The following is a 109,911-nucleotide window of genomic DNA, read 5'->3' on the forward strand; positions in this document are numbered from 1 at the left end:
CACGTGTCCCGCGCGATCCGCGACGGCGTCACAGGCACGGCGATGCCGGCGTGGGCCGCCCTGGGCGACGACGCCATCGCCAATCTGACAGCGTACGTCTGCTCGTTCGGCCGCTCCCGGTGAGCAGCACAGGCAAACGCCTGGAGTGGTGCATTACACAACACTCCACATGCGACCATTCGCAGACCACTGCCGAATTTTCGGCACTCGCGCGACCAGCCATCAGCCATCCTCCTGGGAACCGCGCAGAAACGTGCGGTTTCTGCTAGACTGCGCCGTTGGCAACCGCCTTGCTGGTTAGCTGAGGTTGGGTCGTCGTTTTCCCCTTCTCCGGTGGCAGTCAGCAGCATGCCTTGTTCAGCGCTTTTCCCACTCGTCGTTGCCTTGATCGTCCAGACGCCGGCGGCGGTCCAGCCGAAGAACGAAGACATCGAAACGTGTCTGGCATGTCACGCCGACAAGTCGATGTCGGTCATGCTGCCGAGTGGTGAGTCCCGAGGCCTGTTTGTCGACAAAGGCGGTTTCACCCGCTCGGTGCACGGTGGAAAGCTCGGCTGCACGGACTGCCACACCGACGTGACCGAGATCCCGCACGCGTCGAAGCCGTTCAAGTCAAAGCGCGAGTTCACCATCGCGTACTACGAGGCGTGCAAGCGGTGCCATTTCGCCAACTACAGCAAGACACTCGACAGTGTCCACTACGCGGCCATCGCGCGCGGTGACCGCACGGCACCGACGTGCGTGGATTGCCACGGCGCCCACGACATCACGCCGCCCAATCAGCCGCGCTCGCGGATCTCCCAGACGTGCGCCACGTGTCATCGGGGCGTCTCGACCGTCTACGCGCGCAGCGTGCATGGCCGGGCGCTGATCGAGGAGAAGAACATCGACGTCCCTGCCTGCACGGACTGCCACCACTCGCACGACATCGCGGGCCCGCACGCGCCCGGTTGGCGGCTCAAGAGCCCGGAACTCTGCGCCAGCTGCCACGCCAGCCAGAGCATGATGAAGAAGTACGGCCTGTCCACGGCGGTGATGCAGACCTATCTGGCCGACTTCCACGGCATGACGGCGTCGCTCCAAAAGCAGGATGGGACGACGGGACCACGCGTCACGGCGCTGTGCATCGACTGCCACGGCGTGCACGACATCGCGAAGACCAAAGGACCGGGCTCGGCGCAGATGCAGAAGAACCTGGTGGCCACCTGTCAGAAGTGCCACCCGGGCGCGACCAAGAGTTTCTCGGCCGCGTGGATGTCACACTACGAGCCGACGCTGCAGAAGGCTCCGCTCGTCTACGGCGTCAAGCTCATGTACTACGTCTTGATCCCATTCATGATCGGAGGATTGGTGCTCCAGATCCTCCTCCACCTCTGGCGCGTCGTGGTCAACCGATGAAGGGCTACATCGTCCGTTTCTCGCGGCGGCAGCGCATCGAGCACTTCTCGGTGATGACGGTGTTCATCATCCTGTCGCTGACGGGTCTGCCGCAGAAGTTCTTCGAGGCCTCGTGGGCCCAGGCGCTCATCGTCGGCCTCGGCGGCATTGACCGCGTGCGGTGGATCCACCGAGCAGCAGGCGTCGCGTTCGCGCTGCTGACCGGCATCCATTTGACAACGGCGGTGGGGCTCGTGCTCCTGGGGCGCTCGTCGTTGTCGATCGTGCCGACACGCCAGGACTTCACCGACGCCATCGACCAGATCCGCTACTACCTGGGAGGCTCCGAGGAGCCGGCCAGGTTCGACAAGTTCGACTACAAGCAGAAGTTCGAGTACTGGGGCCTCGTCCTGGGTGCCGTCATCGTCATCAGCACCGGGCTCGTACTGCTCTTCCCGATCCTGACCGCGCAGTTCCTTCCCGGCGAGGTCATTCCAGCGGCGAAACTGGCGCACGGGAACGAGGGGTTGATGGCCTTTCTCGTGGTCATCGTCTGGCACATCTACAACGCGCACCTCAATCCCGACGTTTTCCCGTTCGACACGACCATCTTCACCGGGAAGATCAGCCTGGACCGGCTGCACCACGAGCATGGTCGGGAATATGAGAGACTGAAGGACGAACAGTCGCCTTCCGATCCTGCGTCGATCTGACGGAGGGGCGCGCTGCTGGTCACATGACGATGGGCCGCCTCCTCCCAGCCTTTCTGGCCCAGTCGATTCTTCACGGGCTGATTGCCGCGGTCTTCGTCGAGACCGTGCTGCGAGCGTGGCGTGTCGAAGATGCCTCGTGGCGCGTGCGCCTGCGGTTTCTGCCGCTGCTGTTTCCGATCGTGGCCCTGCCCGTCCTCTTCCTCCTCGCGCCGTGGCGGAACGATCCGTCGTTCATTGGCCGTCGGGCGTTGTTTGCGAGTGAACGGTGGAACCTGCTGCACGTGTCGGGCGTCGGGCTGGGCGACCTCGTGCTGCTGCTCGCCGCCGGTCTTGGCGCGGCGCTCTTCCTCCGGGACGCCGTGCCGCCGATCCTCGATCTGCTGCGGGCCGGCCACCGTGCGGCCGACGTGGGCCCGTGGCTCGCGGGGAGCACCTCCGTCACCACGGCAGTCGAGACACACGCGAGGGTTCTGGGGATAGCGCCTCCACCGGTTCGAGTGATTCGGCTCACGGCCCCGGTCCTGCTCTGTGAGGGCGCCCGCCGGCCGACGCTCGTCATCTCGCCTTCGACGATGGCACGGCTGCCGGCCGCGGAATTGAACGCGGCCCTGGCGCACGAACTCGCTCACGCGGCCTACCGCGATCCCGCATGGGGCTACGTCCTGATTGCGCTGCGAGTGGTGTTGTTCCTGAATCCGGCGGCTCAGTGGACGGCCCGTGCCGTCGTGGACGACATGGAGCGTCGGGCGGACCAACTGGCCGTCCGGCTTGTGGGCGACCCGAATGCCCTCGCCCGCGCGATCGAAATCCTGTTCGACGCCGGTCAGGCACAGCCCGTCGAAACCGACTCGTCGCTCGAACGACTCTTCTGGAAGGCGCGACGCGCCGGCGTCGCGCGCCGGTGTCGGAGGCTGCGCGCGACGGCGCCGGGTGTGCCGACAGGCGGCGGGCCGCTCACGTTGGCGCTGGCCGCGCTCGGCATCGCGCTGCTGGTGTTCTTCTCCGTGTAGGGGATCCGGATCGATCGAACGTCGCGGAGGCATCTCGGTCCGCGGCGCCGCGGCACACCGATGAGAGAGACCGTCAGGCTGATCGCCTCCTGGCTCGTGGTTCTCGCGGCGGCGGCCGTCGCGCTCAAGGCGCTCGACCGTCTGCCGTCGCTGCTCACCGGGACGCCACCAGGCGCCCGGGCGTACGAGTCGATCGATCGGGCCGAACGTGCCCTGGGCGCGAGGATCTGGCTGCCCGCCTTCTACCCCGACACGCTCGCGTGGCCACCATCGCGGATCGAGTCGTTCGTGGGGCCGCATGTCTGGGCAGTGGTACACGTGGTCGGCCGCGAGGATCGTGGGGAACGTCTCGTCCTCGTCGAGTCCATGGACGAGCCGGCGCCACCGCCGGCGACCCTGCTGCCGCCGGTTCTCGTGCTCCAGTCGAGCGCGGTCGCGATCGGCACGCGTCAGGGCGTACTCTCGCGAGTCGTGACAGACGAGGGGCGGACACTCCATGAAGTGTGGTGGGTGCACGGCGCGCGGAGGGTCATGTTGCGGTACGATGGCGCAGCGGAGGAACTGCTCGTGATCGCCCAAAGCCTCGAACGGACGCAGTCATGGCCCCGGCAATGACGATCCCCGGCCGGAAACGGCGCGGCATCCAGACGCGTGTCGTGCTGCTGGTCGGCATCGGCATCCTGGCAGCGCTCGCCATCTTCGGCGGCACGAGCTTCGTTGGCTTCAACTCGCTGACCGAGCGTCTGGCGGCAGAACGCGAGATGCTCGCGCGGAGCATCGCCGCACATCTCGACTATGTCGTCCGGAGCGAACTCGAGATCCTGCAGGGCGTGTCGGGAACCCCCGGGGTGGACCTGTCCGATCGGGACCCGTCGCCGGAGCAGTCGGCCCTCCGGACGGCGTACCTCCGCTCGCGGCTGTTCGAACGGGTCTTTCTCATCGGCCGTGACGGCGCGGTGCTGCTCGACGAGCCCAGCAGGCCGGCGGGGGGCGGCGCGCCCACACCACCGCAGGGCGACGTCGGCGTCGCCCTGCAGACCGGGCGGCCCGTCATCTCCGATCTGACCGAGGCCGGGGGACGGCGACGGCTCTACCTGCTCGTTCCCATGCGGAACTGGCGCGGACAGGTAGTCGCACTGGCCGGCGGCGAGGTCGATCCCGAAGCGTCGCGCTTCGTCACGATCCTCGAGCCGTACCGCCTGGGCCGAACCGGGATCACCTCGCTCGTGGACAGCACCGGCACCGTCATCGCCGCCACCGATGCGTCGCGTCGCTTCAGGCCAAGCGCACACCCCGAGCGGCTCGGCGCGAAGATCCGGAGCCGCGAACCGGTCGTCGAAGTCGACGCCGAGGGCGACGCGAGAACCGTCGTCGCGATTGCCCCTCTACTGTCGGCGCCGTGGGCGGTCGTGATGCTCCAGGACGAAGCCGAGACGTTCGCCCAGGGGCGGTCGATGGCTCGGCGGGTGCTCTGGCTCGGCCCCGCGCTGCTCGGCCTCGCCCTCCTGTTCGCGCTCGGTGCGGCACGCAGCGTGAAGCGCCCACTCGCCTTGCTCACGGCGTCCGCCGAGCGGATTGCGAGCGGCGACCTCGATCAGCCCATCCCCCGCCTGGCCGAGGACGAGGTGGGCCGGCTCGGCGGGTCGCTCGAACGCATGCGTGTCGCGCTCCGTACGTCGATGGATACGATTGCGCGAGCCAACCAGGAACTCGAACAGCGAGTCGAGTCGCGCACCCACGAGCTGCAGGGCCTCTACCGCCAGCTCCAGGAGCGCGAGCAGTGGCGCGAGGAGCTGTTGCGCAAGGTGATTTCTGCGCAGGAGGACGAGCGCAAACGCCTGGCGCGCGAGCTGCACGACGAAACGAGCCAGACGCTGAGCGCCCTGGCGATGAAGATCGAAACGGCACTGGCCGCGTGGCCGCAGGAAGCCTCGCGCGACCGGCTCGTCGAAGCCAAGGCCCTCACCGTCCGCACGCTCGACGAGCTGCACCGCCTGATCTTCGATCTGCGTCCGTCCGTGCTCGACGACCTCGGGCTGCTGTCCGCCATCCGCTGGTACGCCGAGCGTCATCTCGAATCGCGCGGCATCACGGTGCGCTGCGAGTTCAGCGGCATCGAAACCCGCCTGCTGCCCGAACTGGAGACGGCGCTCTTCCGCGTGGCGCAGGAAGCCATCACCAACATCGCGAAGCACTCGGGCGCCGAGACCGTCCTCATCCAGTGCTTCGAGCACGACGACCGGATCTCGATCGAGATCGAAGACGATGGGAAGGGATTCGCACCCGAGGATCTGCCTCCACCGGCCGCCAGGGAGCGCGGCCTGGGTCTGCTCGGCATGCGCGAGCGGATCGAGCTGTTTGGCGGGACAATCGAAATCGACTCGGCACCGGGACGCGGCACGCGGATAGCGGTCGCCGTTCCGACGATCCAGGAGGTCGGACATGCCCAGGATTCGCGTCCTAATCGCGGATGATCATGCCATCGTCCGCGAGGGGGTGCGGGCGCTCCTCCAGTTGTCGGATGATATCGAGGTGGTCGGCGAGGCCGCCAACGGCCTCGAGGCGATCGACCTGGCGCGGCGCCTGGCTCCAGACGTGGTCCTGATGGACATCGCGATGCCTGGCCTCGGCGGCCTCGAGGCGACCCTGGCGATTCGCAAGGACATCCCAGAAACGAAGATCCTGGTCCTCACGCAGTACGAGGATCGCGAGTACATCAGGCGCTTCCTGAAGGCCGGTGTCTCGGGCTACGTCCTGAAGAAAGCCGCTGGTGCCGAGCTGACCGCAGCCATTCGAGCGGTCAACCGCGGCGGCCTGGTGCTGGACCCGGAAGTCGCGCGGGAGGCGATGCGGGAGCCGGTCTCGTCGGCGGCTCCCGGCGAAGCCACCGACCTCTATGACGCGTTGACAGACCGTGAGAAGCAGGTCCTGAAGCTCGTGGCAGAAGGCCGGAGCAACAAGGAAGTGGCGGAATTGCTCGACATCACCGTCAAGACCGCCATGTCGCACCGCGAACACATCATGCAGAAACTCGACCTGCACAGCCGGACCGACCTGATCAAGTTCGCGCTGCACAAGGGCGTGATCCGGGTCGACGGCTAGTCGTGCAGGTCGGGCCGGCGCGATTCGTGGCGCTGCTTGCCCTGCACGCTCGAATCGATGGAGTCCTGATCCACGACCTCGCCGTTCTCGGCATCCGGCGCCTTCTTCTTGCTCGCCAGGTACGCCTCGCCGGGCCGCCACTCGGGGGTCATGGTCGCCGCCACGCCCACCGCGCCGGAACGCGTCATCGCGAACGCCTTCTTTCCAAGGAACATGAAGAGCATCGCGAACCCGATGAAGGGAAGGAACATCGCATAGACAGCGCCCATCAGCGGGGCCAGCACGAGCAACGCCACGATCGGAACCTTGATGTACTGCTGCTCCATGCCGCCGGGAAGGATGCCTCCCGGCTTGGGAACCATCGTGAGTTCCCACTTGCCAAGATTCCAGTAGAAGCCCGTCTTCACCGCCGTGCCACCAGTTCGCTTCGCCATGACTCACCTCTCTATGAATGCCGGGGTCACTGTCAACGTCTGCATATAATCTACGTCCGGCCGACCGATTCGACAATCGGGCGGTTGACCGTGCGGACCGGGTAAAAGTCCCGATGCGGCATCGGGAAAACACCCGAGATGGTCGGGGAAGACGCCCGACGCGCTAGCCCTTCCGTTCGGCCTGAGCGCGCGCACGCCGATCACGCAACTGAAGGACTTCGAATGCTTCCTGAACCTGGTCGCAGCCAGACCGCAAGGTCGAAGTGATCGTGTCGAAGATAGGCTGCCGCAGGCCCTTCGACTCGGGATCGAGCCGCAGAACGCGCCAGCACACGAGATTCAGCGCCTCCAGTGCGCCGCACACCTCGTTCGCCGCGAAGCCCTCCTTGCACCGTTGATTGGCCAGGTCCTGGCAATAGGCCATGAACACGCCGCGGTCCTCCGTCCGGACGGCATTCATCAGCTGGCGTAGCACCACGCGGTGGTTCCACTCGTGCTGCGCCGAGGTCAGCGCCCGATACCGGCTGAACCGTGCCTGCCGAAGCGGCCCCGTCAGGAGATCGTTGAAGTCCCGGATGATCCGCTCCTGATGCTGCTCCAGGAGCCAGTAGATCTTGAGACTGGCGGGAATGGGCAATTCCGCGACAGCGGTTCGGTTCATCTCGGCCCACTTCGCTGGATCGATCTTGCGGTTCTCGATGAGAAACGGCATCCGACGGAGGATCTCCAGGCGCGGCCGTGGCGCCCATTCGAGTCGTCGCCTCGTCTGCCTGGCGTCGACGGCGAGCACGCCATCGACCGGATCGGTCATCCAGGTCCGCCCGAACGGCGGGCGGACGCTCAGCCGGGCGATGAGAGCCTCTGCCCAGGCGAGTGCCCCGCGCACGGCTCCAGGCATGGCCAGAGACCTGCCCCTCGCACCGAAGTGGGCAAGCGTGGCCGCCTCGTAGAGTTCGCGCTCCGACACGGCTCCATCCGGGCTCGCCAGCAGGACTTCACATGGCTTCAGACCTTCAATGGATCTGAGCACCTCCTGCAGGAAGAGGACGAGGTCGCCGATGTGGAGGTATGGAACCGCCGAGCGACCGTGCCCGTGGAGCGAGGTCCGGAGCCACGCATTCGAGAGCCATCGATCGAGCGCGGCCGACAGTGGTGGATGCTCACACCAGTCCGAGAACGGCGCGGCAAATCGAGCGATGACCGAGTGGATGCGATCGCTGAACTCGAATACCATCGCCTCCCCCTCCCGCTTGGTCACGGCTCCGATGTCGCGAGCGTGAGGAGGGCTCCCCTCGGTGACGGCCATCCCGGGCCGCGGGATGCGACATGCTGCCACCGAGCTGGCGAAGACGAAATGCCGGGCGGGCAGCCACGCCGAGAGCTCGAGCACGTGCCGCAGTCCGATGACATTCGTCCGCCACTGAGCCGAGCTGGCACCGCCGAAGGCATCGCGGTCGGCGGCGAGATGCACGACGGTGTCGGCACCTCCCTCCTCCCGAATTCTCCGGAACACCGGCTCGATCTGCGCGCGTTCGGCGATGTCGGCCTGGAACCAGATCAGGTTCGGATGCAGGGCGACTCCGCTCCGGCCCTGGGACCGTCGCGCGATCCCGAAGATGCGATGGTCGTCTTGGATCGCACCAATCAGGTGGCGCCCCACGAAGCCGGAGGCGCCTGTGATGACCAGGTTTGGCCACGTCATGATCTCGGCCCTCCCGTCCAGAGGTGGCAATTCTAGACGGTTCCAGACTGTTTTGTCTGCAACAGACAGGCGTCGCCGCTGAATTCTTCCTCGTTGATTATTTCCCCATCTGGCGATGCAATGGCAGAACTCCGCGCTAGAATAGAGGGCCGTCGCCCTCCGGGCGCACGGTTGCCCCCCCGCAGGTCTGCGACTTCTCGGTCTGACCCGCCGCCGAGCCAAACCTGCCCGCACCGGAGGGCAGATCCGAGCGTTGTTATGTCTCCGAATGGCACTCCGTCGGCGTCCGCCGGGGCACGTCCCGGCGCCCTGCGCGTTCCCTGGCGCAATCGTCTGGGCGTCAGGGCGGCGGTCGTCATCACGCTGGTCACGGTGCTCTGCGGCGCGGCCCTCGTGGTCACCAATCTCCGAACCCAGCAGCAATACCTCACGGCAGAGGTGCTCCGCGGCGCGGTGCAGTTCAGCGACACCATCAAGGCGAGCACGTACCACTTCATGCTGAGCGATGAGCGCACCGGCGCCTATCGCACCATGGACATGATCGGCCAGCTGAAGGGCATCGAGCAGGTCCGGATGCTGAACAAGGACGGCCGCGTCACCTTCTCCACCGACCGCGGCGAGATCGGCCGGTGGGTGGACAAGCGGGCCGAGGCCTGCTACGCGTGCCACGTCGCAGGCCAGCCCCTCGTGCGGCTGAACGTTCCCTCCCGCAGCCGAATCTTCTTGCGGAACGGCCACCGCGTCCTCGGGATGATTACGCCGATCTACAACGATGCCAGCTGCTCGACGGCGGTGTGCCACGAGCACCCTGTGACGAAGCAGGTGCTGGGCGTCGTGGACATCGCGATGTCCCTGGAGGACGAGGACCACGCGGTCGAGGCCCTCGGCCGGCGCACGGTCCTCTTCTCTGGCGTGGGCATCCTGCTGCTCGCACTCACGGTCGGCCTCGTGGTCCGTGGCTACGTGATCAAGCCGCTCGGCGAGGTGGTCGCGGCGACCGCACGCATTGCCGAAGGCGATCTCGATCAACGCCTCCCGGTGTATCGCTCCGACGAACTGGGGCGGCTGGCGCTGTCGTTCAACGACATGACGAACTCGCTGCAGCAGGCCCGCGGCGACCTCCAGCATCTGAACGAGAACCTCGAGCGGCAGGTCGAGGACCGCACGGCGGCGTTGAAGGCGGCGCAGGTCCAGCTCTTCCAGTCCGAGAAGATGTCGTCACTCGGCAAGCTGGCGGCCTCGGTCGCGCACGAGATCAACAATCCGCTGGCAGGCATCCTCACGTACGCGAAGCTCCTGATCCGGATGCACGAGGAAGGCGAGCTGACCGAGAAGGTGCGAGAGTCGTGCGTGCGCAACCTCCGCCTGGTCCAGCGCGAGACGGAGCGCTGCACGGTCATCGTGCGGAACCTCCTCGACTTCGCCCGTCAGCGGCTGCCGAGCCTCAAGGACATCGACGTCAGCGCCGTCGCCGAAGAGGCGCTCTCCCTGCTGACGCATCGCCTGCTCATGCAGAACGTCACGCTCGAGAAACACCTGCCGCCGATGCCGCTCGTGAAGGGGGATTTCGGGCAGTTGCGACAGTCGATTGTGAACATCGCGCTGAACGCCTGCGAGGCGATGAGCCAGGGGGGCACGCTTCGAGTCGAGGCGCGCGCTGGCGAGAAGATGGTGGAGCTGGCGATCAGCGACACGGGGCCCGGCATCGCGCCCGAGCACCTCTCGCACATTCTCGACCCGTTCTTCACGACCAAGGAGAAAGGGACGGGCCTCGGGCTGTCGGTCGTCTACGGCATCATCGAGAAACACGGCGGCAAGCTGGACGTCAAGAGCCAAGTGGGTCAGGGCACGACGGTACTCATTCAGTTACCGATCGCCGGGGCGGCGGCGGCGGCGTTGACGCCCTCGCGGGGCGCGTAGAAGAACGGACGGAGTGGACGTATACCTGTGGTGGATCGGCGCAGCGGCGGCGGATCACGAGCTGCTGGGCATGGTGCGACGGCGGACCGAGCAGGCGTTCGGCCTGCCGGTCCGGGCGTGGCTCAGCCACGAGCGCCCGGCCGATTCGTACGATGCCAGGCGGCAGCAGCACTCCTCGACGCGGATTCTCAAGTGGCTGCTGGATGCGCGCCCCAAGGAGGCGGCGAAGATCGTTGGCCTCACCGACGTCGATCTGTTCATCCCGATCCTGACGTTCGTGTACGGCGAAGCCCAACTGGGCGGCACCGCGGCCGTCGTGTCCACGGCACGGCTCGCGTCCGACACGGGCTTCCGCCCCGATCACGCGCTGCTCACCGCACGTGTCGTGAAGGAGTCCGTGCACGAACTCGGACACACGTTCGGGTTGATACACTGCCCTCGTCCCACGTGCGTGATGGCACGTTCGGTCAATCTGGTGCAGGTGGACGCCAAGGAGCCGGTGCTCTGTCACGACTGCCACATCCGGTTTGGCGAGCTGCGAAAGCAAGGACAGGAACATCATGAGTAGAGAACGCACCCGGATCCTCATCGTCGATGACGAGGAGATCGTCCGAGAGTCGTTGTCGGCCTGGCTCGAGAAGGACGGCTATACCCTGGCCACGGCGCAGGACGGCGAAACGGCGCTCGAGCGCATCCGGAAGGAGCGCTGGTCGATCCTCCTCGTGGACCTGAAGATGCCGGGCATCGACGGCCTGCAGGTGCTCGAGGAGGCGCGGAAGATCCAGCCCGAAGCCGTCGCCGTCATCATGACCGCGTACGCGACGGTGGACTCGGCCGTCGCCGCGATGAAAATCGGCGCGTACGACTACCTGGTGAAGCCCTTCGACCCCGAAGAGCTGAGCCTGATGATCCAGAAGATCGTCACGCAGCAGGCGCTGGTGCGCGAGAACGTGTTGCTGCGAAAGGTCCTCAAGCGCGAGTATCACTTCCGCGACCTGATCAGCAAGAGCCCGACGATGCAGGCGGTGTTCGACCTCGCACGCACGGCCGCCCGCAGCCACTCGACCATCCTGATCCTCGGCGAGAGCGGCACGGGCAAGGAGCTCCTGGCGCGCGCGGTCCACGCCGAGAGCCCGCGTAGCCAGGGACCGTTCGTGGCCGTCTCGTGCGCCGCGCTCACCGAGACGCTGCTCGAATCCGAGCTGTTCGGCCACGAGAAGGGCGCCTTCACGGGCGCCGCGGCGCGCCGCAAGGGCAAGTTCGAGATGGCGCACGGCGGCACGCTGTTCCTCGACGAGATTGGCGACGTCACGTCGAAGCTGCAGCTCGATCTGCTGCGCGTGCTCGAGGACCGCAAGTTCTTCCGCGTCGGTGGCTCGGAAGCCGTCACGGTGGACGTGCGCATCATCGCGGCCACCAACCGCGACCTTCAGAAGGCGGTCGCTGACGGATCCTTCCGCGAGGATCTCTTCTACCGCCTCAACGTCATCCCGATTCACCTGCCGCCGCTGCGCGACCGCCTGGAGGACATGCCGCTGCTCGTCGAGCACTTCCTCGAACAGCTCGGCGCCGAGATGAACCGCCAGATTGACGGCGTCTCCACCGACGCCATGGGGATCCTCATGGCGCACACCTGGCCCGGCAACGTGCGCGAGCTGCGCAACGTGCTCGAGCGGGCGATCGTCGTTGCGCCGGGCCGGGTCATCGAAACGTCCGACCTCGGCCTGCGCCGCCCGCCATGCGCGGACATCGGTGACAACGGCAGCCTCGCCTCGCTCGACGATGTGGAGAAGCATCACATCTGCCGGGTGCTCCAGGATGCCGGCGGCAATATCAGCCAGGCCGCCCGGACGCTCGGAATCGATCGGGCGACGCTCTACAACAAGATGAAGAAGTACCAGCTCCGCAAGGACGGCGAGCCCGAGCCGGAGCAAGAGCCGAGCTAGAAACTGACAGGCCGGGCCAAAGTCCTGCCCCGAGAGACTTTCCCCGGCTTCGGTGTCAGGCCCATACTCCGGCTGAGGGTCCCTGGCCTGGATATCCCTGCACCTGGCTGCTCAGCCCAATTCTCACTACCTGCCGAACTCCTCTACAGCCTGCCGCGTTTTTAAACACAATGGACGTCTGGGCATATTGCCTAGTGTTTCCACTCATATTCGCCTTCAGTTTCGCAATTTGCAGAAATGACGTGGTGAATAGTTCAACAGTCGTCCAGCCGGCCCAAAAGACTCCACAAGACAACACTGCCGCTAACTCATTTCCTTATCAGCTACTTACAGCCGTGTCGCGAGGAGCATCAGAGCTGGTACCTGGCTTGCTGTATGGTCAGCGAGAGAAACCAGACGATGTCTTGCCCACACCTGAAGGAAGTCGTGATGTTGTTCTGCCGGGCGTATCCGGTCAAGAAGATGATTCCTCTTGATCGACTCGCGTCCGCTGACCCGTGCCTCGGCGGCGATTTCTCGAGCTGTCCGCTGTTTCGGGACCTGTCGGAACGCTTGAAGGCGTGCCCTGCTCATGACGCCCTCCTCCCGACGGCCGGACCGCAGAAAGGGGTGCAGCGATGATCCTCGCGCTGGCACTGTCGCTCGCTGGGTTGAGCATGCTGGCGATCTCGTCACTGGCTGCGCACGCCAGGTGATCGTCTAATCCTGGAGAGTCACATGGATCTGAGTCGGAGAACGTTCATCAAGTTCGCGGGCGCCGCCGGCGCAGCGGGCCTGGCTGCGAAGCCCGCACGGGCCGAAGCCTCTGCCCTCCGCACGGTCAACACGCCCGCCGTGCTGGTGGACACGACCCGTTGCGTGGGCTGCCGCGGCTGTGAAGCCGCGTGCGGCGAGTCGAACCTGCTGCCACCCCCCGCACAGCCTGGCAGCGATGCCGTGTTCAGCACTCCTCGTCGGACGGACCCGAGTACCTATACGGTGGTCAACCGCGCGGCCGCAAGTTCGAAAGAGGGCGACGTGCGGTACGTGAAGAGACAGTGCATGCACTGCCTGGACCCGGCGTGTGCGTCGGCCTGCCTGGCCAAGGCCCTCGAGAAGACCGCGGCCGGCCCGGTGGTGTACCACAAGGAACGCTGTCTCGGCTGCCGCTACTGCATGGTGGCTTGCCAGTTCGACGTGCCGAAGTTCGACTTCGACTCGCCCGCCCCTTACATTCACAAGTGCACGTTCTGCGCCGAGCGCCAGGCCCAGGGCCTCCAGCCGGCGTGCGCGTCTGTCTGCCCGACCGGCGCCCTGCAGTTCGGTCACCGCGAGGAACTGCTCGAAGAAGCGCGCACTCGCATCTATCAGAACGCCGGCAAGTACGTGCACCAGGTTTACGGGGAATTCGAGGCCGGCGGCACGAGTTGGCTCTACATCACCGACGTGCCGTTCGACAAGCTCGGCTTCCGTACCGACCTTGGCCCGACCTCGCCGCCCGAACTGACCCGCACCGCCCTGGCGGCCGTGCCCTTCGTGCTGACCCTCTGGCCTCCGCTCCTCATGGGGCTCTACACGTTCAGCAAGCGGCGTGCAGAGGCATCGAAGAGCGGCGAGAAGGAGGCCCACCATGACTGACACGACCCTCGACCGCGGCGGTTTCGACGTCCGGTCGTTCATCAGGGACAAGATCTTCCTGGGGATGTCGCTCGGCGAGTATTTCCGTTCGCTCCTGACTCCCGGGAACGCGGTGTTCGCCCTGATCCTGATCGTCGGCGTCCCGATCATCGTCTACCGCTTCGCGTTCGGCATCGGCGCCTCCAGCCACCTCACCCAGATGAACCCGTGGGGGATCTGGATTGGCCTCGACGTGATGAGCGGCGTCGCCCTCGCCGCTGGCGGCTTCACGGTCGCCACGGCGGTCTACGTCCTCGGCCTCAAGGAATACCATCCGATCGTCCGGCCCGCGGTGCTGACCGGATTCCTGGGTTACCTGTTCGTGGTCATCGGCCTGTGTGCCGACCTCGGACGCCCCTGGAAGCTCCCGGTGCCGATGGCCTACTCCTTCGGCACCGGATCGGTGATGTTCGAGGTCGGCTGGTGCGTCTGCCTCTACCTGATTGTCCTGGCGCTCGAGTTCAGTCCCGCCGCGTTCGAGTGGCTCGGCCTGCGGAAGGCGCGCGAGTGGGCGATTCGGATGACCCTGGCGCTCACGATCCTCGGCCTCTGTCTGTCGACGCTGCACCAGTCGTCGCTCGGTGCCCTGTTCCTGATGATGCCCCACCGGCTGCACCCGTTGTGGTACTCGGGCTTCGTGCCGATCTTCTTCTTCGTGTCCGCCATCATCGCGGGCCTGAGCATGGTCATCGTCGAGAGCGGCCTGTCGCACCGGGTGTTCAAGGACCAGGTCGACCCGAAGGATCACGGCAAGCTCGACAAGTTGACGCTCGGGCTCGCGCGTGGGGCGGCGGTGGTGCTGTTCGCCTATTTCTTCCTGAAGCTCCAGGGCCTCGTGGACAGCGGCCGCTTCGATCTGCTGCTGACGCCCTACGGCTACTGGTTCCTGTTCGAGATGCTCGGGTTCATTCTGATACCCAGCTTCCTCTATGCAATCGCCGTGCGCCGCCAGAACGCGACGCTGGCGCGCTGGGTGGCCGGCTGGACGGTGCTCGGCATCGTGGTCAACCGGCTGAACCTGTCGGTGATCGCGTTCAATTGGAACGCCCCGGAACGGTATGTGCCGGGCTTCATGGAAATCATGATCTCGGTGACGATCATCACGATCGGCATCATGACCTTCCGGTGGATCGTGAATCGGATGCCGGTGTTGCGCGAGGACCCGTCCTACCCGCAGCACTGACAGCAACAAGGGGCAGGGGTCAAGGATGAAGGATGAAGGATGAAGGATGAAGGATGAAAGCGAAAGGATGAAGCGCCATCCTCACTTCCCACTTCTCACTTCTCATTTCTCGGTTCTGGTTTGAGTTGCTCCTCGGAGGAGGCATACGTCGATGGGTCACGATCTGATTACGATTTACTGGCTCAAGGCCGTCGAATACGTCCTGGCCTTGTCCTATCTCCCGCTGTTCATGCTGTTCTGGAAGTTTGCCTCACCGCGGCAGCCGGCCACCGCGCGCGTGCCGGTCGCGGCCCTGGGGTGGGCCGATCAACTCGCTGCGTTCTTCCAGGTCCCGGCCGACTTGTTCTTCCACAAGGGCCATGCGTGGCTCCGGCTGGAAGACGCGGATACGGTGACCGTCGGTCTCGACGACTTCGCACAGAAGCTCGTGGGGCCGCTCGGCGCGCTGCGTCTGCCCGTCGTGGGCACCACGCTCGTGCAGGGTCAGCCGGCGCTGATGCTCGACGCCGGCGCGAAAGTCATTCCGATGCTGGCCCCGGTCGACGGGACGGTGCTGGCGGTGAACCCCGCCGCTCTCGCCTCCTCGGACATCGTCAACCGTTCGCCCTACGGTGACGGATGGCTGATGAAGGTCAAGACCACGAAACTCGCGGGAAACCTCAGAAGGCTGATGTCGGGCGAGGCGGCGCACGAGTGGATGGACTCGGTCTGTGAGAGCCTCGGCGCCGAGATGGCCGGGCTGGAACTCGGCAAGGTGTACCTCGATGGTGGCCAGATGGTGGACGGCGTCGCCCGCCATCTCTCCCCGGACAACTGGGATCAGATCGCGAAGCGCTTCTTCCTCACCGACCAGGGAGGGCGCCGTGCGTAGACAGACGCTCTGGCGAACGCTCGTGATGGTCGTCGGCCTGATCGCGCTGGCCGGCAGTGTGGCGGCGCAGAACCTCCCGAAGCTGCCCGCCGATATCACGCTGCCGCAGTCGGCCGACAGCCCGGGCAAGGTGACGTTCAGTCACCAGAATCATATCGGGTTCCAGGGCAGGCCGGACTGCACGACCTGCCACCCGAAGCTCGCGCCGATCCTCGGGCAGAAGGCGCAGGGTAAGCGCGGTGCGATCACGCACGACAAGATGATTAAGGGACAGGCGTGCGGCGCGTGCCACAACGGGAAGGACGCGCACAACTTCGACGATTGCTCGACGTGCCACAAGTAGAGGTCCCCGGGAGGGGGTGAAGCCATGCAAGCGCTCCTCGATACGTTGCAGAACATCGGCATCTTCCTGGCCTTCCTGGCCGCCCGCTTCGCGCTCCTGCTCGTCGTGCTGGCTGTGCTGACGGTGGTGTTCCTCGCCGGCCTGCTCGTGGTTCGGGCGGTCCAGGGCGCCCGCCGGCGGGCACTCGGGCTGACGCGCGTGGACGGTCTGCTCTGGCGGGCCGGCGTGTACTACGCACCAGGCCACGCCTGGTTGCAGTGGAGGGAGGGTTCGACGCTGCGAATCGGCCTCGACGACCTGGCGCAGCACCTGCTGTCGCAGATCACCGAGGTGATGCTGCCCCAGCAGGGCCAGATGGTCCGGGTGGGCGAGCCGGTGGCGGTCATCCGCTGCGGGCGCAGGCGCGCGACGCTTCCCGCGCCCGTCGACGGGAAAGTGGTCGCGATCAACCGTCGGCTGGTCGGCAACCCGTCGCGCCTGCACAACGATCCGTACGCCGGCGGATGGCTGTATGCCGTCGAGCCATCGGACACCGGCTACACGCGCCTGCCTTACGGCCAGGATTCGAAGAAGTGGTTCTCGACCGAGGCGATCCGCCTGTCGCAGTTCCTGGAGCACCAACTCGGCATGGCGGCGGCGGACGGTGGTGAACTCGTTGCGCCGGGACCGTCACTCCTCACCGAACAGCAGTGGGAAGAGTTGACGCAGACGTTCCTGCAGTCGCCGAAGTAAGCCGCCTGCTCGACGCCGTCGCGCGTCTTCTCCCTTCCGGGGCGCACACACCGTGCGCCCCTCCCTTTCTCGCACCTGCAGATCCTCGTGCCAGCCCAGCCCGCTCGTTGCAGTCAATCGGCATTGGCTGGCTTTGCACGCAACGCACGACGCCGCCTTGATCGGCCGCCAACGTTTGCCGATCATCTGAACGCGCGATGATCCGCGAACAAGGAGGCGACATGGCGAGAAGAGCGCTGCTCGTTGGACTCAATCGGTATCCGAACCCGGAGAACACGCTCAGGGGCTGCCTGAACGACGTGCTGCAAATGCGCGAACTGCTCCGCACGCACGGTGGTTTCGAGGACGAGCGCACCGTCCGGCTGCTGACGGACCAGCGCGCCACGACACGCGCGATCGTCGAGCGCCTCGAATGGCTGGTCGGCGGGGCACGCCCGGGCGACGTGCTCGTCTTCCACTACTCGGGCCACGGAGCGCAGGTGCGGGACCGGCACGGCGACGAACTCGACGACGGCCTGGACGAGATCATCTGCCCGTATGACCTCGACTGGGACAGTCCGTTCACCGACGACGACCTCTATGGAATCGTGAAGGACGTGCCGGCGGGCGCCCAACTGACGGTCGTACTGGACTGCTGCCACTCCGGCACCGGCCTCCGTGACGTGGCGCCCAACCCTCGGCCATTGCGCAGCCGGTGCCTGTGCCCGCCGATCGACATCGAACACCGCTCGAGGCCTGGACTTCAGGTTCGACGTTTCGGCCAGCGCGCCAGCCAGGCCAATGCGATCCTGATCGCCGGCTGCCGATCGGACCAGGTCTCGGCGGACGCCTATATCGACGGCGACTATCACGGCGCGCTGACGTACTACCTGTGCCAGGCGGCGTCCAGCGCAGCGGCCACACTCACCTATCGTGACCTTGTCGATGGCGTGCGACACAGCCTGCGCGAGAACCGGTTCGAGCAGGTGCCGCAGCTCGAAGGCCCGGGCGCTCTTCTTCGCGAACCGCTCTTCTCGGCGCCGACGCTGGCCACCGTCGGTTGAGCGGTCCTGGTCCGGGGGGGCTGGCGCGGATCAGTCGATCGCGGTCCATCGCCGCTCACGCCGTGCTCAAAGCACGTGCTGATCATCGTGATCGAGGAGGACCCGCGAAGCGCGCGATCACGCAGACGCCCACGGCTCGCGGCCGCGGCTACTTCCCGGCCAATCCCACGTCGTCCAGGACGATGACGCCCTTTGTCGTCCGGTCGAACACGAACGCGATCTTCTGGAGCGCGGCCGGATCGAAGCCGGCCGCGAACCCCGCCTCCGCGAATGTCGAAAGCGGCAGGACGAAGGTCTGGAGGATCGCTTCCGACTTGCCGTAGTTGTCGCTTTCCGTCCAGAACTTCGTGAACCGCTCGGTCAGCAGCGGCGGCATTCTCCTGAACGCGCTGAGCGGCAGCCGCGCCGTGTGCTCCGACCGGTCGGTCAACTCGACCGTCAGGTCCGCGCGCTCGGGCTTCTCATCCTTCTTCGCCTTTGGTTTCGGCGCCGGCGCCGCCGACGGGCTCTTGCCTCCCGCTTTCTTCGGAGTCGCTTGCTGCTCGGTCGCCTCGTCGGTCGGCGATTCGTCGATCTGGGCCATCGAGAAGACCAGTGCCCCGGTCGCGCCCTCCACGCCTGCCACCGGGCTGGCGTCAGCCGGCAGCGTGATGGTGTAGCGGCCCGCCTCCTTGGGGACCGGCCTGACCGCGCTCGCGTTGCGATCCCAGCCGAGATAGACCACGCTGTTCTCGAACGATCCCTTGCCGCCGCGGTACGGCAGCTTTCCTTCCTTCCACAGGGTGAGGCCGCGCTTCTCGATCGTCGCGCCGGAGAGAGAGGCCGTCGTCAGGTCAACATCCTCCTCGAAGGTGGCCACCGGCCGAAAGCTGCTGTCCTCAAACCGCGAGATGTAGATGTCCGACGGCAGCCAGGCCTTTCCCGCCCGATTGTCGCGGAAGAGCGACACGTAGTCTCCACTTCCGAGCATCGTCGCCTCGAGGAACGCCGTGATGTAGGTGCGCGCCATCCGCCGCTGCGCCGCGCCGGAGAGCAGCGGCTTCTTGTTCAGTACCCAGCCCTTCGGCCAGCCATAGTCGGAGTCGCCCCACACCGTATTGAACTGTCCATGATTCGCACGGTACGCGTAGACTGCGGCCTTGAAGTGCGGTTGTCCGTCCGTGAAGCGCACACGCGCATATTGGCGAAGGCCGGCGAAGCTGGATACGTCCGCGTCGTGGCCACCCTGCAGCGTGAGAAAGTTCACGTTCTCGAGGGGCGTCGGCTGACCGGCCGGTTTGTACTGACCGTCGCTCGGCGCAATCGCGATGATGCTCTTGATCGCGAACCCTGACGGCAATTCCACGCGCCCGTCGTCGGGGTAGTAGCGCAGCCGGTTGAACGCCCCGGCGATGGCCGCCGCTTCACCACCGCGCGAGTGGCCGATGAGCGCGATGTTCGCCATGTCCACCTTGCCGGCGAACGGGTTTTTCGGCGTCTCGTTCCATTGCTTCCACGCCTTCAGGTGCTGGAGCAGCATCCAGCCGCGGCCGTCGTTCTCGGCCTTCAATCCCCCGGCCCAGCTTCCGTTGAAGAAGTTCTCGTCCACCGAGACCACGATGAAGCCGTGCGTCGCGAGGTGCCGTCCAAGGTAGCCATAGCCAGGATCCGAGAACTCCTCCATCCCGTGATTCCCGTGCACGACGAGCACGAGCGGGAATGGGCCGGGCCCGTCGGGATACCACACGCGGCCGTTCAGTGGAAAGTGATCGAGATCGAAGCCCCAGTACCAGCGGCGGAGCCACGCTCGCCAGCCGGGCGTCTCCTTCACGAACGGCGTTGCGTCCACGCTCGCGGTCTTGAACGCGACGCGGTACCCGTAGTCCGCGCGGCGCCGATCGGCGCCACTGCCGTACGTCAACGTCAGGGTTTTGAACGAACCGGCCTTCGAGGGATCCGGGGCCTGGAGTTGGCTGACGACCGTGGGGTCGTCCGGCACCTTGGTCAGGTGGTCTGCCGTTCCGCGACTGGCGAACCAGTAGATGACGAACACGTTCGCCGCCAGGCCAAGCGCCAGCGACACGCCCACCAGGATCTTCTTCCCGAGTGGGGCGCCATCGAAACCTCTCACGACGAGCACGGCAATCGCGCCGCCGAAGAACGCTTCGATCACGCCAAGCACGCTCACGATGATGGCCGCCGGCATCGTCGACGCGATCGTGCCGACGACCAGGAACAATGCCGCGATCGCGCCGACGCCAACCCATCGAACAAAGCGAGGCAACAGGCCCGCGACCTTCACGGCGACGACGACGCCGAGGCCAACGAATCCCGCTATCGTCAGGGCGATGAGTGGCCCCGCCAGCAGATCCAGGAAGCGACCGACACCGGGCTTCCAGCCGAGACCGAGAATGAGAACGGGAAGGAGGGCGGTGACGACGAGTGCGAGTGCGGCACCAGTCCGAACGGGTCCGTCTGGCTGCATCGCCGCCCATGCGTGGGGGAACCACGCACGGATGCGGTTCCATCGGGTTTCGGTTGGGGGTGCGGCCTGGAGAGGTTCCTCTTCGAAGTCCGGCTCCATGGTCTTCACTTTCCGGTTCGGGCTTTGGTGTGCGTGTACCCCCGGCGCGTGCGGGCGACGAGGTCACGGTTCTTCACGCGGACGCGCAGGCTGTGGAACTGTCCGTCCGCCGCGTGCGTCGGCATGTAGCCGAGAGTGTACTGATGATTCAACTCGAACGCGATTCTTTCTGTCGCGGCACTGAGTTCGGCGCCCGAGTGGATGATCTCGGTGTAGCCGCCGGTCTGGCCGGTGATGTCGCTGAGCGCCTGGGGCGAGAAGCGGCTGGCGATCGCTGGTCCCGAGGGCGCGTCGAGCGCGATGCCGTACACGAACGCATCCGATCCGTTGAGCCGGCGAAGCGCGTCCTGCAGCTTCGCGTCGCTGGCGGTATCCTCCCCATCGGAGATGACCACCAGGCCGCATCGCTGGTTGTGTCGCTTGTCGAACATCGGTACCGCGCGAATCAGCGCGTCATAGATGGCCGTGCCGCCAAATGGCGTCACCGCATCGAGGCGGCCGGCCAGGCCGCGAGGCGGGCTCGTCCACGGCGCCGTCATCCGCGGCGCGTGGTTGAAGACCTCGAGGAACGCTTCGTCGCCGCCCTCGAGCAGGTCCAGCACGAAGCGGTCGATGGCCCGTCGCGCCTCGACGATTCGCTCGCCGAACATGCTGTCGCTGATGTCCACCGCGATGCCGAGACTGACCGGCACGCGGTCGGCGGTGAACTGGGTGACCCGCTGTTCGACGCCGTCCTCGAGGACCTGGAAATCGTCGCGGGCAAGTCCCGGCACGAGGCGGCCGTCGCGGTCCTTGACCGTCACGGTGACGACGACGAGTTCGACGCCGCCAATGTACGTCTGTGCGGGCCCACGCTCGGTGAGGGCCAGCACGAGCGCGAGCGTCGCCACGACGCGCCACCTGAGGGAACGGAACACGTCACCAGTGTAATCCCACCGGGCCCTCTGCCATGCCCGTGTCGGTCTCCTGGACCGCGGACTTGCCGTTGCCGTCGGGCTTCAGGCTCACCCGTTCACGTCGTGAGGCCAGCCCCGGCTGCTCCGGGCGCCACAGCCGCCTGGACGGCGTCGGCCCGCTGCTTCACGCCTGCCGCCTGGCTCGATCGGCGCAAGTAAGCACAACCGGTCGCGAGGGGTCTTGGCTGAAACTTCCTGGGGGCGGCTGTCGTAATCCATTGACAGCGGCGGGACCCTTCCTGCGGCGCAACCGAGCCGAGCCAACCTCGCGACCGCCCAGCGTGTTCCCGCCGCGCTCCTCAACGAGCCTGGCGCCCTGGCGCCTTCCACCGCTCCGCGCGACCGCGTATCCTGCGGCCGCCCTCCGGAATTCCGATATGAGCAGGTGCGCGGCAATCTGGCTGAGCTTTGCAGTCGTACTCCTCCACAACCTCGACGAGCATCTCACGATGGGCGGCTCCCTCGCCGCGCACCGGAGCGATTTGCCCTCGGTCCTGGCGTGGATGACCGGAGAACGGGCGGAAGATGACTTCCTCCAACACGGAGGGCGTCGAGCGGAGCACACGTGGGCGGAGGTTGCCGAGTTCAGCGGCGTCTCGGTGCGGCGAGCAGGACCATTGTCTGGCGGGTATGCCCTATCGACACTCGGCTTCAGGCGCGAGCGCTCGTGCCGCTCTCCGTCAATCTGTATGGGTTCGTGTGAGTCGGCGACGTCCTCCAAGAGGTAGCACAGTCGCCGTCTCGCCTCGGTCACCGTGACCGTCGTCATAGGGATTCCCCAGGCAGGTGCGTCACAACGGCTCTCCATGTATGTGAACAGATAGTGCCTGGAGCGCTCTTCGAAAAACACTGACCCCAGACGCCGGCTCCCTATGTGCTACCTAAATGCGAATGGCCGGTAACCGCGCTCGGCTACCGGCCATTTCGCTGAGTATTCTGGTCGGGGCGACTGGATTCGAACCAGCGACCCCCTGAACCCCATTCAGGTGCGCTACCAAGCTGCGCTACGCCCCGACCTCGCCGACTATTCTACCCTACACTTGGTTCGCTGTCGTGCCCCGGTTTGGCCCGGGCGCGTCGGCGTCCTCGCGCCGGGGGCGTGTCCGACACGCCGTCGATCAGTGGCAGCGTCGCATCCGGTGCGGCGGTCGGCCGTGCGGCCGACGCGGGCGGCCACGTCGGCGGCGGAGTGCTCAAATCGGCACGCCGCACGGGCGGGACGCCCGTGCCACTCAGTTCAGCCGGGCCACCCGCGGACTCCGCACCGTCGGTGGCACCCGCTGCCTCTGCGGGACGCGAGAGGACGTCGAGCAACGACCGCAACTCGCCCTTGACCTTGCTGATCCGTCCGCGGACCTCGTCGCTCGTCGTCAACTCGAACACTGGATCGGGTTCCGGCGCGGGTTCACCTTCCAGCCTGCGTCGCGCACCGGCGAGCGTCAGCCCTTCGGTGAACACCAACTGCTTGATGCGCAGGATCTGCTCGATGTCGGAACGCCGGTAGACGCGGAACCCACCCGGCTTCGCCGAGACGCCGAGCCCCGGAAACTCTTTCTCCCAGGACTTCAGGACGTACGGCGGAATCTGGGCGATCTCGCACACCTCCGACGCCTTGAACGCGGCCCGATCGGGGATCTCAACTGTTGGTTCCACCACAATTCGACGGCCGAGTATAGCACTGAGACCTTGCACTCAGCGGGGGCCGCGCTCGCCCCTGGTCAAGCCTCGCGCTCACCCCTGCGCTCCCGCCGGCAGCGCACCTGGATGCGGACCGGCGTGCCGATGAATCCAAATGTGTCGCGCAGGCGGTTCACGAGGAATCGTGAGTACGAAAAATGAAACGTCGCCGCCACGTTGGTGAAGAACACGAACGTCGGCGGCGCGACGCTCACCTGGGCCGCGTAGAGAATGCGGACCGACCTCGCTCCCGAGCACACCGGAGGATTCGACGCCGTCACCTTCTCGACAAACCGATTCAGCTCGCCGGTGCTCACCCGCTTCTTGCGCGCGTCAGCCACGCGGTCGATCGTCTCGAGCAGGCGCGACGTCCGATCGCCGGTCAACGCCGAGATGTGCAGCACCGGCGCGAACTCGAGAAACTTGAGACGCCGCTTCAACTCGCTGTCGAACGTCCTGACGACGTCGGGGCCGTCCCCCGTCATCAGGTCCCACTTGTTGGCGGCGACGATGATGCCGCAGCCCGCGCGCTCCGCCTCGCCGGCAATGGCGCCGTCCTGCTCGGTCGGACCTTCGGTGGCATCGAGGACGACAACGGCAACGTCGGCCGCCTCGACGGCTCGACGCGCGATGATCACGCTCAGCGACTCCAGCGGGCCGGATCGCGACACGCGACCCGGCCGCCGAATTCCCGCCGTATCCACGATGCGGAACTCGCGGCGATGCCAGCGAAGAAGCGTGTCGACCGCGTCCCGCGTCGTGCCCGGAATGGCGCTGACGAGCACGCGCTCCTCGCGCAACAACCGATTGACCAGCGACGACTTCCCCACGTTCGGCCGACCGATGATGGCCACACCGATCTCGGGGCGGGCCGGCTCCTCGGCGCCGTTTTCGCCATTCGGCTCCGACTGATCCGTGATTCCAGCCTGCGCTGGTTTGCCCAACGCTGCGCCCGGCAGGCGCTGGACCACCTCATCCAACAAATCACCGACGCCCAGCCCGTGCTCGGCCGCGACTTCCACGACCGGCTCGAAACCGAACTGGAAGAGCTCCATCGCGCCGTCGCGTGCCCGACGGTCATCCATCTTGTTGACGGCCATGATGACCGGCGCACCGCGCTCGTGCAGCGCCTTGGCGATGTCGTTGTCGCCCGGCGTGCGCCCGAACCGGCCGTCGACGACGAAGATCAGGAGGTCGGCCTTCGTAATCGCCGCACGTCCGCCCTCCTCGACGAGCGCGTGCAGCGGATCCTCACTGTCCCCAAACAGTCCGCCCGTATCGGTCAGATCGAATCCGACGCCACGCCAGACGACCGGCTGCGTGATGACGTCCCGCGTGGTGCCCGGCACGGGTGTCACGATGGCGCGCCGCGACGACGTGATCCGGTTGAATAGCGTGGACTTGCCGACATTTGGCCGGCCGACGAGAACGACAGAGGGAGAGCGTTTGTGCACTATATGGCCTCGAAAACCGCGCCTCGGGCGCCCGGCCGACGCCCGTTCGCGGGTCCGGTCCGGGCTTGACAGCGTAAGTGTCTCTACCTATAGTAGTTAGCAGCTTCGATTGGAGCGCATCAGCATGATCAAAGTCGACATCGTGAACGAAGTCTCGAAAGCCGCTGACATCACGAAGGTGAAGGCCGAGCTGGCGGTGGACGCAGTCTTCGACGCGATGCGCGTGTCGATGCAACGTGGAGACCGGATCGAACTCCGCGGATTCGGCGTCTTCCAGGTCAAGCCGCGCAAGCGCGGGATCGGACGCAATCCGCGCACCGGCAAGGAAGTGCGCATCCCGCCCGGCCGAACCATCAGGTTCAAGCCCGGCAAGGATTTGCAGAACATCAGCTGAACGTCCCTTGGCCTCAACTCCTGACGACTTCCCCAGCTCCCCGCGCGACGACCGCGACGATCGTCCTCGTCACTCATTCGAGGCCGACATCCCGCCATCACCTGATGTGTCGGCGGCCGCGAACCGGTTCGACCTCGGCCCGGATGTTCCGCCCCCGTTCAGATTGAGCCACTCCAGTGTACCGCGAATCCCCCTGGACGTGGAGAGCCGCCACGACATGCCCGACGTCTTCGTGCGCCGGCTCTACCCGCGCGACCGCCTCTGGGTGCACATCGGGTTGTTCCTGCTGACGCTGGGAACGACCACGCTGGTCGGTGCCGGACACTATGCCTCGTTCCTCGCCGACTTCCGAGCGGTGACGGTGCCGGGTGACTGGACGCTGCTCCTCCGAGGCTTCTGGTACAGCGTGACGATCCTCGCGATTCTCGGCGCCCACGAATTCGGCCACTACTTCGCGTGCCGGTACTACCGGGTCAACGCGTCGCTGCCGTTCTTCCTGCCCGTCCCGCCGCCGTTACTGACGGGCACACTTGGCGCGTTCATCCGGATTCGTCAGCCCATCCCGTCCAAGCGGATGTTGTTCGACATCGGGATCGCGGGTCCGCTGGCCGGCTTCGTGGTGGCCGTGCCGGCGTTGTTCATCGGACTGGCGATGTCGCACGTCGCCGCGCTGCCGAAGGACCAGACGGGCATGCTCTCGCTCGGGGAGCCGCTGCTCTTCAAGGCCGCCACGTGGATGCTCTTCGGGTCTGTGGCGGACGGCTACTCACTCAACATGCACCCGGTCGCGTTTGCCTCGTGGTTCGGCCTGCTCGCCACGGCGCTGAACCTCTTCCCCATCGGCCAGCTCGATGGAGGGCATATCGCGTACGCGGTGCTCGGCCGTCGCTCCACGCAGCTCACGCTCGCCGCCGTCGGCGTGGCGATCGTCCTGACGTTCATCTCGTGGAGCTGGCTGGTGTGGACGATCCTGATGATCGTGATGCTGTTCATCCTCGGACCGAAGCACCCGCCGACCATCGACGAGCACGTGCCGCTCGACCGCACGCGGCTGATCCTGGCGCTCGTGGCCCTCGCCGTGTTCGTGGTCACCTTCATGTCCGCGCCCATCCAGCCGCTCGACCTGCTGCAGAAGTAGACCCCCTCACAGCACGGTCATCGGATCGACGTCGATCGCGACCCGCCTCCGCAATTCCGGTTGGACCTCGAGTGCCTTGCGCACGGCCTCGCGCATCGTCGCGCGTCGCACACCCTTGATGAAGAACTGCGCACGATGCTCGCCCCGCAGCTTCACGAACGGCGCCGGCGCCGGACCGAGGACGAGGAATCCTGCACGCCCCCCCGCCTGGCGCAGCCCGCCCACAATCGTCTCCGCATCCTCCATCGCGGCCGCGAGGCTGCGGCCTCGCACGATGCCACTCGTCAGTGCGACGAACGGCGGGTACTGCATCGCCCGCCGGAATATCAGCTCCTCGTCGAAGAACGCGCGGTAGTCCTGACGGCGCGCGTGCCGAATGCTGTAGTGACCCGGGTACAGCGTCTGGATGATCGCTTCCCCCGGCTCCTCGCCGCGGCCCGCCCGGCCCACGACCTGCGTCAGCAACTGGAACGTCCGTTCCGCCGCGCGAAAATCGGCCAGTCCCAGGCCGACGTCGGCCGACACCACGCCGACGAGCGTGACGCGGGGAAAGTCGTGCCCCTTCGCGATCATCTGCGTGCCGACCAGGACGTCGATCTCGGCACGGCCGAACCGCGAGAGCAGCGCGGCCGCCGCGCCGCGCCGCCGGATGGTGTCGCGGTCCAGACGCTCGACCCGGGCCGAGGGAAACGCCGCCAGGATCTCGCGCTCGACACGCTCGGTCCCGAATCCCGCCTGATCGAGGTACGGCGCCGCACACTGTGGACAGGTCTTCGGCACGACGGTCGAGTAGTTGCAGTAGTGGCATCGTGCCCGCCGCGTGTCGCGCGGGCCGCTGTGCACGGTGAGCGACACGCTGCAGTTCGGGCAATCGATGGTCGCGGCGCATTGGCGACAGAACACCGCGGTCGCGTAGCCGCGCCGGTTCAACAGGACGAGGACCTGCTCCTTGCGCGAGAGCCGCGCGGCGATGCCCTCCAGCAGCGGCTGGCTCAACACGACGTCCGGCCCGCGCTCGGCGAACTCGTCGCGCATGTTGACGATCGTCACGTGCGCCAACGGCCGGTCCAGCACCCGTCTGGTCATCGTCACCATTTCGTAGCGGCCGGTGGTCGCGTTCTGGTAGCTCTCGATCGAGGGCGTGGCCGAGCCGAGGACGACGAGCGCGTCCTCGCGCTTGCCGCGCATCACGGCGACATCGCGTCCGTGATACCGAGGCGTGTCCTCTTGTTTGTAGGACCCGTCGTGCTCCTCGTCCACGATGATCAGGCCGACCGACCTCAACGGCGCGAACACCGCCGACCGCGTGCCAACGACGACGTCCACCTCACCGCGGCGGATCCGCTGCCACTGGTCGTAGCGCTCGCCATCGGACAGGCCGCTGTGCTGGATCGCCACGTGGTCGCCGAACGCCGCCCGGAACACGCCGGCGAGGGCGGGCGTGAGGCCGATCTCCGGCACGAGGATGAGCGCCGATCGACCGGCGGCACGAACGGCCGCGGTCAGCCGCAGGTAGAGTTCCGTCTTGCCGCTGCCCGTGACGCCGTGCAGCAGCGCCGTAGCGAAGGAACCGCCCGCCAGGAGGCATTGGAGGCGCTCGAGCGCGGTGGTCTGCTCGGGGGTCAGTTCTCGGGCCGCAGGATCGCCCGCAGAGCCGTTCTCCGGGAGGAAGGTCGCCGCTTCGAAGGGATCTCGATCCACCTGGTCGCGGCGGAGCGACACGAGGCCGCGCGACGCCAGTCGCTGGACGACGTCCGTCGAGAGGCCACGCTCGCGAAGCGCGGACAGCGGCAGCCCTTCCGGAACGCCCGCGAGAACGGCAAGCGCCTCGCGCTGCTTCGGCCCGACGCTGGCGACCGTGTCCTTGCGCGAGGTCGGTTCCAGCAATTCGAGTCCGGCTGCGGTCACAGCCGCCACGCGGATTGTCTTGAACGCATCGGCCTGCCCGGTCAGCACGTCTTCGATCTCGACGAGGCCCTCTTCCTGAAGAGCCCGAACGAGCGCCCTGGCCGGAACGATGCGCCCGCGGCGGCTGCCGTCGAGGTGCTCGAGGCGATAGGCCACGGATCTGACCGGCACCCAGGAGGCGCCGGTGAGGAGACCGAGCGCCGAATCGCGCAAGGTCCGGCGTCCTCCCGCGCCGAGCGCCGCCAGGCGGGCCTCACCTGCTGCGGTGATTCGCGCGCGCCACTCGCTCTCGACCCAGGCGAACGGCGGCATCGCCGCGCCGAGCGCATCACCCGGGCCGCAGGCGTAGTAGTCCGCCACCCATCGTGCGAGGCCGACCACGGTCTGCGGCAGAAACGGTTCGGGATCGAGGATATCCAGCAGATCGCGGATCGCCACCTGGCCGCCGTCCGACGGACCTGGAACCGGCGGCTTTGCGTCCACGACGATCCCGGTGACCCGTCGGTTCCCGAGAGGCACGAGGACACGGGCGCCGACCTCCGGCGCCTCGAGCCCCTCCGGGACGCGATAGGTCAGGAGATCCAGGGACGGAACGGGCACCGCGACGGAAACCAGAGGCATCGGCGATCAGTGTACGGCGAAATCGTCGGGCCCGATCAGGCGTCTTCGTCGGTCAGGATCGCACGCGCCTTCTTCAAGTCGTCCCAGGCGTCGCGCTTCCGGTCGGGGCTGCGCAGCAGAAATGCGGGATGGAACGTGGGAATCAGTTGGGCCTGGCCGTACTTGAAGACACGGCCGCGCAGGCGCGAAATCGGCTCCTGCGTCTTGAGCAGCGCCTGCGCAGCGAACGTGCCGAGCGCGACGATGACCTTCGGTCGGATCGACTCGACCTGGCGGAACAGGAACGGTTCGCACGTCGCCACCTCGTCCGGCTCCGGATTGCGGTTCTCGGGCGGACGGCACTTGATCACGTTGGCAATGTAGACATCGTCCCGCTTCAGGCCGATCGCTTCGATCATCTTCGTCAGCAACTGCCCCGCGCGGCCGACGAACGGAATGCCCTGGATGTCTTCATCGCGGCCCGGCGCCTCGCCGACGAACATCAGACCGGCATCGGGATTGCCGACGCCGAACACGATCTGGCGACGGCCGAGCCCGTGCAGTTTGCAGCGGGTGCAGTCGCCGATCTCGGAGCGGAGGGAGGACAGAGAGGCGGAGGCGGGTGCTGGGGGTGCCAGGGGTGCTGGGGGTGCTGAAGGTGCCGGTGCTGGAGGTGCCGGAGGTGCTGGGGGTGCTGAAGGTGCCGGTGCTGGAGGTGCTGAAGGTGCTACGGGTGCTGAAGGTGCTGAAGGTGCTGAAGGTGCGATCGTCTCCGATGTGTGGCGCCACTTGGGGTCGCGGCTCAGGCCGCCCACGCCGAGCTCTTTCAGAAAGGTCAGGTGCTCGATCAATTGCTCACGTGGGTCCACCGGTCCACCTATCTGGCTGCGAGGAGTTCTTCGATGCGGTCGATGACGGCTTGCGCGATGCCAGCCTTCGACTGCAGCGCAATGTCGCGTTCGTCGGTGGCGCTCACGAGCGTGACGGCGTTCCGGTCCACGTCGAACCCGGCGTCGGAACGCGAGACGTCGTTGGCCACGATCAGATCCACCTGCTTCCGAAGTCGCTTGCTCCGTGCGCGCTCGACGACGTCGCTGGTCTCGGCAGCGAAGCCGACGAGCACCGCGCGCGGCAACTGCCCCGCGGCGCGCCTGGTGCCGAGCGCCGCGAGGATGTCCGGCGTGCGGGTGAGCCTCAGCACCAGTTCATCCGCGTCCTTCGTGATCTTCTCCGCCGCCCTTTGCGGCGCGTAGTCGGCCACCGCCGCAGCCATGATGATCACGTCGGCCTCAGCGGCCCGCGCCATGATCGCGTCCCGCATTTCGGCCGCGCGACGTACTCTGACCACGGCAACCGCGTCGGGCGGATCGATGCTCGTCGGCCCGGCCACGAGAGTGACCGTCGCCCCCCGCCTGGCAGCCTCGGCGGCCAGGGCGAATCCCATCCGACCGCTCGATCGATTCCCCACGAACCGAACCGGGTCGATGTCCTCGAACGTCGGGCCGGCCGTGACCACCACGTGGCGGCCTGCCAGCGACTGTCTCGGCCGCAAAAGCGTGTCCGCCGCGGCCACGATGTCGGCTGGTTCGGCCAGGCGGCCCTTCCCCGTCCAGCCACAGGCGAGGAAGCCTTCGCCGGGCGCCACGACGTGGACGCCCCGTTCGGTCAGCACCTGCAGGTTGCGCTGGACGGCCACGTGTTCCCACATGTTCGTGTTCATCGCGGGCGCGATCATGACCGGCGCGCGCGTCGCGAGGTACAACGTGCTGAGGAAGTCGTCCGCGACGCCAGCGGCGAACTTCCCGATGATGTTCGCCGTCGCTGGCGCCACGATCAGCAGCTCGATCGACGACGCCAGCGCGATGTGCTCGATGTCGGCGTTCGCGCCGGGATCGAACTGGCCGGTGATTACCCGATGCCGCGTGATCGCCTCGAAGGTCAGGGGGCCGACAAACTCGGTGGCCGCCTGCGTCATCACCACGACGACGTCGTGATCGGCCTTTTGCAGGCCGCGCGCAACCTCGACGGCCTTGTAGGCGCCGATGCCTCCCGTCACGCCAAGAGCAACCAGTGCCATGATTCCCCTCGATTGGGGCCAGCCCCAATTCCCTCTACGCGGAGAAGCCGGCGAGGATTCGCCGCGCAGCCGGCGTCATCACCTCGAGCCGCGACCGTTCCGCGAGCACGATCGCGCGCAGCCGGCCGGCGCACGCCTCGATCTCGTCGTTGACGACCACGTAGTCGTACTCCACGAACACCTGGACTTCGCGACGCGCGGTCGCCAGTCTCCGGACGATGGCGTCCTCGGGGTCGCGCCCCCGCCCACGCAGGCGTTGCTCGAGCACGTCGAACGACGGCGGCAGCAGGAAGATCCCGACCGACGGCAGGCCGCGTGCCCTCACCTTCTCCGCTCCCTGGACGTCGATCACCAGCACGAGATCCGAGCCGTCCTCGAGGCAGCGTTCGGTGTCCTCCGCTGCGGTCCCGTAGAAGTGCCCGAACACCTCGGCCCACTCGAGGAATCCGCCGGCGTCGCGCATCGCCACGAACCGTTCCGCGGTGACGAAGTGGTAGTCGACGCCGTCAACCTCGCCCGGGCGGATCGAGCGCGACGTGTACGATCGCGAGATCGCCACTCCCGGCGTGATCTCGATCATGCGGCGCACGACGGTCGTCTTGCCGGCGCCGGAGGGCGCGGACACGATGAACAGACGGCCGCGTCCGCTACTCGACATTCTGCACCTGCTCGCGCATCTTCTCGAGTTCGGCCTTCGCGTCGACAATCAGCTCGGTGACGCCAAGTCCGTCGGCCTTCGAACCGATCGTATTGACCTCGCGGTTCATCTCCTGCAGGAGGAAATCGAACTTTCGCCCGCATGGCTCCGCGCTTTCCGTCAGCGCGGTCCAGTGCGCCAGGTGGGCGCGGAATCGCACCACCTCCTCGCTGATGTCCGATCGGGCAGCGGTCCTCACAATCTCCTGTGCGATGGCCGCGGGATCGACCGGCAGATCGCGGCTCAACTCCTTGACGCGCTCGGCGAGTCTGGCCTCGACGTCGCTCTGTCCCTGCGCGGCCGCGGCTGCGATCCGCTCGATCAGGTCCGCCAGGGTCTCCCGCCGGCCATCGAGATCGGCACGCAGGTGTCCACCCTCCCGCGTCCGCATCGTGTTCAGCTCGGCAGCTGTCTCCTCGACCGCCGCCTCCACCAGGCTGACCACGTCGGCGCCGGCCGCCCGTTCGTCGGCCGCCCGCTCCTTGAAGACGAGCGCCTGCGGAACGCGGATGAGATCACCCGGGGTCAGTTGGCCACTGACCAGGCCCTGCTGGCGGGCGCGCTCCAGCGCATCGGACAGCCGGTGGACGAATTCCTCGTTCAATTCGACCTCGGGCGCCGGCGGCTCCCGCAACTGCAGCGAGATGCTCAGCTCCACCCGGCCGCGCGCGACGTGCCGCTGGACGATCGCCCGGAGCCGGGATTCGATCGGCGCCAGGCTCTGCGGCAGGCGCAGCTGGACATCGACGTATCGATGGTTGACCGCGCGGATCGTGACACCGACCGTCGCCCGTTCGTCCTCTCGGGTCAACGACGCAAAACCAGTCATGCTGCGAAGCATAGGTATATCCAGGAATCTGCCGGCGAGCGTCCGCGCGGCCGGGCCTACTCGTTGAGCTGTGCGACGGGCACGGCGAGGGCACGGCGCCCGGCCACGATCTGCATCGCGTACAGTTTCGCGTATGCGCCGCCCGGACGTGCCAGCAACTCCTCGTGGCGTCCCATCTCGACCACCCGGCCGCGTTCGAGGACGATGATGTGTTTCGCGCGCCGCACGGTTGACAGCCGATGCGCAATCACGATGGCGGTACGGTTGGCCATGAGGTTGGCCAGCGCCTCCTGCACCAGGTGTTCGGACTCGGCATCGAGCGAGGACGTGGCCTCGTCGAGGATCAGGATCGGCGAGTTCTTGAGCAGCGCACGGGCAATCGCCAGGCGCTGCCGCTGCCCGCCCGACAGCCGCTGGCCCCGCTCGCCGATGAAGGTCTTGTATCCGTTCCGCAACCCGACGATGAAGTCGTGCGCGTGTGCCGACCGCGCCGCCGCCTCTATCGCCTTCGGGCTGGCGTCTGGCGATCCGTACGCGATGTTACCCGAGATGGTGTCGTCGAAGAGCACCGTCTCCTGGGTGACGATGCCAATCTGGGCTCGAAGCGACGCGAGCGTCACGTCCCGAATATCGACGCCGTCGATTAGGATGGCCCCGGCTGTGACGTCGTAGAACCGGGGCAGCAGGTTGACGAGCGTCGTTTTGCCCGCGCCGCTCCGGCCGACGATCGCCACCATCTCGCCCGCCGGCACCTCGAGCGACACGCCTCGCAGGATTTTGCGGCCGTGGTCGTCCTCGTAGCCGAAGCCGACGTTGTCGAACGTGATTCCGCGTGACAGGCGCCGCAGTGGCACGGCTCCCGGCCGCTCGACGACCTCGGAGTGCTGGTCCAGGATCTCGAAGATCCGCTCCGACGCCGCCATCGTCTGCTGGAGGTTCGCGTTCACGCGGCTCAGCTTCTTCGCCGGGCCGTACATCAGGAACAACGCGGCGATGAACGACGTGAACTCGCCCGCCGTGAGCTGCCCGTTCGCGATTTCCTTCGCGCCGTACCACAGCGCCCCCGCCATGCCGATGCCGCCCAGGAACTCCATGACGGGGGGCAACACCGACAGGGCAGCCGTGACCTTCATGTTGGCCCGGAACAGTCGATCCGCGGCGCGCGCAAAACGGCCGGCCTCATGGGCCTCGGTCCCGAAGGCCTTCACGATCCGGTGGCCGGTGAACGCCTCTGCGCTCACGTGGGACAGGTTCTCGAGTTCCTCCTGACTCCGCCGCGTCGTCTTGCGAAGGCGCTGCCCGAGGCGGACGAGCGGATAGACGACCAGCGGCGCGCCCGTCAGGAACACGAGCGCGAGCCGCGCGTCGATCGAGAACAGGAGGACGAGGTAGCCGACGAGCGCCAGCGACTCGCGCAGCAGGTCTCCGATCGTCTCGGACACCGCCTGCTGGACCTGCCCGACGTCGTTGGTGATCCGCGACATCAACTGCCCGGAGGTCCGTCGCGCGAAGAAGGCGGCCGACTGGTTCAGGATGTGGCGGTAGAGCGCGTTGCGCACGTCCATCACGACGCGCTGCCCCACATCGGCCATGAGGTAGGACGAGAAGTAGCCGCCGACGCCCTTCAGGAGGTTCGCGCCGATGACCGCCGCCGCGACCATGCCGAGGCCGGCACCGCTCGCCAGGACCTTGTCGAAGACGTCCTTGATCATGTACGCCAGGCCGGCGGAGCCGATCGCGTACAGGACCATCCAGAAGAACGCCGCCATCAAGCGGCCGCGATAGGGGGCGGAGAAGCGGAAGAGTCGAAGGAGCGAGTTCAATCGCGGAACCGGAACCTGAGAAGCACCCAGAGCGCGACCACGCCGTCGCGCCAGGTGATTTTCTTGCCCTGGTCATAGCCGCGGCCGTCGTACGTGATCGGGATCTCGTAGACCCGGTAGCCGCGCTTGAAGATCTTCGCCGTCATCTCGGGCTCGATGCCGAATCCGTTCGACTTCAGATTCAGCCCGTGCGCGATCTCCGACCGCATGACCTTGTAGCAGGTCTCCATGTCGGTCAGCATCGTGTTGTAGAGCACATTCGTGACGAACGTCATCAGCAGGTTCCCCAGGTAGTGCGAGAACATGAACACTCGATGACGCCCGAGGAACCGCGACCCGTAGACGACGTCTGCGCGTCCCTGGCAGATCAGCTCGATGAGTTGCGGATACTCTTCGGGCGAGTACTCCAGGTCCGCATCCTGAATCACCACCAGGTCGCCCTTGACCTCGCTGAACCCGCGCCGGAGCGCCGCGCCCTTGCCCTGGTTGCGTTCCTGGAAGATCAACTCGAACCCGAGCTCGCGGCGCAGCGTCGTGAGGATGTCACGTGTCCCGTCCTTCGACCCGTCGTCCACGACGATGAGCTGGACCCGGACCGGGACGGCGAGCACGCGGCGCACGATCTCCTCGATCGTCTCTCGCTCGTTGTAGACCGGCATCACGACCGACAACAGCGGGTCCACCAGGATGCCGCGAAAGGTTGCCGAGGGCCGCGGACTTACCGTGGGTCCTGGAACTTCAGAGGGTGCGAGTGTCGCCATTGCCATGCCGTCTCGATGATGACCGAAAGATCGCCGAACCTCGGCGACCAGCCAAGTTCCTTCTGAATCCGCGCGCTCGACGCGTACAGCACTGCCGGGTCGCCGGCTCGCCGCGCCACCAGCGTGTGCGGCACCGGCTGACCCGTGACGTGCTCGACCGTCGTCAGCACTTCCTTCACCGAGTAGGGCCGGCCGTTCCCCAGGTTGTAGACAGTCGACCGCGGGGCCCGCTCGAGCGCCCCGAGCGCCAGCACGTGAGCCTGCGCGAGATCCGTCACGTGGATATAGTCGCGCAGACAGGTGCCATCGGGCGTCGGGTAGTCGTCGCCGAACACCTGGAGCGGTGCGCCGCCTGCCACCGCGTCGAGCGCCAGCGGAATCAGGTGGCGCTCCGGGTGGTGATCCTCTCCCAACTCCCCGTCCGGATCGGCGCCTGCCGCGTTGAAATAGCGCAGGCACACCGAGTGGATTCCGTAGGCCCGCTCGAAGTGCGGGAGGGCCCGCTCGATCGTCAGCTTCGTCTCGCCGTACGCGTTGATGGGGCGCGTCGGATGCAATTCCGTGATCGGCACCGTCTCCGGCTCGCCGAACACCGCCGCCGTGGACGAGAAGATGAAGGTCGGCACGTGCTCCTCGGCCATCGCGCGCAGGACCGAGAGCGTGCCCTCCACGTTGTTCCGGTAGTAGCCCGAGGGGTCACGCACCGACTCGCCGACCGCGGCCCAGGCCGCGAAGTGCATCACGGCGCCGATGCGATGCTCGGCGATCACCGAGCGCAGCAGCCCCACGTCGTGCGTGTCGCCAACCACCAGCGGGGCGCCGAGGGCGGCCGCGCGATGTCCCTCGGACAGATTGTCGTAGATCACCACGCGACGGCCGTGCGCCCGCAGGACCTTGGCCGCGTGACTGCCGATGTAGCCCGCTCCCCCGGTGACGAGGACGGCGCCCACCTCAGCGTCCGACTGCAAAGTACGTGAACCCATCCGCTTTCATCTGCTCGCGATTGTAGATGTTCCGGCCGTCGAAGACCACCGGCGTCCGCATGAGCTTCCGCATCTTCGCAAAATCCGGCTCCCGGAACTCGTTCCATTCGGTCACGAGCGCCAGCGCATCGGCACCGACCAGCGCGTCGTAGCTCTTGTCCACGAACGTGACGCGGCTGCCGAAGATGGATTTCGCGATCTTCATCGCCTCCGGGTCGTACGCCCTCACCTTCGCCCCGGCTTCGAGGAGTTTCTCGACGATCGTAATCGCGGGCGCCTCGCGCATGTCGTCAGTCTTGGGCTTGAACGACAGCCCCCAGAGCGCGATGGTCTTGCCGTCGATCGAGCCGAAGTGCTTCTGCATCTTCACGACCAGCAGGGCTTTCTGCTGGCGGTTCACCCGTTCGACCGCGTCGAGGATCTCGAAGCGGTACTCCTTGTCGGCCGAGAACTTCAGAATGGCCTGCACGTCCTTGGGGAAGCAACTGCCACCATACCCGACGCCCGGGAAGAGGAACGCCGGCCCAATCCGCCGATCCGATCCCACGGCCCGCCGCACCTGTTCGATGTCCGCCCCGTACAACTCACAGACGCGCGCCACCTCGTTCATGAACGAGATCTTCGTGGCGAGCATGGCGTTCGCCGCGTACTTGCACAACTCCGCGCTGGCGCAGTCCATCACCATGATCGGTGCCCCCGTCCGCGTGAACGGGGCGTAGAGCTCGGTCATCATCTGGGTCGCTCGCGGATCCTCGGCGCCGATGACGACGCGGTCCGGTTTCATGAAGTCATCGACGGCAGCGCCCTGCTTCAGGAATTCCGGGTTGCTGACCACCGAGAACGGATGGGTGGTTTCGCGCCTGATGATCTCGCGCACGCGCTCGGAGGTCCCCACGGGCACCGTGCTCTTGTCCACGATGACCTTGTAGCCATTCATCGCCCGCGCGATGTCGCGCGCCACGCCAAGCACGTGCTGGAGGTCGGCCGACCCGTCCTCACCCTGAGGCGTTCCGACCGCGATGAAGATGATGCTCGACGCCCGGACGGCCGTCGCGACCTGACTGGTGAACTTCAGACGGCCCTCGGCCCGGTTGCGACGGACCAACTCCTCCAGGCCCGGCTCGAAGATCGGGATCTTGCCCCGCCGCAGGACCCGCAGCTTGGCCTCATCCTTGTCGACGCAGGTGACGTCGTTGCCGTTCTCGGCAAAACACGCGCCCGCCACCAAGCCGACATATCCCGTACCGATCACTGCGAGCTTCATCCGACCCCCAAAAGCCGCGACGTTAACACATCGGCAGAAACGTGTCAAGATACTGATGGACAAGCACTTAACACTTGCGCTTGACCCCGCGTCGCGGTAGCGTTCGGACCGTGCGCATCCTGCTCGACTACCGGCCCGCGCTCCGCCAGCGCTCGGGTGTCGGTGAGTACGTCCATCAACTCGCCCGGAGTCTTGCCATCCAACGCGTCGACCGCTCCACCGAGCGCCGCGCCGGTGATCGCCGCGCCTCCACCAATTTCGACGACGTCGAGGTCTTCACGAGCTCGTGGAGGGACCGGCCGTCTCGTGGCGCCGTGGCTGACCTCGAACCAGCCACCGTCGTTGACCGGCGGTTTCCCGTCCAACTGCTGAACTTCGCCTGGCACCGCCTCCTCTGGCCGCCGGTCGAATGGCTGACCGGCCGCAGTTACGACGTCGTTCACTCGCCTCATCCGCTGCTGCTCCCCAGCCGGCGTGCCGCGCGCGTGGTCACGATTCACGACCTCGATTTCCTGAGAAACTTCGATCGAACCACCGCCGAGATTCGCCGCGATTACCCGGGACTGGTGGCCAGGCATGCGCATCTGGCCGACGGCATCGTGGTCGTCTCCCACCACGTGGCCCGGCTGGTCACCGAACACTTGGGCGTGCCGGCCGAGCGCATCAGCGTGTGCCCGAACGGCGGACCGCGCTGGGCATCAGAAGGCGACCCGGTGCCGCCCGGCAACGCGGGAGGACGCTACCTGCTGTTTGTCGGCACCCTGGAGCCGCGCAAGAACGTGAGTGGCCTTCTCGCGGCCTACGCGCAGTTGTGCGCCGACCACCCGGATACGCCCCCCCTGGTGCTGGCCGGTGGACGGACGCCGGCGGCCCAGGAGTGGCTGGACGCGATCGCCCGGCCGCCGCTGGCCGGCCGCGTCGAATACCGCGGGTACGTCGAGGATCGCGCCCGCCGTGCGGTGTATGCTGGCGCGCGGATGCTCGTGCTGCCCTCGTTCGACGAAGGATTCGGTCTGACGGTTGTCGAGGCGATGTCGCTCGGCGTTCCGGTCGTCGCTTCCAATCGCGGAGCGATCCCGGAGGTGGCCGGCGGCGCGGCGCTGCTCGTCGATCCGGACGACCACCTCGGGCTGGCTCACGCCATGGACAGGGTGCTCCACGAGCCCGGGTTGGCGCCACGGCTGGGTGAGGACGGCCTGCAGCGGGCGCGAGCCTTTTCGTGGACCCAGACGGCCGCCTTGACCCGCACCGCCTACGAACGGGCCATCGAGGCGCGGAACCGGCGGATCCATCCGGCCAACGACGAAGTCTGACAGCCGGAACGAACCCGTCATACCCAGATAACCGCATGCGTATCGGCATCGACGCGAGGGAACTGTGCGGCCGGCCAACGGGTGTGGGCCGATACCTGTCGCAATTGCTGACGGCCTGGGGCACCCTGCCGGAGGCCGCCCCGCACACGTATGTCCTCTACACGCCGACCGGTGAACCCCGCAGCGGCGCGCTCGCGCGCCTGGCGGACTCGCCGCTCGATGTCACGGTGCGGAATGTGAAAGGCGGCAGCGGAACCTGGTGGGAACAGGTGCGGCTGACGGCCGCGGTGTGGAGAGAGCGGCCGGACGTCTTCTTTGCACCTGCCTACACCGGACCGCTCCTGGTTCCGATGCCGCTCGTGCTGACGCTGCACGACCTGTCGTTCCTCGCGCACCCGGAGTGGTTTCCACTCCGGATGCGATTGAGGCGACGACTCGTCACAACCCTATCCGCGCGCCGGGCGCGGTGCATCCTGACCGTCTCGCAGTTCTCGCGGGACGAAATCGTGCAGTGGCTCGGCATCGCGGCCGAGCGCGTCCGGGTTCTGCCGCACGGATTGCCAGAACCGCGGAAGGGTGGTATCCAGGCACACCCGCGGTCGTCGTCGGCCGCAGGACCTCATGATCCGCTGGTGCTGTACGTCGGGTCGATCTTCAATCGCCGGCACGTGCCGGTCCTGATCCAGGCCGTGGCACGGGTTGCGGCGCACCATCCCGATCTTCGCCTCGAGATCGTTGGCGACAATCGCACGTTCCCGTTCGAGGATCTGCAGTCGATTGCCTCCGAGGCGGGCGCGTCCGGACGCACCACCCTGCGCGACTACGTCTCGGACGAGGTCCTGACCGACCTGTACGAGCGGGCCGGCGTGTTCGCGTTCCTGTCGGACTACGAGGGCTTCGGCCTGACGCCGCTCGAGGCCCTGGTGCGCGGCGTGCCGATTCTCGTCGGCGACACCCCTGTCGCGCGCGAGGTCTACGGCGACGCCGCCCGCTATGTCACGACGACGGATGTCGCGGCGACGGCGTCTGCGCTGGAGGCGCTGCTCTTCGACGCCACCAGTCGGGCGGCCGCACTGGCCCGCGCACCCGGCGTCCTCGAGCGGTATTCCTGGGAGCGCACGGCCCGTCACACGTTGCAGGCCCTGGTGGAGTCGGCCCGATGACGGACCTGGCCATCATCGTTGTCAGTTACAACGCGAAGGCCGACCTGCTCCGGATGCTCGAATCGCTCCTGGCGCCTCCGCCCCAGGTCACGCACGAGGTCGTGGTCGTGGACAACGGGTCGGCCGACGGCAGCCTCGCGGCTGTCCGCGAGCAGTGGCCGCGGGTGACCGCCATCGATGCCGGCGGCAACCTCGGGTTCTCGCGGGCCAACAACATCGGGATTCGCGCCACGCGTAGCGAGTTCATCCTCCTGTTGAACAGCGACACCCTTGTCGCGCCCGGCGTCATCGATCGGTTGGTCGCCGTCCTGCGGGGGCTGCCCGACACGGCCATTGTCGGGCCCAGGCTGGTCGATGCGGCAGGAGTGCCGGAAATCTCGTTCGGCCGGATGATGAGCCCGTGGAACGAACTCCGCCAGAAGACACTCGGTCGGCTCTACGATGCCGGCGTCGGGTTCGTTCGACGCTTTGTCGCGCGGCAGGTGCGGACCGCCCATGTCGTGGACTGGGTGAGCGGAGCATGCCTGCTGGTCCGGCGGCAGGACGCCGAGGCGGTGGGCCTGCTCGACGAGCGGTTCTTTCTCTACACGGAGGACATCGATTTCTGCGCTTCGGTGCGGCAGACGGGCCGCCGGGTGCGCTTCACCCCGGAGGCTGAAATCCGGCATCTCCGCGGGCGGTCCCGGGCGCACGCACCCGGACCGGCGGAGATTGCGTATCGGCGGAGCCACCTCGCCTTCTACGCGAAGCACCATCCTCGCTGGTATCCGATGCTGCGCGTCTACCTCCGGGCGAAGGGGGCGCTGCCGCCTCAAATCGGACCCGGCGAAGCGGGACAGTAGTCACTCCGGCGGCTGTCCGCTATCATGACGCTGTGCGAATTGCCATCGACGTCCGGAAGTATCACGATTTCGGGATCGGGACCTACATCCGGAACCTCGTTCGCTATCTCGCGTTCATCGACCACGACACGGAGTACGTCCTGCTCTGCCGCAGACAGGATCGAGACCGCGTCGGCCTGGTTGGCCCGAACTTCCGTGCCGTGGTGGAGGATTCCGGGCCCTACTCGATCGCCGAGCAGGTTCACGTTCCGATTGCGCTGCGTCGCGAACGGATCGACCTCTTCCACGCGCCTCACTACGTGTTGCCCCCGCTGGTGCATTGCCGCTCGGTTGTCACGATCCACGACTGCATCCACCTGATGTTTCCGGAGTACCTGCCGGGACGGCTCGCACACGCTTACGCGCGAGGCCAATTGTGGATGGCCGCCCATCGCTCGGATCGCATCCTGACGGTCTCGGAGACGTCCAAGCTCGATATTCTCCGTCGCTTTCGTGTGCCGGCCGACAAGGTGACGGTGGTCTACAACGCCATCGACGAGCGGCTCGCCGTCCCGCCGGTCGAGGAGGATGTCGAGCGGGTCAAGGCGCGCTACCAGCTCAACGATCCGTTCGCGCTCTACGTCGGCAACATCAAACCGCACAAGAACCTCGAGCGGCTCATCCACGCATTCCACGAACTGCGGAAGGACGCGGCCTTCGAGTCGCTCAAACTGGTGATCATCGGCGACGAGATCTCGAGGTATCAGGGTCTGCGCCGGGCCGTCCACCGGCTGAAGCTCCACAAGCACGTCCGCTTTCTGGGATTCGTGCCGCTCGAGACGCTGGCCGTTCTCTATCGCCTCGCCCGCGTGTTCGTGTTTCCTTCGCTTTACGAGGGCTTTGGTCTGCCACCGCTCGAGGCGATGTACTTCGGAACGCCAGTCGTCACGTCCAACATCTCGTCTCTGCCGGAGGTGGTGGGCGACGCGGCCATCCTCGTCGATCCGTACGACCCGGCGTCGATTGCCGACGGGATGCGCCAGGCGCTTCAGGACGAGCAGCTGCGCGCCGAACTCCGCGTCCGCGGTATGGCTCGGGCACGAGAGTTCTCATGGGCGCAGTCGGTTCGGCGAATCAGGGACGTGTACGGCGAGGTGATGGAGCAGGTCCACCCGATATGAGCCACCCGGGGGAACTGCGCGTCGCGCTCGTTCACGACTGGCTGACCGGCATGAGGGGCGGCGAGAAAGTCCTCGAGGTGCTGTGCGAGTTGTACCCGCAGGCGTCGCTGTTCACGCTCGTCCACGTGCGCGGGTCGGTCTCGTGGACCATCGAGCGGCTTCATCCGAAGGCATCCATCCTGTCGCGTCTGCCTGCGGTCGGCCGTTTCTATCGGCATCTCCTCCCGGTCTTCCCGACGGCAATCGAGCAGATCGATCTCGACGAGTTCGACCTGGTCATCAGCACCAGCCACTGCGCGGCGAAGTCGGTGGTCCGGCCCGGGCGGGCGCGCCACATTTGTTACTGCCACACGCCGATGCGGTACGTCTGGGACCAGCGGGATGCCTATTTCGGGCCGCAGCGGCTCGGGCCCGTGCGAAGCGCCGCACTGCGGCCCGTGCTCGCCTGGCTGGCGCGTTGGGACGCCGCGACGGCACGCCGCGTGGACCGCTATGTCGCGAATTCACAGCACGTTGCGCGGAGGATCGCGCGATACTATAATCGTCGGGCAATCGTGATATATCCACCGGTGGACACCGACTTCTTCTGCCCGGACGGCACCCAGACCACAGCGACCGCACTCGTGGTGTCGGCGCTCGTCCCGTACAAGCGGGTGGATGTGGCAATCGCCGCGTGCGAGCGGGCCGGTGTGCCGTTGAGGATCGTCGGCCACGGGCCGGAGTTGTCGCGTCTCCGCCAGCAGGCGGGACCCGGGGTGGAGTTTCTCGGTGCCTGCCGCGATGAGGAGATCCGGGCGCGGTATCGCGAAGCCGGCGTGGTGCTGCTCCCCGGCGAAGAGGACTTTGGCCTGGTTCCCGTGGAAGCGCAGGCCTGCGGCCGGCCGGTCGTGGCCCTTGGCCGCGGCGGAGCGATGGAGACGGTGGTGAACCAGGCGACCGGCATCCTCGTGGACGATGGGTCCGTGGATGCGTTCGCCGACGGGATCAGGCGCGCGCTCGACACGTCGTTCGATTCGGTGGCCATCCGGAGGCACGCCGAGGCGTTCGCCCGTCCGCGGTTCGCGGCCGAGATGCGCACCGCCATCAACCAGATGCTCGACGCCCCTCAGCATGAGGTGTCATGGTAAAACGGTACAATCGCCTCCTGGCGGCGTTCTACGTCGTCTCCGACGCGGCGCTGGCCTGCCTGGCGTTCGTTCTGGCGTATGCGATCCGGTTCGAGAGCGGCCTGCTGCCGGTCTTCAAGGGGTTCCCGCCCTTCCGGCAGTATGTGAACCTGCTGCCGCTCGTGGCAGCCGCGGTCGCCTTCGCGTACTACCTGCAGGGTCTCTACCGGCTGCGCCGTGGGCGCTCGCGGGTGGATGACTTCTTTGCCGTTTTTGTCGGCAGCATCCTGTCGGTGGTCTTCGGCGTCGCCCTCACCCTGTATTTCCAGGCGTACTACGTCAGCGACGCGCTGAAACTGCGGGGCGCGCTCGAAGTGTCGCAGATCGTGTGGGCGTTGTTCCTCGTCCTGAACACCTCGCTGACCTTCGGGTCCCGCGAACTGGTGCGTCAGGCGCTCGAACGGCGGTGGCGCGCGGGCATCGGCCTGAAGAGGGTCCTGATCGCGGGCGCCGGCGAGCTCGGGCGCCTTCTGGCCGACCGCATCCTCGAGCACCGGGAACTCGGCTTCCAGATTGTCGGGTTCATCGACGATCGCGCGGGCGGCGATCATCTGGGCTACCGGGGCCTGCCGCTGCTCGGCACCCTGGCCGAGGCCGGGGAACTGGTCGTACGAGAGCGGATCGATCACCTCTATGTCGCCCTCCCGCTCGACGAGCACGGGAAGGTCGTGCAGGTCATCGAGGACGCCGGCCGCGAAGGCGTGGACATCAAGGTCGTGCCGGACCTCCTGCAGTTCATCGCGCTGCGCACGCGCCTGGAGGAACTCGACGGCGTCCCGATCATCAACATCAACGACGTGCCGCTTCAGGGACTCAACAGCGTCCTGAAGCGGAGCGTGGACATCGCCTTGTCGGCACTGGCGCTCTTCGTGCTGGCCGCGCCGCTCGGTTTCATCGCGTTCGTCATCCGGCTGACGTCGACCGGGCCGGTATTCTACCGGCAGATCCGAATGGGGTTGGACGGACGGGCGTTCACCGTGTTCAAGTTCCGCTCGATGTACCTGGACGCGGAAAAGGAGACGGGGCCGGTCTGGGCGAGCGAAGACGATCCACGCTGCACACCGCTTGGGCGCATCCTCCGGAGGTTCGATCTCGATGAACTGCCGCAGATCTGGAACGTGCTGAAGGGCGACATGTCGCTCGTCGGCCCCAGGCCGGAACGGCCGTACTTCGTCGAGCAGTTCAAGCAGCAGTACCCCCAGTACATGCTGCGGCACAAGGTTCGGTCGGGCATCACCGGGTGGGCGCAGGTCAACGGCTGGCGCGGCAACACCTCGCTCGAGAAGCGCATCGAGTACGACCTCTACTACATCGGAAACTGGTCGTTGCGCCTCGATCTCAAGATCATGTGGCTCACCCTGGTGAAAGGCCTCTTCAAGCACGCCTACTGAGAGACTCCATGAGCAAACCACGCGTGGTCATCACGGGTGCGGCCGGCTTCATCGGCTCGCACCTCGCCGAAAGCCTGCTCGACCTGGGCTACTCGATCGTGGGCATCGACAACCTGCTCACCGGTGACATCGCCAACGTGGCGCACCTGGCGAACCGGGACTTCCTGTTCATCAAGCACGACGTCACGAACTACATCTACATCGACGGCCCGGTTGACGTGGTCCTGCACTGGGCGAGCCCGGCGAGTCCAATCGACTACCTCGAACTTCCGATCCCCACGCTGAAGGTCGGCGCGCTGGGCACGCACAAGGCACTCGGCCTCGCGAAGGCGAAGAACGCCCGCTTCGTCCTGGCCTCCACCTCGGAGGTGTACGGCGACCCGCTCGAGCATCCGCAGCGCGAAACGTACTGGGGCAACGTCAACCCGATCGGCCCGCGCGGCGTCTACGACGAGGCCAAGCGGTTCGCCGAGGCGATGACGGTTGCCTACCACCGCTACCACGGGGTGGATGCCAAGATCGTCCGCATCTTCAACACGTTTGGGCCCCGGATGCGCGTGAACGACGGGCGCGCCGTTCCCACGTTCATCTCGCAGGCACTCCGCGGCGAGGACATCACGATCTTCGGCGACGGCCGGCAGACGCGCAGCCTCACCTACATCACCGACCTCGTGGACGGCGTCATCCGCCTGATGACGTCCGACCTGAACGAACCGGTCAACATCGGCAACCCGCGCGAGATGACGGTCGAGGAGATCGCGCGGCTGATCATCCAGTTGACCGGGTCCACGAGCCGGCTCGTCAACCGTCCGTTGCCCACCGATGATCCGAAGGTGCGACAGCCAGACGTCACGAAGGCGCGAACGCTGCTGGGCTGGGAACCGAAAGTGTCGGCCGAAGTGGGGCTGGCGCAGACAATCGAGTACTTCCGGAAGAAACTCGGCCTGGCGGGCAGCTGATCCTCAACGTCCGAACGCCGGGCGGAGAACGCGGAACGCCCCACGGAGGACGTCCGTCCGTTCCTCGCTCAGGATGTCCCTGACGATGAGGACCTCTCGTTGATGATCCGGGACGCGTGGGCGATGTAGTGGAACCCGGAGATCAGGGTGATGCCGCACGACGTCCAGATGCCGGCGTCCACCAGCACCGAAGGCCGCCCCAGGTAGTTGAACCACATCACCACCACACACGACACCAGGTAGACCGCCGTGGCCGCCTTCCCGTAGAGCGACGGACGGAACGTCCTCGGCCCCATCACGATCGTCACGATGGCCACCGTCAGCACGATCACGACATCGCGGCTGATGATCAGAATCGTGAGCCACAGGGGGAATCGATTCACCAGGTCCGTCCCGGGCACGGTCAACACGATGAAGGTGGTGACGAGCAGCAACTTGTCCGCCATCGGGTCGAGGAAGGCGCCGAGACTCGTCTTCTGACCGGTTCGTCGGGCGATGAGGCCGTCCAGCCCGTCGGTGATCCCGGCGACGCCGAACACGACGAGTGCCCAGCCTGGCCGGCCATACACCACGAGAATGACGAACGCCGGAATCAACAGCATTCGCAGGAGCGTGAGCTGGTTGGCCAGCGTCAGTCTCGTCATCGTGAGAGTACCTCGAGGCGTCCGACCACATCGATCGCCTCCGCGCCGGTCACCAGCCGGGCGGGACGGAAATTGCCGCCGTCGACGAGCGGCATCACGTCGGCGGCCACCGCCATGTTGGCAGCAGGATAACCCAGGTGGCCAACGGGGATGTCACCAATTCGCGACGGCGCCGCCTGCCACTGGCGCGACAGCCCTGGCCGTCTGACGGCGATCAGGGTCAGGACCCGATTCACGACCTGCGCAAGGTCCAGACGACGCACGAGGCCACGCGGCGCGAACGTGTGATTGGGATACGGCTCCATCACGCCGGCGCGGACGACTGTCATGATCCAGGCGGCGGCCCAGTGGCCCCGAACGTCCGTCACGACCGTCATCTCGTGCCGCGTGGCGGTCTGGATCAGCGCCGAGAGCCGCACACCGATGAGTGCGGCCAGCTCGCCGCGTGTCACCTGCGCAGCGCCGGGTATCGCGCGGTACTCCTCGGGCAGCCGCCCCTGGTCGGCGCGCGCACGCGCCCGGCTCGCTCTCGCCGCCAGTTCGTCACTCGGATCCACTGCCTGGGCCTTCGAGTAGGCGTCCGCCGCCGCGGAGAAGTCACCCGACTCTTCCAGCAGTTCAGCCATCTGGGTGAGCGACCGGGCATCGGACGGATCGAGCGCCGCCGCTCTGCGCAGATGGCCGAGCGCCGCGTCCCTCTTCCCGAGCCTCCGCTCGACCGCGGCCAGTTCCCTGTAGAGAAACGCACTATCCGGCGAACTCTCGATGGCACGCTGGTAGGCATCGAGCGCCTGCTCGTTGCGCCCGGCCTCGGCGGCCTGGCGCGCGATCGTCAGGGATTCCTGCTGGCTCCGGAACGCCAGCACGTCGAGACGCCGCCGGACGTCCGGAAGCGCCGGGTCGGCGGCGAGCGCGGCCTGGAACGACTTGATCGCCTCATCGCCCTTCCCGTCGGCCATCAGCGCGTCGCCACGGCCGACGAGCGCCGGCACGTAGGACGGCGCCCGACGCAACACCCGGGCGAACCGGCCGACCGCGTCACCGTAGTCCCGATCGGCCAGGCTGGAGTACGCGAGTCCGGTCTCGGCGGGATAGAACGACGGATCGGTCTTCAAGGCCGCGTTGAACTCGCGGCGCGCGCCACGGATGTCGCCCGCCTGCAGGAACTGCCAGCCACGCTGCTGCCGGAGCGTCAACTCGCCTCGCGCCAGTTCCGGCGGCGATGCCGGGAACACGAAGTCCGGATACCGTGGCGACGTCACGACGGGCGCCGGCGCCAGCTTCGGGGCACAAGCCCAGGCCGCCGCCAGCAGACAGGCGACAGCCGGCGTCGTCCACCGGCGAACTCTCGCACTAGGCATCCGAGGCCTCCCCCCGTCCCCGGAGCCTGCCCCACAGCCGCCTGGGGACATCCGCCTCGATCGCGACGAGGCCGTCGTGCTCGACGTGCTCCCTGACGCGCCCGAAGCGATAGATCTGCGCGAGCATCTGTCTGTCATCGTCCTGGCGCGGATCGAGTGTCACCGTGATGCGGCGGGCATCGAGCGCGAGCCGGACGGTGAGCGTGTCGACGAGTTCACCGCGGCCAAGGCCAGTGTGGGCCGAGATGCACATCGCGTCGGGATCGCGGCGCAGCAGGCGATCGCGCTCAGCCTCCTCGATGAGGTCGCACTTGTTGTAGACATCGATCGTCCGCACCTCACCGGCTCCGACCTCCTCGATCGTGCGCCGCACGGCCGCCATGCGGTGCTCCATGCCCGGCGACGCGGCGTCGATGACGTGCAGCAGCAGGTCGGCGGACACCACCTCCTCGAGCGTCGCGCGAAACGCCGCAACGAGCGTGTGTGGCAGACGGTCGATGAAACCCACCGTGTCCGACACGAGCAGCTCGCGCTGGTCGGCCAGCCGGACGCGGCGCACCAGCGGATCGAGCGTGACGAACAGCGCGTCTGATGCCGCGGCCCGTTCCCCGGCGAGCAGGTTGAACAGCGTGGTCTTGCCGGCATTGGTGTAGCCGACGAGCGCCACGGTTGGCACCGACGCCTTGTGGCGCCGTTCCCGAAGCTGCATGCGACGGCGCCGCACTTCTTCGAGTTGCCCGTTCACGTGTGTGATGCGCTGGCGGATCTTCCGGCGATCCGCCTCCAGCTTGGTCTCGCCTGGTCCGCGCGTGCCGATGCCGCCGCCGAGGCGCGACAACCAGTCGCTGCCACCGACCAGCCGGGGCATCAGGTACTTCAGTTGCGCCAGCTCGACCTGCAGTTTCCCCTCCCTGGTACGTGCGCGGCCCGCGAAGATATCGAGGATCAACTGCGTGCGATCGATCACCTTCTGGCTTAGCCGGGACTCAATCTGGCGCGCCTGCGCGGGCGACAGTTCGTTGTCGAACACGACGACATCCACGTCGGTTTCATCGCAGGCGATCGCCAGCGACGCCAGTTTCCCGCTGCCGAGGAACGTGCCGGCGTCGGGGCGCACCCGTTCCTGCAGGACCCGGAGCACGATCTCTCCGCCGGCCGTCGTCGCCAGCCCGGCCAACTCCTCGAGCGAACGCTCCGCGTCGGTCCGCCGGATCGGCCCGGTGATCAGTCCGACCAGGGCCACGCGCTCGGCGGGCGGTCGTGAGCGTCGTTGCTGAGATGTGGGTGATTGACTCACAACACGTCCAGGATCAGGCTGAAGGCGATGGCCCCCGATCGCACCAGGCGCGGCGTGTCGGTCCGCGCATCCACGATCGTCGACGGCAGGCCGCCGGGCGTCGGGCCGGCGTCCAGGAGCCCGTCCACATCGGCTCCGAGGGCCACCGCGACGTCGTCGGGAGACGCCGCCGGCTCGTCACCCGATCGATTCGCGCTCGTGGACGTGATCGGCCGGCCGACCGCGGCGGCCAGGCCGCGCGCCACCGCATGGTCGGGAACCCTCACGGCCACCGTTCGGGCCTCACCATACACCGCCGCCGCCAAGCCGGGTGACGCGTCGATGACGAGGGTCAGGGGGCCGGGCCAGAATCTGGCTGCCAGGCGCCGGGCGGCCCGCGGCAGACCGGCGATGCATCGTTCGATCTGCTCCGCGTCGGCAGCGATCACCGGCAGCGCCCGGGTCGCGTCGCGCCCTTTCACCGCGAAGAGGCGCGCCACCGCCGCTTCGCTCCATGGGTCCGCGGCCAACCCATACAGCGTGTCGGTTGGAAAGGCCACCAGGCCCTCGCGGCGCACGACGTCGGCCGCGCGCCGCAGGACCGCCGGGTCGGGATTCACGGGATCCAGCCGCCAACGCTCCACGGTGTCCACTCTATCATCAACCCGCCGGTTCTCCAGTAAGATGAGCATCAACGACGATGAGCCACCTGCCACAGTTGCTGTTGCTTCTGATTGTCATCATCGCCTCCGCCAAGCTGGCGGCGGCGGCCAGCACCAGGCTCGGCCAGCCCGCCGTATTCGGGGAGATCTTCGTTGGCCTCGTGCTCGGCCCGACCGTGCTGAACATGCTGACCTGGCCCGTGTTCGCGATCGCCGTGCCTGGCGGCGGCCACGGAACGGACCTGAAGCCGTTCCTCGGCGATCTGTCGGAACTCGGCGTCATCCTGTTGATGTTCGTGGCGGGCTTGGAAACCGACGTGGCCGAGATGCGCCGCGTGGGACGCATCGCGTTCTGGACGGCGGCCGGAGGCGTCGTCCTGCCGCTGGCCGGCGGTGCGGCTGTGGCATCCGCATTCGGTCTCCCGTTCTTCTGGGAAGGCCTCTTCATCGGAACAATCCTGACCGCCACGAGCGTGAGCATCTCCGCACAGACCCTCATGGAACTGGGTGCCCTCCGGTCCCGCGAGGGGGCGACGATACTTGGCGCGGCGGTCATCGACGACGTGATGGGAATCATCCTGCTCTCGCTGGTGGTCGCGTTCGCGCGGTCTGTCGGCTCGATCGACTACCTCACGCTCACCTTCATCGTGGCCCGCATGGCCGCCTTCTTCGTGCTGGCGTTCGTCGCGGCCCGCCTGCTACCGTCGGTCGGGCGCTGGGCGGAGCGACTGGGCGTCAGCCAGGGGCTGCTCGCTGCGGTGCTCGCGATCACGTTCGGCTACGCCTGGGCCGCGGAATACGTGGGCGGCGTCGCCGCGATCACCGGCGCCTACCTGGCAGGCGTGGGGTTCGGCCAGACGTCGTTCAAGTCCAGGATCGACGCCGGCATTCACCCTCTGACCTACTCGATGCTCGTGCCCGTCTTCTTTGTCGGCATCGGCCTGCAGGCGAACGGCCGCGAACTGGGCGGGCACGTGCTCTTCACCCTTGCGATCGTATTGGTGGCCATCGTGGCCAAGGCGGTGGGCTGTGGCGGGGCGGCGCGGATGCTGGGCTTCACCGGCAGAGAGTCGGTCCGGGTCGGCGCGGGAATGATCTCCCGAGGCGAAGTGGGCCTCATCATCGCCAGCTACGGCCTGGTCCACGGCATCATCGGCCACGATGTCTTCTCGGCCTCGGTCATCATGGTGCTCGCCACCACGATGGTGACGCCGCCGCTCCTCCGCGCCACCTTCCCGCGCGGCATCCGCCCGGACACCGGCTTCGTCGAAGAATCGATCGCGGGCCCGCCCGAGCCGGGCGCATGACCACCAGACATCAGAAGCGGATCCGGACGTCCTGTCCATCCTCCACGTAGATGCTGTCGATGAACCGAATGAGGTGGGGACGCGTCTGCATCACCAGCGAGCTGGTCCGGACGCCGTCGCCGAAGAACCGGACGCCCTTCATCATCGTGCCGTCGGTCACGCCCGTGGCGGCGAAGATGATGCTCTCGCCACACGCCATGTCGCGCGACCGATAGACCCGCTTCACGTCGCTGATTCCCATCTCGTGGCAGCGGCGCTCGTCTTCAGGTTTGCGGATCACGAGGCGACCCAGGATCTCGCCGTTCAGACAACGCATCGCGGCCGCCGTCAGCACGCCTTCCGGCGCGCCGCCGATGCCCATCACCGCGTGGACGCCGCTCCCGACCACGGCGGCGGCGATCCCGGCCGACAGGTCGCCATCCGTGATCAGGCGGATCCGGGCGCCGGCCCGACGTATGTCGTCGATCAGCTTCTCGTGGCGGGGCCGGTCCATCACGACGATGACCAGATCGTCCACCCCGCGGTCGAGGCACTTCGCGATCGCCGCGAGATTGTCGGCGACGGGTGCGTCCAGATCGACGGCATCCTTCGACCGCGGGCCGACGATCAGCTTCTCCATGAAGAGGTCGGGCGCGTGCAGCAGGCCGCCGGGGCCCGACGCGGCGAGTACCGAGATCGCGCCCGGCATCCCCAACGCGCACAGGTTCGTGCCTTCGAGCGGGTCAACCGCGATATCGACCGACGGGTAATGGCGGTGCTCGCCGGGATTGAGGTGGGCCTGGCCGACACGCTCGCCGATGTAGAGCATCGGCGCCTCGTCGCGCTCGCCCTCGCCGATGACAACGGTGCCGTCGATCGACAGCTGGTCCATGTCGAGACGCATCGACTCGACCGCGACGCGGTCGGCTTTCGGACGATCCCCCTGTCCCATCGTCTGCGCACAGGCAATGGCGGCGCGTTCGACGACACGGAGAAATTCCAGCGACAGATCGGAGTCCACATGACCTCCCGGCTGCGACGCGCGGCTAGCAGGCCGCTCGCGCGCAGCCGGCCTGAGCCGAGAACGGAGAACGGGTCGTTCGGCATCCGGCTACTGACCGGTGTCCGAGACGGCGTCGAACGGCGGCAACGCGCACCGCGCCGGCCGATCGGTTCGATAGCCGAGCAGGTAGTCGGCCTGCATCAGCTTGTGAATCTCGCGCGTGCCCTCGTAGATCACGGCACCCTTGCAGTTGCGGTAGAACCGCCCGACCGGGTACTCGTCGGAGTAGCCGTTGGCGCCGTGGACCTGCACGGCGTCGCCCGCCGCGCGCTCCGAGGCCACCGTGGCGAACCACTTCGCCAGGCTCGTCTCGCGCGTGTTGCGGCGCCCGCGATTCTTCAGCCAGCCCGCGCGCAGCCAGAGCAGCCGGGCCGCCTGGTAGTCGGACTCCATCTGCGCGATCATCTCCTTGACCAGTTGGTGCTGGCCAATCTCCACACCAAACGTCGTCCGCTCCTTCGCGTACTTCACCGACGCATCGCGACAGGCGCGCACGAGACCCGTGGCGCCAGCGGCCACCGTGTACCGGCCCTGGTCAAGAGCGAACATGGCGACCTTGAACCCGTCGCCCGGACGGCCCACGACGTTCTCCTCGGGGACCTCGACATCGTCCATCTTGAAGAAGCCGGTGTTTCCCGCGAGGATTCCCCACTTCTCCTTCAACGTCCCGCTCGAGAACCCCGTGAACCCGCGTTCGAGGATGAAGGCGCTGATACCCGACGGGTCGCGGCGCTTCTTCTTCTCGAGATCCGACCAGGCGAACACCAGAAAGTTGTCCGCAACGTCCGCGAGCGAAATCCACATCTTCTCGCCCGAGAGGATGTACCGATCCCCCTTCCTGACGGCGACCGTCTGGATGCCGCGCGCGTCACTCCCGGCCGACGGCTCGGTCAGGCCGAACGTGGCGATCTTCTTCCCCTGCGCCTGGGGCACGAGATAGCGGCGCTTCTGGTCGTCGGTCCCCCACGACAGCAGCGTGAGACTGTTCAGGCCCACGTGGACCGAGAGGATGACGCGCAGCGACGTGTCGACGTACTCCAGCTCTTCGCTGGCCAGCCCCAGGCTGATGTAATCCGTGCCGCTGCCGCCGTCTTCCGCAGGGATCGAGACGCCGAGCAGGCCGAGATCGGCCATCTGCGACAAGATGAGGGGGTCGAAGCGATGCTGACGGTCGAGGTCGCGGATGCGCGGCGCCACCTCGCGGGCACCCCATTCGCGCACCGACCGTTCCAGCAGGAGGTGATCCTCGTTGAGGTCGAAATCCATCGTGTCCTCGCCGCCGGCCCGCAGGCCGGCGCTACAAACGCCGCACCGTCACCTTCGTGCCACGCGTGAGCCCGAGCATCCCGGCCGCACTCGCGCTGTTGGCGGCAATCTCCAGACGGTCCGAACTCCCGAACAGGCCGCACACCTCAGCGGGGGCGATCTCCGCGTACGTCGTCACCAGGCGCGCGACGAGGTGGTCGCCCGCCTGGACCTCCAGCTTCTCGCCGGCCCGACCGAGCCGGTCGAACATGCGCCGGTCGATGTTCGTGATCGCGTTGCCGAACCGGTCGATACGCAGGACTTCCCCGCACACCCGATCGTCGCTCAGATCTGCATCGGGAATGTCGAGGCGCACGAAGTCGGTGAGGCTGCGCCCGAGCGCGCGCAGGTCCGTCCCTTTTGCGAGCCATGCCGCCGCAGGCGCAAACCGATCACGCCCCTCGAACGTGTGACTGACCGTCGGTCTCGCGAAGCGCCGCTCGGTCAGCTCCACGACCCGCCGCGGCGATGATTCCTTGAACACCGCGGACAGGACGCCGTTGTCCGGCGCGACGAACCGGTAGTCGCCGGCCTCAGCCGCGATCGGTCGCCGGCTGGATCCGACTCCAGGATCGACGACGATGAGGAAGACCGTGCCCGCGGGGAAGTACTTGTAGGAGGCCGCGAGTTCGAGCGCCGCCGTCGTCACATCGTGAGGGGGCACCTCGTGCGAGATGTCGACGAGCGTGGCGTCCGGGCAGATGCTGAGCACGACGCCCTTCATGGTGCCCGCGTAGTGGTCGCGAACGCCGAAATCGGTCAGCAGGGCGACAATGGGACGCATCGGCGTGTCCGCGCTAAGTCTTCGACAGGTACTCAGGTTTCCGGAAGAGGATCTCCCGAACGTTCGTGTGCAACAGGAAGGAATCCGACACCCTCAGCCGGTCGAACAGCCTGATGATGTCCCGGTTCTGCAGCACCGGCTGCCGCATGCGCGGCGTCGAGTACGGCCGGTGGCGCAGATTGCAGTCGTCGGCCACGATGAACTTCGTGAACCGGGCCTCGGTTGGGTGCGCGGTCGCGAAGAAACCGAAGAGCGCCCCGTTCGGCGCGAGCACCCGCATCAACTGTTCCGCCACGGCCAGTGCCGCCCTGTGATCGAGGAAGTCGAAGAGATCCCAGCAGAGCACCCCGTCGATGCTCTGGTCCTCCTGCGGAAACCGCGACTTGAGGAAGTCCGGAAACTCTCCAACGCGCTGGTCGCGCTGGAATCGATCGTAGTCGGCGAACACGTCTTCGATGTAGATCTTGCACCCGAGCTGCTCGCCAAAGAACTCGATGTTCGAGCCCACCACGGGGCCGAGGTCGAGCAGCCGCGGCGCGGGACGCGAACGCAGGTAGGCGATGAGCTTCCTGAGGGCCTTGGTGGCAACGACGGTTTCCGGCTCGACACGCGGGGACTCCCCCACCACCCGATCCTCTTCCGAGGCACGGCGCGGGGCGAGACGGGACAGAAACCCCGGGACCTTCCCAGTTCCGGACAAAGGAGTTCCTCTGTTGGAGAGCACCAGCGCAGGCCCGGCCCCGCATTCCACGGGTGCCGGGCTGCCTATGGGGTTGTCGGGATCGACGCGCTACGCCTTTGGGCCCGCCGGCACCGCGGGCGGCACCGGCTTCTGCTCCGGTTTCGCCTCGGCCGGCTTCGCAGCTTCCTTCCGCTGCATGTCCACGCTGCCGCGGAAATGGGCTCCTTCCGCGATCGCGACGCGGGGGGCGATGATGTTGCCATCGACCGACCCATTGTCGCGAATGTCCACTTTCTCGCTCGCGCTGATATCGCCCGACACCTCACCCAGCACGACCACGGCCTTGGCGAAGATCGACGCCTTGATCCTGCCGTGCGGACCGATCGTGAGCACGTGCTCCTTGAGCTCGATCTTCCCCTCGACGTGTCCCTCGACCGTCAGGTCCTCACTGCCGTTCAACTCGCCCTTGATGACGACCGACTTGCCGATGTTCACCACGTCTCTTGTGTCCATGTGGCGTCTGCTCTCAATCTCGGGCCCGTGCGCGGTCGTCACGCCGGGCGTTACTGGCGGCGTTGCAGGAACCGCCGTTTCACGGCCGCCGGTGGGCCGCACGTTGTCGTCACGCTTCCACATGATAAACCTCCGACCTCCCGGTCGAACTGCCCTGCCTGATTGACGTACGGGCGCCCGGCTCGGCAGTCAATCGAGTGCTGATGGAGTAAAGGCTTGGCCAGTATATGGGACGGGATCTTGGATTGTCTAGTCCCCTTTTATTCCCGTTGTTTAGCGGGAATGCTATGATCGCAGACGGGCTCGAATCTCGACCGGATCACTGTCGTCCGAGCCTGCCGGAGCGCCCGTTCGCCGCCGCCGACCGACCGCCCGATGCGACCCATGACCACCCGGATTTACCTCGATTGGAACGCCACCACACCGCCGGCCCGGGAGGTCGTCGCAGCCGTCGCGGACACCCTTGCCGAAGAATATGGCAATGCCTCCAGCATCCACTCGTTTGGCCAGCGAGCGAAGGCCGCCGTGGACGGGGCACGAACGGCCGTCGCCACCCTCGTCGGTGCGGAGCCTGGCGATGTGGTGTTCACGTCGGGAGGGACCGAGGCCGACAACCTGGCCGTCCGCGGCGTGATGGATGCGGTTGCCGGATCGGCTCGGACGCGCCTGATCGTCAGCGCGGTCGAGCACGAGGCCGTGTTGAATACGGCCAAGGCCCTGGCTCACCGGGGCGTCCCCGTCACGATCCTTCCGGTTGACGCGAACGGCCTCGCGACCGTGGACGCGCTGTCGGCGGCGATCGCCGACGATGTGGCGCTCGTCTCGGTGATGCTGGCGAACAACGAGACGGGCGTCGTCGAGCCCGTGGCCGACCTCGCCCGGGTGGCGCACGCGCACGGCGCGTTGTTCCACACCGACGCGGTCCAGGCGGCCGGCAAGATCCCGGTGAACGTTCGGTCGCTTGGCATCGACCTGTTGTCCCTCGCGGCGCACAAGCTCGGCGGGCCCAAGGGCGCGGGCGCCTTGTGGATACGCCGCGGCACGAAGCTCCTTTCCCCCGTCACGGGCGGGCGCCAGGAACGGAACCGGCGCGCCGGCACGGAGGACGTGCCCGCACTCGTCGGATTCGGCGTGGCGGCTCGCCTGGCCCACGAGCATGGCCGCGAGTCGGCGCGCCAGATGGCCGCGCTCCGGGACAGCCTCGAGGCCGGCATCCTGCGCGACGTTCCGAGAACACAGGTCAACGGCGCGGGCGCAGCACGTGTCCCGAATACGACCAACATCGCGTTCGACGGAATCGAGGCGGAATCGCTGCTGATCGCGCTCGACCTCGACGGCCTCGCCGTCTCGACCGGCTCGGCGTGTTCCTCGGGAACACTCGAGCCGTCGCACGTGCTGCGCGCGATGGGCCTGCCCCACCGGCGGGTCCAGAGCTCGATTCGTTTCAGTGTCGGGCCGACAACGACCGCGGACGAGATTCGCCGCACGCTCGAGATCGTCCCGAGAGTCGTCGAACGCCTGCGGCAGATCGGACGGCGCGACGGCGCTGGGCGCACGTAGCACGTCGCACTTGGCACTTCCTTATGTCTCGCATCGTCGTCGCCATGTCGGGCGGCGTGGACTCGTCGGTGGCCGCGGCGCTCCTGCAGCAGCAGGGCCACGAGGTCATCGGTGTGTCGATGCAGCTCTACGACCAGCGCGACGGCGAGACGACGTTCGGCTCGTGCTGCACGCTCGACGACCTGCACGATGCCCGCCGCGTGGCGGCCACGCTCGGCATCCCGCACTACATCGTCAACCTGGAGCAGCAGTTCGAGCAGACCGTCATCTCGAACTTCGTCTCGGAGTATCTCTCCGGGCGCACGCCACTCCCCTGCGCTCACTGCAACAGCGCGCTGAAGTTCGCCGAACTACTGGACCGGGCAGCGGCGTTCGGCGCACGGTCCGTGGCGACCGGCCACTACGCGCGCGTCGTCCAGGATGCCGGCTCGGGGCTGTGGCGGCTGCTGCGCGGAGTGGACCCGACCAAGGACCAGGCCTATTTTCTGTTCTCTCTCACGCAGGCGCAGCTGGCGCACGCCATCTTTCCGCTGGGAGGCATGCGCAAGGACGCCGTGCGCGAACTGGCACGCGGATTCGGCTTGCGCGTCGCCGACAAGAAGGACAGTCAGGAGATCTGCTTCGTCGCGAACAACGACTACGCGGCGGTTGTCGAGCGCCGGGCCGGCGCGATCGCCAGCGGCGACATCGTCGACGCCAACGGCCGGGTGCTCGGTCGTCACGAGGGCATCCACCATTTCACGATCGGCCAGCGGAAGGGATTGGGCATCGCGGCCCCCGCGCCGCTCTACGTCACGGGCATCGACGCGTTGCGCGCAACGGTGACGGTCGGCCCGAAACGCGATCTCGAGCGGACACGGCTGACGGCGTCTGGTGTGAGCTGGATGTCCGGAACTGCTCCGTCGACCCCGGTGGAGGCGGCCGCGCAGATCCGTTACCGGCACCCGGCCGCACCCGCCTCGATCATCGCCCTCGACGGCGCGCGCGCGGCCGTCGAGTTCGACGCGCCTCAGCCCGCGATCACGCCAGGCCAGGCGGTGGTCTTCTACGACGGGGACGAGGTGCTGGGAGGCGGATGGATCGACGGGGGGGGGGCACAACAAGGAGGAAGGATGAAGGAGGAAGGATGAAGGAGGAAGGCGGAAGGACGGAGAGAGAGGAAGCAGGAAGGATGAAGGCGGAAGGACGAGAACGGGATGACGCGGACAAAGGGACGACGGCAGGCAGGGCGGGACGGACTGTCGTCGACTGCCCTGCCTCCACCTCCGGTGTCCGTCCTACTTTCCGACCGATGCCGCCGCTGCGCCAGTCTCCTGCGCGTCCTCCGGCAAGTTCTCGATGAAGTGCTCTGCGTCGAGCGCGGCCATGCAGCCGGAACCGGCGGCCGTGATCGCTTGCCGATAGACGTGGTCCTGAACGTCGCCGCACGCGAACACGCCCGGCACGCTGGTGTGCGTGCCCTCGTGGGTGAGGAGATAACCGTTCGCGTCCATCGCCAACTGATCGACGAACAGTGACGTATTCGGCGTGTGGCCGATGGCGACAAAGAGGCCGTCGAGCGGCAGTTCGCTCCGGTCGCCCGTCACCGTGTCACGCAGCACCACGCCAGTCATCCGCCCCTGCTCGACGTCCCTGACCTCCTCCACCACCGAGTTCCACCGGAACTCGATCTTCGGGTTGGCGGCGGCCTTGTCGCGCATGATCTTCGAGCCGCGCAACTCGTGGCGCCGATGGATCAACGTCACGCGCGATGCGAACTTCGTGAGGAAGATCGCCTCCTCGAGCGCCGAATCGCCACCGCCCACAACGGCTATCGCCTTGTTGCGAAAGAAGAACCCGTCGCAGGTCGCGCACGTGGACACACCGTGTCCCATCAGCCGGCGTTCCGAGGGCAGCCCGAGAAGTCGGGCCGACGCCCCGGTGGCGACGATGACCGCACGGGCGGTGAAGGCCGCGTCGGTCGTGCGCACGGTGAAGGGTCGTCTCGAGAAGTCAACCGACTCGACGTGGCCCTCGATGATCTCGGTGCCGAACCGCTCGGCCTGCGCGCGCATCGCTCCCATGAGTTCCGGCCCCATGATGCCGTCGCTGAACCCAGGGAAATTCTCGACGGTCGTCGTGATCATCAACTGGCCGCCGGCCTCCCGGCCCTCGATGAGCAGCGGACGCAGGTTCGCACGGGCCGAGTACACCGCCGCCGTCAATCCTGCCGGTCCCGATCCGATAATGATGACGTTTCGAGGCTCGTTCATAGATTACACGTGGCGTTCGACCATCTTCTTGATGGTGTCCTTGTCCACGGCACCGACGATGGTGTCGACCATCTCGCCGCCCTTGAAGATCATGAGTGTCGGGATGCCGCGGATGCCCAGGCGCATCGGCACCTCCGAGTTCTCGTCCACGTTCATCTTCGCCACCGTGAGGCGGCCTGCAAAGTCGTTGGCCAGCTGATCCACCGTGGGAGCGATGCGCTTGCACGGCATGCACCACTCCGCCCAGAAATCGATGAGGACTGGCGTGGCGGACTTCACGACGGACTGCTCGAACGTTGAATCGGTGACGGTCTGGATGATATCGGATGCCATCGGTGCTCCCTCTGGGACCGCGCGTCGCGGCCGGCTCGGTTTCGTGTCTATTGACTGGATTCAGGACGGCTCGATCTGGTTTCAGTCCTGTTTCCTGGCCCGGATCGCACGCTCGTACACTTTGACGTACTCGGCGGCCGATACGTCCCAGGAATGGTCCTGGGCCATGCCCGCCATCTGAAGCGTCCGCCACACTTTCGGCTTCTTGAACACGCTCAGCGCCCTCTCCAGGCACGTCAGCAGGGCTTCTGCCGAGTAGTCACGAAACTTGAATCCCGTGCCGGAGTTCGTTCTCGCGTTCCAGTTGTCGATCGTATCATCGAGGCCGCCGGTTGCGCGCACGACCGGCACCGTCCCGTAGCGCAAGCTGTACATCTGGTTCAGACCGCAGGGTTCGAAGCGGGACGGCATCAGGAACATGTCCGCCCCGGCTTCGATCAGGTGCGCCAGCGACTCGTCGAACCCGATGGTGGCGGCAATCCGGTCCGGGTGGCGCGCCGCCAGCGATCGCCAAAGTTCCTCGTAGCGAGGCTCGCCGCTGCCGAGCAGCACGAAGGTGGCGTCGAGTTCGGGCAGGCAATCGGCTATCTCGGCCAGCAGGTCGAAGCCCTTCTGATCGACCATCCGCGATACCAGCCCGACAATCGGCCGCTTGCTCGTGCCCGGCGTCGCCGGCAGACCGCAGCGCTCGAGCAGCGCCAGACGCGACTTCTGTTTGCCCACCAGCGTGTCCCGGTCGTACGGCGACGGAAGGAACCGATCGCGCGCCGGATTCCATGCCTCCACGTCGATGCCGTTCAGGATTCCGCACAACTGCTTGCTGCGACGACGCAGGATCCCGTCGAAACCAAACCCGAACTCCGGCGTCTGGATCTCCCGGGCGTAGCGCCGGCTGACCGTGGTGACGACGTCGCTGAAATTGATGCCGCCCTTCAGGAAGCTGAGCTTTCCCCAATACTCGAGGCCGTCGATCCCGAACAGCTCCCACGCCAGGCCGAGCGCCGGCATCCAAACGGGCAGGAACAGCCCCTGGTAGGCGAGGTTGTGGATCGTGAACACCGACGCGACGCCACCGAGTGCAGGGTGGTTGGCAAAGAGCGTCCGGAGGTACACGGGTGCGAGGCCCGCCTGCCAGTCGTGGGCGTGCACGACGTGCGGGCGGAAACCGCTCCTGGCGGCGAACTCGAGCGCGGCCCGCGCGAGCAGCGCGAACCGGGTGGCGTTGTCGGGATAGTCCTCGTTCCCGACACCGTAGAGATCCGGACGGTCGTAGAGTTCGGGACAGTCGATCAGGACCGCGCGAGCTCCATCCGCGAGCTGGTGCGCCACGAATGCGGTGTCCACCGTCCGGCCAGCGACGGTCAACGGGATCCGGTCGACGACTTCACCGCCCGCCCCCGCCGCGTAGCGGGGCACCACCAGGTCCACGCGGTGCCCGAGGCGCGCCAGCGCCAGCGGGAGCCCACCGGCGACATCACCCAGGCCGCCGGTCTTCGAGAACGGGACAGCCTCCGACGCAATCATCAGGATGTTTCGTGGCGGCATGGCACCTCGTTTCGATCGCAGACCAGTTTACACGCCAGCTCGAGAATAGACCACGAAGGCGACATTCTCACGCAGAGGCCGCATGGATCGCAGAGACACGCCTTGCACGCGTCTGTGCCCCGCCTTCCCCCCTGACCACCTTCTTCCGGGCCTCCACGGGCTCTGCGAGCTGTGGGTAGAAATCACCGCTGCTTGCGCAGCCGGTCGATCAGGGCTCGGAGGTCGTTGGGCAGCGGGGCGGCGAACTCCACGCGCCGGCGGGTGGCGGGGTGGCGGAACGCGAGCCGGGCGGCGTGGAGCGCCTGACGGGGGAATGCCGGTTCGGTCTTCTCGTCGCGCGCCCGCCCGAAGCGGTAGACACGTTCGCCCACGAGCGCGTAGCCGCGCGAGCCGGCCTGCACGCGGATCTGGTTGCGCTTGCCGGTCACGAGCGACACCTCGATCAGCGCCTGGTGTCGAAACTGCTCCACCACCCGAAAGCGCGCCTCGGCGTCCTTCGCGCGTTCCTCCTGACCGTGGGCCCGTTTCTGGACGAGGCGCTCGGCATCCCACACGAGCTTGTCGCGCCACACGCCCGAGGTCGGCTCGATGCGGCCGTTCACGACCGCGAGGTAGATCCGTTCCGGCGTTCGCCTCTCGAACTGCGCCTTCACGGCCTCGCGCACGTCCTGGGACAACGCGAACACCACGAGCCCGCTCGTGTCCCGATCGATGCGATGCACGACGTACGGCCGCACGCGCAAGGCGGACCGCAGGTGGTCCGCCAGCAGGTCGCGCAGCGTCACCTCTCCGCGGGCCTCGCCAGGCAGCGGCTCGACCAGCCATCCTGGCGGTTTGTTGACCACGATCAGCGAGTCGTCCTCATAGACGAGGTCGAGGGCCTCGCGGGACGCGACGATCTCGCGGGTGCGAGGCCGTGAGCTGCCCGGCCGGTCCGGCCAGAATCCCACGCGGTCGCCCGCCGAAAGACGTCGGCCCGCATCGGTGAACACGAGTTCCTTGTCGTTGAGGAAGATCTTCCCGCACTCGATCGCGTCACGCGCCTTGCCGCGCGACCCGATCTCGGGCCGCGCCGCCAGCCAGGCGTCGAGGCGCGTGCCGGCAGCCTTCGCGTCGGCGGTCCACGTTTTCATCGCACACGACTGTACAAGAAAACGGCCCCAGGAGCCGAACGCTCCCGGGGCCGATACCGCGATGCGCCGTGGCACCGCGAAACGGAGAGGCTAGAACGACCAGCGGAAGCCGAGCGTCGCCTGGCGCCCGGACTGGAGCGTCAACGGATCACCGAAGGCCACCTTGTAGCTCTGGCCCGTCGCGTCCGTCAACGACCTGGTCGGGTACCGCGTGTTGCGGCTGAGAACGGCGCCCTGGTTGAACACGTTCGCAATATCGACATACACACCGAAGCGATGGACGCCGAACGCGAATACCTTCTCGGCCCGCAGGTCGAGGTTTGTCGTCGAGTCGTTCAGGTTGCTGTCGCGCGGCTGCAGGTTGACGTCCAGCGAGCCGCTCCAGGCGAACCTGCTCCCCGGCATGCGTGAAAACGCCGCATACGGATAGCCCGACAGGTAGCGCCAGTACCCGTTCAGCGACACCTCGACCTTCGGAATCTGGTAGCCTCCAAAGATCTTCACCTCGTGACGGCGCTCGTACGACGTTGGCCCGTCGTAGTACCCGAGGATCGTGTTCGGCGTCTCGAACTGGCCGCTCGAGATACCCGCGTAGGTGCCGTTGCCCACCCGGCCGGTCGTCTTCGACAGCACATAGGAGATCTGCGCCTGCCACCGGTTCCGCATCGCCCGCTGCAGGACCAGCATCATGCCTCGGTACTTGCGGTTCGAGTCGACGCTGACGGTCTGCCCGTTCGAGAGGTTGTACGTGACGGAGTCGGTGTTGTGGATGAGGAACTGCTGCGTTCCCGGGTTGGCCCACTTGTAGAGGGTCAGCGCCGGTCCTCCCGGCATCGGGTTCGCGAAGGTGAACGGCGTCCACGAACCGTTGACGAGCGTGGAGTTCACGAAGTTCTTCCAGTCGCGCATGATTCCGGTCGCGGTGAACTTGAAGTCGCGGCCGATCTGCTGCTCCCAGGAGAAATTGATCTCATCCACGCGCGGGTGCTTGATGTTGTCGGCCACCGAGTACTTCGAGGCGCCCGGCACGACGTTGATGGGCGGCTTGCGGAGAACCGGATTCGCCACCGTCCCGCCAACCTCGTACGTGAGCTGATCGTCCATACCCGACGCTGCCCGGCTCCACGACGAGAACACCGCGCTGTCGTACAGCTGGCCGTAGTAGCCCTTGAGCACCGACATGCCCTTGCCGGTCACGTCCCAGGCGAACCCGACACGCGGACCGACCGACAGCGTCGAGTAGAGCTGCTTGCCCGTGATCGAGTCTTCACCGGTGATGTGGTCGACGCGGACGCCGAGATTCGCCGTCACGCGACCGAGCTTCCACTGGTCCTGCGCGTAGAACGACTCGCGCTTGTTCTTGCCCTGCAGGTCGTACCCGTAGGTGTACGCCAGGTAGGGCTGGCCACCGTAGTCGTAGTAATACACGCCCGGGCTGACGTAGTGGTACCGGTCGCGGATGCTGCTGCGCTCGATTTCCGCACCGAACTTGAAGTTGTGGGACCCGGCGAGCTGCGCGTACTTCGACACCGCGGCGTTCAACTGGTTGCGCGTCCGGTCGTACTGCGAGTAGGTGCCCGCACCGCCGGAGTAGGCGCCCGTCTCGCCGTCCAGATGCGCCGGCGCCTGGATGACCGGATTCAGGTCGTAGTAACCCCACCAGCCCGTGAACTTCGCCTCGAGGAAGGTGGACGCGTTGAACACCTTGCGATACTGCGCGTTGTAGATGACCTCGGGCGAGTCCTGGTCGATCGTCTGGTTGTTGCTCGTCACCGCGTAGCCGGGGATGTAACCGGTCCGGCCCTTCTGGTTGTACGAATCGTACTGCAGCGACCCGACGATGTTGTCGTTCGGCGTCGGCTGGAACGTGAACTTGAAGTTGAAGCGCGGGCTCACTTCCTGACGGATCGGACCGGTGACCTTCTGCGAGATGAAGTACCGCTGGATGCTCGTGAAGAAGAAGATCTTGTCCTTCTTCAGCGGCCCGCCCAACTGGACCGTGTAGTCCTTCATGCTGAAGATCACCGGCGGCGTCCCGAGGTTCTTGTTGAGCTTCGTGATCGCCGGATCGGTGTTGTTGCCCGCCAGGCTGTCGGACGTGTAGCGGTACTCGGACAGGGAGGAGAACCGGTTCCCGCCCGACTTGGTGATCGTGTTGACCACCGTGCCGGTGAACCCGCCGTACTCGGCCGGCTGGCCGAGACCGCCCACCTGCACCTCGTCGATGATGTTGTAGTTGTAGAACGCCCAGGCCGTGCCGCCCTCCGGGTCGCGCGTGTCCACGCCGTCGAGCATCAGCGAGTTGGCCCCGTCCGACGCGCCGCCGAACGCGGAACCATCGTTAACGCCGGGCGAGTACTGGAGGATGCTGACGGCCGGGTTGTTGTGCGACAGCGGCATGCTGAACAGCATGTCCTGCGACATGTTGGTGTCGGTCGCCGTCGACGTCGTATCGATCGTCACGGCGTTCGCCACGACATCAACCGTCTCGGACAGCCCGCCCACGCCCATTTGCAGCGGTACGTCCACCGTCTTGCCGACACCGACATCGAGGCTCTGCTGCTCCTTCGGCCTGAAGCCCTGCAACTCGGCCTTCACCGAGTAACTGCCAGGCGTGAGGCCGATGAAGCGGTACTCACCCTTCGAGTCTGTGACCTGCGTCTGAGTGCCCGTCTTGCCCGTCAGCGTCACGGTGACGCCCGGCAGCACGCCTCCCTGTTGGTCGGTGACCTTGCCGCCGAGCGTGCCCGTCAGTGACTGGGCACTGGCAGCTCCGGCGAAGGCCACGAGCGCGACAAGGAGGGCGAAGATGACTGTGCGTCTCATGCTCTTATGCCTCCTTGCCTACTGATTGGCGCGAATGACGGAGTGGATGCGGTCATGACTGGCCGAGTAGACCGCGAAGCCAGTCCCGGCGCCCACAACGGCCAGCACGATTAGCCCGGCCGGAGTCTTGAAGAACGACTTCGAGCCGAGTTGTGCCGTACCCTCGGAGCTACCCGCCGGACGCGCCTGCTCGAGGCGTGCAGTGGCCGCGGCCTTGGCAATCGAGGCCTTCAGGGGCGTCGGAGCCGCCTTGCCTTCGTCTGCCAGGGACGGCAGGGGAACGGCAACGAGGGCCACGGCGAGCGCCACGGCCCGCGTAGCCAGCCGCCATCTGCGGACTTGAAGTTTCACCTTGTTCTCCTCCTTGGAATCGAGATGCCGCACTGCACGAGAACTGCCCGGTCTCGACAGCGCCCGCGAGTATACTCCAAACGCTCTGCCACTCACACTAGATCACCTTCGCCACCCCCCACTCCCGCAAGTCGTTGATTCCAATAGGGCGACCTCGCGCATACGGATGCACGGCTTCGTATGCGATCCAATCCGCTGGACTGGTTCGTGCAACTATCTGGACGATGCCGCCCGATCGGGGCACGGGAAGAAGGCGGACAGGCGCCGCAATCGCCCGAGCAACGGGACACCGTGCGCCTCGAGACCGGCGCCAGGTTGACGACCGCGCGTCGATGGGCGAGCATGACGGGATGGTCAGGCGTCGAGGCAAGTCGCACAGCGTATCGGAGACAGCGGGCTCGGGCGTCGCCAGCCAGCGATCTGCGGCCAGTCAGCCGCCCGCTCGTCGGCCGCCGTGGATCGTCCTCGCCGCAATCGTCGTGGCCCTCGCCGTCGTTGGTGGCGGCTGGTGGTGGACGACCTCACGCCCGGCGCGCAGTACCAGCGGACTCGACCTGGGACGCGTGACTTCCGGCGCGAGGGTCAGCGACCTCAATCTCCTCGTCATCACGCTCGACACGACCAGGGCCGACCGCCTCGGCGCCTATGGCTTCAAGAACATCGAGACGCCAACCCTCGATCGCCTGGCGCGAGAGGGCGTGCTGTTCGAACAGACGATGGCGACGGCACCCCTGACGTTGCCGGCCCACTGCAGCATCTTCACGTCGAAGTTTCCGCCCGAGCACGGAGTACGTGACAACGGCGGCTTCTTCCTCTCGCCCAACCAACTCACGCTCGCCACCTTCCTGAAGCGGAAAGGCCTCACGACCGGAGCAGTCGTCGGCGCGTACGTGCTCGACGGCAAGTGGGGGCTGAACCAGGGCTTCGACGCCTACGTGGACGACTTCGACCTCTCGAAGCTGTCGGGCTTCGCGCTCGGCGACGTGCAGCGAGTGGGGAGCGAGGTCGTGGACCGCGCGCTGCCCTGGCTGGAGAAGGTGAAGGGGCAGCGGTTCTTCGCGTGGCTGCACTTCTACGACCCGCACACCCCGTACGAAGCGCCCGAGCCCTTCAGATCACGCTACGCCGACCATCCGTACTCCGGCGAGATCGCCTACATGGATTCGCAGATCGGGCGCGTCGTCGAATTCCTGGAGACGCGCGGGCTGCTGGATCGCACCATCATCGCCGTCATGGGCGACCACGGCGAGGGCATCAATCAACACAAGGAGGGCACGCACGGATTCTTCATCTACGAGAGCACGATGCGCGTGCCGTTCATCATCCGCGCGCCGTTCGATCGGCTCCGCGGACGTCGGGTGGCAGATCCGGTGCGGTCGGTGGACCTCTTCCCCACCGTCCTCGACCTGATGGGTCTGCCCTCGCCCAAAGGGATCGCCGGCGTCAGCCTCACCCCGCTCATGAACGGAAGCCGGACGACGCTCGACCTCGAGGGCTACGCTGAGGCGCTCTACCCCCTCCATCACTTCGGGTGGAGCGAACTCAGGGCGTGGCGGGCTGGACGGTACAAGGCGATCGACGCTCCGCGTCCCGAACTCTACGACCTCGAGCGCGATCCGCACGAAACGACCAACCTGTACGCCGAGCGGCGTACGATGGCGGACGGCATGATTGCGCGGCTGCGCGAGAAGGAGAAAGACACGCCGAGCGCCGAGTCCGCATCGAAGCCAACGCCGGAAGTCGATCCGGAGGCCCGCGCCCGGCTGGCGGCCCTTGGCTACGTCGGGTCGTTCGTGGCCACGGTCACCGGACCGAAGAGCGATCGCGCCGATCCGAAGGACAAGATCGAGCTGTTCAACCTGATGACCGACGCGCGCGAGGTCGCCAAGGACGAGAAGTCCTTCGAGCGAGTCGTCGCGATGTACCGCAAGGTCGTCGCCGACGACCCGAACGTGATCGACGCGTGGTTCAACCTGGGGAACGTCTACTACCGCAATGGGAAGCACGAGGAGGCGATCTCGTACTTCAAGCGGGCGCTCGAACTGAAGCCCGACTACGACCTGCCCGTCATCAACATGGCCAACGCCTACCGGCGCATGGGCAAGGATGATGCGGCGCTCGCGGGCTACGAGCACTATCTGACGATCGATCCGAAGAACGCGCACGTGCGCTACCAGGTGGGCGAGATCTACCTCGACAAGGGCGATGAAACGCGCGCCGAACAGAACTTCAAGCAGGCGCTCGAGATTGATCCCAAAGAAGCCTCGGCCCTGAACGCGCTTGGCGTCATCGCGTTCACGCATGGCGACCTGGCCACCGCGGAACGTGAAGCGCGCGCCGCGCTCGACATCAAGAAGGACGTGCGGCTCGCGCACTACAACCTGGCGCTCATCGCGGAGGAGCGCCACGACCTGGCGGCCGCTGAAACCGAGTACCGCAAGGAGCTCGAGCTGCATCCGAACGCGTACAAAGCCGCGTTCAACCTCGGCCGCCTGTACGAGCGCGTCGGCAAACCCGTCGAGCAGATCGCGTCGCTCAAGCAGGCCGTGGATCAGAACCCCCGGTTCGGCGAGGGCTGGGTCTTCCTGGCCAAGGCGTATCTCGACACCGGGACGAACTTCAAGGAGGCGATCGACCTCGCAAAGCGGGGGATCGACCTCCAGCCGCGCGCCGACATCGCCGCGCTCGGACACTACGTGCTGGCCGATCTCTACAACCGGGTCAGCCGCCCGCAGGACGCCGCCCGCGAGGTGGGCCTTGGCCGCGCCATCGACGGTCGTGGCCGTTCGTCGCCGGCACGCTGACGCGGAAGGTGCGGGGGCGCGACTGGATCCTGACGTAGAATCTTCGCGTGCCCGACATTCGTCCTCGCACTCTCCGTGCAGAACCTCGCGAAGTCCTCGAACTGAAGCAACTGAAGGCGCGGCAGCCGGAACTCGCCGATGCCGTGGACCTGCAGCTCGCGCTCCTCGACCTGCAACGCCGCGTCCAGGGCAGGGTGCCGATGTCCTGGGTGGAGGCGGCGCCAGACTGGCTCAAGCAGCAGCACGAGGCGGGCCGTCCCCTGCTCCGCTTCGAGGACATCCCCCTCGACTGGACCGACTTCAGGCTCGTCTTCCGGCAGACCGCCGACGTCCTGCGGCGCTTCGACGCGATCGAGACGGCCGACTACCACGCCATCCAGTCGATGTCACGCGACGGCCACGCCCTCGAACCGCTCGTCGTTCGGTGGTTCAACCGGGCCGCCGCCCCGGACCTCGTTGCCGAGGATCCGACGCCACGAGCGCCGGCGTCGCAGGAGGCACTCGACCAGGTGCTCGCGCTGGCGATGCGGCCGTTCCTCGAACGCTGTGCGGACATCATCCAGCAGCGCGCTGACTTCAGCACCTGGACGCACGCGAACTGCCCGCTCTGTGGCGGCGAACCGGAGTTCGCCGTGATCGTGACGGGCGGCGATCGCCTCCTCATCTGCGGGCGGTGCGCGGGACGCTGGTGCTTCGACGCGGGCGTGTGCCCGTTCTGCCGGAACGACGACCGCGGCCTCCTGCCGTCGTTCAGCAGCCGTGACGGCCTCTACCGCCTGTATGCGTGCGATGTCTGCAAGCGGTATGTCAAGGCGTATGACGCCCGGCAGGGTGGGCGCCCGGTCATGGTGGCGGTGGATTCGATTGCGACGCTGCCGCTCGACGCGGCCGCCATCCAGAAGGGGTATCTCGGGTAGGTGAAGACGGGGACCCGGACAGACGTCGTCCTATTCCTGCGGCGTTTCCTTCTTCCCGAACATGTCATGGGTCTTCGATGAGAGCCAGCCCCACAGGTTCCTGGTCTCGTTGAATCGGCCCGCATTCGACCTGGCGCCAAGCACGACGACCGCGACCTGCTGGTTCAGCTGCGGCACCCTGAGCAGCGTCGCGAGGCAGTAGCCGGACCGCGCGATGAAGCCGGTCTTGCCGCCGACGACCGAGCCTTCCATCTCGCTCCGCGTCAGCAGCTGATTCGTGCTGTGGACGGTGATGGGCCGCCGGCCGAGCGTCAGCGTGTACTCCGGCTTCCGCATGATCTCCGAGATGCGCTCGTCGCTGGCCGCATACGCGATCAGCCGCGCCATGTCGTAGGCCGACGACATGTTCGACGAGTCGAGGCCGGACGGATCCGCGTAGGTCGTGCTCTGCAGGCCGAGTTCCCCGGCCTTCTCGTTCATGCGCGCCACGAAGCCGGCCGGTCCCCACGGCGAGATCCGGGCGAGCGCGCGCGCTGCCGCGTTGTCGGAGGAAATGAGCAGCAGGTGCAGCAGGTCGTGCACCGATATCTGATACCCCGCGCGCAGGTGCGTCGTCGACGCCGCGAAGGCATCGCTGCGCTCCACCGTCACGACCTGCGACATGTCGGGATCGCTCTCGACGAAGACCACCGCCGTCATGACCTTGGTGATGCTGGCGATCGACCGCTTGTCCTGCGAGTTCTCTTCCCAGAGGACCTGGTGAGTCTCGGGGTTGTAGATGATCGCCGCCGCGGCGTGGACGTCCGGCACGAGCGCGCCCGAGGCGTCGGTCTTGTAGCGAGGGATGGGCGTGTCGCGGACCATCCGGACCCGCGCCGCGACCCGTGCGCGGGACAGCTTGGCGTTCCGGGCCTTCGACGCCTGCGGGGAGTACGCCGCCGGGTGCTTCGTCGAAACGGCCTTGGATACGGAGTGCCGCGAGCGATGCGGCGCTGGCGACGCGGGAACGACGGAACTGGCCAACAGCGCGACCGACAGGCACACGACTCCTGCGAGTGTCGCGCCGCCGGTGCGTCCGTAACTCAATGTCATGAAAGGCTTCAACCGCAGGGGCAGGACCAGCCAGCGGCATTCTAGCAGAGAGACCGCAGACCGCAAGCCCATTTTACCCTATCCCAGTCATGGACCGGGACTTGTCGCGCCCGAACCCTCGGACGCGCTCTCATGGCCGTTATCGTACTCAACGCCCGTGCCAACGACGGACGACGGCCCGCGGACGCCCCCACGACCGGCCTCGGAGACGAGCCAGACGCCACAGGCACGGAATCCCGCCACTTTGGGCGCCTCATCGCGGCGCGCGCAGGTTTCGGGCGAAGCCCATCGTCTGCCCCGCGGCACACGATGGGCGCCAGCAACCCGGCGCCCCCTTACCGGGTTATCGGCGTGCGGGACCAACCGCACTACTCGTCCGGCCAATCTTCCGGGAGGCGCTCGGAGTCGCGAAGGAGCTGATCCACCCAGGAGTCGTCCTCTATCTCCGGATCGACGACCGGTTCACGGAGCATCTCCTCCAGTCGCTCGGCATCGAAGCCCACCAGCATCTGATCGTCCACGAGAATGGCCGGCACACGAGCTTCGAGTGCGTGGAACAGCAACTCGCGCATCGCGTTCGGATCCTCGTCCACCGTGCGCTCGGTGAACGGCTCGCCCCACGCCTCGAGCATGGCACGGGCGAGACCACAGAACCGGCACTCACTCGCCGAGAACAGGACGATGCGGTGGGAGGCCATACGGTGCCAGGAGCCAGGAGCCAGGAGCCAGAATTGAGTATCGAGAACCGAGAGCCGAGAATCGAGCATGCCGTTCGCCACGGGCGCGGCCGTCGGCAATCCGGACCAGCCCGGCGCGTGACCTTCCGATTTCACCGGGCCAGCGCGACGACGAGCAACAAGACCCGCTCTGTGCCCTTCCAGGAATCCGTCGTATCAAATGCCTCGGTCGGCGAGTGCGCGCCAACGCCGCGGCCGCCGCCACCCACCGTGATCGCGGGAATGCCCAGGCTCATCGGAATGTTCGCGTCCGTCGAGCCCTCCCCAAACCCCACCGGAAGGCCGAGCGCGGTGTTGACGGCCGCGGCGGCCCGCGCAATCGGCGCGGTGACGGCCGTACTGCCGGCCGGCCTGTCGCCGACGAGCGTGCGGTCCACCGTGAGCCGCCCGTTGTTCCATCGCTCCTCTTCCTCGCGGCACGCCTGGTCGATCGCCTTCTGGAAGCTCGCGTCCACCGAGGCGAGCGCCGCGGCGTCGGACGAACGCATGTCCATCTCGAACCAGGCCTCGGAGGCAATCGAATTGACCGACGTCCCGCCGCCGATCCGCCCGACGTTGAACGTCACCTTGGGCTCGCGCGGGACCTGGATGTCCGCGATTTTCGCGATCGTCCGGCCGAGCGCGTGGATTGGATTCACGAGGCCGAACGCACCGAAACTGTGGCCGCCGGGACCATGAAACGTGATGCGGTACCGATGGCTGCCCACGCCGACGTTGGTGATTCCGTGCTCCGTTCCGTCGATCGACACGAAGGCGTCAACCTGCCCCCGCATGGTCTTGCCGAACAACTCGCGCACGCCCCGCAGATCGCTCAGGCCTTCCTCCCCCACGTTGGCGACGAAGGTAATCGTACCGGGCGTCCGGACGTGGCCCGCGTCGAGTGCTCGGATGACACCCAGGAGCACGCCAAGGCCGCGCCCATCATCGCCAATCCCGGGCGCCCGCAGGATCGCGCCTTCGCGCCTGACACGAACGTCGGTGCCTTCCGGGAACACCGTGTCGAGGTGCGCGGCCAACACCACGTTCGGGTGCGCGCCGAGCCCGGGCCGCTCACCGATCACGTTGCCGACCCGGTCGGACCGCACGTTCTTCAGGCCGAGTGCTTCGAAACGCTGCTTGACCGCTGCCGCCCGCTCCCCTTCCTTGAAACCTGGCGCCGGAATCTCCGTCAACTCGACTTGATCTTCGATCACGCGCGCCTCGTGCTCGCGCACGTAGGTCCGCGCCACGCTCATTGCTGGATCCTGGAGGAGCTTCTCGACCGGCAGGGTCGTCGGCCCCTGCCCCCCCGCGCTGCCCGCCGCCAGCACGCACCAAACCACCATCCCCGCACATCGACGCATCATCAGCACAGGCTCTCCCTCCGAGGGCTTCATCTGGACGCGCACTATTCAGCCGCAGGGCGGGAGAAGTCAAGAGAAGATCCAAGTTTTTGTCCCCGGCGATCCAACGAACGCCGTTGGAGGGGCATCCTCGCGGCACGAGTGATCCTCACCCATCGGCGGTTTGTGCCGATTATCCGGGCGACTGGATCGCTTGACCGGTCACGCCCTTCCTGCCGGCGGTTTCGGCATGCCGGTTGCTTTGAGTCGCCCTGACGGGCGCCGCGAAGCGCGCCGAGCCCGCAGAAGGGGCTAACCACCCGTAGTTCCTTCTGCGAAACTTCGTGGTGTCCGTCCAAGGGAGTGACGTTATGAGCCTCGTTCGGCTCCTCGGGTTCTCCACACTGTCGTGCGGCTGCGTCGTCGGCCGGTATCTCGAGTTGTCCGGCAACCGCGAAGTCGTCTACGTCGAGGAGAAGGGCGACGCCTGCGACGCTCACGGGCATCGTCGCAATCACGTGATTGCGCGAGCCCGGGAGGCGGCCACGCTGATGACCGCCGTTGTCGCGGTGGCCAAAGCCTCGTAGCATTCCGCGCGGTGACCGAACCTCATCCCTGAGCCATAGGCCGCACTGGGCGGCGTGGCGCCACTCTCTGGTTCTCTCCGGGTGATCGTCGAACTCGCCCCCCCACAATCTCGGCATCGTGGCCGGCTATTCCCGCCGGAGGTCGGTCGCCGTTGACTTGAGGACTGTGTCGGTCTATCGTGGTCCGTCGTCCAGCCCGCGGCCGCGAGCGATTTTTTTGATCATTCACCGATTTCCGAAGCTTTTTGGAGCATGGACGCGGTGTGCGGCAGGCAGTGCGAGAGGGGCTCATTCCCAGGAGCTAGTGAGGAGAATCGGAGCGAAGCATGAATAACGTATCAAGAATGATGCTGTGCCTGGCAGCCACCTTCATGGTGGTCATCGCCGGCGCCCAGCCTGGCTACGGCCAGAACGTCACGACCGGCACGATGGCCGGCGTCGTCATGGACGCGCAGAAAGGCGTCCTGCCCGGCGCCACCGTGGTCGCCATCCACACGCCGACCGGCACGACCTACGAAGCAGTCACCGCGAATGACGGCCACTTCTCGTTCATCAACATCAGGGTCGGCGGACCGTACACCGTGTCGGTCGTCATGCCGGGATTCAGGAAGCAGGAACAGACGGCCATCATGGTCGGCCTTGGCGAGGAGCGCAAGGTTGACTTCACGCTCGGGCTCGAATCCGTGCAGGAGACGGTCAACGTCGTCGCCGAAGCGCTCGTGATCGACCCGGCGCGCGCCGGCACGGCCGCGAACGTCTCGGCAGAAGCGATCCAGAACCTGCCCACGGTGAACCGCAGCATGTACGACTATGCGCGCACCTCCCCGCACTTCGTGATCAATCCCGTGGGGACCGACGCGTCGTCGATCTCGGTGGCAGGCCGCAACGACCGCTACAACAACATCCAGATTGATGGCGCCGTCAATAACGACGTCTTCGGTCTGTCGAGCAGCGGCACGCCGGGCGGAACGACCAGCACCGAGCCGATCAGCCTCGACGCCATCCAGGAACTGCAGTTGGTCGTTTCGGCGTATGACGTGCGCCAGGGCGGCTTCTCCGGTGGCAGCGTGAACGCGATCACCAAGAGCGGCACGAACAACATCAAGGGCACCGTCTACTACTTCGGCCGCAACCAGAACCTGGTGGGAGTCGGCCCGAACGACAGGAAGTTCGGGACGTTCAGCAACAAGACCTTCGGCGCGAGCGTCGGCGGCCCGATCGCGAAGAGCAAGCTCTTCTACTTCGCGAACTTCGAGCTCGGCCGCAAGAGCACACCGGCCGGTGCGTCGATTGCCGGCTCGGGCGTGAACTTCGGCCGCACCGCCGAGGTCGACCGGTTCCTGAGCATCCTCACCAACAAGTACGGCTACAACCCGGGCAACAAGGACGAGTTCACCCGCACCACGAACAACAACAAGGTGTTCATCCGCGGCGACATGAACATCTCGTCGAAGCACCAACTGACGGTCCGGAACAACTACGTCCAGGGGCTGAACGACATCGGGTCGCCCAACATCAGTTCCTACATCTTCCCGGATTCGTTCTACCGGATGAACAGCAAGACGAACTCGAGCGTCGGCCAGTTGAACAGCAACTTCGGGACGATCTTCAACGAGTTCCGCGTGGCGTACACGCGGGTTCGCGACTTCCGCGACAATCCGAACGCGCCCAAGCCGTTCCCGACGGTGAAGGCCACCCTGTCGGACAACAGCAGCGTGACCGCCGGCACCGAGCAGTATTCGGCGGCCAACCAGCTCGATCAGGACATCACGGAACTGACCGACGACGTGACGATCGTGAAGGGCAAGCACACCTTCACGGTGGGCTCGCACAACGAGTTCTACAAGTTCCGCAACCTGTATCTGGGGAACAACTACGGCTACTACCAGTTCAGCAGCCTGAACAACCTCGAGGCGGGGCTCGCCCAGAGCTTCGATCTGTCCTACGGCACGTTCGACCCGGCGTTCGCGGCGCGCTTCGGCATCCGCCAGTTCGGGTTCTACGCCGGCGACCAGTTCCGCGTCCGCAACAACTTCTCGCTGTCCTACGGCATCCGGTTCGACACGCCGTCGTTCCCGGACCACCCGACCAACAACCCGGCCTCCGAGCAGTACTTCGGATACAGGACCGACACCGTGCCCGTGGATCGGATCTGGTCGCCCCGCGTCGGCTTCAACTGGCAGGTCAGCCAGACGCGTCGCGAACAGGTACGCGGCGGGATCGGCATCTTCTCCGGCCGCACGCCGTACGTCTGGCTGTCGAACCAGTACGGCAACACCGGCATCGAGGTCACCCGTCCGCGCGTCTCTTTCAGCACCAGCAACAAGATCGCCTTCGTGGCGGACGCGCTGAACCAGCCGAAGAACGTCGGCGGCGCGCAGACCAATGAGATCGACATGGTCGATCCGAACTACAAGTACCCGAGACTGTTCCGCGGCAACATCGCCTACGATCGCGAACTGGGCTTCGGCGGCCTGGTGGGCACAGCCGAGTTCATCTATTCGCGGAACGTGCAGGACATCAAGTACCAGAACCTGAACTTCGTGAACAGCGGCACGACCCGGCCGGACGGCCGCATGGTGATGAAGCGCAACATCTCGACGCTGAGCGACGCGATCTTCCTCACCAACTCGGACCAGGGCAGCACGTGGAGCCTCGCGTTCAAGGTGGACAAGCCCTGGAAGAACAACTGGATGGCGTCGGCGTCGTACCTCTACAACCGCGCAGATTCGATCATGGACGGCACGTCGAGCCAGGCAGCCTCCAACTGGGGCTACAACCTGGTCGCCGGCAACCCGAACGACCCGCCACTCAGGACCTCCAACTTCGACGTCAGGCACCGGATCAACTTGAGCCTGTCATACCAGCTCAAGATTCCGCATGTTCCGACGACGCTGTCGATGTTCTACAACGGGCAGTCCGGCCGGCCGTACGCCATGATCTTCTACTACGACGTCAACGGCGACGGCCGCACGTCCAACGACCTGATGTACATCCCGAACAACGTCAGCGAGGTCGTCGTCACCAAGGGCACGGCCGACCAACTGGCGTCGTTCCTCGCCGCCGACCCGTGCGTCAACACCTACGCGGGCTCGATCATGCCGCGTAACGGCTGCCGCCAGCCGTGGACGAACCAGGTGGACTTCAAGGTCTCCGCAAAGGTCCCGCTCGGCAAGCGGAGCGTCGAGCTCGACCTGTCGGTCATCAACTTCCTCAACATGTTCAACAAGGATTGGGGAAAGGTCCAGTACCGCAGCAACAACCAGAATTCCGACATCAGCTACGGCGGCATCGACGCCGCGACGGGCAAGATGATCTACAACGTCAGCTACCTGAACCCGACGAGCGGATCGTGGGCGCAGTGGTACACCGATGACTTCCGGTCGCGGTGGCAGGCCCAGTTCGGGGCGCGGTTCCGGTTCTAGGGCAGGAGTCGGGATTCAGGAGTCAGGGATTCCGAGGGCATTCGAGGGTGGCGGGCGCGGCTCGCCACCCTCGTTCCTTGTACGGCCGACGCCCCTCCGTCTTCCCGCCTGCTGCCGCCGCCCGTCGGCACGGGAGATCGCAGTAAGATGTCGTGGTGCTGACGTGGACGCCACGACTCGTCTCGGTCATCCTTGCCGTGCTCCTGCTCGCGACGACGGCGTGCCGGTCGAGCGCCCCGACGCCGCCCGTGCCCGCCACGCAGCCGAGCGTGCTGTTGATCACCATCGACACGCTGCGCGCCGACCGCCTCGGCGTCGGCCTCACACCAACGCTCGACGCGCTCGCCCGTGAGAGCGTCGTCTTCTCGCGGGCGCGCTCGGCGGTGCCACTCACGCTGCCGTCTCACGCGACGATCCTGAGCGGTCTCCTCCCGCCGCACCACGGACTGCGCGAGAACGGCCTCTACCGGTTCGACCGCAGCCGCCCGACGATGGCCTCGGTCTTGAAGGCGCGCGGGTACCGGACGGGCGCCGTGGTTGGCGCCTTCGTTCTCGATCGACAGTTCGGTCTCGACGCCGGATTCGACGTGTACGACGACCGCATTCCACGCGATCCGAATGCGACGACATCGAGACTCGAAGCCGAGCGACCTGCTCGCGTCGTCACCGACGCCGCGCTGGCCGTGCTCGACACGCATCTGATCGCCGCGCCGACCGCGGCAGGCCTCTCACCATCGGCGTCGCCGTTCTTTCTCTGGGTGCACTACTACGACCCGCACTCGCCGTACGAGCCGCCGCCCGAGTACCTGGCGCGGGCCCGGGGCAACCCCTACAACGGCGAGATCGCCTACGTCGACGCAGAGATCACTCGCCTCTTCGACGGGCTCGGTCAGCGCCGCGTCTTCGATCAGCTCGTCATCGTCGTCGCCGGCGACCACGGCGAGAGCCTGGGCGAGCATGGCGAGCGGACGCACGGCATGCTGCTCTACGAGTCCGCCGTTCGCGTGCCGCTCATCATCCGCGCACCCGGACGGCTGAAGCCGGCCGTGAGGCCAGACCCGGCGAGCCTTGCCGATGTCGCACCGACCGTGCTGGCGCTTGTCGGCGGGCCCGCGCCGACCTCCGACGGCTCGAATCTCGCCCGTACGGTGTCGGGGGACCGGGAACTCTACGCCGAGACCAACTACCCCCGAGCGGCCGGCTGGAGCCCCCTCCAGTCGCTCGTCGCGGGTCAGTGGAAGCTGATCCACTCGACCTCGCCGGAACTGTACGATCTCGATCGGGATCCGAACGAGACGCGCAGCATGGCGACCGAACGCTCCGCGCTGGCGGCCGCGATGGACGCGCGCGTCAGGGAACTGGCGACGACGGCAAGCGCCGCGAGACCCGTGCCGACCAACGAGGTCCGCGAACGCCTCCGCGCGCTCGGGTACGTCGCCGCATCGCCAACGGTCACGGAGCAGGCGGGGACCAATCCCGCGCGCGAAGTCGCAGCGTGGGGTGAGTTCGAGGACGCGCTGTCGGACATCACTGCCGGTCGCGCGGCTCTCGCTCTGCCCCGCCTGAAGATGCTGGCGACGAGGTATCCCGCCGCGCAGGTCTTCTCGACGACGTATGCCCAGGCGCAGATGGCGGCGGGCCGCCCGTCGGAGGCGTTGGTCACGTACCGCGCGTCGGTGGCCCGCTGGCCAGGGGACGCGGTCCTGTTGCACGATCTCGCGGTTGCGGCGCAGGCCGCGCGCCAGCCTGCCGAGGCGCTCCGCGCGGAGCGGGCGGCGCTGGTCGTCGATCCGAACTATCCCACCGCACACAACGGCGTCGGCCTCCTGCTCGCGGACGGAGGCCGCGCCGCAGATGCGGCGGCCGCATTCGAGAAGGCGGCCACGCTCGAACCGAGCAATCCGTCGTTTTGGACGAACCTCGGCAACGCGCGCCGCGAACTTCGCGATCAGACGGGCGCAACGGCCGCCTATCAACGTGCGTTGGCGGTCGATCCCGCCTGGCCCGACGCCGCCAACGGCATGGGCGTGACCCTCGTCCAGGCCGGACGCGCTGTTGAGGCGGTCGGCTGGTTCGAGAAGGCGTTGACGCGGGCTCCCGACTTCTACGAGGCGCGCCTGAACCTCGGGATCGCGTGCCAGCAGGCCGGCCAGATCGAACCAGCCCGGCGGGCGTATCGTGCCGTGCTCGCTGCCCCGGCGAGGTACCGACAGCAACGGGACGCGGCAGCCAGGTTGCTGGAGATGGTGAAATGACCACGTCTCCCGTGCCGAGGCGGTCGAGCATCGGCGGGAACAGGACTTCGGGCCCGCTCGCTCTCCTGCTCCTCGTTCCCTTTCTCGCCGCCTGCTCCCCGCCGGCGAACTCTCCCGCCCCGCGGCCCGCGGCGGCGCGCAACCTCGTGCTCGTCACCATCGACACAATGCGTGCGGATCATGTCGGCGCGTACGGCTACACCGCGGCACGCACCCCGAGCCTCGACCGTCTCGCGAATGAGGGCACGCGCTTCGATCGCGCCTTCGCAACCGCACCCATCACCCTCACCTCACACGCCAGCCTGCTGACTGGCCGCTATCCTCCCGGACATGGTGCCCGGGACAACGGCACACCGATGCGCGGCAACGTGCCCACGCTGGGCACCGTTCTGCACGATCGCGGCTTTGCGACGGCGGCGTTCGTCGCCGCGTTCCCGCTCGATCGTCGCTTCGGCCTCACCCGAGGCTTCGACGTGTACAGCGATCGGATGCCGCGATCATCCGATGGCCGTCTCCAGAACGAGCGACCGGGCCGACAGGTAGTGGACGAAGCCATCGCATGGATGAACGGTCGTGACGCCCGGTTCTTCGTCTGGGTACACCTGTTCGAGCCGCACGCACCCTACGGCGATCCGGTCCGCGATGCCGGCAGGCCAGCCGTCGCGCGGTACGACGACGAGATCGCGACCGCAGACCGCGAGACGGGCCGCCTGATCGATGCCCTTGGCTCCCGACTCCGGGACACGCTCGTCGTCGTGGCCAGCGATCACGGCGAGGCGTTCGGCGAGCACGGCGAGATCGGCCACAGCCTGTTCGTCTATGACACGACCTTGCGAGTGGCCCTGCTGTTCCGCGGCCCCGGCGTGCCGGCCGGCCGGACCGCGGCCGCACCCGTCAGCCTCGTCGATGTCGTGCCCACCGTGATGGGACTGCTCGGCCTTTCCCGGCTGGACGCCGACGGAATCGATCTCCGGCCCGTGATCGACGGCGCCCCAGGCCCGGCCCGGGAACTCTACGCGGAATCGTTCGCGCCGCTGGTGGACTTCGGCTGGAGCCCGCTCAGAACCGTCCGGCAAGGACGCTGGAAGGCCATCGCAGCACCGCGCCCGGAACTGTTCGACGTCGAGCGGGATCCGGACGAGCGCGACGACCTGGCCGTGCAATCCACCGATGCGACGAAGGCGGCGCTCGCTGGCCTGTTGTCACGTGCCGACCGGTATTCGGGCTCCGATTTGCCGGCGGCCGACCGCCCGGCAGCCGGCGGTAGCGGGCAATCTACTGACGACGCCCGGTCGCGACTGAGCGCGCTTGGCTACGTGCAGGGAGGGCGAGCAACCGTGCGCGGCAGGCCGGATCCGAAGGACCGGCGTGGCCTCGCGGCGCGCATCGCGCAGGTGACGTCGGGAGAAATCACGGGCGACGCCCTGGTCGTGTCGCTGCGGTCGATCCTGCGGGAAGACCCGGGCAACGGGCAGATGCACCTGCGCCTTGGCGATGCGCTCATCGGACGTGGCTCGATCCCGGAAGCGGAGGCTCAGTTCGCGGCCGCCCTCTCGGCGGAGGTCCCGGGCGCCGACCCGTACATCGGGCTGGCATTCTGTCAGGCGAAGCACGGAGCACTCGACGCCGCCCTCCGCACGCTGCGCACCGCCGACAGGATCGATCCCGCGAACCCGGTCGTGCTGGCGAACATCGGCGTTCTCGAAGCCCGACGTGGACAGCAACGAACGGCCGCCGCAGCTTTGCGCCAGGCTCTCGAACTCGACCCCGACCTCCACGAGGCCCGTTTCAACCTCGCCTTGGCGCTCGCCCGGGCAGGTCAGCGGGCCGGGGCCGCACACGAGGCCCAGGAACTGCTTCGGCGCCTCCCGCTCGGTGCCCCGCAGCGTCCCGAAGTGGAACGACTGCTGGCGGCGCTTCGTTGAGGGTCCACAAGTCGGGGCACCGATCCAACCGTCTGGATGAATCCGGCCAAGATTTTGGAGTTCAAACCAGGACTCGCGCACTCCACAGTAGAATCATCCAGTCCTGTCAACGACTTAGCGCCGTACCCCACAGCTGAGCCAATGGCCTGCGGCTTGCGTTGTCGAAGTGCAGGTTTCCCTCGAGCCATTGTTGTATCCACCGACCGTCGGCGTATCCGGAACGAGGAGGGTTAGGCATGAGACGAGTTGTACTCTTGTCGGTCGTATTCGCCCTGTTGCTGGCGTTGCCCGCGATGGCACAGCAGACGACAGGCACAATCGCCGGGAAGATCGTCGATCAGCAGGGAGCCATCATCCCTGGCGCGAGCATCACGGCAACCAACGCCGCCACCGGCTTCAACCGGACCGTGGTGTCGGATGCGGTCGGCCTGTACCGAATTGCCGCGCTGCCAGTCGGCACCTACGACGTGAAGGTCGAACTCTCCGGGTTCCAGCCGACGGAGCGGAAGGGCGTCGTAGTCAACCTGGGTCAGTCGATCGACATCGAGTTGCAGCTCCGCGTGGCGTCGATGGCCGAGACGGTGACTGTGACCGGCGAGACCCCGCTCATCGAGACGACCTCATCGGCGGTCGGTGGCGTCGTTGACGTGAACAAGATCGAGGCCATGCCGCTCAACGGCCGGCAGTTCGCCAACCTGGCGATGACGATCGCGGGCGTCGGCATGGGGTTCCACTCCGACCCGACCAAGAGCACCCAGTATTCGCCGCAGATTGCGGGCGGCAACGGCCGCAACGTGAACTACCAGATTGACGGCGGCGACAACAACGACGACACGGTCGGCGGCCTGTTGCAGCTCTTCCCGCTCGAGGCGATCCAGGAATTCAACATGATCACCTCGCGCTACAAGGCGGAGTACGGCCGCAGCAACGGCGGCGTCATGAACATCGTGACCAAGGGCGGCACCAACAAGTTCGGCGGCTCGTGGTTCACGATGCTGCGCGACAAGTCGCTGAATGCCGAGACGCAGAGCGAGAAGATGGCCGACGTCGCCAACGTCGCGGCGGGCACACCGGCCACCGGCAAGAACGCCTATCGCCGCTACCAGTTCGGCGGGTCGTTCGGCGGGCCGATCGCGCTCAACAAGGCCCACTTCTTCGTCGCGGCCGAACGGACGTCGCAGACCACCAAGCAGATCGTCGACACGTTCGGCATGTTCCCGTCGCAGGACGGCGCATTCGACATCCCGGTGACGGAGAACCTCTTTACCGGCAAGGCCACGATGAACCTCACGCCGAACCAGTACCTCTCGGTTCGGTACGGCCGGAACACCAACGCGCAGGTCTACAACGCGAGCAAACGCTCGGTCCCCGACAACTGGGGCGACAGCACGAACACGTTCAACTCGATCAACGCCAACCACAACTGGGTGCTCGGCGGGACGAAGCTGAACGAGTTCATCTTCCAGTACGCCGACTTCCAGAACAACATCACCTCGCGGTCGAACCAGCCGCAGGAGTCGTTCCCGAACGGCGTGACGATCGGCTACAACAGCAACACGCCGCAGACCACCATCCAGCACAAGTTCCAGTTCCGCGACGACTTCTCCTGGCACATGGCCGGCAAGGGCGGCCTCGGCCACGACTTCAAGACGGGCGTGAACGTCATCTATGAGCCGCGACTGTTCATCACCTTCAACGCCGGGTCGGGCGCCTACGCGTACACGCACCTCGACAACACCCGGACCGGGCCGATCAGCGCCATCAGCCTCGGGTCGGCCGGGGCGGGCGTGAACCTGCCGATGAACCAGTACGGGGTCTATTTCCAGGACGACTGGCGCGTCAACGACCGCCTGACGGTGAACGCGGGGATCCGGTACGACATCGTCACCGGGTTCGCCATCGACCAGTCGACGGTAACGAACTTCCAGAAGATGCAGACGGCGGCGGCGGCTGGCCGGTTCGCCGGCGTGCCGGCGTTCGGGGATTGGGGCAAGAGCCCGCAGGAAGACAAGAACAACATCCAGCCACGCATCGGCATCGCATGGGACGTGCGCGGGAACGGCAAGGACCTCGTCCGCGGCGGCTGGGGAATCTACTACGACTTCGGCTACACGAACGCCAACATCCTGTTCGCCGCGCTGAACACCGTCGGCGGCCAGGGCTCGGTGTACCAGGTCAGCGGCATCTCCTCGGGCATCAAGAATGCCAACGGCACCTTCTTCAAGGTCGGCGACCCGATTGGTGCGATCACGTCGCCCAACGAGATCGCCAATCCGAACGGTCCGTTCTTCAACAGCCACGTCGCCTCGCCGCGCATCCTCCAGCCGTACACCAACCAGTGGTCGGCTGGCTGGTCGCACCAGCTCTCGGCCTCCACGGTGGTCGACATCGACTACGTGGGCACCCGCGGCCACGACCTCGGCGTGCGCTGGGCATTGAACACCCGCATCAATGGCGGTGCCCGCCGCTTCGCGGATCTGGCGTTGAGCCCCGCGAACCCGACGTTCGACCTCAGCGTCGGCGCGAGCAAGTTCGACGGCGTGACCTTCGGGATCCGGCGCCGGATGTCCAAGCACGTGTCGTACAACGCGTGGTACATGCTGTCGAGAGCCACGGGGCTCGGAGGCCTCGCGATTGACGAACTGACCACGAACCTCGTGCAGGACGCCACACAGCCGTTCGCCGACGTTCAGTGGGGCCCGGCGGGCCGGTCCGACGCCCGCCACAAGATCACGATCAGCGCGGTGATCGAGGCGCCCTACGGGATCAACATCTCGCCGATCTTCCGGTACCGCTCGGCGCTGCCCGCCCACATCTTCGACGGTCGGGACCTGAACAAGGACGGCGTGACGAACGACATCGGCCCGACCGCCTACGAGTTCACCGGCCTCAACTCGAACAACCAGCCGACCTGGAAGGAGGTCGGCGCGTGCACGAACATCAACTGCGGGCGCGGCGCACCGCTGTCGCAGATGAACCTGCGCGTGAGCAAGGCGTTCAGGCTCCCGTCGAACATGCACTTCGAGGTGATCGGCGAGATCTTCAACTTGTTCAACGCCATCAACCCGGCGTTCGGTAGCGGCGCGTCGTCGTCGTTCCGCCAGTTCACCGGCACCGGTGCGCCGAACGCCAGCTTCATGGTTCCGACCGCCTATGCGGGTGACAACGGTCAGCCCGAGCAGCGTGTCGGCCAGATCGGCTTCCGGTTCACCTTCTAGAAAAGGATGAAGGATGAAGGATGAAGGATGAAGGATGAAGACGGAACGCTGAACGCTGAACGCTGAACGCAAACGGGGCCGGGCGAGTCACTCGCCCGGCCCCTTCGTTCGTACCCCGATCCCTGACCCCTGTCGCCGAATCCCTCTTCTCTACTTCACCGTGGGCTTCGGCACCGGCTTGAGCTGGTACCCTTTGCGCGACCACACGGTGATGTCCTTGCGCGTCGGCACCTTCACCTCGAGCGTCCGTCGCTTCTTGGTGGGATCGGGGTTGCTGGAGTAGTAGCCCAGCACGTAGTAGTCGCTCGTCTCAGCGTCGATGCGCTTGAGCGCACGGTCGAAGTCGTTCTGGTTGACGACGGCAATGCCGCCGGTCTCGTCGGCCAGGACACGCAGGCTGTCCTGCGACTTGCGAATGTAATCCTGCCACTCGGTCGGATCCACCTGCTCATCGATATCCGGTCCGCCCACCAGGCCCCGCGGGTCGATGGTGTACATCGTCACGTTGGCGCGGTTCGCCGTGCGTGTCAGGTCCGCGAGTTCCCGCGCGAGGTCGGCGTCAGCGAACTGCTGTCCCTGCCGCTGCCAATCCACTTCCTGCTCGGCCTGCTGCTGTGCGGACGCGTCCTGCCCCTGCGGCGTCGGCTGCTGATCCATGTAGTTCTTCTTGCGCGCATCGGAGAACGGGTTGAAGTCGTAGCCGTTGCTGACGTAGATGAGCGCCTTGCGCCGGTTGTGGACGCCTTCCAGGTTCTTCATGAGGTCGTAGGCCGTCGAAAACGCCACGTGGGCGCGATACCGCACCTCGTTCGGTCCCTCCGAGGTTTCGCCCCCCGTGATGATGTCGTTCGGCTTCAGTCCGTTCCCGGCGATCTTCTTGATCGCCTCGTCGAGCCGCTTGATGTCGTACGTCATGTCGATCGCCAGCGACGATGGCCCGGTGGAGACGATGCCGAACATGTCGCCGTCGTGGACGAGCGTCTTGCGAATCTTCGTGAAGAGTTCGCGGATGCGGCCGGTGTTCCTGAAGTCGAGGTGCAGGTCGTCCACGAAGAAGATGAAGATCCGCCCCGCTGCGTCGTTTGTCGGACGCGGCGGTGGAAGGATGATGCCTTCCTCGGGCGGCGGCGGAGGCGCGGTCAGCGGGCTGAACTGCCGCCCGCCATGGAACAGGGTCATCGTCGTGATGTCCTGCTTCACGCCGTCCTCGTACACCTCGAAGTCGCCGGGCTTGAGGTCCGAGACGAACTGGCCCTTGTTGTCGCGGGCGATGACGTCGGTCGTCACCAGATCGATCCGCACCCGAAACGTCGGCGTCTGCGGAACGATGTCGGTGCGGTTGGGCGCGGTCTGCTGCTCATCGGACGACGCCTGCGCTGCAAGACCGATCGAGCACAACCCGGCGGCAAGCATTGCGAGGGCGAATCGCTTCCCCTTCATCTTCATGCCCTTAGTATATCCGCGGCTCATAGGTGTTGTCCCCGACACGAGCGGGTGCGAGGTGCGGTCGGCGGCCGGCACGCTGACTTCTGATGTTTAGACGAGCGGGGGCCGCGCGCGGACGGGCGACCCGTGCGGGAAACTGGGCGGGCTGCTGGGGGCGGCTCGAGCGGCGCCCCTACCGTTTCGGCTTGCGGGAGACAGGCTTGGCGGCAGCTTTCTTCGGATGCGCGCGTTTCACGGCGGCAGGCTTCGGCACCTGTCGGGCGGGCGCGGGGGAGCGCTTGGCCGCTTCCGCCGGACGTCTGGCCGGCGCGGCTGCCCGGCGTGGTTCAGGTGCGTGGCGCCTGGCCGGCGCGGCGGGCGCCTTGAACGCCAGGTTGAACCGCATCTGATCGCCCACCGGGTGATAGGTCCAGATCTCCGCCACCGCAATGCTGTGCACGTCGCACAGCCGGCGGGCGGCCTCGACCGAACCGGTCGGAATGTACAGATGGAACGCCGCGCGCAGCCTGGCGAGCCGTGCCCACTGGGCAAGCGCCTCGAGATTGTTGACCGACTCGGCCGTTTCGACTTCGATGACGATCTCGGGTTTGTGGCTGCCGGTCAGTGACGCCAGCAGGACATCAGGGTACAGGAGGTTGTCACCCTGCGGAATCGGCGTCGTTTGCTCGGCGCCAACGTTGATGGCCGCCAGGTACTTGCGCCGCCAGCGCGTCTGGAGCAGGCGGATGACCCGGTCGTGCTCGAGCTGTTCGCGGACCGGGCGGACGAGGATGGGCGTCACACGGCCTCCACAAAGACCTTCACCGAGGGCGGAGAGAAGACCAAGCGCGCGATTATAACACCCCGTGGTGGCGAATCCAGCCGGAAACCGCCACTCCACACCGCCCCCTGTGCAGATATGCCATACTTGATCGGTTTCACGTCAGATAATCGAAGGTGAGGCGAAAGTCTCCTGAAAAGGTGGATTTGTGACCGTCCCGACCGACCGATTCCTCCGAGCCTGCAGACGGCAGACCGTCGATGCCACCCCCGTCTGGTTCATGCGGCAGGCTGGCCGCTACATGCCGGAATACCGCGAGCTGCGTGCACGGTACTCGATGCTGCAGATGTGCCAGACGCCCGAGCTCGCGGCCGAGGTGACGCTCCAGCCCATCCGGCGCCTGCCGCTCGACGCGGCCATCATTTTCTCGGATCTGCTGCTTCCGCTGCAGCCGCTCGGCCTCCCGTTCGATTTTGTCAAGGGTGAGGGCCCGCAGGTCGAGCGCCCGATCCGCAGCGAATCGGACGTCGACCGGCTGACCGGCTTCGAGCCGCGCGAAGGCCTGCGGCCGGTGCTCGACGCGATCCGCCTCGTCAAACACGAGCTCGGCGGGCACATCCCGCTCATCGGCTTTGCGGGCGCCCCGTTCACGCTGGCGTCCTACGCCATTGAGGGCGGCCACTCGAACCACTATGCGCACACCAAGGCGCTGATGTACGGCAACCCCGCCGCGTGGCACCGGCTGTGTGACCTGCTCGCCCGAACGTCCGGCGAATACCTCGTGGCCCAGGTCGAAGCCGGGGCAGACGTCGTTCAGGTGTTCGACTCCTGGGTGGGTGTGCTGAGCCCCGCGGACTACCGCGAGTTCGTCCTGCCGCACGCCAGGCTGATCTTCGACATCGTGCGGGCGACTGGTGTGCCCACGATCTACTTCGGGACGGGGACGGCCACGCTGCTCGGCCTCATGGCGGAGGCCGGCAGCGATATCGTCGGCGCCGACTGGCGGATCCCGCTGGACGAGGCATGGGACCGCATCGGCCACGACCGCGGCATCCAGGGCAACCTGGACCCGGCCCTCCTGCTCGGGCCGCGTGACCGGATGCTGGCAGGCGCCGGAGACGTACTGCGGCGGGCGGCTGGCCGTCCCGGTCACATCTTCAACCTGGGCCACGGGATCCTCCCTGGCACCCCGATCGATCAGGCCATCGCGCTCGCGGAGTACGTCCACCAGTACCTGCCGCCGACCACCGACCGGGTCGCCGTGAACCGATGACGGGCACGACCATGTCCACAGGCGTCCTGCTGATGGCCCACGGCACGCCTTCGTCGCTCGGCGAGATGGAGCCGTATTTGACGAAGGTCCGCGGTGGGCGCCCGCCCTCCGAGGATCTGCTGGCGGAGATGTGCCACAACTACGGTGCGATCGGGGGCCGCTCACCGCTCACCGACATCACGCTGCGCCAGCGGAACGGACTGCGGGACCTGCTCGGGCCGCGCTACAAGGTGCTCGTCGGGATGCGAAACTGGCACCCGTTCATCGCCGACGTGCTGCGCGCCCTCAACTGGTCGTCGGTGTCGCGCCTGATAGGCATTCCGCTGGCACCGCAGTTCTCCACACTGAGCGTGCAGAAGTACGTGGAGGCGGCCGAGGGGGCGTTGCCAGCAGGCATCGCGCTCGAGTGCGTGCGTTCGTACCATGATCACCCGCTGCTCGTCCAGGCGTTCGCGGAGCGAATCCGCGAAGCGGGCGGGCCGGCGGCGGATGAACTGGTGGTCTTCACCGCCCACGCCCTGCCCGAGCGGATCATCCGCGGCGGCGATCCGTATCGCGACCAGGTGGTCTCGACCGCCTGCGCCGTGGCGTCGGCCGCGGGAATCGCGCGCTACGACCTCGCGTTCCAGAGCGCAGGCCGGACGCCCGAACCGTGGATCGGGCCCGACCTGTCGGTCCTGCTGCGCGAACGCGCCGCCACCGGCGTACGTCGGGTGCTGGTCGTGCCCGTCGGGTTCGTCTGCGATCACACCGAGATCCTGTTCGACATCGACGTGCAGGCCCAGGCTACCGCCGCCGAGTCCGGCATCGCACTCCGGCGGACCGAATCGCTAAACACCTCTGCCACGTTCCTCCGGCTACTGGCGGACCTCGTGAGAACCGCAGCATTCGACGACACACCAACGGCGACCTGACCACGAAGGACACCAGGGACACGAAGAACGGCGGGGAGAAATGGGCGTGAATCGTCTGGACGTCGCGATCGTCGGGGGAGGGATCGCCGGGTTGGCGACTGCGTACGAACTGCATCGACGCGGTATCGCATTCCAACTGCTGGAGCAGGCGGAGCGGCCGGGGGGGGTCATCCTCACCGAGCATCGCGACGGCTTCACCTACGACGCCGGCCCGGACGCGCTGCTCATCCAGAAACCCGCGGCGATCACGCTCTGTCGTGAACTCGGGCTCGGCGACCGCCTCTTCCCCACCAGCAAACCGCGCGCGGCGTTCATCCTGCGGCAAGGGCACCTGCATCCGCTCCCGGAGAGTTCCGTCCTCGGAATCCCGCGCAACGTCACCGCCCTGGCGGCCACACGGCTGTTCTCGATCGTCGGCAAGGCGAGGATGGGCGCCGAGCTGTTCATCCCCAGGCGCGCCGACGGAACGACCGACGAATCGATCGCGTCGTTCATCGGTCGCCGGTTCGGTTCGGAGGCCGTCACCTACCTCGCCGAACCGCTGCTCGCCGGCATCCATGCGGGCGACGTGAACCGCCTGTCGATGCGGGCCCTCTTCCCGCGTTTCCTCGACGCCGAGCGCAAGCATGGCAGCGTCCTTCGCGCGTTCCGGCAGATCCGCCAGCCGAAGGCGTCGAACGGCGCCTTCATGTCGCTTCCCGGTGGCCTCGCCGAGATCGTGGATGCGCTCGTGCGCGTGCTGCCTCCAGACTCGATCTCCCTTGGCGCTCCCGTCCGGATGATCGAGCGGGGCGACGATGGATTCCGGCTGCTGATGCCGTCTGGCGAGGCAGTGATTGCACGCGCGGTCGTCGTCTGCACACCCGCGTTCGTGGCCGCTGCACTGCTCCGCCGTCTCGACGCGAAGTTGGCGTCGCTCTGCGACGCCGTCCCGTACGCGTCGAGCGCGACGATTACGCTCGCCTACCGGCGCGGCGATGTCGGGCATCCGCTGCTTGGCTCGGGCTTCGTGATTCCGCGAGTGGAGGAGACGGTCATGATGGCCGGGTCGTGGGTCTCGTCGAAGTGGCGGCACCGCGCGCCGGAGGGACACGTGCTGCTGCGCGCGTTCGTGGGCGGGGCACGCGACCCGCGGGCGATGGACCGCGATAACGCCGACCTCGTCGAAGTGGCGGCCGCCGAGATGGGACAGCTTCTGGGCATCCGCGCGCAGCCGCTGTTCACTGACATCCACCGCTGGGACCACGCGAACGCACAGCACGAGGTCGGCCACCTCGACGTCGTGGCCGCGATCGAGCGCCGGCTGGCCGACTGGCCGGGGCTCTATGTGACCGGGTCCGGGTTCCGTGGCGTGGGCGTACCGGACTGCGTCGCCGATGCCCGTGCCGTCGGTGAGCAGGTCAGCCAGTTTGTGGGCCGGCAACCGTCGGTTGTTCAGCAGGCCGACGAGAACCGGCGAGCCTGAACACATCCTGCTAGAATGTGCCTATGATTCGTGCGATCTCCCGTCCCTCCTTCCTCCTCGCCGTCATTCTCGGCTGCGCGGTGGCGCTGTCGACACCCGCGACGCCGGCCGGCTCTGTGTCAGCCCAGTCTTCCGCACAGTTGACGCCCGAGCTGCAGAAGCTGCTGAGCCAAATCAAGCAGGTGGACTCCGGGCAGTTGGCCATCTCGGAAGAAGACGGCCGATTCCTCAGGGTGATGGCGGCTACGAGCCGCTCGCGGCGGGCGCTCGAGATCGGGTCGGCCAGCGGCTACAGCGCCATCTGGATCGGCCTCGGCCTGCGGGAGAGCGGGGGCCGCATGGTGACGATCGAGTACGACGCGCAGCGAGCCAAGGAGGCGGCGGAGAACATCCGCCGCGCCGGCCTCGCCGACATCGTCCAAGTGGTGCAGGCCGACGCGTTCAAGGAGATCCCGAAGCTGCCGGGCACGTTCGACTTCGTCTTCCTCGATGCCTGGAAGAAGGACTACAGGCGCTTCCTCGATCTGGTCGTGCCGCGGCTCGATCCGGGCGGCCTCTTCCTCGCCCACAACGTGGTGAACAAGGGGAAGGAGATGCCCGATTTCCTCGAAGCGATCGAGAAGAGCCCGGCACTGCTCACGGCCATCGTCACGCCCTCGGGCGAGGGCATCTCGATGTCGTACAAGCGCAGATAGTCGCGCCGTGACCGGCAGCCTCGTGCTACTTCTTGGGCGCCTGGTGTTGCATCATACCGCGACGACCGGGCCCGCCCGGCCCCATTCCCATCGGCCCGAAGCCGATGCCCTGCTCTCGCGCGATCTTCTTCTGATCCGAGGTCAGCACCCCCGCGACCTTCGCCATCGTGTCGATGTGGGAGTCCATCATCTGAGCCTGGAGCTGCTGAATCTGCGCGGCGATGGCCTTGGCGGCCGTCACGTCGGGTGAGTCGCCGAAGATCGCAGCCTGCAGCTTCTTGTGCAGGTCGCCCATCGCGTCGGGCTGGCGCTGGTGCTGAGCCTGCTGATCCGCCATGATCTGGTGAATCTGGGTCTTCTGTTCCTCGGTGAGGTTCAGCGCCGCGAACGGCCCGCTCCCCATCGGTCCAGGCCCGCCGTGCCGCATGCCGGCGCCCTGCCGGTGCATCAGCGTGCCCTGGGCACCCTGCTGCTGCGCGGTCACCATTGCCGCGATCGACACCACCATCGCCACCGCCATCACCGTTCCAATCAGTCCTCGCATGGTCGTCTCCTCTGCCTGGTTGATCTGTACCTGTTCGTCGTGTCTTCAACACCGAGACCGCAAAGCCCGCGGAGATATTCCTGTGTGCCGTCTCCGCGAACACCGCGTGCCCGGCGTCGTATCGTGATCCACCTATCCGCCTATCCGCCTGCTACTCCGGCGGGTGCCGCATCCCTCCTCCTGGCATCGCGTGCAGCGCTGGCGCCAGTTGATCGAACCGCTGTTGCTGCTTGGCATCGAGCAGGCCTCGGATCTCGGCACGGAGCGCTTGCTGCTCGTCCCGCATCCGACCCTGCATCTCGGTGCGGATGGCATCCAGGCGTCCACGCCGCTCGTCGAGGATCGCGCGGAGTTTCTCGCGCTGTGCGGGCGTCAGGTTGAGTTCCTCGTTGAGCCGGTCGTGCAACCAGCCGGGCCGAGGCATCATCTGTCCCCGCCCGGCGCCGCCCATCCGGCCCGGACCGCCGCCCGCCCCGGGCATCGGGACGCCCATTCCCATGCGCCACGGCCGGCCGGCAGGATGGAGGACGTAGCGGTCCACGATCACCCCGCCCGCACCACCGGCGAGCGCGACGAGCACCACGAAGAGGACGAGCCACACCATCGACTGCTTACCGAGCATCGCGCTCACCTCCAGCGGCCTTCGTCAGTTGCTCGCCGAGCAGCGAAGCGAGCACCTCCTCGTCGCTCACGTCCGGACGCAGAGCGGCCACCGCCCCTGTCGTGCCGCCCGTCCCAGTCTCGCCGCCGAGCGCCCAGGCCTCGATCGCGTTGGTGGCCTGGGCCGACGGGCTCGACTCGCCGGGCGCCTGGTTCCCGATCAGCAGCGCCAGCACCGTGAGCGCCGCCGCAACCGGGAGCGTCCATTCGGCATATCGCCGCCAGTCCATGCGCGACAACGGCCCGCTCGATTCATCCGCGGCTACGCGGGCGAGAACGCGGGCGCTGAAGTCGCCCGGCACACCAACGGCCGGTCGTGCGGCCAGTACCGACCGGGTCGTGCCGTTGGCCTCTCGCAGCGCGTGACACTGCCTGCAATTCTCGACGTGGGCGCCGAGCGCCGCCCGCTCCTCGCCGCTCAGTCCGCCGTCGGCGTCGCGCACGATGAGCGATTCCGCCGCGTGACAGGTGAGCATCAGCGTTCTCCCTTCCGCCGCGGCCCCGGCTCGGCATCTCCGGGCTCGCCGCCCACGAGCGTCGACAGCATGGGCCGAAGCCGGGCACGGCCCCTCGCGATCCTCGACATCACCGTTCCGATCGGCACTCGCAGCACGTCCGCGATCTCCTTGTACTCGAGGCCCTGGATGTCGCGGAGCGTCACGGCCACCCGAAAATCGGGGGGCAGGCGCCTCAGCGCACGATCGATGGCGTCCCGCCGCTCGGTGGCCCGCTCGAAGTCGTCCGGTGCCGCCAGGTGGTCGAGCGCGTCTGCCGCCTCTACTCGTTCCTTCCGGCAAAACCAGTCCAGGAACGACCGTCGCGCCATGTGACCCCGGATGACATTGAGGGCGACGGCGTAGATCCACGTCCGAAAGGTGCTCTCGCCGCGAAAACCCTCGAGCCCCTTGTACACCTTCACGAATACGTCCTGGGCCAGGTCGTCGGCGTCCACGTCGCTCGCCGTCAGTGCCCGGGCGAGGTTGAGGATCACCGCCTGGTAACGGCGAACGAGGCCGGCAAATGCCTCCTGGCTTCCCTCGCGGGCCTGCTCGACCAGTTCGCAGTCAGGATCCACTCACACGCTCCCTGCCCCCTGTTTCGTTAGACCGGGCTGACACCGATTCTATTCCCGGTTCCCTCTTGGCGGCTTTCCGGTTACCATTCGCGTTTCACGCTCCCCGCGACCACCCAAGGACCACAGATGATTCGACGTCCCTTCGGAGCCCCGGCTGCCGGTCTCGTGCTGGCTGTCCTGTTGACCGCTCTCTTCCCCACGATTCGTGCGCAGGCACCGCTGGCCGACCGGTGCGTGGTGCCCGCGTCGATTCGCGATGCCGTCGTCGACGAGTTCTCCGGCGAACGGGCGATGGTTCACGTGCAGATGCTGGCGGCCAATCGCGGCCGTCTTCCCGAGGAGTTCAGCGGCGCGTTCGTCGAGACGACCTATATCGAGAAGGAGGCAACGCGGGCCGGTCTCTCGGATGTGAAGGTGGACTACTTCCCCGCCAGCGACGCCTGGCAGGCCGATGAGGCCGAGTTGTGGATGGTGCAGCCCGTCGCCAGGAAGCTGGCCAGTCTCACGCAGGTGCCGGCGGCGCTCGCGGCCGGCAGCGCCAGCGCCGACGTCGAGGCCGAGATGGTCTATGTCGGTGCGGGGCGGGACGAGGATTTCGCGCGCAGGCCGGTGACCGGCACGATCGTCCTCGGTAGCGGCTCTGTGGGCAGCCTGTTCCCGCAAGCGGTCACCGCGGGCGGCGCGCTCGGCGTGCTCGGCACCGGCAGCGCGGGCGTGAGCGCCAACTCCGCCGGATACACGCTCGATCAAATCGGATGGCAATCGGTCTCGCCGAAAGACAAGGGCGGGTTCGGCTTCGTGCTCTCGCTCCGGCAGTTTGCCGAGCTTCAAGCACTCGCGGAGAAGGGGACCAAGGTGGTGCTGCGGGCCCGCGTCCGCACGCGGCGCCTGCCCTATCGGATGAACGTCGTCTCCGCGAGGATCCCCGGTTCGGATCCGGCGGCAGGGGAACTGCTCCTCGTCGCGCACGCGTTCGAGAACCTCGGCACACCTGGCGCCAACGACAACTGCACCGGCGTCGCCACCGTGCTCGAGGCGGGCCGTACGCTGTCGCGCCTCATCGCCACCGGCCGCCTCGCTCCACCCCGTCGGAGCATTCGCTTTCTCTGGGTTCCCGAGATCGCCGGCTCGAGGGCGTTTCTCGAGCAGAATCCCACGCTCTCTCGGACGCTCCTCGCCGTGTTGAACTTCGACATGACGGGCGCGGATCTGAAGAAGACGGACACCTACCTGCGGCTGAAGATGACGCCGGATTCCAGGCCGAGCTACCTGAACAGCTTGATCGGCAACCTGCTGCAGTTCGTCGACCAGACGGAGATCCGCACGCAGACCGGCAACAACGGGATCTTCAACTACCGGATGGTCCCGTACATCCCCGCGAGCGATCACGCGGTGTTCCTCGACGCCGGCATTGCCGCCATTCAGTTCAATCACTGGCCCGACAATTTCTACCACAGCAGCGGCGACACGGTCGCCAACGTCGATCCGACCGAGATGAAACGGGTCGGCGTGACCGCGGGATCGGCCTTCTACTATCTGGCCAACGCCGGACCGCTCGAAGCGCAGCAACTGGCGTGGGAGGCCGAAGCGGCGGCTGAGAAGTGGGTCGCGGAAGTCGCACGCCAGAGCGTCCGGCTGTTGGGCGATGACGCCTCTCGTCTGGCCGAGCGCGACAGCGCCATGCGGAACAAGGTTCACGGTGCCTTCGCGCGCGGACGCGGCGATATCGAGTCCGTGCTCTCGCTCGCCAGGACGCCGGAGGTTGCCGCGACCGTCACCTCACTCGTCTCGACGCTCGAAGTGGCTCGCGACGCCCAACTCCGGAAACTCAACGTTGTCTACCGTGAGACCGCCGCACGCCTTGGCGTGAAGCCCGTCCCGTCAACCCTGACCGACGAAGAACGCCAGTGGGCGCTCGTCGTTCCGCGTCGTGTGCCCAAGCCCGCCGCGGCGGACAGCGAACGTTCGCCGGACCCGATGGGCCCCCGCCGGGGCGGAGAGCGCACGCGCCCGCGGGGCCTGCCGGGGCTCTCGGCCTCCGAGGTGGCCAGCTTCGTCGACGGGACCCGCAGCGTGCTCGACATCTACAACCTCGTGCGGGCCGAGTACGGTAACGTGACGACGAGCAATCCGGACTTCAAGTTCGCGTGGGTGATTACACCCGAGTCGCCCGACGTCGAACTCGGAGCGGTGGCAGGCGTGCTGCAGGGTCTCGAGAAGACGGGCACGATCGAGATGGTCAAGCGAGCGTCGAAGTAGACAGGCGGGTCTTGTGATGGTGTTCTCGCCGGCCTCGCGCGGGCGTCTGACTCGCCGGGATATCGGCCGCTTTCCGGGCGACACGCTATTCGATCGCCTGGGCCGGGCCCTGTGCGAGGCGGGGTGCCTGCCTCGCAAGGAACTGTACGAGGCGTGGGAGATGGCGCGTCGGGTGCGCCGGTTGTTCCGCGGCGGGCGCGTCGTCGATCTGGGGGCCGGTCACGGCCTGCTCGCGCAGGCCATGCTGCTCCTGGACGACTCCTCGCCGTGTGCGCTCGTGGTGGACAAGACGTTGCCGCCCTCGTGCGCAAAGGTGCACGAGGCGCTGCTTCAGGTCTGGCCGCGCCTGTCGGGGCGCGTCTCGTTCCTGGCCACGTCCATGGACGACGTTGAGTTGTTCGCGACCGACGTCGTCGTTTCCAGCCACGCGTGTGGGCGGCTGACCGACGTGATTCTCGATCGCACCGTCGCGTCACAAGCGCGCGTCGCCGTCCTCCCGTGCTGTCACAACCTCGCCGCCGGAGATGCCGGCAATTTCACCGGGTGGGTCGCCGGCCCGCTTGCCATCGACATCACGCGCGCGTGGCGTCTCCAGCAGCACGGCTACCGCATCTGGACCGAGACCATCCCGGCCGGCATCACCCCAAAGAACCGCCTGCTGCTTGCAGCACCACGGGCTAGAACCGGATGACCGCCTTTCGCGCGGCGATCGGGCCACCCGTCAGCGGGACTGCCCCGAGCGGGTTTCCCACGCGTCGTCCCGGCAGATCCGACGGCAGGATCGGACGCTCAGTGACCACGACGTCGATCCGCAGCGTCTTGGAGTCACGAAACACAGCCATGCGGAGCGTGTCGCCGATCTTGACGCTCTTCAGCGCGGACTCCAGCTTGCCGGGTCCGTCAACGCTGCTGCCGTTCAGTTCCGTGATGATGTCGCCGCCCAGAAGGATCGGCTGGCCTCCAATCGTCAGTTCGAACTCGCCATCCTGGATGTCGGCCTTCTCCGCCGGGCTCCCCGGCTCGACCGCTTCCACGAGGAAGCCGTCGGCCAGCGGAATGCGCAGCAACTCCTTCAGCGCGGGCACGACGAACTGTCCCTGCACGCCGACCCACGACCGAATGACCCGCCCATCCCTCATCAGTGCGGGCAGGATGCCCTTGACCAGGTTCACCGGCACGGCGAATCCGATGTTCTGGGCGTCGGGAACGACGGCCGTCGTGATGCCCGCCACGTCACCACAGCGATCGACCAGCGGCCCGCCCGAGTTGCCGGGGTTGATGGCGGCGTCGGTCTGAATGAGCGGCTCGGTGAGGGAGAACGACGGCCCCGGCAGCATGCGATTCACGGCCGAGACGATGCCGCGCGTCAACGTCTGGTTCAGGCCGAGCGGATTCCCGATCGCGTACACCTCGTGTCCGACGTCGAGCCGATCGGAGTCGCCGAAGCGCGCCACCGGCAGGTCGCCAGACGCCGGCGCCTGGATGCGGATGACGGCGATGTCGAACACGGGGTCGGCGCCCACGAGTTGCGCCGTCAGGAAAGCACCGTTGTCGAGCGCCACGGTGATGATCTGCCGACCGAAGACGACGTGCGAGTTCGTCACGATGAGGCCGGACTTGTCGAAGATCACTCCAGATCCGGACACACGCTGGATACGATGATCGATGTCGTATGGGTTGATCGAACTCGCGTTGATCAACACCACCGACGGCGACACGCGCCGATACAACTGCGCGAGCGTCTCCTGGCAGGGAGCGGCGCCCAAGGCCTGAGCCGATCCGCCGTCAGCCTGCGCCGCGAGCGCCCCACTGGCCCCGGAGATCCAGAGCACGCCGGCGAGGACGCCGGCCGCCAACCGAGATTCGTTGCGCATCATGCCTCCGAACGCGATCACTGTTCCGTGACCACTGCACATTTCCACCGTATCACAGAGGCACGTTCCCTCCGCTCCACGCTGATCCCTCGCCCTCTCCGCCGTCCGAACGCCCGCGGCGGCATCCTGGGGGTCGGCTTCAGGGCGCACGGCTTCACGGAGGGCCGGCGCTCACGGTACAGCGGTACCTCGATGTATTGACCGAGACGTTCATGGTCCGGCATCTGCAGCCCTGGCACGAGAACATCAACAGTCCTACCGACCCTGCGGGATCTCCTGGCGTGTGAACTTCAGGTCCCACACGCGATCCTGCACGATGCTGAACGTCACGACGCGTCCCGAGCCATCCCGCCGAAAGATCACCGTTCCGATTGGCGCGACGAACGCGTCGGCGTACGCCGGTTTCAGGGTGACGGTCACATCGGGACGACGCTTCAGCCGCAGTTCGCCGTTCTCGACGACCGCGGTCATCGTCACCTCGGCCTCGTCGCTCGAGTAGGAACCGGCGTACTCCGCCAACTGCGTCGGCGTCGGCTTCACCGCGATGGCTCGTTCGAGCGTCGCGCCCGTCCCATTGGCGGCATCGAGGCGAGCGCCCTTCTCGCCGGCGAACTCCAGCGTCCTGCCGCCGTCGGCCGAGACGAACCGCGAGGCAGACAGCGGCACGAAGGTCCCCGGGCCGGCCTCGGACGAACCTGCGGGCACGGTCAAGCCCGCGGCGACACGCAGTGTGGCCTGGTCGCGCTGGATCGTGAGCGGGGCACCGGACCTCGTGCTCCGGTAGAGGCCGGCGCGTAGGTCGAGTTGATCCGCAGCAATCGCGATACCCTCCACGGGTTCCGGGTTCCGCGCCCGCTCGCCAAGATAGATGTCGGCGACGGCGTGCGCATAGCGGCCGGCGGCGGCGCTGGCCGAATTGCAGAGCACGGCAACCGAGAGCCGCTCGTCGGGGAACCTCGTGAGGAACGCCTGGTATCCGGCCGTCGAGCCGCTGTGGGAGATCTCCCGGAGCCCCTTGTACTGCCCGACGAAGAGCCCCAGGCCGTAGTCGTGGCGGCGCCCGTCGGTGAACCGCCCTGGCTCCTCCTGGAGCCGGACGAACTCCGCGTCGCCGACCTTCGGTGCGGCGAAGTTGCCATTCCACGTCAGCAGGTCCGCGACCGTGGTCAGCAGGCCGCCGTTGCCGTGCACGTTCTCGAACGGCATCTCGGTGGCAAAGCGCCCGCCCTGTTCCGAATACGCGATGGCCCGCCCCCTGACGATGCGGGTGAAGTCGTCACGCCACGACGTGTGGGTCATGCCCACCGGCGCGAAGACGCGTTGCCGGGTGAACTCGGCGAATGGCTGGCCGCTCACGCGCGCCACGACGATCGCGGCGAGATTGTACCCGGTGTTGGAATACGACCAGTCGGTGCCTGGCTGGAAGTTCAAGGCTCGCTGGCGGCTGGCGATCTCGAGCACGTGCGCGTGGGTGTAGACCCGCGAGGTGCGGGGCCAGCCGCCGATCCCGGCGACCGCACCCCAGTCGCGCAGCCCGCTCGTGTGCTGGAGCATCATCCGGATGGTGAGCGGCGATCCGTAGTCCGGGAGTTCCGGAACGTACTTCCGGACGGCATCGTCGAGCGCCAGCTTGCCGTCGCGCGTCAGCAGGAGTACCGCGGCTGCCGTGAACTGCTTCGAGACCGACCCGGCCTCGAAGATCGTCTCGGGCGTGTTGATCACGCCGTGCTCCAGGTCGGCCATGCCGTACGCCCGTTCGAGCACCGTCTTGTCGTCGACCGACACCGCGACCGCGCACCCGGGGGTAGCGGTCGTCCACCGCGCGAAGACCGCATCGACCCGCGCTTCCGGCGAGGGCTTCGGCGGCTGGGCGACCTGTCGGGCGGACCCGGCGGAGAACGTCCCGTTCGCGCCCAGAGTCGCGAGCGCGGCGGGTAGAAACGCGAGGGCCGCCGTCAGAACGAGGGCGGCTTTGAAACGGCGATTGGCATGTGGTGTGGACATGGCGTTACTCGGGAAACGAGGCTGATGAAATCTGCGGCCCTGAAACCCGCCCTACTTCCGGTCCGCCATCGCGCGGCGGTAGGCCGGCACGTCCTTGTCGATGAGTTCGCGGTAGGCAGTGCGCGCGGCGCCAAGCTCCTTCTCGATCGTGTCCAGCACGGCCACCGAGGTGTCCGTCGGGTGGAAGTTGGCACCCCCTGCGACGTCGCCGGCCCCCGGACCTACTTCCCCGTTGAGCCAGAGCAGGTTCATGTAGACGCGGTAGGCCTGCACGAAATACTTGTCGTCGCTCAACCGGGCGGCCGGCTCGATCAGCCGATCCTCCACCGCGATGAGCTTCTCCGTCATCGTCGCCACCAGCGTCGCTGCCTCATCCTGACCCTTCCGCGCCCGCAGCCCGCGCTGCACCTCCTCCAGTTCCCGCCGGAGGATCTCGATCTCGTTGATCATGTCCGCACTCTCGCTGATAGCTTCGCGGATGCGAAGTTGCAGCTTCAACGACGCGGCCAGATCGGCGTCGCTGCCCGGGATCTTGGGATCCTTCAGGATCTCGAGGGGTTCGGTGAACGAGCGCCCTTCCACCGTGAGCCGAACCGAGTACGTGCCCGGGACCACGGTCGGCCCGCCGCCCGCGTCTTCCAGCCCCCAGTGCGTGACTGGCCTCGTGTCCTTGCCGCGGAATCTCGGCTCGTCGAAGAGGTGGGCGTTCTCGGGGGGCGTCGCTCGCAGCGCCACCAGGCGGGGTCCCTCGTAGCGGAGGTCCCAGCGAACGCGGTTGAGGCCCGGCTGGACCACGGGCTGCAGCGTCCGGAGGACGGCCCCCTGCGCGTCGAGGATGTCGAGTTTCACCTTCTCCTTGGGGGCCGCTGCCAGCGAGAAGTTGATGAACGCCTGGCCGCCATCGGTGAACCGATACGTCGGCCGTGGCGTGAACAGCCGCACCGGCGCCTCGGCTTTGCCTGGCGACATCTGCTCGAGCGGCGTCACGTCGTCGAGCACGTAGAGCCCACGGCCGTACGTCGAGACGACGACATCGTGGAACGCTTTCTGGGTCGCGATCCACGTCACCGGCGCCCTCGGCAGCCCGGTCTGCAACTCCGTCCAGTGCGCACCCTCGTCGAGCGAGTAGTAGAAGCCGTGCCCGGTGCCCGCGAAAAGCAATTCCTTCCGATTCGGCGACTCGGCCACCGTGCGGACGTACGCCAGCGGGTGCTTCGCCGGCAGGCCGTCGCTGATCTTCTTCCACGTCTGGCCGAAATCCGTCGTCCTGTAGATGAACGGATCGCGGTTGTCCATCAGGTGGAAGTCAACCGCGATGTACGCCGTGCCCGCATCGAAATGCGATGGCTCTATCCTGGTGACCGTGCCCCACGCCGGCAGCCCGACGATCCTCTTCGTCAGGTTGGTCCAGTGGGCGCCGCCGTCTGTCGTCAGCCACACTTGGCCGTCATTCGTGCCGGCCCAGATCAGTCCCTGCCGCACCTCCGACGGCGCGATGGCGAAGACCACCTCGCCGTAGAACTGGCCGAGGTTGTCGCCGACAATGCCCCCTGACGACACGATGCGGCTCGGGTCGTTGGTCGAGAGGTCCGGACTGATCACGTTCCAGCTCTGGCCGCCGTTTGTCGTCTTGAAGATCACCTGGCAGCCGTAGTAGACGCTGTTGTGATCGAACGGGTCGACGGCGATCGGCGCCGTCCAGTGGCACCGGTACTTCGCGTCGTTCGGAGGCGAGTCGAGCGTGATCTTCGACGGCGCGACCGAGCGCGCCAGCTTCGAGCGCGCGTCGTACCGCGTCACCTTGTTGCCGTAGCAGGTGGCCCAGACGATGTTGGGGTCGGTGAGGTCGGGAATCGTGAACCCCGACTCGCATCCGCCCAGATGGTGCTCCCACGGCGCGCCGGTGGAATAACCGCCAGGCAGCACCTCCGGCTGCGTGACCGGCCCGCGCATCGTTCCGTCATCCTGCATGTTGCTGTAGACGTAGTAGGGCACCTGGTTGTCCACCGCCACGTGGTACGTCTGGCCGATCGGCAGCAGAGGCCTCATGAAACTCCGGCCGTGCTGCGTCGTGATGATCACGCCGCCGTCGTCGGTGATGGCGAAGCGATCGGGATTGCTCGGGTCGATCCAGATGTCGTGGCTGTCGCCGCTCCAGTCCACTTCGCGAAACGTGTCGCCGCCGTCGGTCGATTGCCAGAACGCGCTGTCCGCGACGAGGATCTCGTTCTCGTTGGTCGGAGAGACCGCGAGACGGATGTAGTACCCCGCGCGGCCGATCAGCCCGCGCTGCCAGTTCACGACGCGCCACGACTCGCCGCCGTCATCCGAGCGCCAGAGCGATCCCTGGTCCTTCGTCTGGATGAGCGCGTAGACCCGGTTCGAGTCGGACTGTGCGACGGCCACGTCGATCTTGCCCACGGGCGACTTCGGCAGGCCGTGTCCCTCGATGCGTGTCCACTTCGACCCGCCGTCGTGAGACACGAACACCGCGCTGCCCGGGCCGCCGCTGAACATCGCCCACGTGTGCATCTCCACCTGCCAGGTGCCGGCGAACAAGGTGCGCGGGTTGTTGGGATCCATCGCGAGACCGGAACAGCCCGTGTTCTCGTCGACGAACAGGACCCGCTCCCAGTGCTGTCCGCCGTCGGTCGTTCGGAACACACCACGCTCCTGCTGGGGACCGGTGGTGCGGCCGACCGCGCAGACGAAAACAGTGTCCGGGTTCTTCGGATGCACGAGCACCTTCGCGATGCGGCCGGTCTCGTCGAGCCCCATGTGCGTCCACGACTTGCCGGCGTCCACCGACTTGTAGACACCGTCCCCCATCACGTCGATGTCGCGAATGGCCCAGGCTTCGCCGGTGCCCGCCCACACCGTGGTCGGATCGGACGGCGCAACGGCCAGCGCGCCGATCGCGGCGACGGGCTGAGCGTCGAACACCGGCGTCCACTTGAGCCCGCCGTCGACGGTCTTCCACACGCCGCCCGACGCGGCGCCGACGTAGTACGTGCTCGGGTCTCCCGGGACCCCGGCAACGGCCGCAATCCGGTTGCCGACGGCCGGGCCGAGGAACCGGAACTGCAGCCCCTCTGGTTTGGCCGCCGCATTCTGTTGCTGGGCAGACGCGCCACCCGCGATGACGAGGGCAGCGACAATGGCGATGAGGTATCGGCTGGATCGACAAAGGCACATAGGTCGGCGTTCCTCGTGGCTGAAGGGAGTTCCATTGTGGCACAGGTGCCGTCGTGCACACCGCGTCCGACAGCCGGCACTCACCGCGATCCGCGGCGTCATCCTCCGACTGATCGCGTCAGTTCCGACTTGTGGGTAATTGGTGAGCCGGGTGGGGATCGAACCCACGACCACCGCATTAAAAGTGCGATGCTCTACCACTGAGCTACCGGCCCTGGCGGGTGGGCACGTGCGCTCCAGCGCACGCGATGAACGATGCTGGCCTTCCGATCGTAGCACAGACACTGCGGCCGGCGATCCACGTGACGCCGTTCCTGATACCATTCCCCGATGCGCCGCGCTGGCGATGCGACAACCGGACGAAGATCGGGACAACAAGGAGGAGACATGCGACGACGGACTGCTCTGGGAGCGTGCGTGGGAATGGCGGCGGGCCTGGGCATTCTGACCGGTGCAGTCGGCGCGCAGAACGCGCTGGCCGATCTCGGCGTCGCGGAGGCAACCGCGCGGCGTGAGATCGTGAGGACCTTGACCGGCGGTTACGTCAACGTGTACCAGGCCACAAAGGCGTTCAAGGCCGCATCGCCCGCGGTGCGCGTCACGCTCGTGAAGGGCGCGATCGCCTGGGCGAAGGCGTACACGGAGTCCACGGCGTTCAAGGCCGACTACGAGAAGCAGCGCGTGGCCGACGTGCCGCAGTCGCCGCAGTCCAAGGGCACGGTGGACGACGAGATTGCGAAGCAGCGCGCTGAGCGGAAGAAGAGCCTGGAAGACGCGAAGAAGAACGTCGAGAAGATGCCGGCCAACATGCGCCCTCAGATGGAAGCGTCGATCAAGCAGATGGAGCAGCAGTTCGCGAAGATGGACACCGATCCCCAGATGGTTGCGATGGTGCGGCAGGGGATCGAGATGCAGCGGGCCAACGACCAGAAGACCTACGAGCAGCAGGTGCAGGCCCATGACAAGCGCTTCCCCGCCAATCCGAACGTGCTCATCGCGCGTCGCCTGCAGGAGTTCCTCGCGACAACGAAGGATGTGGACTTCACGGCGAAGCTCGTTCCAGCGGGCGCGAAGCAGCGGTTCGCCGATCCGCGCCTCGAGGAAAAGCCGACGGAGTGGAAGCTGTGCTACCGCGCCGGCAAGGACGTCGTGGCCGCCGCACGGGACGCGGCCCAGGCCTGGCTGACGGCGATCCCCACGAAGTGACGCGCGAGCGAAGGCGCGGTTCTTCGATCCCGGAACCCGGCTCGTCTGATATCATCGGTCAGGGAACCTCTCCTCATCGCGGCTGCGCGTTGGCGGCCGCTTCATACGGAGCTTGTCATGGCGACCCGACGAATCGGCATCCTGACGGGCGGCGGTGACGTTCCTGGCCTCAACGTGGCCATCAAGGCGGTCGCCATGCGCGCGCGGAACCACGGCATCGAGGTTCTCGGCCTGCGTCGCGGCTGGCTCAGCCTGCTCCAGCTCAACCCGGACGACCCGGCGTCGGCCGACTCCTGGACGTTCGAGCTGCCGCCCGACCGCGTCCGCACGTTCGATCGCACGGGCGGCACCATCCTCCACACGTCACGCACCAATCCGAGCAACCTCAAGCCCGACGACGTCCCGTCGCACGTCCGGCAGGAGGATCGGATCACACGGCCCGACGGCCGCATCGACTGCACGAGACACGTGCTGCGGGTGCTCGAGCACCTTCGCCTCGAGGCGCTCATCCCGATCGGCGGTGACGACACGCTCAGCTTCGCCAGCCGTCTCCACACCGAGGACTTCCGCGTCGTCGCCATTCCGAAGACGATGGACAACGACGTGTTCGGGACGGATTACTGCATCGGATTCTCGACCGCCGTCACACGCTCGGTGGACGCCATCACCAACTTCCGCACGTCGGTCGGCTCGCACGAGCGGATTGGCGTCGTCGAGCTGTTCGGGCGCAACTCGGGCGAGACGTCGCTCTACGCGGCCTATCTCTCGGACGTCGATCGCGCGCTCATCTCCGAGGTTCCCTTCGACCTCGAGCGGCTCGTCAACTACCTGGTGGACGACCGCAAGCGCAACCCGTCGAACTACGCCCTGCTGACGATTTCCGAGGGGGCGCATCCGAAGGGCGGCCAGATCTTCGAATCGGGCGAGGAAGACGCGTACGGTCACAAGAAGCTGGGCGGGATCGGCTACATGGTGTCGCAGGAGATCCGCAAGCGGAGCGGCATCAACATCATGTACGAGCAGCTCGCCTACATCATGCGATCGGGTGCCCCCGACTCGCTCGACCGGATGGTGGCGGTGTCGTTCGGTTCGCTCGCCTGCGACCAGGTGGCGATGGGGCACACCGGGCGGATGGTGTCGCTGCAGCAGGGCATCTACACCACCGTGCCGCTCGACATGGTCGTGGCTGGCAAGAAGCGCGTGGACGTCACCGCGCTCTACGACTCGCAGGAGTACCGCCCCCGCGTTCGCGACATGCTCGGCAAGCCGATGTTCTTGTACTAGGCTCTGGGCTCCGGGACGCAGGCTCTGGACTCTGGGCGGCCGTTGAGTGGCGCGGGCGTCCCGCCCGCGTCCCAGACACAGCGCCTTCCGCCTTCCGCCTTCCGCCTTCCGCCTTCCGCCTTCCTCCTTCATCCTTCCGCCTTCCTCCTTCCTCCCCTACTTCCCCACCGCCCACTGGATGAACGCGCCCACGTCCTTTCGCAGCTTCTCGCGCGACACCTGGTCGATGTACATCATGTGGCCCGCCTCGTACGTCGTCGTCCGGATGTTCTTGCGAAGGTCCGGCGCGAGTCCCAGGTGGTCCATGGTGTAGACGGCACCCGAATACGGCGTGGCGAAGTCGTAGTAGCCGGCGGCCACCAGCACCTTCTGGAACGGGTTCTTCACCATCGCATTGCGCAGGTCGTCGCCGACATTGGGGTAACCCATCGGCGCCGCGCCAGGAAACTCCGCCGGCGCATTCATGTCCCAGCCGGTCAGCCCGCCGCCGAGGATGTAATAGATCGCGTCCGACTTGTATCCGAGTTCCGTCCTGACGTAGTCGGCGAACATCGCCGTGTACGGGGCGCGGATCGCCGCCATGCTCGGGTCGCCCTCGAACTCGTCAGGCGATGCACCGGCGCTCGAGCCGGTGAACCGCCCGTCGAGGCGTCCGACGACGAGGTGGCGGTCGCGGAGGAGTTCGCGCTGGAAGAGCGGGAGCGCGACGCGGAGATCCGCCTCGTCGATCACGCGTCGATCGAGGCCCGTGAAGCGGGCGAACGCGTCCACCACCTTGCCGCGTTCGACGGACGTCATCGCCGCGCCCTTCTGCAGCGCGACCGTCAGTTCCGTGCTGGCCCACGCCTCGGCCTGGTCGAGCACCGCGCGCAGCGGCTGCTGCTGGAGGTCGGCCGGCAGCTTCTTGTGGTACCACGCTGCCGCGGCGTAGCCTGGCACGTAGAGCGGATACGGCACGTCGTTCCCGGATGCAAACGAGAGGGTCTGGAAGTTGAGCACCGTCGAGATGAGGACGATGCCGTTGAAGGCGATGCCCTGGTCCACCAGGTGGCCGGCAAGTCCGGCAGCGCGCGTCGTCCCGTAGCTCTCGCCCGCGAGGAAGAGCGGCGAACCCCAGCGATCGTTTCGGGTCAGATACAGGCGGATGAACTCTGCCACCGACTCGACATCCCCTTTGCGGCTCCAGAACTTCTTCCCGAGTTCCGGTTTGACAGGACGGCTGTAGCCCGTGCCAACCGGATCGATGAAGACGAGGTCGGCGGCGTCGAGCCACGTGGACTCGTTGTCCACGAGTTCGAAGGGTGGCTGCGGGTACCAACCTTGCGGCTGCATCTTGACGCGCTTGGGTCCGATTGCGCCCATATGGAGCCACACCGATGAGGAACCCGGTCCCCCGTTGAACGAGAACAGGAGCGGCCGGTCGGCCGCACGGCCCGCGCCGTCGAGCGTGTAGGCCATGTAGAAGATGTGCGCGTCCGTCTCGCCCGCGGGGTTGCGGATCGGCATCATGCCTGTCGTCGTCGTGTATTTCAGGATGCGCGTGCCGAGCTTCATCTCGTGGCGCACGACGACGGGCTTCTCATCGGCCACGTCCGTGCGCGGCTTGGCCTCGGGCACTGTGGCCTGAGCCGCAGCGGGCGGTTGCGGTGGAGTCGGGTTCTGAATCGGGCTGACAAGAAGGGCCGACGTGAGCAGGGCGACAATCATCGAGGACTCCCGGGTTGGTAAGGATCCGAGGGTGAGACTGTGCAGAGGTGATGGTGCGCGATCGGCGCGGAAAGATCCACCGGTCCTGATGGCGGGGGCGGAATTGGGATGCGCCCCTCTCGTCCGGCCCAGCAGCGCGTTGCCGGGCCGTCGGCGCGCATGTTAAGATAAGTGGTTACTTTGAGCGTTCTTCGGAACGTCCCCATCGTCCAGAGGCCCAGGACATAGCCCTTTCAAGGCTAAGACGCGGGTTCGACTCCCGCTGGGGACGCCACATCATATACAAGCCCGGCTAGCAGGTTTTCCGGGCTGGTTTTCGCCTCCCACTTAATCCAGTCCACGCCGATGCCGGCTCGTCCTGCCACACCGTCAGTGGGCCAACGAGCCGCCGCAGGAGCAGACGCGCCACTTTCGGCTCTGCCCGCAGGTCCCGCTTCCACTGCTCCGCCCGTAGCGTCAGCGCCGCACGCAGCTTCACAACATCAAGCGGCACCCAACGTGACACCGCGCAACAAACGGACCATCCCCACGGGCGTGGGGAAAAGTCGACGATCTGGGGCACGCGATCCCGCACGCGCGGAGCATCCCCACGGGCGTGGGGAAAAGGGTTACACCCATCAGTACCGGGAGTATCCTGAGGGACCATCCCCACGGGCGTGGGGAAAAGGAGTGTGGCAAACTCTCCAAACTGGCCGGTCCGGCCATCGTGAACGCTCAGTCCGAGGATCGTGAACGCAGATTCCGGTGATCGTGAACGCGTCGTCTCCCAAGTCAGGACTCATCGGAGCGAAGCGACGTGGTGGTGTCATCCTCCTCGAACGACGAAAGGTTCATGCCAACGGCCGTGAGATTCCGGACGTGAACGCCCGCCCGGCGAGGCGCCCTCGGAGCGAAGCGACGATGGTCAGCCTCGCATCATGTCAGGCATTCCGGACAGCCGCATCGTATCCGGTTCGGGGCTCGCGATAAAGGTCCCGTGTGGAGCCTGTGGGCGGCGCCCGGCCAGACCGCCCGCGACGACAGCGAGGCCGTCGACCGGGCGCCGTCCAAGGACCTCGTGGGCGCGCGGAGCGCGTCCATAGGTCCGGCAGGATCCACGCGGACGCGGGGCGGCGCCCGAGCTGAGGCGTCGAGCGGCGCCATCGTCATCGCGCCTCCGCCGCCGTGGGCAGCGTCAGGTCCCGCAAGTCCCGCATCGACGGGCCGGTGAGGGCGAGGCGATGGGCGTGGTGCAGGAGCCGCTCACAGATGGCGTCGCCCAGGGTCAAATCCCCGATCGCCGCGTGCCAGTCGGCGACCGGCAGTTGGCCGGCCACGAGCGTCGACCGGTGCTCAAGGCGGTCCTCGATCACTTCGAGGACGTCGCGCCGTTCGGCGTCGGTGAGCGGCGTGAGTAACCAGTCATCCAACGCCAGCAGATCGATCTTCGCCAGCCGCGCGAGGAAGCGGGCGTAGGAGCCGTCGCCGCGGCTGACCGCGAGCGCGTGCAGCAACCGCGGCGTCCGGTAGTAAATCGCCGTGAAGCCTTGGCGACAGGCGCTCTCCACGCAGGCCCGCACGAGAAAGCTCTTGCCAATTCCGGTCGGGCCCGTGATGACGAGATTCTCATGCGCGCGAATCCACGCGCCTGTCCCCAGGCTGAGCACGACCGCCCGGTTGAGGCCTCGCGGCCGTTCGAAGTCGACGTTCTCGAGCGAGGCGGTGCCGCGCAGTTGCGCCTGGCGCAGGCGACGGGCCAGCGCCCGCTGTTCTCGTGCGGTCCATTCGGCATCGACGAGTAAGCCGAGGCGCTCGTCGAAACTGAGCGCGGCATACTGCGACGATTCGCGCTGCCGCGTGAGCATCTGCGCGAAGGCGAAGAGCTTGAGGGCCTGGAGCTTCTGGAGGAGGGGCTGCGTCAGCATACGCCCCCCTTTCGGCGGTAGTAGGCCGCGCCGCGGATATTGCTGTGAAAGGGGAGGACCCGACGGGCCTCCTCCGCATCCGGCAACGGGACGCGATCCTGCCCATGGCGCAGGATGTTGTCGACGGTCCGATAGCTGTACGACCGCAGATGCTCGGCTCGGAGACAGGCGGCCTCCAGGCGATCCGCGTCGTGTCGTTCGCCCAGACGCAAGAGGCCGAGACACGCACGGAAGCCCTGTTCCGGGTGCGCCCGTTGTTCGAGGATCCCGGCCACGACCCGCCCCGTCGCCGGACCGGTGCGCGCGGCCCAGGCGATCACGCGCGCCGGCGTCCACTCCGCGTACTCGCGATGGCCGCGCGGCATATGATCCGCGTGCGTCGAGGCTTGGCCGCGTCCCGACAAACGGACGTGCGAGGCGACGCGTCGCCCCTTGAAGAAGATCTCGATCGTCGTGCTCGTCACGCGCGCTTCCACCTGTTCATGGACCAGCGCGTACGGCACGCTGTAGACGTTGTGGTCGAACGCGACGTGATAATCGATGTTCACGCGCAGCAGCGTCCAGGTGGCCAGTTCGAAGGGCTGCGTGGGAAGCGGTTTGAGCGCCGGCCGATCGAGGCGCTCGAAGAGCGCGCGTCGACTCTCGCCCACGCGACGCAGCGGCCGATCGTTGATCACCGCCACGCGTTCGCGAATCGCGGCGTTCAGGTCCTCGAGCGTGAAGAAGGTGTGGTGGCGCAACGCCGCGAGCACCCAGCGTTCGGCCAAGAGTACCCCGATCTCCGCGAGCGCGTTGTCTTGCGGATGCCGAACCCGGGCCGGCAGCACCACGGCGCCGTAGTGATGTGCCAGATCGAGATACGTGCGATTGATCGTCGGTTCGTACCGGTGCGCGTGAGCCACCGCGCTCTTCAGATTGTCCGGCACCCAGATGGCGGCACTCCCGCCCCAGGTCTCCAGCATGTGGACATGGGCGCTGACCCACGACCCGAGGTCCTGCCCGCGCGTCGCTTCGGCATATACCAAGCCACTCGCGCCCAACACGCCGACGAAGAGCTCGACCGCCACCGCCTGCCCGGTCGTCCGATCGATCACGTGCGGGTGCTGCCCCGCGTAATCGACAAACACCTTCTCGCCCGCCCGATGCACCTGGCGCATCGACGGCTTCAGCGTGCGGACCCACTGGCGATACCGCTCGCAGAATTGACTGTACGCGTAGCCCTCCGGATGCGTCGCCCGGTACTCGGTCCACAGCAGATGCAACGTGACGCCCGGGCGCTTCAGTTCCTGGTGCAGCGTCCCCGGATCCGGCAGCACCCGATCGGCGGCCGGCGGCCCGCCGGGCCGGGCAAACAGCCGGCGTTCCAACGCCTCGTCATCCAGGTCCACCGGCAACGGCCAGGTCAGCCCGGCCGCCGCCGCCCGCTGCAGATACGCGGTCACCGAGCCCAGGCCCATGTGGCAGGCTCGCGCGACCGCCCGGTGGGTCAGGCCCACCTCGTGTTTCAGTCGGAGCATTTCGCGCAACTGTCTCATCAGTAACCTCCTTGTCATGCCAGCCCCTCCCTTCGTCAGGAAGGGTCCAGCATGCGACAGGTCCCGATGAGTCGCTGACCGGCGAGACGATCACGCCCGCGTGTTCACGATGGCCGGAATCCGTGTTCACGAACCCGAATTCCGTGTTCACGATGTCGGACGCCAGCACCATGAACGGCGCCGCCGGTCATCGTGAACACGCCGGCTCTCGATCGCACCCCGCGTGTTCAGGTTCGGAATCCGTGTTCAGGATCAATCGGAAAACGTGTTCAGGATCGACCGGCGCCGCCACGGGCGTGGGGAAAAGCGCGACGTCAGCCGCCGCGCGGTCGCGGTCGTCGGACCATCCCCACGGGCGTGGGGAAAAGAGACGCTGCGCGTCAGGCACCAGGTCGAGCAGCGGACCATCCCCACGGGCGTGGGGAAAAGCTGTCCGGCACACCCGCGACCAGCCATGTGCCGGGACCATCCCCACGGGCGTGGGGAAAAGCACCTGCAGCTGCAGCTGGTCGATCTCCCCGGCGGACCATCCCCACGGGCGTGGGGAAAAGGACCGCGTGAGCCCGAGGTACTCCGCGGCGGCCGGACCATCCCCACGGGCGTGGGGAAAAGGACGACGAGGCTGGCAGCTTCCCCGGCGGACTCGGACCATCCCCACGGGCGTGGGGAAAAGAACATGCCACAGCCGATGTCCACGCCGACCGCGGGACCATCCCCACGGGCGTGGGGAAAAGATGTCGTCTCCCGCCGCGAGCAACTCTCCGCCCGGACCATCCCCACGGGCGTGGGGAAAAGAGGTAGCGATTCGGATTCACCGTGCCGGTGACGGGACCATCCCCACGGGCGTGGGGAAAAGGAGCTCGTCCTGCGCGCCCGGCAGGCCGATCAGGGACCATCCCCACGGGCGTGGGGAAAAGGTGACCCCGCTGATGGTGGTGTCGTCAAGAATCGGACCATCCCCACGGGCGTGGGGAAAAGCCACTCACTGACGCGGCGACCAAGCTCGACGAGGGACCATCCCCACGGGCGTGGGGAAAAGGCGGAGCAGAAGAGCCTCGTCGTCAAGGACATCGGACCATCCCCACGGGCGTGGGGAAAAGTTG

General features: G+C 66.8%; 88 protein-coding genes, 3 tRNA genes and 2 CRISPR repeat arrays (1 of these 93 only partly in view). Of the genes, 44 read left to right on the plus strand and 47 right to left on the minus strand.

The genetic code is table 11. The annotated features are described in order from the left end of the window. The 7 genes from VGK32_01135 to VGK32_01165 form a co-directional block, all read left to right on the plus strand. A protein-coding gene (locus VGK32_01135; protein ID HEY3380337.1) for a cytochrome c crosses the window boundary here: on the plus strand, window positions 1-123 show its end. The gene continues 264 nt to the left of window position 1, outside the view; only the last 123 of its 387 coding nucleotides appear in the window; its start codon lies beyond the left edge, outside the window; it ends in the stop codon at window positions 121-123. Between the two features lie 225 nt (window positions 124-348). Further along, window positions 349-1,398 carry a cytochrome c3 family protein gene (locus VGK32_01140; protein ID HEY3380338.1) on the plus strand — a complete coding sequence of 350 codons (1,050 nt, stop codon included), beginning with the start codon at window positions 349-351 and terminating at the stop codon, window positions 1,396-1,398. Continuing rightward, window positions 1,395-2,090, plus strand: a complete 696-nt coding sequence (locus VGK32_01145; GenBank protein ID HEY3380339.1) for a cytochrome b/b6 domain-containing protein — start codon at window positions 1,395-1,397, stop codon at window positions 2,088-2,090. Before VGK32_01140 ends, VGK32_01145 begins: the two co-directional genes overlap by 4 nt. 23 nt (window positions 2,091-2,113) lie before the next feature. Continuing rightward, entirely contained in the window at window positions 2,114-3,100 is a 987-nt protein-coding gene (locus VGK32_01150; GenBank protein HEY3380340.1) for a M56 family metallopeptidase, read from the plus strand. A gap of 60 nt (window positions 3,101-3,160) precedes the next feature. Further along, the gene (locus tag VGK32_01155) at window positions 3,161-3,715 is read left to right on the plus strand and encodes a hypothetical protein (protein HEY3380341.1); all 555 of its coding nucleotides are present in this window, start codon (window positions 3,161-3,163) and stop codon (window positions 3,713-3,715) included. Further along, a complete protein-coding gene (locus VGK32_01160; protein HEY3380342.1) occupies window positions 3,700-5,574 on the plus strand; it encodes an ATP-binding protein in 1,875 nt (624 codons plus the stop codon). Before VGK32_01155 ends, VGK32_01160 begins: the two co-directional genes overlap by 16 nt. Beyond that, on the plus strand, window positions 5,543-6,202 hold the full coding sequence (locus tag VGK32_01165; GenBank protein HEY3380343.1) for a response regulator transcription factor: 660 nt from the start codon (window positions 5,543-5,545) through the stop codon (window positions 6,200-6,202). Before VGK32_01160 ends, VGK32_01165 begins: the two co-directional genes overlap by 32 nt. Here the strand turns inward: VGK32_01165 and VGK32_01170 are convergent. After that, window positions 6,199-6,636, minus strand: coding sequence for a hypothetical protein (locus VGK32_01170; GenBank protein ID HEY3380344.1), 438 nt, complete (start codon window positions 6,634-6,636; stop codon window positions 6,199-6,201). The two genes, VGK32_01165 and VGK32_01170, sit on opposite strands and share 4 nt — an antisense overlap. A gap of 163 nt (window positions 6,637-6,799) precedes the next feature. Beyond that, window positions 6,800-8,338, minus strand: a complete 1,539-nt coding sequence (locus VGK32_01175) for an NAD(P)-dependent oxidoreductase (GenBank protein ID HEY3380345.1) — start codon at window positions 8,336-8,338, stop codon at window positions 6,800-6,802. A gap of 258 nt (window positions 8,339-8,596) precedes the next feature. Here VGK32_01175 and VGK32_01180 point away from each other — a divergent pair, with 258 nt between their 5' ends. The 9 genes from VGK32_01180 (at window position 8,597) to VGK32_01220 (ending at window position 18,032) form a co-directional block, all read left to right on the plus strand. Beyond that, window positions 8,597-10,258 carry an ATP-binding protein gene (locus tag VGK32_01180; GenBank protein HEY3380346.1) on the plus strand — a complete coding sequence of 554 codons (1,662 nt, stop codon included), beginning with the start codon at window positions 8,597-8,599 and terminating at the stop codon, window positions 10,256-10,258. A 13-nt stretch (window positions 10,259-10,271) separates the two neighbouring features. Then, window positions 10,272-10,826, plus strand: a complete 555-nt coding sequence (locus VGK32_01185; GenBank protein ID HEY3380347.1) for an archaemetzincin family Zn-dependent metalloprotease — start codon at window positions 10,272-10,274, stop codon at window positions 10,824-10,826. After that, on the plus strand, window positions 10,819-12,204 hold the full coding sequence (locus tag VGK32_01190; GenBank protein HEY3380348.1) for a sigma-54 dependent transcriptional regulator: 1,386 nt from the start codon (window positions 10,819-10,821) through the stop codon (window positions 12,202-12,204). The genes VGK32_01185 and VGK32_01190 overlap by 8 nt, the downstream gene beginning before the upstream one ends. 717 nt (window positions 12,205-12,921) lie before the next feature. Further along, entirely contained in the window at window positions 12,922-13,821 is a 900-nt protein-coding gene (locus VGK32_01195; protein HEY3380349.1) for a 4Fe-4S dicluster domain-containing protein, read from the plus strand. Continuing rightward, the gene (gene hybB / locus VGK32_01200; protein HEY3380350.1) at window positions 13,814-15,043 is read left to right on the plus strand and encodes a Ni/Fe-hydrogenase cytochrome b subunit; all 1,230 of its coding nucleotides are present in this window, start codon (window positions 13,814-13,816) and stop codon (window positions 15,041-15,043) included. The genes VGK32_01195 and hybB overlap by 8 nt, the downstream gene beginning before the upstream one ends. Window positions 15,044-15,194: 151 nt before the next feature. Beyond that, complete coding sequence (locus tag VGK32_01205) at window positions 15,195-15,914, plus strand: glycine cleavage system protein H (GenBank protein ID HEY3380351.1); 720 nt, start codon at window positions 15,195-15,197, stop codon at window positions 15,912-15,914. After that, window positions 15,907-16,257 (plus strand): c(7)-type cytochrome triheme domain-containing protein, encoded by a 351-nt coding sequence (locus VGK32_01210; protein HEY3380352.1) that lies wholly within the window; start codon window positions 15,907-15,909, stop codon window positions 16,255-16,257. Before VGK32_01205 ends, VGK32_01210 begins: the two co-directional genes overlap by 8 nt. A gap of 24 nt (window positions 16,258-16,281) precedes the next feature. After that, entirely contained in the window at window positions 16,282-16,989 is a 708-nt protein-coding gene (locus tag VGK32_01215) for a glycine cleavage system protein H (GenBank protein HEY3380353.1), read from the plus strand. Between the two features lie 221 nt (window positions 16,990-17,210). Further along, window positions 17,211-18,032 (plus strand): caspase family protein, encoded by an 822-nt coding sequence (locus VGK32_01220; protein ID HEY3380354.1) that lies wholly within the window; start codon window positions 17,211-17,213, stop codon window positions 18,030-18,032. A 148-nt stretch (window positions 18,033-18,180) separates the two neighbouring features. Here VGK32_01220 and VGK32_01225 read toward each other — a convergent pair whose 3' ends face one another. From VGK32_01225 to der, 5 genes are all read right to left on the minus strand, one after another. Then, complete coding sequence (locus VGK32_01225) at window positions 18,181-20,496, minus strand: hypothetical protein (protein ID HEY3380355.1); 2,316 nt, start codon at window positions 20,494-20,496, stop codon at window positions 18,181-18,183. A 104-nt stretch (window positions 20,497-20,600) separates the two neighbouring features. After that, window positions 20,601-21,512, minus strand: a complete 912-nt coding sequence (locus tag VGK32_01230; GenBank protein ID HEY3380356.1) for a VWA domain-containing protein — start codon at window positions 21,510-21,512, stop codon at window positions 20,601-20,603. Between the two features lie 976 nt (window positions 21,513-22,488). Next, window positions 22,489-22,565 (minus strand) — tRNA-Pro (locus VGK32_01235). Window positions 22,566-22,580: 15 nt separating this feature from the next. Beyond that, a complete protein-coding gene (locus VGK32_01240; protein ID HEY3380357.1) occupies window positions 22,581-23,204 on the minus strand; it encodes a MerR family transcriptional regulator in 624 nt (207 codons plus the stop codon). 65 nt (window positions 23,205-23,269) lie between these two features. Beyond that, window positions 23,270-24,682, minus strand: a complete 1,413-nt coding sequence (gene der, locus VGK32_01245; protein ID HEY3380358.1) for a ribosome biogenesis GTPase Der — start codon at window positions 24,680-24,682, stop codon at window positions 23,270-23,272. A gap of 124 nt (window positions 24,683-24,806) precedes the next feature. Here der and VGK32_01250 point away from each other — a divergent pair, with 124 nt between their 5' ends. Together VGK32_01250 and VGK32_01255 are read left to right on the plus strand one after the other, a co-directional pair. Further along, window positions 24,807-25,076, plus strand: coding sequence for an HU family DNA-binding protein (locus VGK32_01250; GenBank protein ID HEY3380359.1), 270 nt, complete (start codon window positions 24,807-24,809; stop codon window positions 25,074-25,076). A 217-nt stretch (window positions 25,077-25,293) separates the two neighbouring features. After that, window positions 25,294-26,214, plus strand: a complete 921-nt coding sequence (locus tag VGK32_01255) for a site-2 protease family protein (GenBank protein ID HEY3380360.1) — start codon at window positions 25,294-25,296, stop codon at window positions 26,212-26,214. Window positions 26,215-26,220: 6 nt separating this feature from the next. Here the strand turns inward: VGK32_01255 and priA are convergent, their stop codons facing one another. The 9 genes from priA to VGK32_01300 are packed head-to-tail and all read right to left on the minus strand — an operon-like array spanning window position 26,221 to window position 37,156. Continuing rightward, on the minus strand, window positions 26,221-28,743 hold the full coding sequence (priA, locus tag VGK32_01260; protein ID HEY3380361.1) for a primosomal protein N': 2,523 nt from the start codon (window positions 28,741-28,743) through the stop codon (window positions 26,221-26,223). Between the two features lie 35 nt (window positions 28,744-28,778). Then, window positions 28,779-29,591 carry a uracil-DNA glycosylase gene (locus VGK32_01265; GenBank protein ID HEY3380362.1) on the minus strand — a complete coding sequence of 271 codons (813 nt, stop codon included), beginning with the start codon at window positions 29,589-29,591 and terminating at the stop codon, window positions 28,779-28,781. Between the two features lie 8 nt (window positions 29,592-29,599). Further along, the gene (coaBC, locus tag VGK32_01270; GenBank protein HEY3380363.1) at window positions 29,600-30,799 is read right to left on the minus strand and encodes a bifunctional phosphopantothenoylcysteine decarboxylase/phosphopantothenate--cysteine ligase CoaBC; all 1,200 of its coding nucleotides are present in this window, start codon (window positions 30,797-30,799) and stop codon (window positions 29,600-29,602) included. Window positions 30,800-30,833: 34 nt separating this feature from the next. Then, on the minus strand, window positions 30,834-31,457 hold the full coding sequence (gmk, locus tag VGK32_01275; protein ID HEY3380364.1) for a guanylate kinase: 624 nt from the start codon (window positions 31,455-31,457) through the stop codon (window positions 30,834-30,836). Further along, on the minus strand, window positions 31,447-32,337 hold the full coding sequence (locus tag VGK32_01280) for a YicC/YloC family endoribonuclease (GenBank protein HEY3380365.1): 891 nt from the start codon (window positions 32,335-32,337) through the stop codon (window positions 31,447-31,449). Before VGK32_01280 ends, gmk begins: the two co-directional genes overlap by 11 nt. Window positions 32,338-32,381: 44 nt before the next feature. Next, window positions 32,382-34,148, minus strand: coding sequence for an ABC transporter ATP-binding protein (locus tag VGK32_01285; protein HEY3380366.1), 1,767 nt, complete (start codon window positions 34,146-34,148; stop codon window positions 32,382-32,384). Continuing rightward, window positions 34,145-34,831, minus strand: a complete 687-nt coding sequence (locus VGK32_01290) for a glycosyltransferase family 2 protein (protein HEY3380367.1) — start codon at window positions 34,829-34,831, stop codon at window positions 34,145-34,147. The genes VGK32_01285 and VGK32_01290 overlap by 4 nt, the downstream gene beginning before the upstream one ends. A gap of 35 nt (window positions 34,832-34,866) precedes the next feature. After that, window positions 34,867-35,892 (minus strand): UDP-glucose 4-epimerase GalE, encoded by a 1,026-nt coding sequence (gene galE, locus VGK32_01295; GenBank protein HEY3380368.1) that lies wholly within the window; start codon window positions 35,890-35,892, stop codon window positions 34,867-34,869. Then, the gene (locus VGK32_01300) at window positions 35,861-37,156 is read right to left on the minus strand and encodes a UDP-glucose/GDP-mannose dehydrogenase family protein (protein HEY3380369.1); all 1,296 of its coding nucleotides are present in this window, start codon (window positions 37,154-37,156) and stop codon (window positions 35,861-35,863) included. The genes galE and VGK32_01300 overlap by 32 nt, the downstream gene beginning before the upstream one ends. 110 nt (window positions 37,157-37,266) lie before the next feature. Here VGK32_01300 and VGK32_01305 point away from each other — a divergent pair, with 110 nt between their 5' ends. Genes VGK32_01305 through VGK32_01335 form a run of 7 tightly spaced genes read left to right on the plus strand, consistent with a single transcriptional unit; the run spans window position 37,267 to window position 45,150 of the window. Continuing rightward, window positions 37,267-38,469, plus strand: coding sequence for a glycosyltransferase family 1 protein (locus VGK32_01305; protein HEY3380370.1), 1,203 nt, complete (start codon window positions 37,267-37,269; stop codon window positions 38,467-38,469). 35 nt (window positions 38,470-38,504) lie between these two features. After that, window positions 38,505-39,632, plus strand: coding sequence for a glycosyltransferase family 1 protein (locus VGK32_01310; protein HEY3380371.1), 1,128 nt, complete (start codon window positions 38,505-38,507; stop codon window positions 39,630-39,632). Next, window positions 39,629-40,474, plus strand: coding sequence for a glycosyltransferase family 2 protein (locus VGK32_01315; protein ID HEY3380372.1), 846 nt, complete (start codon window positions 39,629-39,631; stop codon window positions 40,472-40,474). The genes VGK32_01310 and VGK32_01315 overlap by 4 nt, the downstream gene beginning before the upstream one ends. Before the next feature lie 32 nt (window positions 40,475-40,506). Beyond that, a complete protein-coding gene (locus tag VGK32_01320) occupies window positions 40,507-41,634 on the plus strand; it encodes a glycosyltransferase family 1 protein (GenBank protein HEY3380373.1) in 1,128 nt (375 codons plus the stop codon). Next, the gene (locus VGK32_01325) at window positions 41,631-42,761 is read left to right on the plus strand and encodes a glycosyltransferase (GenBank protein ID HEY3380374.1); all 1,131 of its coding nucleotides are present in this window, start codon (window positions 41,631-41,633) and stop codon (window positions 42,759-42,761) included. Before VGK32_01320 ends, VGK32_01325 begins: the two co-directional genes overlap by 4 nt. Then, window positions 42,755-44,191 carry an undecaprenyl-phosphate glucose phosphotransferase gene (locus tag VGK32_01330; GenBank protein ID HEY3380375.1) on the plus strand — a complete coding sequence of 479 codons (1,437 nt, stop codon included), beginning with the start codon at window positions 42,755-42,757 and terminating at the stop codon, window positions 44,189-44,191. The genes VGK32_01325 and VGK32_01330 overlap by 7 nt, the downstream gene beginning before the upstream one ends. Before the next feature lie 8 nt (window positions 44,192-44,199). Next, window positions 44,200-45,150: a UDP-glucuronic acid decarboxylase family protein gene (locus VGK32_01335; protein HEY3380376.1), complete on the plus strand. Its 951-nt coding sequence runs from the start codon at window positions 44,200-44,202 to the stop codon at window positions 45,148-45,150. Window positions 45,151-45,218: 68 nt separating this feature from the next. On the opposite strand, the gene VGK32_01340 is transcribed toward VGK32_01335, so the two are convergent. From VGK32_01340 to VGK32_01355, 4 genes are read right to left on the minus strand one after another with little or no spacing between them, the layout of a single operon-like run. Beyond that, window positions 45,219-45,794 (minus strand): CDP-alcohol phosphatidyltransferase family protein, encoded by a 576-nt coding sequence (locus tag VGK32_01340; GenBank protein HEY3380377.1) that lies wholly within the window; start codon window positions 45,792-45,794, stop codon window positions 45,219-45,221. Further along, window positions 45,791-47,155 carry a tetratricopeptide repeat protein gene (locus tag VGK32_01345; GenBank protein HEY3380378.1) on the minus strand — a complete coding sequence of 455 codons (1,365 nt, stop codon included), beginning with the start codon at window positions 47,153-47,155 and terminating at the stop codon, window positions 45,791-45,793. The genes VGK32_01340 and VGK32_01345 overlap by 4 nt, the downstream gene beginning before the upstream one ends. Further along, complete coding sequence (gene hflX / locus VGK32_01350) at window positions 47,148-48,398, minus strand: GTPase HflX (GenBank protein ID HEY3380379.1); 1,251 nt, start codon at window positions 48,396-48,398, stop codon at window positions 47,148-47,150. Before hflX ends, VGK32_01345 begins: the two co-directional genes overlap by 8 nt. 50 nt (window positions 48,399-48,448) lie before the next feature. Next, window positions 48,449-49,084, minus strand: a complete 636-nt coding sequence (locus VGK32_01355; protein ID HEY3380380.1) for an L-threonylcarbamoyladenylate synthase — start codon at window positions 49,082-49,084, stop codon at window positions 48,449-48,451. Between the two features lie 47 nt (window positions 49,085-49,131). On the opposite strand from VGK32_01355, the gene VGK32_01360 reads away from it, so the two are divergent. Beyond that, entirely contained in the window at window positions 49,132-50,400 is a 1,269-nt protein-coding gene (locus VGK32_01360; protein HEY3380381.1) for a cation:proton antiporter, read from the plus strand. Between the two features lie 10 nt (window positions 50,401-50,410). Here the strand turns inward: VGK32_01360 and glpX are convergent, their stop codons facing one another. From glpX to VGK32_01385, 5 genes are all read right to left on the minus strand, one after another. After that, window positions 50,411-51,400, minus strand: coding sequence for a class II fructose-bisphosphatase (glpX, locus tag VGK32_01365; protein HEY3380382.1), 990 nt, complete (start codon window positions 51,398-51,400; stop codon window positions 50,411-50,413). A 90-nt stretch (window positions 51,401-51,490) separates the two neighbouring features. Further along, complete coding sequence (locus tag VGK32_01370) at window positions 51,491-52,708, minus strand: acyl-CoA dehydrogenase family protein (protein ID HEY3380383.1); 1,218 nt, start codon at window positions 52,706-52,708, stop codon at window positions 51,491-51,493. Between the two features lie 31 nt (window positions 52,709-52,739). After that, window positions 52,740-53,531 carry an SAM-dependent chlorinase/fluorinase gene (locus tag VGK32_01375; GenBank protein HEY3380384.1) on the minus strand — a complete coding sequence of 264 codons (792 nt, stop codon included), beginning with the start codon at window positions 53,529-53,531 and terminating at the stop codon, window positions 52,740-52,742. 13 nt (window positions 53,532-53,544) lie between these two features. Beyond that, complete coding sequence (locus tag VGK32_01380) at window positions 53,545-54,159, minus strand: class I SAM-dependent methyltransferase (GenBank protein ID HEY3380385.1); 615 nt, start codon at window positions 54,157-54,159, stop codon at window positions 53,545-53,547. Between the two features lie 162 nt (window positions 54,160-54,321). Further along, window positions 54,322-54,726, minus strand: a complete 405-nt coding sequence (locus VGK32_01385; GenBank protein HEY3380386.1) for a polymer-forming cytoskeletal protein — start codon at window positions 54,724-54,726, stop codon at window positions 54,322-54,324. 384 nt (window positions 54,727-55,110) lie between these two features. Here VGK32_01385 and VGK32_01390 point away from each other — a divergent pair, with 384 nt between their 5' ends. Together VGK32_01390 and mnmA are read left to right on the plus strand one after the other, a co-directional pair. Then, entirely contained in the window at window positions 55,111-56,286 is a 1,176-nt protein-coding gene (locus tag VGK32_01390; protein HEY3380387.1) for a cysteine desulfurase family protein, read from the plus strand. A gap of 23 nt (window positions 56,287-56,309) precedes the next feature. Continuing rightward, complete coding sequence (mnmA, locus tag VGK32_01395; GenBank protein HEY3380388.1) at window positions 56,310-57,416, plus strand: tRNA 2-thiouridine(34) synthase MnmA; 1,107 nt, start codon at window positions 56,310-56,312, stop codon at window positions 57,414-57,416. Window positions 57,417-57,563: 147 nt separating this feature from the next. On the opposite strand, the gene trxB is transcribed toward mnmA, so the two are convergent. The 6 genes from trxB to VGK32_01425 form a co-directional block, all read right to left on the minus strand. Continuing rightward, the gene (gene trxB, locus VGK32_01400) at window positions 57,564-58,538 is read right to left on the minus strand and encodes a thioredoxin-disulfide reductase (GenBank protein ID HEY3380389.1); all 975 of its coding nucleotides are present in this window, start codon (window positions 58,536-58,538) and stop codon (window positions 57,564-57,566) included. 3 nt (window positions 58,539-58,541) lie between these two features. Beyond that, complete coding sequence (gene trxA, locus VGK32_01405; protein HEY3380390.1) at window positions 58,542-58,871, minus strand: thioredoxin; 330 nt, start codon at window positions 58,869-58,871, stop codon at window positions 58,542-58,544. 81 nt (window positions 58,872-58,952) lie between these two features. Next, entirely contained in the window at window positions 58,953-60,416 is a 1,464-nt protein-coding gene (gene glgA, locus VGK32_01410) for a glycogen synthase GlgA (protein ID HEY3380391.1), read from the minus strand. 182 nt (window positions 60,417-60,598) lie between these two features. Further along, on the minus strand, window positions 60,599-61,549 hold the full coding sequence (locus tag VGK32_01415) for an RluA family pseudouridine synthase (protein ID HEY3380392.1): 951 nt from the start codon (window positions 61,547-61,549) through the stop codon (window positions 60,599-60,601). A gap of 90 nt (window positions 61,550-61,639) precedes the next feature. Then, window positions 61,640-64,375 (minus strand): TonB-dependent receptor, encoded by a 2,736-nt coding sequence (locus VGK32_01420; protein ID HEY3380393.1) that lies wholly within the window; start codon window positions 64,373-64,375, stop codon window positions 61,640-61,642. Between the two features lie 18 nt (window positions 64,376-64,393). Then, a complete protein-coding gene (locus tag VGK32_01425; GenBank protein HEY3380394.1) occupies window positions 64,394-64,726 on the minus strand; it encodes a hypothetical protein in 333 nt (110 codons plus the stop codon). A gap of 350 nt (window positions 64,727-65,076) precedes the next feature. On the opposite strand from VGK32_01425, the gene VGK32_01430 reads away from it, so the two are divergent. Both VGK32_01430 and VGK32_01435 read left to right on the plus strand, forming a co-directional pair. Beyond that, the gene (locus VGK32_01430; GenBank protein HEY3380395.1) at window positions 65,077-67,530 is read left to right on the plus strand and encodes a sulfatase-like hydrolase/transferase; all 2,454 of its coding nucleotides are present in this window, start codon (window positions 65,077-65,079) and stop codon (window positions 67,528-67,530) included. Window positions 67,531-67,577: 47 nt separating this feature from the next. After that, window positions 67,578-68,447: a formate dehydrogenase accessory protein FdhE gene (locus tag VGK32_01435; GenBank protein HEY3380396.1), complete on the plus strand. Its 870-nt coding sequence runs from the start codon at window positions 67,578-67,580 to the stop codon at window positions 68,445-68,447. 30 nt (window positions 68,448-68,477) lie between these two features. Here the strand turns inward: VGK32_01435 and VGK32_01440 are convergent, their stop codons facing one another. The 3 genes from VGK32_01440 to VGK32_01450 form a co-directional block, all read right to left on the minus strand. Further along, the gene (locus VGK32_01440) at window positions 68,478-69,539 is read right to left on the minus strand and encodes a serine hydrolase (GenBank protein ID HEY3380397.1); all 1,062 of its coding nucleotides are present in this window, start codon (window positions 69,537-69,539) and stop codon (window positions 68,478-68,480) included. A gap of 368 nt (window positions 69,540-69,907) precedes the next feature. After that, complete coding sequence (locus tag VGK32_01445; protein HEY3380398.1) at window positions 69,908-70,306, minus strand: glutaredoxin family protein; 399 nt, start codon at window positions 70,304-70,306, stop codon at window positions 69,908-69,910. Window positions 70,307-70,368: 62 nt separating this feature from the next. Continuing rightward, window positions 70,369-71,622: a M20/M25/M40 family metallo-hydrolase gene (locus VGK32_01450; protein HEY3380399.1), complete on the minus strand. Its 1,254-nt coding sequence runs from the start codon at window positions 71,620-71,622 to the stop codon at window positions 70,369-70,371. Between the two features lie 347 nt (window positions 71,623-71,969). Here VGK32_01450 and VGK32_01455 point away from each other — a divergent pair, with 347 nt between their 5' ends. From VGK32_01455 to VGK32_01475, 5 genes are all read left to right on the plus strand, one after another. Beyond that, window positions 71,970-72,185: a hypothetical protein gene (locus tag VGK32_01455; protein ID HEY3380400.1), complete on the plus strand. Its 216-nt coding sequence runs from the start codon at window positions 71,970-71,972 to the stop codon at window positions 72,183-72,185. 326 nt (window positions 72,186-72,511) lie between these two features. Then, window positions 72,512-75,610 (plus strand): TonB-dependent receptor, encoded by a 3,099-nt coding sequence (locus VGK32_01460; protein ID HEY3380401.1) that lies wholly within the window; start codon window positions 72,512-72,514, stop codon window positions 75,608-75,610. A gap of 152 nt (window positions 75,611-75,762) precedes the next feature. Continuing rightward, window positions 75,763-77,865, plus strand: a complete 2,103-nt coding sequence (locus tag VGK32_01465) for a sulfatase-like hydrolase/transferase (protein HEY3380402.1) — start codon at window positions 75,763-75,765, stop codon at window positions 77,863-77,865. Beyond that, a complete protein-coding gene (locus tag VGK32_01470; GenBank protein HEY3380403.1) occupies window positions 77,862-79,790 on the plus strand; it encodes a sulfatase-like hydrolase/transferase in 1,929 nt (642 codons plus the stop codon). Before VGK32_01465 ends, VGK32_01470 begins: the two co-directional genes overlap by 4 nt. Before the next feature lie 236 nt (window positions 79,791-80,026). Next, on the plus strand, window positions 80,027-83,008 hold the full coding sequence (locus VGK32_01475) for a TonB-dependent receptor (GenBank protein ID HEY3380404.1): 2,982 nt from the start codon (window positions 80,027-80,029) through the stop codon (window positions 83,006-83,008). Window positions 83,009-83,158: 150 nt separating this feature from the next. Here VGK32_01475 and VGK32_01480 read toward each other — a convergent pair whose 3' ends face one another. Together VGK32_01480 and VGK32_01485 are read right to left on the minus strand one after the other, a co-directional pair. Beyond that, complete coding sequence (locus VGK32_01480; GenBank protein ID HEY3380405.1) at window positions 83,159-84,454, minus strand: VWA domain-containing protein; 1,296 nt, start codon at window positions 84,452-84,454, stop codon at window positions 83,159-83,161. Window positions 84,455-84,626: 172 nt separating this feature from the next. Next, complete coding sequence (locus VGK32_01485; GenBank protein HEY3380406.1) at window positions 84,627-85,235, minus strand: hypothetical protein; 609 nt, start codon at window positions 85,233-85,235, stop codon at window positions 84,627-84,629. Window positions 85,236-85,422: 187 nt separating this feature from the next. On the opposite strand from VGK32_01485, the gene hemE reads away from it, so the two are divergent. From hemE to VGK32_01505, 4 genes are read left to right on the plus strand one after another with little or no spacing between them, the layout of a single operon-like run. Continuing rightward, on the plus strand, window positions 85,423-86,487 hold the full coding sequence (hemE, locus tag VGK32_01490; protein ID HEY3380407.1) for a uroporphyrinogen decarboxylase: 1,065 nt from the start codon (window positions 85,423-85,425) through the stop codon (window positions 86,485-86,487). A gap of 11 nt (window positions 86,488-86,498) precedes the next feature. Next, window positions 86,499-87,401: a ferrochelatase gene (hemH, locus tag VGK32_01495; protein ID HEY3380408.1), complete on the plus strand. Its 903-nt coding sequence runs from the start codon at window positions 86,499-86,501 to the stop codon at window positions 87,399-87,401. Window positions 87,402-87,447: 46 nt separating this feature from the next. After that, window positions 87,448-88,866, plus strand: a complete 1,419-nt coding sequence (gene hemG, locus VGK32_01500; GenBank protein HEY3380409.1) for a protoporphyrinogen oxidase — start codon at window positions 87,448-87,450, stop codon at window positions 88,864-88,866. A 23-nt stretch (window positions 88,867-88,889) separates the two neighbouring features. Then, window positions 88,890-89,561: an O-methyltransferase gene (locus VGK32_01505; protein HEY3380410.1), complete on the plus strand. Its 672-nt coding sequence runs from the start codon at window positions 88,890-88,892 to the stop codon at window positions 89,559-89,561. 25 nt (window positions 89,562-89,586) lie between these two features. Here VGK32_01505 and VGK32_01510 read toward each other — a convergent pair whose 3' ends face one another. From VGK32_01510 to VGK32_01525, 4 genes are all read right to left on the minus strand, one after another. Next, entirely contained in the window at window positions 89,587-90,105 is a 519-nt protein-coding gene (locus VGK32_01510) for a Spy/CpxP family protein refolding chaperone (GenBank protein ID HEY3380411.1), read from the minus strand. 151 nt (window positions 90,106-90,256) lie between these two features. Then, window positions 90,257-90,727 (minus strand): hypothetical protein, encoded by a 471-nt coding sequence (locus VGK32_01515; protein HEY3380412.1) that lies wholly within the window; start codon window positions 90,725-90,727, stop codon window positions 90,257-90,259. Continuing rightward, window positions 90,717-91,241, minus strand: coding sequence for a zf-HC2 domain-containing protein (locus tag VGK32_01520; protein ID HEY3380413.1), 525 nt, complete (start codon window positions 91,239-91,241; stop codon window positions 90,717-90,719). The genes VGK32_01515 and VGK32_01520 overlap by 11 nt, the downstream gene beginning before the upstream one ends. Beyond that, a complete protein-coding gene (locus VGK32_01525; protein ID HEY3380414.1) occupies window positions 91,241-91,840 on the minus strand; it encodes a sigma-70 family RNA polymerase sigma factor in 600 nt (199 codons plus the stop codon). Before VGK32_01525 ends, VGK32_01520 begins: the two co-directional genes overlap by 1 nt. A gap of 126 nt (window positions 91,841-91,966) precedes the next feature. Between VGK32_01525 and VGK32_01530 the strand changes: the two genes are divergently transcribed. Both VGK32_01530 and VGK32_01535 read left to right on the plus strand, forming a co-directional pair. Further along, on the plus strand, window positions 91,967-94,099 hold the full coding sequence (locus VGK32_01530) for a M28 family peptidase (GenBank protein ID HEY3380415.1): 2,133 nt from the start codon (window positions 91,967-91,969) through the stop codon (window positions 94,097-94,099). Between the two features lie 16 nt (window positions 94,100-94,115). Further along, entirely contained in the window at window positions 94,116-94,790 is a 675-nt protein-coding gene (locus VGK32_01535) for a methyltransferase (protein ID HEY3380416.1), read from the plus strand. Here the strand turns inward: VGK32_01535 and VGK32_01540 are convergent. From VGK32_01540 to VGK32_01555, 4 genes are all read right to left on the minus strand, one after another. Then, complete coding sequence (locus VGK32_01540) at window positions 94,777-95,973, minus strand: trypsin-like peptidase domain-containing protein (GenBank protein ID HEY3380417.1); 1,197 nt, start codon at window positions 95,971-95,973, stop codon at window positions 94,777-94,779. The two genes, VGK32_01535 and VGK32_01540, sit on opposite strands and share 14 nt — an antisense overlap. A 255-nt stretch (window positions 95,974-96,228) precedes the next feature. Continuing rightward, window positions 96,229-97,977: a serine hydrolase domain-containing protein gene (locus tag VGK32_01545; GenBank protein HEY3380418.1), complete on the minus strand. Its 1,749-nt coding sequence runs from the start codon at window positions 97,975-97,977 to the stop codon at window positions 96,229-96,231. 51 nt (window positions 97,978-98,028) lie between these two features. Beyond that, window positions 98,029-101,172, minus strand: coding sequence for a hypothetical protein (locus VGK32_01550; GenBank protein HEY3380419.1), 3,144 nt, complete (start codon window positions 101,170-101,172; stop codon window positions 98,029-98,031). A gap of 140 nt (window positions 101,173-101,312) precedes the next feature. Then, window positions 101,313-101,387: transfer RNA gene (locus VGK32_01555), tRNA-Lys, on the minus strand. Between the two features lie 172 nt (window positions 101,388-101,559). On the opposite strand from VGK32_01555, the gene VGK32_01560 reads away from it, so the two are divergent. Together VGK32_01560 and VGK32_01565 are read left to right on the plus strand one after the other, a co-directional pair. Then, on the plus strand, window positions 101,560-102,378 hold the full coding sequence (locus tag VGK32_01560; GenBank protein HEY3380420.1) for a hypothetical protein: 819 nt from the start codon (window positions 101,560-101,562) through the stop codon (window positions 102,376-102,378). A gap of 117 nt (window positions 102,379-102,495) precedes the next feature. Further along, complete coding sequence (locus VGK32_01565; protein HEY3380421.1) at window positions 102,496-103,662, plus strand: 6-phosphofructokinase; 1,167 nt, start codon at window positions 102,496-102,498, stop codon at window positions 103,660-103,662. A gap of 156 nt (window positions 103,663-103,818) precedes the next feature. Here VGK32_01565 and VGK32_01570 read toward each other — a convergent pair whose 3' ends face one another. Next, entirely contained in the window at window positions 103,819-105,369 is a 1,551-nt protein-coding gene (locus tag VGK32_01570; GenBank protein ID HEY3380422.1) for a hypothetical protein, read from the minus strand. 198 nt (window positions 105,370-105,567) lie between these two features. Between VGK32_01570 and VGK32_01575 the strand changes: the two genes are divergently transcribed. Further along, window positions 105,568-105,643, plus strand: a tRNA-Glu gene (locus VGK32_01575). A gap of 242 nt (window positions 105,644-105,885) precedes the next feature. Further along, a CRISPR array of direct repeats spans window positions 105,886-106,037; the repeat unit is 24 nt; unit sequence CATCCCCACGGGCGTGGGGAAAAG. A gap of 477 nt (window positions 106,038-106,514) precedes the next feature. Here the strand turns inward: VGK32_01575 and istB are convergent. Beyond that, complete coding sequence (istB, locus tag VGK32_01580; GenBank protein HEY3380423.1) at window positions 106,515-107,273, minus strand: IS21-like element helper ATPase IstB; 759 nt, start codon at window positions 107,271-107,273, stop codon at window positions 106,515-106,517. Next, the gene (gene istA / locus VGK32_01585) at window positions 107,267-108,808 is read right to left on the minus strand and encodes an IS21 family transposase (GenBank protein HEY3380424.1); all 1,542 of its coding nucleotides are present in this window, start codon (window positions 108,806-108,808) and stop codon (window positions 107,267-107,269) included. Before istA ends, istB begins: the two co-directional genes overlap by 7 nt. Before the next feature lie 279 nt (window positions 108,809-109,087). Then, a CRISPR array of direct repeats spans window positions 109,088-109,908; the repeat unit is 28 nt; unit sequence GGACCATCCCCACGGGCGTGGGGAAAAG. Window positions 109,909-109,911 lie beyond the last annotated feature (3 nt).

This window comes from Vicinamibacterales bacterium (assembly GCA_036504215.1).
In the GTDB taxonomy this organism is placed as follows: Bacteria; Acidobacteriota; Vicinamibacteria; order Vicinamibacterales; family Fen-181; genus FEN-299.

Excerpts from the sequence above, each read along its gene's own strand:
- VGK32_01415 (HEY3380392.1), bottom strand. The coding sequence starts at position 61,549 with ATGAAAACGTGGACCGCCGACGCGAAGGCTGCCGGCACGCGCCTCGAC.
- VGK32_01170 (HEY3380344.1), bottom strand. The coding sequence starts at position 6,636 with ATGGCGAAGCGAACTGGTGGCACGGCGGTGAAGACGGGCTTCTACTGG.
- VGK32_01505 (HEY3380410.1), top strand. The coding sequence starts at position 88,890 with ATGATTCGTGCGATCTCCCGTCCCTCCTTCCTCCTCGCCGTCATTCTC.
- VGK32_01385 (HEY3380386.1), bottom strand. The coding sequence starts at position 54,726 with ATGGACACAAGAGACGTGGTGAACATCGGCAAGTCGGTCGTCATCAAG.
- VGK32_01515 (HEY3380412.1), bottom strand. The coding sequence starts at position 90,727 with ATGCTCGGTAAGCAGTCGATGGTGTGGCTCGTCCTCTTCGTGGTGCTC.
- priA (HEY3380361.1), bottom strand. The coding sequence starts at position 28,743 with ATGCCTCTGGTTTCCGTCGCGGTGCCCGTTCCGTCCCTGGATCTCCTG.
- hybB (HEY3380350.1), top strand. The coding sequence starts at position 13,814 with ATGACTGACACGACCCTCGACCGCGGCGGTTTCGACGTCCGGTCGTTC.
- VGK32_01375 (HEY3380384.1), bottom strand. The coding sequence starts at position 53,531 with ATGCGTCCCATTGTCGCCCTGCTGACCGATTTCGGCGTTCGCGACCAC.
- VGK32_01455 (HEY3380400.1), top strand. The coding sequence starts at position 71,970 with ATGAGCCTCGTTCGGCTCCTCGGGTTCTCCACACTGTCGTGCGGCTGC.
- VGK32_01530 (HEY3380415.1), top strand. The coding sequence starts at position 91,967 with ATGATTCGACGTCCCTTCGGAGCCCCGGCTGCCGGTCTCGTGCTGGCT.
- VGK32_01180 (HEY3380346.1), top strand. The coding sequence starts at position 8,597 with ATGTCTCCGAATGGCACTCCGTCGGCGTCCGCCGGGGCACGTCCCGGC.
- VGK32_01370 (HEY3380383.1), bottom strand. The coding sequence starts at position 52,708 with ATGGATTTCGACCTCAACGAGGATCACCTCCTGCTGGAACGGTCGGTG.
- hemH (HEY3380408.1), top strand. The coding sequence starts at position 86,499 with ATGTCCACAGGCGTCCTGCTGATGGCCCACGGCACGCCTTCGTCGCTC.
- VGK32_01215 (HEY3380353.1), top strand. The coding sequence starts at position 16,282 with ATGCAAGCGCTCCTCGATACGTTGCAGAACATCGGCATCTTCCTGGCC.
- VGK32_01315 (HEY3380372.1), top strand. The coding sequence starts at position 39,629 with ATGACGGACCTGGCCATCATCGTTGTCAGTTACAACGCGAAGGCCGAC.
- VGK32_01520 (HEY3380413.1), bottom strand. The coding sequence starts at position 91,241 with ATGCTCACCTGTCACGCGGCGGAATCGCTCATCGTGCGCGACGCCGAC.
- glgA (HEY3380391.1), bottom strand. The coding sequence starts at position 60,416 with ATGCCGCCACGAAACATCCTGATGATTGCGTCGGAGGCTGTCCCGTTC.
- VGK32_01460 (HEY3380401.1), top strand. The coding sequence starts at position 72,512 with ATGAATAACGTATCAAGAATGATGCTGTGCCTGGCAGCCACCTTCATG.
- VGK32_01535 (HEY3380416.1), top strand. The coding sequence starts at position 94,116 with ATGGTGTTCTCGCCGGCCTCGCGCGGGCGTCTGACTCGCCGGGATATC.
- VGK32_01145 (HEY3380339.1), top strand. The coding sequence starts at position 1,395 with ATGAAGGGCTACATCGTCCGTTTCTCGCGGCGGCAGCGCATCGAGCAC.
- VGK32_01190 (HEY3380348.1), top strand. The coding sequence starts at position 10,819 with ATGAGTAGAGAACGCACCCGGATCCTCATCGTCGATGACGAGGAGATC.
- VGK32_01540 (HEY3380417.1), bottom strand. The coding sequence starts at position 95,973 with ATGCGCAACGAATCTCGGTTGGCGGCCGGCGTCCTCGCCGGCGTGCTC.
- VGK32_01325 (HEY3380374.1), top strand. The coding sequence starts at position 41,631 with ATGAGCCACCCGGGGGAACTGCGCGTCGCGCTCGTTCACGACTGGCTG.
- VGK32_01480 (HEY3380405.1), bottom strand. The coding sequence starts at position 84,454 with ATGAAGATGAAGGGGAAGCGATTCGCCCTCGCAATGCTTGCCGCCGGG.
- VGK32_01475 (HEY3380404.1), top strand. The coding sequence starts at position 80,027 with ATGAGACGAGTTGTACTCTTGTCGGTCGTATTCGCCCTGTTGCTGGCG.
- VGK32_01165 (HEY3380343.1), top strand. The coding sequence starts at position 5,543 with ATGCCCAGGATTCGCGTCCTAATCGCGGATGATCATGCCATCGTCCGC.
- coaBC (HEY3380363.1), bottom strand. The coding sequence starts at position 30,799 with ATGGCACTGGTTGCTCTTGGCGTGACGGGAGGCATCGGCGCCTACAAG.
- VGK32_01195 (HEY3380349.1), top strand. The coding sequence starts at position 12,922 with ATGGATCTGAGTCGGAGAACGTTCATCAAGTTCGCGGGCGCCGCCGGC.
- VGK32_01340 (HEY3380377.1), bottom strand. The coding sequence starts at position 45,794 with ATGACGAGACTGACGCTGGCCAACCAGCTCACGCTCCTGCGAATGCTG.
- gmk (HEY3380364.1), bottom strand. The coding sequence starts at position 31,457 with ATGTCGAGTAGCGGACGCGGCCGTCTGTTCATCGTGTCCGCGCCCTCC.
- VGK32_01570 (HEY3380422.1), bottom strand. The coding sequence starts at position 105,369 with ATGATTGTCGCCCTGCTCACGTCGGCCCTTCTTGTCAGCCCGATTCAG.
- VGK32_01390 (HEY3380387.1), top strand. The coding sequence starts at position 55,111 with ATGACCACCCGGATTTACCTCGATTGGAACGCCACCACACCGCCGGCC.
- galE (HEY3380368.1), bottom strand. The coding sequence starts at position 35,892 with ATGGGTTCACGTACTTTGCAGTCGGACGCTGAGGTGGGCGCCGTCCTC.
- VGK32_01560 (HEY3380420.1), top strand. The coding sequence starts at position 101,560 with ATGCGACGACGGACTGCTCTGGGAGCGTGCGTGGGAATGGCGGCGGGC.
- VGK32_01450 (HEY3380399.1), bottom strand. The coding sequence starts at position 71,622 with ATGATGCGTCGATGTGCGGGGATGGTGGTTTGGTGCGTGCTGGCGGCG.
- VGK32_01250 (HEY3380359.1), top strand. The coding sequence starts at position 24,807 with ATGATCAAAGTCGACATCGTGAACGAAGTCTCGAAAGCCGCTGACATC.
- mnmA (HEY3380388.1), top strand. The coding sequence starts at position 56,310 with ATGTCTCGCATCGTCGTCGCCATGTCGGGCGGCGTGGACTCGTCGGTG.
- VGK32_01565 (HEY3380421.1), top strand. The coding sequence starts at position 102,496 with ATGGCGACCCGACGAATCGGCATCCTGACGGGCGGCGGTGACGTTCCT.
- VGK32_01140 (HEY3380338.1), top strand. The coding sequence starts at position 349 with ATGCCTTGTTCAGCGCTTTTCCCACTCGTCGTTGCCTTGATCGTCCAG.
- VGK32_01330 (HEY3380375.1), top strand. The coding sequence starts at position 42,755 with ATGGTAAAACGGTACAATCGCCTCCTGGCGGCGTTCTACGTCGTCTCC.
- VGK32_01360 (HEY3380381.1), top strand. The coding sequence starts at position 49,132 with ATGAGCCACCTGCCACAGTTGCTGTTGCTTCTGATTGTCATCATCGCC.
- VGK32_01150 (HEY3380340.1), top strand. The coding sequence starts at position 2,114 with ATGACGATGGGCCGCCTCCTCCCAGCCTTTCTGGCCCAGTCGATTCTT.
- VGK32_01300 (HEY3380369.1), bottom strand. The coding sequence starts at position 37,156 with ATGAAGCTCGCAGTGATCGGTACGGGATATGTCGGCTTGGTGGCGGGC.
- VGK32_01430 (HEY3380395.1), top strand. The coding sequence starts at position 65,077 with ATGGTCAGGCGTCGAGGCAAGTCGCACAGCGTATCGGAGACAGCGGGC.
- VGK32_01310 (HEY3380371.1), top strand. The coding sequence starts at position 38,505 with ATGCGTATCGGCATCGACGCGAGGGAACTGTGCGGCCGGCCAACGGGT.
- VGK32_01470 (HEY3380403.1), top strand. The coding sequence starts at position 77,862 with ATGACCACGTCTCCCGTGCCGAGGCGGTCGAGCATCGGCGGGAACAGG.
- VGK32_01155 (HEY3380341.1), top strand. The coding sequence starts at position 3,161 with ATGAGAGAGACCGTCAGGCTGATCGCCTCCTGGCTCGTGGTTCTCGCG.
- VGK32_01205 (HEY3380351.1), top strand. The coding sequence starts at position 15,195 with ATGGGTCACGATCTGATTACGATTTACTGGCTCAAGGCCGTCGAATAC.
- VGK32_01225 (HEY3380355.1), bottom strand. The coding sequence starts at position 20,496 with ATGCAGCCAGACGGACCCGTTCGGACTGGTGCCGCACTCGCACTCGTC.
- VGK32_01545 (HEY3380418.1), bottom strand. The coding sequence starts at position 97,977 with ATGTCCACACCACATGCCAATCGCCGTTTCAAAGCCGCCCTCGTTCTG.
- VGK32_01440 (HEY3380397.1), bottom strand. The coding sequence starts at position 69,539 with ATGACATTGAGTTACGGACGCACCGGCGGCGCGACACTCGCAGGAGTC.
- VGK32_01420 (HEY3380393.1), bottom strand. The coding sequence starts at position 64,375 with ATGAGACGCACAGTCATCTTCGCCCTCCTTGTCGCGCTCGTGGCCTTC.
- VGK32_01345 (HEY3380378.1), bottom strand. The coding sequence starts at position 47,155 with ATGCCTAGTGCGAGAGTTCGCCGGTGGACGACGCCGGCTGTCGCCTGT.
- VGK32_01280 (HEY3380365.1), bottom strand. The coding sequence starts at position 32,337 with ATGCTTCGCAGCATGACTGGTTTTGCGTCGTTGACCCGAGAGGACGAA.
- VGK32_01510 (HEY3380411.1), bottom strand. The coding sequence starts at position 90,105 with ATGCGAGGACTGATTGGAACGGTGATGGCGGTGGCGATGGTGGTGTCG.
- VGK32_01445 (HEY3380398.1), bottom strand. The coding sequence starts at position 70,306 with ATGCTCGATTCTCGGCTCTCGGTTCTCGATACTCAATTCTGGCTCCTG.
- VGK32_01175 (HEY3380345.1), bottom strand. The coding sequence starts at position 8,338 with ATGACGTGGCCAAACCTGGTCATCACAGGCGCCTCCGGCTTCGTGGGG.
- VGK32_01335 (HEY3380376.1), top strand. The coding sequence starts at position 44,200 with ATGAGCAAACCACGCGTGGTCATCACGGGTGCGGCCGGCTTCATCGGC.
- VGK32_01255 (HEY3380360.1), top strand. The coding sequence starts at position 25,294 with ATGCCCGACGTCTTCGTGCGCCGGCTCTACCCGCGCGACCGCCTCTGG.
- istB (HEY3380423.1), bottom strand. The coding sequence starts at position 107,273 with ATGCTGACGCAGCCCCTCCTCCAGAAGCTCCAGGCCCTCAAGCTCTTC.
- istA (HEY3380424.1), bottom strand. The coding sequence starts at position 108,808 with ATGAGACAGTTGCGCGAAATGCTCCGACTGAAACACGAGGTGGGCCTG.
- VGK32_01160 (HEY3380342.1), top strand. The coding sequence starts at position 3,700 with ATGGCCCCGGCAATGACGATCCCCGGCCGGAAACGGCGCGGCATCCAG.
- trxB (HEY3380389.1), bottom strand. The coding sequence starts at position 58,538 with ATGAACGAGCCTCGAAACGTCATCATTATCGGATCGGGACCGGCAGGA.
- VGK32_01220 (HEY3380354.1), top strand. The coding sequence starts at position 17,211 with ATGGCGAGAAGAGCGCTGCTCGTTGGACTCAATCGGTATCCGAACCCG.
- trxA (HEY3380390.1), bottom strand. The coding sequence starts at position 58,871 with ATGGCATCCGATATCATCCAGACCGTCACCGATTCAACGTTCGAGCAG.
- VGK32_01550 (HEY3380419.1), bottom strand. The coding sequence starts at position 101,172 with ATGTGCCTTTGTCGATCCAGCCGATACCTCATCGCCATTGTCGCTGCC.